Raw genomic sequence first — 114,292 nt, forward strand, 5'->3', positions numbered from 1 at the left:
AGCACGGTGCACTACAACTATGTCGCCACGGTGCAGCGCCGCCAAGAGGCGAACGCGCAGAACGGCGGCGCGGCGAACGGCACGCTCGACTACAGCAAGCTTGGCGCGGGCGACGCGCAGACCGACGACGGCTGGTTCGCGTTCAAAAACGGCCATAGCGTCCTGTTCAGCGATATGCCGAACCCAGGCGTGCGTCCCGGCTACGCGAGCGTCATGCCGCGCCTCGTCGAGGCGTACGGCCAGGAGAAGGCCGAATGGATGATGCATCGGCTGCGCAACCTGAACGTCTATCCGAGCCTCTTTTTCATGGACCAGATCAGCTCCCAATTGCGCATCGTGCGCCCGGTCGCCTGGAATAAAACGGAGGTCATCAGCCAGTGTATCGGCGTGAAGGGCGAATCGGATCAGGACCGCGAGAGCCGCATTCGGCAGTTCGAAGACTTCTTCAATGTTTCAGGCATGGGCACGCCGGACGATCTCGTGGAATTCCGCGAGCAGCAACGCGGCTTCCAGGCGCGTCTCGAACGCTGGAGCGATGTCTCGCGCGGTCATCACAAGTGGGTAGCGGGCGAGACGGCGAATGCGCGCCTGCTCGGCATCGAGCCTGTGCTGTGTGGCACGGAGCTGACCCACGAGGGGCTTTACGTCAACCAGCACGGCGCGTGGCAGACGTTCCTCATGAAGGGCCTCGCACAGCAATCGAACGTCACGAAGGAGGCTTGAACCATGGCCATCACGCACACGCTGCAACAATCGGTCGAGCAGTTTCTGTATCGCAAGGCCGAGCTTTGCGACGCGCAGAGCTGGGACGAGTACCTCGACCTCTTCGACGAAAACAGCGAATTTCACGTGCCCCAATGGGACTCCGAGCACGTGTACACGACCGATCCGAAGCGCGGCATGTCGCTCATCTACTACGCGAACCGCACGGGTCTCGAAGATCGTGTGTTCCGCCTGCGCACGGGAAAATCGGCAGCATCGACGCCGCTGCCGCGCACGCTGCACCAGATCACCAATGTGCGTATCGCGGAGTGCGAAAACGGCGAGCTGGAAGTGAAGGCCAACTGGGCCACGTTTTACGCGCGGCATGGCGTTGCCGAACACTTCTTCGGGCGCGTCACTTACACGCTGTGCCCGGACGGCGACACCTGGAAGATCGCGCGCAAGCATGTGCTGTTGCTCAACGACACGATCAACGCCGTGCTCGACTTCTACCATCTGTAAGCGGGAGCCACGAAATGAGCCATAAGGTCGCCTTTAGTTTTGCCGACGGCAAGACTGTGTTCTTCGATGTCCGCTCGGGCGAACTCCTGCTCGACGCCGCGCTGCGCAATGGTGTGAGCATTCCGCTCGATTGCCGCGAAGGCGTGTGCGGAACCTGCCAGGGCCGGTGCGAATCGGGCAGCTATACGCTGGACTATGTCGACGAAGAAACGCTGTCCGCCGACGATCTCGCGGCGCGCAAGATCCTGTCCTGCCAGACGCGCGTGCAGTCCGACGCGTCGTTCTACTTCGACTTCGATTCGAGCCTGTGCAGCGCTGGCGGCACGACGTCGATCACGGGCCAGGTGATGGCCATTAAGCAGGTATCCGAAACAACGGCGATCCTGCATCTGGACGCGAGTGCTCATCCAGGGCGGCTTGACTTCCTGCCCGGGCAGTATGCACGCCTGAAAGTGCCGGGCGCGGACGTGTGGCGCTCGTATTCGTTCGCCAACCGGCCCGACGACAACAACCAGCTCCAGTTCCTGATTCGCCTGCTGCCCGATGGCGCGATGAGCAACTATATGCGCGAGCGCTGCGAGGCGGGCCAGACCGTCGAATTCGAGGCGCCGCTCGGCACGTTCTATCTGCGGCAGGTGGAACGGCCGCTCGTGATGGTCGCAGGCGGTACTGGCCTCTCAGCATTTCTTGGCATGCTCGACGAGCTCGCGCACAAGGGCGGCTGTGGGCAGAAGGTTCACCTCTACTATGGCGTGACGAACGCGCGCGACCTGTGCGAACTCGATCGTTTGAAGTCCTACGAGGAACGCATCGCGAACTTCGCGTGCGATATCGTCGTGATGAATCCGACTGAAGTATGGCAGGGCAAGACGGGGCTAATTCCCGAACATTTCGACCGCGAGATGCTCGAAGCGAACCCGTTCGACATGTACGTGTGCGGGCCGCCGCCGATGGTCGAGGCGATCAAGACATGGCTCGCGAACGCAAGCCTCGACGACCACCGCCTCTACTACGAAAAATTTGGGGACAGCAACAGCGCGCAGCCGGCTGCGTGAAGCGGCGGCGCAGCACGCATTTGGGGTGATTCGTTATTTTGTCTGCGCGTGGCGTGGTTTACCATTGAGTATTCGTCAATTGCTCAGTGCCACACCATGCCAACCCCCGCCGCCCACGATAGCCGAGGTATTGACGCACTGCGTCACGACCTCGAAGGCGCGCGCGACTGGATGGCGTCGATTTGCGGACCGCATGGGCTGCAGGTTCGCAGCCCGAAGGAACTGCAATTCCATCATTCCGGCACGGTGATGCGCTCCATGGCGAGCACGCTGGGATACGTCGAGTACGGCACTGACGTCACTGTTTCCGTGCACAATGACGCGCCGCTCAACTGCTATAGCGTGAGTCTGCCGCTCAGCGGACAGCAGGAACTCGCCGCGCACGGCCGCCTGTGGTTATCGGACCAGGACAGTGGCCTCGTGCTGTCGCCGCACGAGACGCAGGACCTGGCGATCACGGGCAATTGCCGCAAGATCATCGTTTCGATTCCGAGTCCGGCGCTGCGTCAGGTGCTTGAAGGGCTTTTGCAGCGACCGCTCGAGGCCGCGTTGACGTTCGAGCCGCAGATGAATGCCGCCGACGGCGATCAGGCAGCGTGGTGGCGCATGGTCAAGTTCCTGCTGGCCGAGATGGGACACGCCGGCCCATTGCTCAATCATCAGCAGATGGTGGGGGATCTCGAACAGGCGTTGATCAAAGGTCTGTTGCTCTCTCAGCCACACAACTATTCGCAGGCGCTTGCCGAGGCGATGCGCCCGGCGTGTCCGCATTATTTGTTGCGCGCGAAACAGTTCATTCACGACAACGCCCGTGAAGATATCGCGCTCGAAGATATCGAGCGCGCAGCGGGCGTGTCACGCTACAAGCTCTTCGAAGGCTTCGGGCAGCACTTCGGGCATGCGCCTATGGCCTATCTGAAGAAGTACAGGCTCGAAGCGGTGCGTCGCGAAATTCTATCGGACTGCTCCGAGCGCAATGTTTCTTCCATCGCGATGAATTGGGGATTTTCGCATCTCGGCCGCTTTTCCAACGACTACAAGCAGCTCTTCGGCGAAACACCCTCGCAAACACTCAAGCGCGCGGTGAGACGGTAGGCCGTCCGGCATTCAGTCGCGCGCAGTCAAACTCACGCCTCCATTTGCGCGTGACCCAACAGCCCTTTAAGCTCCTGTAGAAAAGTCGCCGCTGCATGCGTGAGCGGCTTGTCACTACGCGTGACGGCGACCAGGGGACCGATATGCAGCGGCAATTCACACTGCACGAGTCGCAAGCGATATTGAGCGCATAACGCATCGGCGATGCATTCCGATGACAGGACGAGGGCATCGCTCTGGCTAGCCAGACGGAAGACCAGCGGTGAAACCTGCGACGACAACACATTCGATGGCAAGGGCAGTCCCATGTCTCGAATCGCGAACTCGAGCTGCTGCCTGACGATATTCGGCTGAGGAGGGAGTATCCACGGATAGTCCAGAAGATCCGGGAGCGCCACTGGCTTCAACGTCGAAGCATGTCCTTGCTGGGCGAGAAAGACCGGCATGTCATGCTTCAACATCTCGAGTTTATAGAGTTCGCTGCCGAATCCGCTGGCCATCCGGCCGATCACGATATCCACGAGATCCTGGTCGAGACACTCCAGCAACATTTCCATCGGGCCTTCACGGAGCGCAAGTCGCACGCGTGGCCACTTGATCCGAAAGTCGCTCACGCAATCCGAGAGCGCACCCCACCAGGTGAGCGGCGAAAATATGCCTATCGACAGGTTGCCGATATCCCCATTCAGCAGCGCCTCGAGTTCGGCCTCCGCCCGCTGAACATCGCTGGCGATCAGATGGCCGTGACGCACGAGGGTTTCGCCGTAAATGGTCGGGCGCATGCCGCTCGGCGTGCGTTCGAAAAGCTGCGCACCGACAATCGCCTCGATCTCGGCCAACGCCTTGGAAAGCGCCGACTGACTGACGTTCTGCGATTCAGCGGCTTTTTGCAGGCTGCCTAGCCGCGCAATCTCCACCACGATGGTGATGTGGCGGAGCTTCAGGCGTTGTTGCAGTGAGTTCATGATCCAGCCCGGGTTGAACTTTTGTCATGGGGTGGCGGCGAAGAATTCCATTTTCTTTCCGCTGCTGATCCGTAAGCTCGTGGTTGTCGGATGCGATAAACCCGTGTGCGCGAGCGCACAAGACAAAGGAGGCTACATGGAGGGCACCGTACTTGCCCAATGCGAGCAGGGCGTACTCGAAGGCGTGACCAACGAGGGTGTTCACACGTTCTTCGACATTCCCTACGCGGCGAATTGCGGGCGTTTTCAGGCCGCTGGAGAACCGGCGCGCTGGAACGGTCAGCGAAATTCTACCCGACCTGGCCCAGTCTTTCCGCAATGGCCAAGCCGGCTGGATTTCGTCATGGGACCGACTGCCCGAGGCGTTGAGCAGTCCGAAGATGCTTTCAGGCTGAACGTTTTCACGCCCGATCTCACTGGCAAATTACCGGTTGTGTTCTGGATCCACGGAGGCGGGTTCATGACCGGCGGGGCGCTGCCATGCTACTCGGGCGACTCGATCGCCCGTCTTGATCGCGCGGTGGTCGTGACGATGAACTATCGGTTGGGCGTGCTGGGCAACCTCTATATGGAGGGCATATCGCCGGGCAATCTCGCCGTTTCGGATCTCGCGCGGGCGCTTCAGTGGGTCAGGAAGAACATCGCCAATTTCGGCGGCGACCCGGATTCAATCGTCGTAGCGGGCCAGTCGGCGGGAGCCTGGTTCGCCCAGCTTCTGGCCTCGATGCCGTCGACCCATCGGCTGGTGAAGGCGATTGCCATGCTCAGCTATCCGGGCCTTCAGCCGATGGCGCTGTCGAAAGCGCAGGCGACTGCGGTGCAGTTGTGCGAAACCGTTGGTATAGCCTCTACCGGCAAGGAACTGCTCACGCTGCCCGTCGAGCGCATCCTGCAGGCGCAAACCCGACTGACTGGAGCCGTGGCGAAGTTTGCCGAGGTGCCCATCGCTTTCATGCCGGTAGCCAGCGGTAGCGTGCCAGCGGACCCCGGAGCGCACGCTCAGGAACGCTTCGGCGGTAAACCGGTCTTCATCGGCTGGACACGCGATGAGTCCGGCAGCTTTTTTGCAAGCAACCCGGCCCTTCTTGGCGCGACGAAGGAACAGGCCCTGCAGAAGTTCAAGGACGAATTCGGCGACGATGGGGTAGCGCGATACGAGAGCGCCGCCGAAGGCCGATTCGACCGGAAGCCCTATGCCGCGTTGGTCGGGTTGGGCTCGGAAAAGTTGATCGTGGGGCCAACGCGGCGCTTCGCTAAGCGCATGGCGGAAGCGGCAAGCAGCGTATTTGCCTATCGGTTCGACTTCCCGTCCCCACAGCCAAATGTGGGCGCTTGCCATTGCCTTGAATTGCCGTTCTTCTTTGGCAACTTCGAAAACTGGATCGAGGCTCCCATGCTCGAAGGCGTCGACGAGCCGCGAAGCCGCGCGCTGTCCGCCCGAATCCAGACTTACTTTCTGAATTTTGTGGAATCCGGCAATCCGAACGGCGTGGGCCTGCCCTCGTGGAAAGCGTTCAACGGCGATGACGGTGACTTGATGTATTTCGACTGACGAGTGGGTGCCGATTGCGAGTCGAAGCTAAGGAAATCGTCTCGCAATCAGCGTGATTCGCAGTTCATTGAAAAAAAGTCCATCGATTGATAAGTAATCCAAATTAAAAGGCGAAGGAGGTGAAGTTTTGCCTCGATGCTTCGCCATACAGGAGACAAGAACGTCATGAAAATGAAGTGGAGTGCCGCGTTGCTCGTCGCGGTGACGGGGCTTGCACACGGCCAAAGCGGCGTCACGCTTTATGGAATAATCGACACTGGTCTCTCGTACTATAACCATGCGACCGCTAGTGGCGGGACGTTCATCGGCATGGCTTCGCTGACCGGGAGGCTACCTTCACGCTGGGGCCTGAAGGGGACTGAGGACCTGGGCGGTGGATTCAAGACATTCTTCGTGCTGGAGAACGGCTTTCAGCCTACCAACGGTACGTTGAACTATGGCGGCCGGCTCTTCGGCATTCAGTCAAACGTGGGTATCAGCAGCGACTACGGCTCGATCACGCTCGGCAGGCAAATGGGCATGACGATGTACGCACTGTTCAATGCGGACGTGATCGGCCCGTCGATCCATTCGCTGAGCGTATTCGATTCCTATCTGCCGAACGCCCGCAGCGACAACGCAATTGGTTATATGGGCAAATTCCACGGCGTCACGATTGGCGGCACATACAGTTTCGGCCGTGACGCAGCGGGCCCAGCCGGACCCGGGGCAACCAACTGTCCAGGGCAGGTTCCCGGCAATATGCTGGCGTGCCGTCAATATACGGCGCTTCTCGCTTACGACTCGGCGAGCTTCGGCGTGGCCGCATCGTACGACGTGTTGCGCGGCGGCGCGGGCGCCACGGCGCCGCTGAACAACAGCCGCTACACGGATACGCACAGCGTTGTCGACGGTTACGTGACGTTGGGCTCAGCGAAGATCGGCTTCGGGTGGATCAGGAACAATCTCGCGGCCGCCACCCATTTGCAGACCGATATTTTCTTTGCGGGAGCCACATACTACGTCACGCCCGCGTTTTTCTTCGACACACAGGGTGTGCGCTACCTTCAGCGCGGCTCCGAGGGCACGAAGGACGCCAACTCGACGCTACTCATCGGCCGCGCGAATTACCTGGTCTCGAAGCGCACCATGGTGTACACGTCGGTGGGGTACATGTTCAACAGCGCACAGGCCGCGAACGCAGTCGCGGCTGGCGGCACGGTCGCGACCGGCATGAACCAGCTCGGCGTGATGGTCGGGTTGCAGCAGAAGTTCTGACCCATTGATTTAGAGTCGCGTATTCGCATTGCGCAGTGCGGCGCCAAAAATGCGAATGGCTTCTTTCAAAGACGCGTCGCGCACTCGCGTATACGCCGCGATTTCAATCGGCGCGAGCGGCGGCAATCCGAAACGGCTTCCTACGTCCACCGCGCGCGGCGGGCATCCTCGTCTCGTCAACGGCGCCACGGCGAGTCCTGCCATGACGGCCGCGCCGACCGTGCCGATGCCGCCGCCGACGAAAACCTCTGTCCATTGAACGCCCGCTTCGTCCAGCGCCTTGAGTGCGTTGGCGCGCACCCCGCAAGGCGCGGATAGCGAAGCCACGCGCAGCGGTTCGTCGGGGCTGGGCGACCAATGAGGCGCGGCGAACCATCCGCAGTGCTCGACGAAGAGGCGCTCCGCGTCGCGCCGCGCGGGGTCGCGCCGCGCGAAGGCCGCGTCGAGTTCGCCGGCGTCGTACGCGTCGAGCATCTCGCTCGAAGCGCCGATCCGCACTTCGACGCGCAACGTCGGGTCGTGGCTCGATACGCGCGCAAGCAAAGGGATCAGTTCTTCCGCAGCGGTGTGATCGATGATGCCAAGGCGCAGGCTGCGCTGCTCGCGAACGTCGATGGCTACCGCGCGGTCATGTGCGCTCAGCAACTCACGCGCCGCGCCGAGAAACGCCACGCCTTCGGGCAGCAGTTGAATGTGCCGCGGCGTTCGTTCCAGCAGGCGCTTGCCGAGCCGCTCTTCGAGCCGCTTGATTTTCAGGCTGATGGCTGACTGCGTGGTGTCCTGGACCTCGGCCGCCCGCGTGAAGCTGCTGAGGTCGGCAACCAGCACGAAGGCCTGCACGGCGTCGAGATCGAGCAGGCGGCCGGTGTGTTGATATCCCGTGCTCATGACGAAGGACCCTCAAGCATCATTGGGGGAAATCATACGCCGGGGTTGCACGTGGCGGCTTCCAGACTGAACAGGACCGATTGTTTGAGTCCCATTTCGCAGGTGCGGTTTGCGCACACGTAGGCTAGCGCGTGCCGGTTCGACGATGTCGGAAATTGTCGAGAGGGTGCGGCGCGTGACAGGCATCATGGCCGAGATCTCGGCGGCCACCCACGAGCAGACCGAGGGCATCAAGCCGGTCAACCAGGCGATCAGCCAGATCGACGTGGCGACACAGCAAAACGCGGCGCTCGTCGAGCAGGCGTCGGCGGCGGCGCAATCCGTGACGGATCAGGCGAGGCTGCTCGAGAGGACGGTGAGCGTGTTCCACCTGGCAGCCTGATCGACGACACCGCGGCGCCTGTTCAACGCTCGCCCGGAACGGGAGTGCGGAAAGCCCCTGCATTCCCGTGATGGACTAAAGCGGCTCTTCGTGCGAGTCGGAGGGGCCGACATATTCGTAGCGCGCCGTATTTGCGTGCGAGATGCGCCCGTGATTGCCGCGATGGGGGATGGTACGTTCGGCTAGCACCTTGCGTGGCAGCCCTGCCTTGCCAGTTCGATTACTTAGCCATTCTCAGGATTCAGTTGCGTCTGAGCCTGGTTCACGCGGCGGACCCGCTCGAAGATGGCCCCGCGCGGCTCCGGGCAATCGCCAAGCGGTTCCCACGCCATCTTGCGCGCTTCCTCCGCGCCGACACCGAAAGCCTGCAACAGCGCAAACATCGACTGCTCGGTATAGTCCTCGGGCGCTTCGCCGGAGAGTAGCGTTTCGATGCCGTACATGATCGACCCGAGCGCGATGTCGCGCGCAACCGTCACATGGCCGACGTGCAACCGCCCCGAATCGATGGCCGTCTGCAAATCGCGTGTGAGGTATTCGTCGAGCAGGCGGCCGCGCGAGCCGCGCCGTGTGCCTACTCGCGTAATGAAGGCGCCCCACAGCGGATAACGTGCCGCCATCAGCATGTAAAGCCGTGAGCCCGTCACCACGCGCTGCGCGGGGTCGCTCACTTCCTGCACCAGCGGGTCGATCACGCTGAGCACTTCGTCGCTGGTCTCGCCAGCAACGGCCGCGAGCAATTCGCCAGTAGTCCTGAAGTAGTTGTAGAACGTTCCACGCGCCACGCCGGCGGCGGCGATGAAGTCATCGATCATCGGCGCGTCGGGGCCTTTTTCGGCGAAAACGGCAAGTGCGCTCTCGATCAGCTTGTTGCGCGTCTTTTCCCGGCGTAACGCGCCTGCGCGGCTCTGGTAGTTCTCAATCGGAGCCTTCATTTTTTCTCCAGTTCATTCGGCGTCTCGTGACGCGCCTCATCCGGGTTTTTCCTTATCCCGATTCTAGTTGACGATTTTATCAAATCAACTAGAATTCTGAATTGACAAATATGTCAATTCATAGCCGGGTGCTCAGCAACACCACGGCGAGCAACAGGAGATGGAAATGCGATTGGTCAGTTTTGAACGAAACGGCAGGGCGACGCTGGGCGTGCGCGAAGGTGATGCGGTGCGCGTGCTGGGAGAGGGGACGCTGGAATCGCTGTTGGCCCTCGGCGTGAATCTTGCCGATTACGCAAGCAATGGGGGCAGCCAGGAGCGCCTCGCGGCGAGCGAACTGAAGCTGCTGCCGCCGCTGCGGCGTCCGCCGAAGATCATCTGCGTCGGTCTGAATTTCGCCGATCACACTTCCGAGAGCCAGTACAAGCAACCGGACTACCCGACGCTGTTTTTCCGCGTTGCGACTAGTCTGATCGCGCACGACCAACCCATGATCCGCCCGAGCGTGACCGATTCCGAAGGGCTCGACTTCGAGGGCGAGATCGCCGTGATTCTGGGCAAGGGCGGCCGCCATATCGGCAAGGAAGACGCGCTGTCGCACGTGGCCGGCTATTCCGTCTTCAACGACGGTTCCGTGCGCGAGTACCAGTTCAAAACGCCGCAATGGACGGTGGGCAAGAACTTCGACGGCACCGGCGCGTTTGGGCCCGATCTCGTGACCGCCGACGAACTGCCGCCCGGCGTGAAGGGCCTGCGCCTCGAAACGCGTCTGAACGGCGAAGTGGTGCAGTCGGCGAGCACGGACGACATGGTCTTCGATGTCGCGAGCCTCATTAGCATCATCAGCGAAGCGATCACGCTCGAAGCGGGCGATGTGATCGTGTCGGGCACGCCGGCGGGCATCGGCTGGGCGCGCAATCCGAAGCTGCTGATGAAGGCGGGCGACGTGTGCGAAGTGAGCGTCGAGAAGATCGGCACGCTCAGGAACGTGGTTGCCGACGAAGCCGCGCATTGAATCGCGCAATAAGCCGCGCAATTTCCACGAGCCGGCCGTAGAGCCGGCGCATCGCCAGATTCAAGGAGACGGTCATGTCCGACCCGGTAGTCGTTTCTGCACGTGCCAGCGTGCATTCGATCGATCACTTCGCGCTCAATGTTCCCTCGATAGACGATGCCGCGAGGTTCTATCGCGCGTTTGGTCTCGACGTCGCGACGGCAGGCCCGCAAGCGAGCGAGTTGGCGTTGCGGGCTGCCGACGGCCATCGTTGGGCGCGCATTTTGCCTGCGTCGTCCAAATCCCTCGCGTGGCTCAGTTTCAACTGCTTCGAAGCCGATCTGGACGCCTTGCGCGCCCAGGTGCAGGCGGCAGGCATCGTCGCGATGGACGAACCGGTACCCGATCCCCAGGGTTTCTGGTTCCTCGATCCCGATGGCAATCTCATCCAGGTGAAGGCCGGACCGAAAACCAGCCCGTCTTCCAAGCGCCCATGCGTGCTCGCCGGCAGCGTGGCCGACGAGCGTGGTTCGCACACCCGATCCGAATCGAAAATGGTGCGGCCGCGGCGTCTTTCGCATGTGCTGCTCTTTACGCCGGACGTGCCGCGCGCACTCGAGTTTTACGGCAAGGCGCTGGGCCTGCGGCTCTCCGACCGCTCGCGCGACATCATCGCCTTCACGCACGCCCCGCACGGTAGCGATCACCACCTGGTCGCATTTGCGAAAAGCAGCGCGCGCGGCTGGCACCACGCGGCGTGGGACGTGGACAACGTGAACCTCGTCGGCGAGGGCGCGTCGCAAATGGCGGCAGCCGGCTACACGAAGGGCTGGGGCACGGGGCGACACGTCCTCGGTTCGAACTACTTTCACTACGTTGAAGACCCCTGGGGCTCGTTCTGTGAATACTCGGCCGATATCGATTTCGTGTCGGCCGGCCACGCATGGCCCGCAGGCGACTTTGCGCCCGAGGATTCGCTGTACCTCTGGGGACCGGCGGTACCCGGAAACTTCATTCACAACACCGAAGCCCCCGCATAGGGCTACAGGCGTTAAGCCGCAAGGCTGAACGAACTCTCTCTCACGGATGTGCACTGGATGGCCGCCAGATGACCTGGTGCCAGGGCACGACTCGCTTTTTTGCAGGTGAACTCAAATGGCTGACCAGAATCTTCTCGACGTCGTCATCATCGGTTACGGCCCTGTCGGGCAGTCGCTGTCCATTTTGCTCGGCGAGCGCGGCTACGATGTCGCGGTTTTCGACCGCTGGCCCGCGCTCTATCCGCTGCCCCGCGCGGTGTTTCACGATCACGAAATCCGGCGTGTCTTTCATGCTATGGGAATTGGTGAGGACGTCGAATCGATCTCCCAGCCATCCGCAACCTACCAGTGGTTCAACGCCGACTGGAAAACGCTCGTGGAAATCGACTGGTCCGCGGAATCGATCAGCGACGGCCCCGTTGGGTATCTGTTCAACCAGCCTTCGCTCGAGGCGCTGCTCGACCGCAAGGCCAAATCGTTACCGAACGTCTCGGTCAATCAGGGCTGGGAAGCGGTCGAGCTTCGCCAATTGCCCGATTGCTGCGAGGTAGTCCTCAAGCAGGGACGCATGACGGACGGGACCTGGCTCACAACCGGTGAGACGCGCACGGTCCGCGCCCGCTACGTCGTGGGGGCAGACGGCGCCAACAGCTTCGTGCGCCGCTCGCTGGGCGTGACCTTCGAAGACCTGGGATTCCAGGAAGACTGGCTCGTCATCGACCTGAAACCGAACGAGGGTGTGAAGCTCGACGTGCCCGACATCGGTCAGTGGTGCAATCCGGCGCGCCCGACCACGATGGTCCCCGGCGGCCCTGGCTACCGGCGCTGGGAGTTCATGCGCCTGCCGCACGAAACGCTTGAAGATCTGCAGAAGCCCGAAAAGGTGTGGGAGCTGCTCTCACCCTGGGTCGGACCGGATCGCGCCACGCTGGTGCGCTACGCGGTCTACACGTTCCGCTCGCTGATCGCCGAAACGTGGCGCAAGTCTCGCGTGCTGCTCGCCGGCGACGCGGCTCACCAGATGCCGCCGTTCATGGGACAGGGCATGTGCTCGGGCCTGCGCGACACGTGGAATCTCGCGTGGCGCCTCGACCTCGTGCTCAAGGGCATTGCCTCAGCCGACCTGCTCGACGGCTATACGCCCGAGCGGCGCCCTCAGGTTCGTGCCGTCATCGACGCCTCGATCGCCATGGGCAAGGTCGTGTGCATCTCGGACCCACAGGAAGCCGCGCAGCGCGACGAGGCTTATCTGTCGGGCCAGGTGCCGGCGCTGCCGCCATTCCCCGGGCTGACCGACGGGCTCATTCGTGCCGATCAGAATTCGGCTATCGGGGGCATAGGCGGTCAACTTTGCGTGCATGGTCAGGTGCGAAACGACGGCGAAGTCATGCGTTACGACGACGCCATGCCGAACGGCTTTCACGTGATCGCGCTCGATGCGGACCCCGACCTCTATCTGGACGAACAAGCGCGAAAAGTGCTGGCCCTGATCGGCGCGCAGACGATCGGCATTACGCATGACGAAAGCCGGGTCGCCGCAGGCCGGGTGTTGTTCGACGTAAGCGGGAAGTACGAGGCCTTCTTCAACGAGCACGGCGCAAAGGCGCTGATCGTGCGCCCTGACTACTACGTGTTCGGCGCCGTGGGTTCGTTGACGGAGCTGTCCGGGCTCGTTGGCATGCTCGCCGCTGGGCTGGCGCTCAAGGCCGGGCATGGCGCCGGGCAGGACTGCCTTGCAAGCGCCCAGGCCTGACATAAGGGGAGCGGCGGAAGGAGCGGCGCTTCTTCCGCCAGGGCGCTAGTGGTCGATCGATAACGAAAGTCAGTGCATCGTAAAAACGTAGGATAACGAAATAAAAATGGGCGGCATTGTCGTATACCCGCGGGTCGCCCTACAACAGACATCAACCAGGAGACGTGGACATGGAAAGCACAAGCACCTCGCGGTGGGACACCGCGTACGAATGGAAGGCCGTACTCCTTCTTTCACTCGGGTTCGGGCTGGTGGGCATCGACCGGTTCATGATCATGCCGCTCTTTCCGGTCATGATGAAGGACCTGCATCTCGACTACCAGGATCTTGGCTATATCACCGGGGCGCTCTCAGTCGCATGGGGCTTTTCCGCCGTGTTCATGGGAAACCTGTCCGATCGGGTCGGGCATCGCAAGGTGATCATTCCGGCGATCGTCATGTTCTCGCTGCTCGCGGGGCTGAGCGGGCTCGCCACGGGTCTCGGCACGTTGATCCTGATCCGCGCGGTGATGGGGCTCGCCGAAGGCGCATTCACGCCAGCGAGCATCGTCGCGACCATCGATGCGTCGCGGCCGAGCCGGCACGGGCGCAACGTCGGCATCCAGCAGATGGCGCTGCCCCTCTTCGGGCTGGGACTCGCGCCGATCGTCGTGACGCAGTTGCTGAAGGTCATGCCCTGGCATTCGATCTTCGCCATCGTATCCATTCCGGGTCTCGTCGTCGCGCTGCTGCTCTGGAAGACTCTGCGCAATACGAAGGCATCTGGCGCCGCCGTTCACACCATGACGCACGACGCCACCGGGCACCGATGGAGCGACGTGTTTCGCTACCGCAACATCCCGCTGAATATTGTCGGCATGTTCTGCTGGCTGACCTGCCTCGTCGTGCTGACGGCGCTGCTGCCGAGCTACCTCGTGGACTATCTGCATCTGGAAATGCAGCAGATGGGCTATGTGCTGTCGGCCATCGGTTTCGGCGGCATGCTGGGCACCGTGACGATGCCGGCGCTCTCAGACCGCCTTGGCCGCAAGCCAGTGATGATCGTCTCGGTGATTGGCGCGGCCATCTTCCTCACACTGCTCACGCGCACGGGCCCGAACGCCACAGCGCTGTTTTTCTACCTGATGCTCACGCTGCTATTTGTCTTCAGCATGATCACGTTGACCGTGGGGCCGTTGAGCGCCGAATCGGTACCCGCAAAACTGATGTCGACGGCATCCGGACTCGTTGTCGGAGTGGGCGAGGTTTTTGGCGGCGGCGTTGCGCCCGCGATTTCTGGCTATGTCGCCAAGCACTTTGGCATCCAGTACATCATGACACTCGGTTTCATAGCGCTTGCCATTGGGCTCATCGTCGTGCTCAACCTGAAGGAGACCGCGCCTGTGCGTGCGGAGAGGCAGGGTGCCGCGAATGCTCCGGCAACTAGCGATGCGTCGTGAGCGCTCAGCGTTCGGCTTTCACTGCCGGAGCGTACTCGCCACCAGTGCGCGGAACCAGCGGTGGCCCGCGTCGTTGTGGTATCGCGCGTGCCAGAACTGCTGCACCGTCAAGTCCTCCAGCGCAATGGGCGGAGAAAAGACGTCGACGGCTGCAAGCCGGGAAAACAGGTCGGCCAATTCTTCGGGCACCACAGCGATGTAGTCGGAATTGGCAACGAGGCTGGGTACGGCCAGGAGGTAAGGGACGTCAACGCCGACCTTGAGTTTCACGCCGTGGCGGCGCAACTCCTTTTCGAGCACCTGGTTGGTCAGGGCAAGCGTTGCGGACACGACATGCCGGCTCGCAATGAATTGGTCGAGCGACATTTTCACCGTCTTGCGCTTGCCGCTTCCACGAATGATGCCAACCAGCGGCCGGGTGAAGAGCGCCTGCTGATGCAGGTTCTCGCCGAGCCGTCCCAGATAGCCCACCGCGAGATCCACCGCACCGTCCTGCAAAGCGGAGGCCAGTTCGGCAGGCGGCATCTGGATCGGGCGCAGTGTGGCGCCAGGCGCCTGCGCATGCAGCGCGGCGAGCAGTCTTGGCAACAGGACGATGACGCCCATGTCGCTCAGGCACACCGAAAACGTGCGAGTCGTGCTCGCGGCGTCGAAAGATTTCGCTGTCCAGATGTCCTGCCTGATGACGGCCAGCGCGCGCTGCACACCTTCGATGACTTGTTCTCCAACGGGCGTGGGCGCCATGACGGCGCCGGCCCGCACGAACAGGTCATCCTGGAAGAAGTTGCGCTGACGTGCCAGCGCGTGGCTGACAGCAGGTTGCGTGAGGCCGAGCCGGTCGGCGGCGCGGGAAACGCTGCGCTCCTCTGCGAGCGCTTCGATGACATACAGGCTGTTCAAATCCGGCTGTCTCATCTATGCACCCAATTCATTTTCTATATGAAATTCATTGTATAGATTTATGACGCTGATGCGTATAACTTTGCATCCGGGCAATCGACCGCGAACAGAACGCGGCATAAACATCAGGAGACAACCCATGTCGGGCAGTGCAATCACAGTGGAAAATCTGATCAACGGAAGAAAAACATCAGGATTGCAAATTATTGTCCTGATTCTTTGCTTCATGGTCGTCGGCATGGACGGGTTCGACGTCGCGTCCGCAGGCTACGTCGCGCCGCTGCTCAAGCGCGAGTGGCTTCTGGAGCCGCAGCAACTCGGGGCGATTTTTGGCGCGGGTCTTCTCGGCCTGACGGTCGGCAGTTTCGTGTTCGGTCCGCTTGCGGACCGCATCGGCCGCAAGCGGACCATTGTCATTTCGGTGATCCTCTTTGGTATCGGCAGCCTGCTCACGTCGGCAGCGCCCGCAGCCGGCTGGTTCATCGCGTTGCGGTTCCTCACAGGAGTGGGGCTCGGCGGCGGCATGCCGACGGCGATCACGCTGAGTTCGGAGTTCAGCCCGGAGCGTCACCGCCCGATCCTCGTCACGCTGATGTTTTGCGGCTTCACGATTGGCCTCGCATTTGGCGGTCAGCTTGCTGCGCTGATCATGCCAGCATATGGCTGGCGTGGCGTATTTGTGGCGGGCGGCATCGCGCCGCTGGTGCTTGCGCCGGTGCTCTGGTTGCTGCTGCCGGAATCGCTGCGCTTCATGCTGGGAAAGCGCAGGTATGCAGGCGAGGCCCAGCGCCTCCTCGACCGACTGAGTGGCGACGCTGCTATTGCGCTCAGCAACCTCGAGCAAGCGATGTCGGGGCGCTCCACACCGGAAGATTCGAAGCGTCCTGCGGCAACGCTCTTCAATGCGCACTACCGTATGGGCACGCTGCTGCTGTGGGTGGCGTTCTTCTGCACGCTGTGGGTCTACTACCAGATCAGCAGCTGGCTGCCTTCGGTACTCGCCGACTCGGGCATGAGCGCCGCGCGCGCCGCCCAGGTGAGCTCGCTGCTGCCGGTGAGCGGCACGGTAGGCGCGCTGATCAATGCGGCTTTGATGCGGCGGATCAATCCATTCGTTGTGCTCAGCGCTTCCTACGTAGTGGCGGCGGCCGCGATCGCCTGCATCGGCCCGGCGATGGGCAACCCCTGGCTGCTCGCGCTTGCCGTGTGGTTTTCTGGTCTCGGACTCTCTGGCGCGCAGACCGGCGCGAACGTCCTGGTGGCGGGTTTCTATGAGACGCGGGCCCGCGCGACCGGCGTGAGCTGGGCGCTAGGCGTCGGGCGGGTGGGGTCGATCATCGGCTCGATGACGGGCGGCGTGCTGCTCGCGCTGCTGCAGTCGCCCCGCATTGCCTTCCCTGTTTTTGCGCTGCCCGCGCTGGTCGCCGCTGTGGCGATGTCGGCAACGGGGCGCCTGTATCGCGGCAAAGCGGTGAACTGAAGCCGGGGCGGGCGTGGTGGGGCCTGCATCCGGCGAAACGATAATAAATAACCTGGAGACATCAATGAAGAAGCTGGCAGCGGCAGTATCTCTCGCGTGTGTGACGCTCGGCGCACACGCACAAGGCAGCGCAACCCTCTACGGGTTGCTCGACGAGGGTTTTACCTTCGTGACCAACGAACAGGGAAGCCATAACTACAAGCTCGACAACTCGATCCTCTATCCAAGTCTCTTTGGGATCAAGGGATCGGAAGAGCTGGGCGGCGGCACAAAGGCCATTTTCAACCTGGTTTCGCAGTTCAACCTGGGCACGGGCGCTTCGATGCCGGCCGGTTCGCTATTCGGACGCAATGCGTACCTCGGACTGACCAATGATCGATATGGCACCGTCACGGCTGGCAACCAGTACGACTTCATGACCGATACGCTGTTCTACGGCGGCTACGACGCGAGCTACGCATACGGCGGCCTCTATAACCTGCGGCAAGGGCCGTTTGCGAAGCTTGGCGTGCCCGAGAATCCAACGGGCGCATTCGAATTCGACAACGTGGGCGGCGCGCACCGTGTTCAGAATTCGGTCAAGTACATGACGCCCAATCTCGCTGGATTTTCGGCGGGCGCCATGTACGGCTTCGGCGGCGTTGCGGGCTCGTTTCAGGCCGACCGCACGGTGGGCTTTACGGCAAGCTATACGGCGGGCGCGATTTCCGTGGGCGGCGCGTATGTCGACGCCCATTATCCCGAACTGGCCAACGGCCAGGAGGGCATTCGCAACTACGGCTTCGGTGCGCGGTACGACGGACTCGGCAACCGTTACAACCTGCTTTTCACCGATACGAAAAACACGCTGACGGGTGGCGAGGTTTGGGTCATTCAGGCCGGGATCATGCGCTGGCTTAATGACGCGTGGCTCATCGGGACGAACTACCAGTACATGAAAGGCAACGCGCAGGTCGCGCACAACAAGGCCAGCCAGGTGACCGCTGCCGTGCAGTACCTGCTTTCGAAGCGCACGACGGTCTATCTGGAGGGCGTATTCCAGCAGGCAGGGGGAGACGGACAGGCAAATGCGTGGATCAATGGTCTCTCGCCTTCCAGCTCGAACCGGCAGACAGCGCTGCGCATCGGGCTCGCCACGCGGTTCTGACGCGCGAGCCGTATCGGCAATGGGTCGAATCGACAGATCGAACATGCAACAGCAGGATGACGAAAATGGACGAGAAACAATACAGCGGTCCGGGCGCGATGGTAATTGACGAACGCGGTCGCGGGCCGCGCGTCGTGTTCATTCATGGCGGTGGGGTGGGCGGCGCGATGGCGTGGCAGGAGCAATGGCCGCTTGGCGACGCCTGGCGTCTTGTCATGCCGGCACGCCCTGGATACGGCGCGAGCCCGTGGCCGGGAACCGAGGATTTCGAGCGCGACGCCGGTTACATAGCAGAGCTAATCGAGCATGGCGATCACGTGGTCGCGCATTCGTATGGCGCTGCCGTTGCCATGCTGGCGGTAGCGAAGGATGTGAGCCGCGTGGCGTCCCTGACACTGATCGAATCAGGCACGAGCGACATCGCGAAGGAAGATCCCCGGGTCACGGCGTTCCACTACGCGACGTTCGGTCTTGCCACGCACCCGCCTGTGGATGACGAAGTGCATCTGCGCACGCTCTTCAAGATTCTGGAGCCCTCACGGCCGCTGCCTGACCCGTTGCCCCCACCGCTGCGCGCTTTTGCGAGTCACCTGCGGCAGTTCCGTTCGCCGTCGGAAGCGATTGTGCCCGTGCGCGAACTGGCGGCGGCCCGGTTTCCGAAACTTCACGTTTCCGGCGGTCATAGCGCGGCCTATGAGGGCATTACCGACGCGCTGGCGTCGCAGCTTGGCGGCGAACGCGTCGTGATCGAGGGCGGCGGCCACGCACCCCAACGCACCGGCGAGCCGTTTAATGCGGTGCTGCGCCGGTTCCTCGGCGGTAACACGCTGTCGAGTCAAGGCTCGGCGGCATAACTTCGATTGACGGGGGCATCGCACTGCTGCCCCCAAACAAAAGGAATTCGAACATGAAGTTGCAATTGGAAGATCGTTGGCAAATCACTGACCTTATTACTGGATGGATTTACCGGGACCTGGGCGAATGGGACAAGCTGCGCGACCTGTTTCATCCCGACGGTGAGATCGAAGTGACCTGGTTTGAAGGCAAGGCTTCCGATTTCATCGAGGGGTCGATGCGCATGGGCGTATCGGCGCTGAGAACGAAGCATCTCATCGGCACGCCCGTCGTGACATTCCATGGCGATAGAGCGCTGGTCGAGACGAACGCCGTTATCGTCGCCGACAACGCTGCGCTGAACCTGGGGTGTGCCGCCCACAATCGATTCTTCGACAAGGTGGAGCGGCGCGACGGCGTCTGGAAGCTCGTCAAGCGTCAGAGCATTTACGACATGGGGTCGTTTACGTTTCCCGGCGGTATCGTGGAGATCGAACAAAAGGCGGTTGATCAGTACCCCAGAGAATATGCGGCGCTCGCGTATCTGCTTGAGAAGAGCGGCTTTCCAGTCAGTCGCGTTTTCGCGACCCGTGGCAGCGAACTCGAAAAGGGCATGAAGGCCGAAGCGCAGCAGTGGCTGTCAAGCGCGCCCGCGCGGTGAAGCGCTGTTTGGACCACGCAATCCAACCTAGGTGTCGGGGAGAATTTCAATGTTTCGCGGGAAACGAGACAAGGCGCAGAAGTTCGTGCCCACGGTCCAGTTCCGGCTGGCCGTGGGCTTCGGACTGCCGCTATTGCTGACGGTTTTCAACGGCTGGTTTTCAATGTCGTCAGGCGGAGAACGCCCTGCGTCGTCCGTGCCGACGTTGCCTTGGCTGCTGCTCTTTACCACGGCCGTCACGGTGTTGCTGTTGGCCGCCGCGTTCTTCCATCTGCGTAACATCGTCTGCGATGGCCTGGATCGGCAGGCACGATCGTTCAAGTACCTGGCCGAGACACTGGATCTTTCCCGGCGTTCGGCGGCTCGCCGTATGGACGAGTTCGGACGCGGGGCAGTGTGGTTCGACCGGTTCATGCAGCGGCTGGAGCAAACCGTTTTGACGGTTCAGGCGTCGACCGAGTCGGTTAGCCTCGCCACCCAGGAGATTGCAGCCGGCAACCTCGATTTGTCGGCGCGCACGGAAAATCAGGCTGCGTCTCTGGGGCAAACCGCAGCGAGCATGGGGCAACTGACGCAAGCGGTAAAGATGAATTCGGACAACGTCCTGCGCGCAAAGGAGCTCGCATCCGCGGGCAACAGCCTCGCTGACGCGGGAAACCACGCCGTGCAGGCAATGGTTGCCACGATCGAGCGCATTAATACGGAGTCCATAAGGATATCCGAGATTACCGGCATGATCGAAGGCATCGCATTCCAGACCAACATCCTTGCGCTGAACGCGGCCGTAGAAGCGGCGCGCGCGGGCGATCAGGGGCGCGGCTTCGCGGTGGTCGCGGGAGAGGTTCGGGCGCTTGCGCAACGCTCTTCTTCTGCGGCGAAGGAAATCAAGGGGCTGATCGGCGACACCGCTTCGCTAGTGCGTAACGGATCGTCGCAAGCCGTTGACGTGGGCGCATCGATTGGTCAGGTCAAGGCGGCGATCGGCCATCTTTCCGTGATTGTCGAGGAGATAGCGTCCGCTTCCGAGACACAGAGCCAGGGGATCGAACAGATTGCGCAGGCCGTCGCGAACATGGACGAGGTGACACAACAGAATGCGGCACTCGTGGAAGAGGCTGCAGCGGCGGCTCAATCGTTGGAGGAACAGGTTGTTACGGTGCGCACGATGCTCAGCGAGTTCAAGGTCGAAGGGCCGAGGTGATCCGTCTGGTTGGCCTGCGCCCAATCCCGACGATGCCCGGCGCGCACGCGAGCTTGGGGCCGATGGACTGATCGTGTCGAATCATGGCGGGCGTCAGCTGTCCCGTGATGATCGACAGCGGATTCCGGCGCGGCGGTGACGTGCTCATGGCGCACGCGCCAGGCGCGCGGGCAGTCTTCGTCGGGAGGCCGTTCAACTATGCCGGTGCGGTGGCGGGGCAGGCGGGCATCCTGCACGCGTTTGCGATCGTCGCCGCCGAGATGATGCGCAACATGGCGCATCTTGGCGTGAGCCGGTCCGGTGAACCTGGCGTAAGCAGTTTGGCTCGACGAGTCGACGGAAAAATGCGAGCCTGAATCGCAGGCGGAACCATGGCGCATGGTGCGGCATAATTTTGCAGCATGTCTCATCGCCTGTGCGCTGGGAGAGGGGATCCACCCCTTATTCGGCCCTTATTTCGCCATTTGCGTGCCGGTCTTCGGCATGGGCCGTTCCCGCCGTGTTTCTTCAACAGCCGTCGATCACAACGCAGACCCAATGGACCACATCTACGCAGCCGACGATACAGGTAACCTGATTCTGCTCGAGCACGTCAATCTTCGGGTTCCTGACCAGCTTCTCGCCACCACCTTTTATGTCAGCGGACTCGGGCTCACGCGGGACCCGTTCATGATGACCGGTGTTAGCAATATGTGGATCAATATCGGTCGATCGCAGATTCATTTGCCGACCGGAAAGGCGCAGTGTCTACGAGGCAGTGTCGGTATCGTCGTCGGCGAGCTGGATGCGCTCGCCGCGCGATTGCATGCCGTTGCCCCGCTGCTCAGTGACACGCGGTTCGGTTGGGCCGAGCGCGGCGACTACGTTGAAGTGACCTGTCCGTGGGGGAATCGCTATCACTGCCTCGATCCGCAGCGCCGACCTGTCTCGGTGCCCTGGTCGAAAATCGATTTGGGAATCGCCTACGTCAAGCTCGATGTCCCAGTCGGTCGTGCTGGCCAGATCGCTGACTTCTATCGGGATGTTTTTCACACGCCCGTCGATGTGAAGGACCAGGACGGGCTTCCGTATGCTGTGATCGACGTCGGAACGCATCAGCAACTGCTGTATGCGGAAACACCGGAGACGATTCCAGACTACGACGGGCATCACATCGCTATTTACGCCGCTCGCTTTTCCGAGCCGTACGCGCGTCTGGCCGAGCATGGCGTGGTTTATGGTGAAGAGCCACACCAGTTCCGGTTTGCCAACATCGTGAATCCGGCATCGGGAGCGCGTTGCTTCGAACTCGAACACGAAGTGCGGAGTTTGCATCATCCGCTTTACGCGCGGCCACTGGTCAACCGGAATCCGCAACAGACCAACCACCATTATCAAAAGGGCGCCGATTCGCGAAGCGGTGCGTTTTGAAGTTGCGCGCACGGCTGCACGCATGGGCAATCTCAACCCTATGTGAGCGCAATTCGATGAGGCTGTGGAGAAAGACACCGGCGCTTGGTGCAAACCCGAAAAGTGAGCGTTTATCGCACACGTGCGTGCGATTATCGCGCGCCACCGCCACTCGAAATATTGCTGTCTGAGCGGCGTCCGCCTATTCTTGGGCGACTAGTCGGTGAAGCGGTTTGCATCAAGCGACATCGGAGCGATCGGCATGCAGCGACGCAAACAGCCAGACGTCTGTACTTTGAAGAAGGTGTCGCGATGAGTTCGACCTTGAAGCAGCCTTGCATCATCTCCGTAGCCATTACGGGTTCCGTACCGCGCAAGAAGGACAATCCGGCTGTACCGATCTCGGTGCCCGAGCAGATCGAAAGTACGCATGAGGCCTACGAAGCGGGCGCGACACTTGTGCATCTGCATGTGCGTGACGAAGAGGAGCGCTCCAGTTCCGACCGCAGCCGCTTCGCAGCGCTACAGGAAGGCATCCGCAAGCACTGCCCGGATATCATCGTCCAGTTTTCGACGGGAGGGCGAGGCCGGTCGTTCGAACAGCGCGGCGCCATGCTGGATTTGCGGCCGGACATGGCATCGCTCGCAACCGGCTCGGTGAACTTCCCGACTATCGTCTATGAAAACCCGCCGGATTTCGTGCGCTCGCTTGCGCAGACGATGCTAGACCTCGATGTGAAGCCCGAAATCGAAATCTTCGATCTGGCAATGCTTTACAGCACCGTGGATCTTGTTCAGCAAGGTCTGCTGAAGGAACCTGTCCACGTGCAGTTCGTGTTCGGCGTAAAGAACGCATTGCCGGCCCGACGCGAAATCCTCGAATTCGAAGTGGCACAACTGAACAAGCTGCTGCCCACGGCGACCTGGACTGCGGCCGGTATTGGACGTCATCAGCTGGAGGTGAACCGCTGGACGCTCGAAATGGGCGGCCACTGTCGTACGGGCCTGGAAGATAACGTGCGTTGGGACAAAGACACGCTTGCGAAGAGCAATGCCCAGCTGGTTGGACGGGTGGCCTCGCTGTGCGGCGAATATGGCCGCCCGGTCGCCACGGCGAAAGAGGCTCGCGAAATCCTGGCGCTCAAACCTGTGGCGTAGGCGGGGGCCGCGAGGTGCTCGCCACTCACGGCCACGACGTCATGCGATGCGGGGTTCCCGATTGCGCCCTCGATTGACGTCATTGCGACTGGGCGGTTAGGCTCGGGCCATGCGCCCATCCAAAGTCGATTTAAATCTCTTCGTCGTTTTCGAAGCCGTCTATCGAACGCGCAACCTCACGCGCGCGGCGGAGCTGCTGTTCATCACGCAGCCCGCCGTGAGCAACGCGCTCGCGCGCATGCGCCTGGCATTCGACGATCCGCTCTTCGTCAGCACGCCGGCCGGCATGATGCCCACGCCGGTTTCCGAGAACATCATCGGCCCCGTGCGTGAGGCGCTTCAACTGCTCGATTCGAGCACCCACGCCGGCGAACGTTTCGATCCGGCTTCGTCTGAACGGACCTTCCGGCTCAGCATGAACGACCTGACCGAGGCATTGCTGCTGCCTGCACTGCAAGACGTGCTGCAGCGTCTCGCGCCCGGCATCCGCGTCGAAAGCTACTTCACGGCCCGCCGCGACGTTGCCGAAGCGCTCGCGAGCGGCGCGGTCCATCTTGCGATCGACGCGCCCCTCATCGACGACCCGTACCTCGAGCAGGAGCCGCTGGGCGGCGACCGCTACGCGTGCATGGTGCGCAACGAGCATCCGTTCGCGAAGAAGAAGCTCACGATCGACGACTACCTGCGCTTCGGCCATATTCATGTGTCCAGCCGCCGGCAGGGGCCCGGTCTCGTCGACGCGGAACTCAACAAGCTGGGCGTGAGGCGCACCATCCAGACCCGCGTGCAGCACTACCTCGTCGCGCCCTTGATCGCGATGCGCACCGATCTCGTCCTGACCGCGCCGCTTATGCTGCTCAAGCGCTATGACGCGCGTATTCTGACGCTGCCGTTCGATCTTCCCGATCTCGAGACACATGGCTACTGGCACCGCAGCGTGACGGCGGACCCCGCGCATCGCTGGCTGCGCGAGCAGATCGGGCGTCTCATGCGCAAGCAACGGCAGTAGCCGGGGTGTCACGAATCGTTATGGCGCAGTATCACAAGAATAAATTTCCTGAATACTCCGCTCCCCGGTATTGTTTCAGTCATGTTCAGACGAGGTTGGCATGGCAGAACTCTATCTGGTACGGCATGGGCAGGCGTCTTTCGGCGCTGAAAACTATGACGAGCTTTCATCTTCGGGCGGCACCCAGTCGCGCTGGCTCGGCGAATACTACGCGCAATCGGGCGTGACGTTCGATCGCGTCGTGACCGGCACGATGCGGCGCCACGCGCAAACTGCCGACGCGTTGCTCAGCGCGATGGGCGGCGCGCCCGTGGAGATCGTGCAGGACGCGGATCTGAACGAGTACGATTTTCGTGCCCTCTTTTCCGCGCTCGGCGAGAGCGGCCTGGCGCCCGGCCTGCTGGCCGAAGGCTCGATGAAGCACTTCTACAAGGGACTCAAGCAGGTCTTGCAGCTTTGGTCCGAGGATAAGCTGCCCGGGCGTGTTCCCGAGACCTGGGGGCAATTCCAGGCGCGGGTCGAGCGCGCGCGTCTCGCGATTCAACGCTCGGGCGGCAAGCGCGTTCTGGTGGTGAGTTCAGGCGGCCCGATTTCCGTCTTCACGCAGCAGGTTCTAGAGGCGAGCTCGGCGGCCGCCATCGCGCTCAACATGCAGATCCGCAACAGCAGCGTGAGCCAGTACGTCTTCAACGACAGCGCCATGTCGCTGGTCACCTTCAACACCTTGCCGCATCTCGAACAAGCCGAGCGGCGCGCACTCGTCACCTATGGCTGATTCGAATCCGATCATGAATGCAAGTCTTCAGTTCGATGTCGATGCGCTCACGCGCTATCTGGCCGCGCACGTGCCCGGCTTTCAGGGGCCCATGTCCGTCGAGAAGTTCGCGGGCGGCCAGTCGAACCCCACGTTTCTCCTCGAGGCGCAAAGCGGCCGCTATGTGCTGCGGCGTCAGCCGCCGGGCGAACTGCTCAAGTCCGCGCATGCCGTGGACCGCGAATTCCGCGTGCTGAGCGCGCTGGGCGACACGCCGGTTCCCGTCGCGCGGGCCTTGCACCTGTGCGAGGACCGCGAGGTGATCGGCAGCCTGTTCTATGTGATGAGCTTCGAAGACGGCGAAATCTACTGGGACCCGTCCTTGCCCGCATTGCCCGCTGGAGAGCGCGGCGCCGTCTATGACGCGCTGATCGGCACGATGGCGGCCCTGCACGATGTGGATGTCGAGGCTGTCGGCCTTGCCGACTATGGCCGCGCGGGCAACTACTTCTCGCGCCAGATCGACGTATGGACCAAACAATATCGCGCGGCGCAGACCGATGAACTCGACGCCATGGAAGCGCTGATCGACTGGCTGCCGGCGCACTGTCCGGCCGAAGCGGGCAAGCCTTCTCTCGTGCACGGCGACTTTCGCATCGACAACCTGATCTTCCACCGCGGTACGCCGAAGGTTCGCGCCGTGCTCGACTGGGAACTCTCCACGCTCGGCAATCCGCTCGCCGACCTCGCGTACTTCTGCATGTGCTTGCGGCTCCCGCCCAAAGGGCATATCGGCGGTCTCGCGGGTCTGGACCGGGCTGCGCTTGGCGTGCCGGACGAGGCCGCGATCGTCGAGCGGTATTGCAGCTTGCGGCGCATTGCATCGATCGAGAACTGGAATTTTTACCTTGCGTTCAGCTTCTTCCGGCTCGCTGCCATCGCGCAGGGCGTGAAAAAGCGTGCGCTGGGCGGCAATGCATCGAACGAGAAGGCGCGCCAGGTCGGCGAAATGGCCGGTGCACTGGCGAGGATGGGCGTCGACGTCATCTGACGGCTGGCGTTTGACGCGTACGCGCGGATATGTTGAGGAGACAGTTGTGAGTACTAATTTATTCGATCTGAACGGCAAGATTGCGTTGGTCACCGGCGCGAGCCGTGGCATCGGCGAGGAAATCGCGAAGCTGCTCGCAGAACAGGGCGCCCATGTGATCGTGTCGAGCCGCAAGCTCGATGACTGCGAGAGCGTGGCGCGCGGGATCAGGGAGGCGGGCGGCAGCGCCGAGGCGTATCCGTGCCACGTGGGGCGTCTCGACGACATTCAGGGCGTGTTCCAGCACATCCGCAAGCAACACGGGCGGCTGGACATACTCGTGAACAACGCGGCGGCGAACCCATATTTCGGCCACATTCTCGACACCGATCTTCTGTCCTTCGAAAAGACGGTGGAGGTCAATCTGCGTGGCTACTTCTTCATGTCGGTCGAAGCGGGCAAGCTGATGCGCGAGCACGGCGGCGGCGCGATCGTCAACACGGCATCCGTCAACGCGCTGCAGCCCGGCGACAAGCAAGGCATCTATTCGATCACGAAGGCGGCCGTGGTCAACATGACGCGTGCTTTCGCCAAGGAATGCGGCCCGCTCGGCATTCGCGTGAACGCCCTGCTGCCGGGCCTCACCAAAACGAAATTCGCCGGCGCACTGTTCGAAGACCAGGCCATGTACGAAAGCTGGATGACGAAGATTCCGCTGCGCCGCCATGCGGAGCCTCGCGAGATGGCCGGCACCGTGCTGTATCTCGTCTCCGATGCGGCGAGCTACACCAACGGCGAGTGCATCGTCGTCGATGGCGGTCTGACGATCTGAAAGCGGCGCGCGTCATTGGCGCTTGCGCCGCACAACATTCACCCGAATTCAAGGAAGAGCAAAATGGACTTTGCATATAGCCCGAAAGTCGAAGCGCTGCGCACGCAGGTGCGCGCGTTCATGGACACGCATATCGTGCCACGCATTCACCAATGGCACGAAGAGGTGAGCGCGGGACAGTATCCCGTTTCCTTCATGGAGGAACTGAAGGAGAAGGCGCGTGCGGAAGGTCTCTGGAACCTGTTCCTGCCTCATTTGCGCGATGACGAGCCGGGCACGCGGTTGACCAACCTCGAGTACGCCCCGCTTGCCGAAATCATGGGGCGCGTTGCCTGGGCATCCGAAGTATTCAACTGCAATGCACCGGACACGGGCAACATGGAGCTGCTCCACATGTTCGCCACGCCGGCGCAACGCAAGAAGTGGCTCGAGCCGCTGCTCGACGGCAAGATCCGCTCGGCGTTTGCGATGACGGAACCGGCGGTCGCCTCTTCGGACGCAACCAACATCACCACGTCCATTCGCCTCGATGGCGACGACTATGTGATCGATGGCCGCAAGTGGTTCATCACGAACGCCGCGCACCCGAATTGCCAGATATTCATCGTGATGGGCAAGACGGACCCGGACGCGCCGGCGCACCGTCAGCAGAGCATGGTTCTCGTGCCGCGCGACACGCCGGGCGTGAAGATCATCCGCAATATTAAGGTGGTCAATCACGTAGCGCCGGAAGGCCACTGCGAGATCGAATTCACGGGCGTGCGTGTGCCGCGTTCGAATCTGCTCGGCGAAGAGGGTAGCGGCTTTACGCTTGCTCAGGCGCGCCTGGGACCGGGGCGCATTCACCACTGCATGCGTTCGATCGGCGCCGCCGAACTGGCGCTCGAACTGATGATCGAACGCGCGCAGGCGCGCACGGCGTTCGGCAAGAAGCTCTATGAGCAGGGCTCGGTTGGGGAGTGGATCGCGAAGTCGCGTATCGAAATCGATCAGGCAAGGCTCTTCGTGTTGAAGGCCGCCTGGATGATCGACAACGTGGGCGCGAAGGAAGCGCGCAAAGAAATTTCGATGATCAAGGCACTCGTGCCGAGCGTTCACACCGCCGTATGCGAGCGGGCGATCCAGACCTTCGGTGCGATGGGCCTGAGCCCCGACACGCCGCTGGCGGACAGCTGGACGTGGGGGCGTGCGTTGAAGTTCGCCGATGGCCCGGACGAGGTGCATCTCCAGAGCATTGCGCGCATGGAGATCAAAGCGCGGCCCTATGAACCGGGCCATGAGAATCCCTACCTGACGCGCTAGCGGGCCGTTTCGCGATTGCTTTTGGACTCGCCCAACTGCGATCGCGTTTCTTCTGAGGGCAGTGCGACGAGCATGCCTTCAAAGGTATCCATCAAGTTCGACACGGCGTAGCCGGGGGCCCAGAGCCGCCCCGGCTCGCCGCTGTCCCGGCTGGCCTCCCACGCAGCCAGCACGGCATTGCCATAGATGCCGACGAGCGAAAGCCGGTGATCGACGATCGCCGGATCGATGTCGGGCAGCAGGTCCCGCAGCAGCGCATTGCAGCGCTGATAGCCCGCATTCCACTTGTTTTCCAGCGCCTCGCGCAGGAACGCGCGATCGTTCAACTGGAAGTTGGCGATCATGCGGATGTAGGTCGGCTGGCCCGTTCGATCGGCCAGTTCGAGCATCGGAAAGAGCAACGCCCCCAATACCGCGCGCACGTTCAACGCGCCTTCCGCTTCCAGCCTGTCCACCCGTGCCTGACGGTCCTCGTCGATGAGGCGCGCGCCGTCCACGACCAGTTCGCGCGCCAGTTCGAGCTTGTTCCCGAAGTAGTAGCGCAGCGAGGCGCTGTTGCGCTGACCCGCCGCCGAAATGATGTCCTGCACGGACACCCCCTCCAGCCCTCTTAGCGCAAACAGCCGCTGCGCCTCCTCTTTCAGGCGCGTTCGGGTCTCGGCGCCGTCCGATCTAAGGGGTTTTCCTGGTGTCATCTTTACTTTACCGTATCGATATAAGTAACTACACTGGGTTAACTAACCCGGTAGGAGAAACTTAGCATGAAAGTCGTAATTGCAGGAGGCGGCATTGGCGGCCTCACCACGGCGTTGGCCTTGTTGCATCACGGGATCGAGCCGATTGTACTGGAGCGTGCTCCGCAGTTGACCGAGGTCGGGGCGGGCGTGCAGATCGCCGCCAACGGCACGATCGTGCTGCGCGAACTAGGGCTCGAACCGGCCGTGGCGAGCGTCGCGACGGTGCCGGCCGGCTTCGATTATCTCGAGTTGTCGACGGGCCGGCGCCTCTACTACGCGCCACTCGGCAAGGAAGCCGAGGCGCGCTATGGCGCGTTGCTTTACAACATCCACCGCGCTGACTTGATCGACCTGCTCGCGAAGGCGTTGCCGCCGGGTGTGGTGCGCCTGGGTGCGGAGTGCGAGTCGGTCTCGCAGGACGAGGAGAGCGCCTGGGTCACGCTGAAGAACGGCGAGGTGATCCGCGGCGACGTGGTGATCGGCGCGGACGGCATTCATTCGGCTGTTCGCACGGCATTGCGCGGGCCGGAGGAGAAGCAGTTCGCCAATATCCTGATGTGGCGTTCGCTGATCCCGGCCGAGCGGCTCGAAGGGCTGAACCTGCCGGTGGCGGGCAACAACTGGTTTGGTATTGGCCGCAATATCGTGTCGTATTGGGTTCGCAAGGACCTGTACAGCATTCTCGCGTCCGTGCCGGCAACGGAGGTGAGCCGCGAGTCGTGGACACAGTCGGGCGATGTCGAGCAATTGCGGCGCTCGTTCGAGGGCTGCGAGCCGACGGTGCAGAAGATGCTCGCGCAGGTGGATAGCACGTTCATCACCGGCATGTACCATCGCGATCCGATCGAAAGCTGGACCACGGGCCGCATCGCGCTGCTCGGCGACGCTGCGCACGCGATGGTGCCGTATCTCGCGCAAGGCGCCTGCCAGTCGATCGAGGATGCATGGGCGCTCGCCACTTGCCTCAAGAGCCACGGCCGCGCCGGCGTGCAGGACGCACTGCTGGAATACGAGCGCCGTCGCCAGCCGCGCACGAGGCGCATCCAGGCGGGGGCGCGCTATGTGGTCGACTGGGCGCATGAGCCCGACGCGGCGCGCGTGCGTCAGCGCAACGGGCGGCTCAAGGGGCTTTCGCGCATCGATCCGCTGGGCGAGATTTCGTGGTCGTTCGCCTGGGGGCACGACATCATCGCGGCGGCCAAATTGCCGCCGGGCGAAGTCGTGGGCCTGAGCGCGGCGCGTGAAGGCAAGCGCATGGAGCGCGCCGAGAGCCAGCGCGCGTTCGATCTCTGGAAGGGCGTCTTCACGCCCGACGATGTGGCGCGCGGCGACCGTGGCCAGCATGCCGCGTACGAGCGCTTCCTGCTGGGGCAATTTCCCGCACCGGCAAGCACCCAGGTGAAGGAAGTCGATCTCGACGGCGTGCGCTCGCTGCGGGTGGCAGCGGAAGGCGCAGGGCACGAGGCCACGGTGCTGCATTTTCATGGCGGCGGCTATGTGCTTGGTTCTGCTAATAGTTCCGTGGAATATGCAAGTCGCCTGTCGCATGCGCTGAACGGCCCGTGCTACACGGTCGACTATCGCCTCGCGCCCGAGCATCCGTATCCAGCGGCCATCGACGATGCATTCAGCGCGTATCGCGGCCTGCTCGCCGAGGGCGTCGATCCCGCAACGCTCTTCCTGAGCGGCGAGTCGTCCGGTGGCGGCCTCGCGCTGGCGCTGGCAGCCGCGCTGCGCCGTGCGGGGCTGCCGCTGCCGGCCGGCGTGATCGCCGTCTGCCCGATGACGGACCTCACGCTTGGCGGCCCCTCCGTGAAAGCGAATTCGGGCGACGACCCGGCCGCGAATCGCGAGACGCTGACCAATCTCGTCGCGGGCTACTTCCAGGGACACGAGCCAACCGACCCGATGGTCTCGCCGCTATTCGCCGATCTCACGGATCTTCCGCCGGTCTATCTCGCGGCCGTGCATGGCGAAGTGCTGGAAAGCGACACGACGCGCTTTGCCGAGCGCGCGAAAGCCGCAGGCGCGAACGTGACGCTGAAGATGGTGGACGACTCCGTGCACGTCTTCACGCTGTTCCCGTTCCTGACCGAGACAGCCGAGACGCTCGAAGCGATCGGCCAGTGGAGCCGCAAGCTGCTGCCGCGGTGAAGAAAAACCTCCGCGCCAGGCGATGCGCCCGGCGCGGAGGCGTCCCGTTTCAAGGCGCAACGCTTACAGCCCGAGCGTTGCGTTTCATGTCTGGAGTTTCCATGACGGCAACATCATTGCGTCAGCTCGCTACACCGCAGACCTCGCTATACACGAACCTCGAAGTCTGCGCGAATCGTCATCCCGCGAAGGACGCCATTCTCTACTACGGCAGTTCCCTGAGCTACGGGAAATTGCGCGACGAAGCGCAGGCGTTGGCCGGATTCCTGCAACAGCATTGCGGAGTGCGTCGGGGCGATCGCGTTGTGCTCTTTATGCAAAACAGTCCGCAGTTCGTCATTGCGTTCTACGCCGTGCTGCGCGCGGATGCGGTCGTCGTGCCCGTCAATCCGATGAACCGGACGGCCGAGCTGCAACATATCTTCGAAGACAGTGGCGCGCGAGTGGCGTTTATTGGCGAAGAACTCATGGAACACGTGCGGCCGCTCATGGCGCGCCAGGTGGACCAGGTCGTGACGGCGCGCTATGCCGACTATTTAGACATGCAGACGGATCTGCCTCTGCCCGATATCCTGACTTCTTCCGGGCGACAGCACGATGCACAGTCGCCCGAAAACGATGCCAGCGTCACCCGCTGGTACGACGCGCTACTCCATGCGTACGTTGCGCGCCCCCACGAAGCCGGACCCGAGGACCTTGCGGTGATTCCGTATACGTCGGGCACCACCGGGCACCCGAAGGGATGCATCCATACGCACCGCAGCGTGATGCATTCGACAGTCTCTTGTGGCGCCTGGCCCGATCTCCCCGGTGAGAGCGTGATGCTGTGCTCCGTGCCGCTTTTCCATGTGACGGGCATGCAGAACTGCATGAACATGCCGGTCTTCATCGGCGCGACGATGGTGATCATGACCCGCTGGGACGCGAGATGCGCAGCCCACCTGATCGAACGCCACCGCGTGAGCACATGGGTCACGGTGCCGACGATGGTGATCGACCTGCTGAACCTTGGGGACATAGCGAGCTTCGATCTCGGCTCGATCACCTACCTGAGCGGAGGCGGGGCCGCCATGCCACAGGCCGTTGCGCAGGAGATCGAGAAGCGCTGGGGCATTGCCTACGTGGAAGGCTACGGGCTCACCGAAACGATGGCGGCAACGCATATCAACCCGCGCACGCGGAGCAAGCCGCAATGCATGGGCGTGCCCGTTTTCAACACCTATGCGCTCGTAGTCGATCCCGATTCGCTGGAGACGCTTGGGGAAGGCGAGACAGGCGAGATCCTCGTGAGCGGGCCGCAGGTGTTCGACGGCTACTGGAACGCGCCGCAAGCGTCGCGCGATGCGTTCGCTTCGATCGATGGGCGGCGCTATCTGCGCACGGGCGATCTCGGCTATGTCGACCACGAGGGCTACTTCTTCGTCGTTGACCGGCTCAAGCGCATGATCAACGCGTCTGGCTACAAGGTGTGGCCCGCCGAGGTCGAGGCCATGCTGTTCGAACATCCTGCCGTGCAGGAGGCCTGCGTGATCGCGACTCACGATGCGCGCCGGGGCGAATCCGTCAAGGCCGTCATCGTTCTACGCGGCGGTGCGTGTACTACGCAAGACGACATTGTCGCGTGGGCTCGCGAACGCATGGCGGCCTACAAGGTTCCGCGCGTGATTGCGTTTGCCGATAGCTTGCCGCGCTCGGCGAGCGGCAAGGTTCAGTGGCGTGTGTTGCAGGAAGCGGAAAACCGGCGCAAAGGCCTACCAGAATCGTCGTGATTCAACTGCAAGATTCCTTGCAATTGATGTGCACCGGGAAATGTAAAGTTTCTGACGGTTTAGCGATGCCTTCTCAGGCAACTTATGGTCATGGGCACGACGTCTCCACGAGGCGATCGAGAGCGCCCCACGACACAACAGAATTTGAGCGGGGGAGACCACTCAGGTCGTCGCAAAAAAAGCACGATGATTTGATCAATTTAATTCGTAGTACAACATAAACATAAGATTGGAGTCATGGAATGAGGAAGGTAAGGAGATTGCCCGGCAACGCCGCTTCGGTAGCCAGTAACCGGGTTGGAAGGAGAGCGCGAGGCCGAACGGCGGGCATGCTGGTCGGCGCCATTTCCGTGGCTACGTTGTATTCGGCGCCGGCGGCCGCACAGTCGTCGGTGACCCTCTACGGTCTGGTCGATGCCGGCGTTCGCTATACGACGCACGCAGACCCGGCGGGCGATTCGCAGTTCCAGATGTTGAGCGGCGCGAGCGAGAGCCACTTCGGCATCAGGGGCGCGGAAGACATTGGTGGTGGGACGAAGATCATCTTCACCCTGGAGAATCGCTTCTTTCCGAACAACGGGCAGATGGACCCGGCCTATCCCTTCTTCAATACGGCGTTTGTCGGACTGCAATCGAGCACGTTCGGCAAGCTGACGATGGGTCGCCAGATCAATCCATTCGCCGACGCCGTGCTGGGCTCCTTCATATCGAACCGCTGGCTGCCGTCGTTCTATCAGTTCCGGCCGGAAGTCATGATGGCCCAGGGCGTATGGACGAGCAACATGGTCAAGTACGCGGTGCGATATCAGTACCTGACCGCCGAGGTCTCGTACGCGTTTGGCGGTCAGGCGGGCCAGTTCGGCGCGGGTAGCCAGATTGGCGCGTCCATTCTGTATCTGCCCGCTGCGCCGCTGACCTTGTCTGCCGCCTATCTCGACTCGCGCGACGCCGTGAACGCCTCCCAGCATCTCAAGTCATGGACGGTGGGCGGCTCGTACACGTTCGCCTCGACCACCGTGAATGCAGGCTGGGTCGTCAACCGGCAGGACTCCGGATTTGTCGGCAATTTCCCTAACGGCCCGTTCTCCGAGCCCGCATTGACCGCGCTGAAATTCAATACGTTCAGCGCGCGAGAAATGTTCTTTGGCGGCGTGAGCCAGCAAATCGGCTTCGCCACGCATCTCTCCGCCAACGTGTGGCGCACGATCCAGACCGGCAAGGCCCAGTCCGGTGACGGCAACGCGACGCAATTCCAGCTGCTTGCGGACTATAACTGGTCCAAGCGCACGGATACTTACGTCGAAGTGGATTACTCGCTGTACCGGGGCGGCATGATCGGCGCGCAGTTCCAGGGCATCAACGCAGTGAGTTCGGCTTTCGGCAGCACCCAGCTTGGCGTGACGGCGGGTTTGCGGCACCTCTTCTAGACGCACCGCATGAGCGCCCGCCTATCGAGCGGGCGCTCGTGCGCGAAATCATGGGTAATCCTGAAAGGACGAGAGGATGTCTTTCGACAAGATTTCAATTCGGCCATACCGGAGCGTGATCGCGCCTTTTTCCGCCATCGCCTTGAGTTCAAGCGAAAGCGTCTGGCGCGTGATGCCCAGCATCATGGCGAGCGTGTCCTGCGAGAGGCTCACGTCCTGGCGGCACTGTGGCGCAAGCGTCACGTCGCCGGAAGCGAGTGAGAGCAGGCGGCGGGCAATGCGCGCGCGCGTGGAATGAAGCGTGGCGTCTTCGACCATACGGTAAAGCCAGTTCATATGGAGCGACTGCAACTCCGCAATCGCGCGCACGAACGCGTGGCTGCGCTGCATCAGTTCCTCGAAGGCAGCGGCCTTCACGACAAGGAGGGTCGAGCGCTCGAGTGCTATGACGTCGCGCGGGCGCGGCTGCCGGCTCGTGAGCGAGGTCTGCCCGAACCAGTTGCCGGGTTCGATCACGGCAAGGATGGCTTCCTTGCCGTCTTCGCGAACCGTAGAGGCCTTGAGCCGGCCGCTCTTGATGCCATAAAAGGCGCTCGGTGCGTCGCCGCGATGGAAAAGATATTCGCCGGGGCCCAGCGTCATCAGTTCGCTGTTGCGGAGCAGCGCTTCCTGTTCTTCGGCAGGTAACGCGCTGAACCATTGGTTTGTCCGCATTTCATCGGACGTATCGTTCATGAGGGCCATGTGAAGCAGTCAATATGCAGATCAATGTTCGAGCGCGGTGCAAGCCGCATGCATTCACCGCATATTATCCGTCGAAAAATGGCGTGCCCTCCCACAAATGGGGGAGGCACGCCGCGGCCCTCATTGTTTTGGTGCGCTTACTTCGTGTTGTCGCTCAGCGTTTTCAGGTCCGTCACGCTATAAGCCATGGACCCGCGAAAGCCCGCGCCCACGCGCACGGGTTGGAGATCCGAAATCTCTTCGCCTTCGGCGATCGGGAACGAGAGCTTACCTTCACCTGTCCAGACGCCGGCGATCTGCGCGTTGTCCATGACGGAGAGCACGAGTTCGTTCACGGCTGGCGTTTCATGCTGGCCAGCAGCGAGGCGCGGGAAATAGCGCAGATTCACGACCGGGCGGCCCGCGATGCTGAGTTTCGAAACGTCTTCAACGGCCTTCTCCAGCTTGACCTCGGCGCGGGCAAGACGCTGGCCGGCGGCGCTAGCCGTGGCGGCGAATCGCGTGCCTGCTGCAACGGGCGCTGCCGCGGGACTCAGCGCCGCGAACGAACGCGTTTGATGCACCTGGCCATAGCGTTTCGGGAAGCCTTGAATCAGACCGCGCATCATCGCGGAGTCGTTGTCCACGAAGATGTACGGGCAATACGAAACCGGCTTGCCGTCGTGCAGCGCGTCCACGAGGATGAAAAATTCGCGGTACTGATAGCGCGCCGGGTCGAGCATCTCGTCGTTGCTGCCGGTGAATTGCCAGTCGATGAAGAGGGCCGTGGCGTGCCCCGGCGACGCCGGATCGGCAGTCAGACCTTTGGGGAGCACAGCGGCCACCGCCGCGGGATCGGCCCAGAATTCGACCAGGATGAAATCGCCGGAATAGTGCCACGGCGGCGGGGGCGCGATGCTCGAAAGTCCACGGGGCGAGAGGGGAACAGCGTACGGCTTGGTCATGACGACTCCAGATTGATCAGGTTCACGGCTAAAGAATGGCTTTCAGGTTGCCTCACGTCGCCATTAGCTGGCGGCGGAAGCCGCAGGCGAATTCGCAGCGGGAATGACCGCGTTGCGGCCCGCAAGCCCGTTACCGGGCGACCAGTTCTCGCTCGCCACTTCGATGATGTTGATGAAGACATCGGCGGGATCGACGCCGAGCGTGGCTTTCAGTTTGCCGACGAGGTGTTCGTAGAAGCGCTTCTTGTCATCGGCGCTGCGTCCTGCGGTCAGCGTGATCTGAACCAGCAGCTGGCCCGGGCTGCGCTTGAACGGAAACGTCGTGTTCGCGAGGAAGTTGGCGTCTTCATGCTCGGTGATCGTCATGAAGAAGGCTTCCGGGTGAACGCCGAGCGCCTCGTGCAGCGACTCGTGAATGCCCTTCAGGACTGCGGTGCGAAATTGAGCGGGCCGGCCGGCGCGCATCGAAACATGTGTCATTGGCATGGAAAGCTCCGTTTGGCGATTGCTGCGCCAAATCTTAGGCGTGCGTGCGATCACATCCAACAATCACAGCGAATTGCTGCGATGAGATTTTCAAATCATCGAATTGGACCTTATCGAGCCATCTCAGGGTTTTCGCTGCGCTCCCCCATCCGGGGGATATTGCCGGCGTCCCGATGTCGCGATCATTGCTTCAACGGAACGTCGCTCCGATCAGAACGAAAAACAAGGCACCGGCGTTCGTGAGATCCATGTTCAGGAACCAAGGAGATATCGATGTCGGACGACGTGAAGACGGCTCACGCTAGCAATGCCTACGCTTATCCGTTGCTGATCAAGCAATTGCTGCATACGCCCTTCGCTCAGGCTCAGGAGCAGGAGATCGTCTATCGCGGCCAACTGCGCATGAGCTATGCGACCCTTCGCGAGCGCATTGCGCGCCTTGCCAACGGTCTCGCCCAGCTCGGCGTGGAATACGGTAGCACCGTTGCGGTGATGGATTGGGACAGCCACCGCTACCTGGAGAGTTATTTCGCCGTCCCGATGATGGGTGCGGTGCTGCAGACCGTGAACGTGCGTCTGTCTCCGGCGGAAATCGCTTATACGATCAACCACGCTGGCGCCGAAGTGCTGTTCGTTCACACCGATTTCATTCCGGTAGTCGAGTCCATCAAGGACCAGCTCGAAACCGTCCGCACGTTTGTGTGGATCGACGAGCCGGGCAGCGAAGCGCCCGCCCATGCCATTGCGTTTTCGACCGAGTACGAAGCGATGCTTGCCGCGAATAGCACGAGCTACGACTTCCCGGAGTTCGACGAGAACACGCGTGCAACGACGTTCTATACGACCGGCACGACAGGTTTGCCCAAGGGCGTCTACTTCACGCATCGGCAACTCGTGTTGCACACCATCTCGCTCATGGCGGCGCTCGCTGCGCCGGTTTCCGGGCAACGCTTTCATCGCGGCGATGTGTACATGCCGCTCACGCCGATGTTCCACGTCCACGCATGGGGCATGCCCTATATCGCCACGACGCTCGGCGTGAAGCAGGTCTATCCGGGCCGCTACGTGCCGGAACGGCTGGCGAAACTCATTGAGGACGAGGGCGTGACCTTCTCGCATTGCGTGGGCACCATCCTGCACATGCTGCTCACGTGCCCCGAGGCGAAGGCGACGGACTTCAGCAAGTGGAAAGTGATCATTGGCGGCAGCGCGCTGCCGCAGGGCCTGGCCGTCTCGGCAGTGGCGCGCGGCATCGACGTGTTCGCCGGCTACGGCATGTCCGAGACCTGTCCGGTGCTTAGCCTCGCGCAGCTGCCGCCGGGCGCCGAAAAGCTGGAAGCCGACGAACAAATTCGCCTGCGGTGCAAAACCGGAATGCCGGTTCCGCTCGTCGATCTTCGTGTGGTGGACGACGAGATGGCCGATCTCGCGCATGACGGGAAATCCACGGGCGAGATCGTCGCGCGTGCGCCGTGGCTCACGCAAGGCTATCTGAAGAATCCCGAGGCGAGCGAGCAGCTTTGGGCTGGCGGCTATCTGCATACGCAGGATATCGCCAGTATCGATCCGACCGGCAACGTGCAGATTACCGATCGCCTCAAGGACGTCATCAAGTCGGGTGGCGAGTGGGTTTCGTCGCTGGAAATCGAAAACCTGATTTCGCAGTACGAAGGCGTTTCTGAAGTGGCCGTTATCGGCATCAAGGATGAGAAGTGGGGGGAACGGCCGGTCGCGCTGGTGGTGCTCAAGGAGGGCGTGGCGGTCACGGAGGAAGACATCAAGCAACACGTGCTGTCGTTTAGCGCATCGGGACGGATCTCGAAGTATGCAGTGCCGCAGACCGTGAAGTTCGTTGAGGCGCTGGCGAGAACGAGCGTCGGCAAGGTCAACAAGAAAGCGCTGCGCGAGCAGATCGCCTGAATGGTCGGGCCGGGTTTGGACAATAGCCAGGAGTGGAAACGATGAGTCTGGAAAATTACCGCGTCGAGACGCTCGGCGATTTTGTGGGCCGTGAACTGGGCGTATCGGATTGGGTCGTGGTCGACCAGGAACGGATCGACGCGTTCGCAGCGTGCACCGGCGACCGGCAATGGATACATGTGGATGTGGAGCGCGCGAAGCGCGAGAGCCCTTTCGGCGGAACCATCGCGCATGGTTACTTGACGTTGTCGCTGCTCGCGAGTCTTGCGATGGAAATCGGCATCGTCCCCAAGGACGCTTCGGCGGGATTGAACTACGGGCTCGACAAGGTGCGCTTCATGACACCCGTTAAGGCCGGAGCGCGCGTGCGCAACCGTGTCACGCTCGAGTCGGCGGAGAACAAGGGAGGAGGCCGCGTGCTAGTCAAGACGACGAACACGCTGGAGATCGAGGGCGAGGACAAGCCCGCATTGGTCGCACAAACACTTGCGATGCTGATTGCGTGATACCCGTGGCGTCGCGAAAGACGAACGAGACGAAAGAGACTATTGAGGAGTCGAAAATGACGGTAACCAGTGAAACGCCCCAGCAAAGCGACAACGCGAAGGCGTTAGCCGCATCTGTCGAGCAAGCCCTGCCGGGCCCCAATCCGTTCGTCGGGCTGCGTCCCTGCGATATCTTCGCGGCCGTGCAGCAGATCGGCGCCCAGGCAATGCGCCAGCCCGCGCTGGTGATGGAACAGGAAATGGCGCTGGCGCGCGAGATGTTCAACATCGTTTCGGGCAGCGCAAAGACGGCGTCGCCTCAAGGCGACAAGCGCTTCACGGACACGGCGTGGCAGGACAACCCGATGTATCGCATGACGCTGCAAGGCTATCTTGCGTGGCGCGACTCGCTGGCTGGCTTCGTGGAGCGCTCGGGTCTGGACGCGAACAGCCGGGAGCGCGCGAAGTTCGTGGTCTCGCTCATCACCGATGCGGCCTCGCCGACCAACACGCTGCTGGGCAACCCGGCTGCGCTCAAAAAGGTGGTCGATTCGGGCGGCATCAGCTTGCTGGATGGCTTCAAAAATGCCGTGACGGACATGCTCAAGAATCAGGGCATGCCGGCGCAGGTGAACAAGACGGCATTCGAAGTGGGGAAGAACCTCGGTACTTCAAAAGGTTCGGTGGTATTTCGCAATGAATTGCTGGAACTGATTCAATACTCGCCAACGACGCAACAGGTTTACAGCCGGCCGCAGCTCATCGTGCCTCCGCAGATCAACAAGTTCTATATTTTCGATCTGTCCGAAGGCAAGAGCATCGTCAACTATCTGCTCGACAACGAACTGCAGGTATTCGTGGTCAGCTGGCGCAATCCGACTGCGGCGCAAAGCCATTGGGATCTCGACACGTACGTGACTGCGCTGATCGAGGCCATCACTGCCGTGCGTGAAATCACCGGTAGCGAAGATATCAACCTGCACGGCGCGTGCTCGGGCGCCATGACGATTTCGGCCTTGCTCGGCCACCTGGCGAGCCGCGGTGAGAAGACCGTCAATGCCACCACGCTGATGGTTGCGGTGCTCGACAATACGGCCGATTCCCAGCTGGGCCTCTTCGCGACGCCTGAGGCCGTGGCGGCCGCCAAGCAGCACAGCATTTCGCGAGGCGTGCTGGCCGGAGAAGAAATGGGCCGCGTATTCGCGTGGATGCGCCCCAACGATCTGGTCTGGAATTACTGGGTCAACAACTATCTGCTGGGTAACGCGCCGCCGGCGTTCGACATCCTATACTGGAATAACGACACGACCCGTTTGCCGGCGAAATTCCACGGCGAACTGCTCGACATCTTCACCGGGAATCTTTTCAGCAAGCCGGGCGCGCTGACGGTGTTGGGCACGCCCATTGACTTGTCCCAGGTGAATTGCGACACGTACGTGGTGGCGGGCATGACCGACCACATCACGCCGTGGAAGGGCGTTTATAACACCGCACGGCGCTTTGGCGGCGAGACCCGTTTTGTGCTGAGTTCGAGCGGGCATATTCAGAGCCTGATCAATCCGCCCGGCAATCCGAAGGCGAAGTATTTCCTCAACCCTTCGTTGCCGGCGAATTCCGATGCGTGGCTGGACAACGCACAGGCCGAGAAGGATTCGTGGTGGAATAATTGGCGCGACTGGCTCGTGGCCCGGTCAGGCGAGAAGCGCGCCGCGCCGGCAGCGACCGGCAGCAAAAAGCATCCGGCTAAGGCAAATGCGCCCGGAACGTATGTTCTCCAGAACTAACGATTTGTAACCCGCTAATTAAGCATTTTTCCGATTCAATCAGGAGATTCAATCATGGCAACGACCAACCCCAATGACATTTTTGCTGAATACACGAAGCTCATTTCGCAGTTCAAGCTGCCGGGCGTGGATGTGAGCGCATTCCTCGAATCGCGTCGCAAGGACGTCGAGGCACTGACCGAGGCCAACATGACCGCGCTTGCTGGCGTGCAGCAACTCGGTCAAAAGCAGGTGGAAATCCTCCGCGCGAAGATGACCGAACTGCAATCGCTCGTGACGCGTCTTTCGACGCCCGGCAGCGAAAGCGCCGCAAACGCGGGCGAGGGCGTGAAGGACGCGCTCCAGAAGGCTTTCATCGATATGCAGGAACTCGCGGATGCGGCGTATCGCGCCCAGACCGACAGCATCGCGGTCGTCACGAAGCGCCTGGCTGAGCATGTGGAGGAGATCAAGGCGCTGATGCAGCCGAAGAAGTGATGTAGCGAGCCGCCACGCTCCACAACGATAACGAATTGCCGAGCCAAGGGAAAAACCGGATGACCGATAGACAAACGAGCCCAGAGGTTGTCGACGCCATGCAAATTCAGACGATCGATCTGGATGGTCAGTTGTTGCGTGTCGGTGTGCGTCGCGGTAGCGATGCTAGCCCGCCGCTGCTGTTGTTCAATGGCATTGGCGCCAATCTCGAACTGGTTGAACCCTTTGTCGAGGCGCTCGAGGACATCACCGTGATTGTTTTCGACGTTCCGGGCGTTGGCGGCTCGCCTGCTCCCCTGATCCCGTACCGGTTCTCGACGCTCGCCGTATTGTCCGACAAGCTGCTCACGCGGTTGGGCTACGCGGGTCCCGTCGATGTGCTGGGCGTGTCGTGGGGCGGGGCGCTTGCGCAGCAGTTCGCGCATCTGTACCCAAGGCGATGCCGGCGGCTGATACTCGCGGCGACGTCGCCGGGGGTGATCATGGTGCCCGCGCGGCTTTCGGTGCTTTCAAAGCTGGTCGGGCCGCGGCGGTATACGGACCCGGCTTATTTGAAGCAAGTCGGCGCTGAGATCTACGGAGGCGCTTACCGGCGCGATGCCTCGCTGCTCGAAGCGCACAGCCGTCATATCCAGCCACCGCGCGGCCGCGGTTATCTGTATCAGCTGCTGGCTGCATCGGGATGGACGAGCTTGCCGTGGCTCGGCGCGCTGCGCCAAAAAACGCTGGTGATGCATGGCAACGACGACCCGATCGTGCCGCTCACCAATGCGAAGATTCTCGCCGCACGCATTCGCGACGCGACGCTCCATGTGATCGACGACGGTCACCTGTTTTTGATTACGCGCGCAAAGGAAATCGCTCCGCTGGTCAAGGCATTTCTCGAGCAGGAGGCGAGTTGAGTTCGGTGACCGACGATAACGAGCGGATTCAGGATGTGAAGACGCGAGCGGCTGTGGACGTCAAGGTGGCCCGGCTCAAGCGCATGCGCGCAACGGCCACCTGCCTGCTCGTGGCGATGATCGCCTTGCTCGTGGCGAGTGTTGCATTGCAGGCGAGCAATCCGTGGCTTGCGTGGGTGCGCGCGTTCGCCGAAGCGGCTACCGTGGGCGCGGTCGCAGACTGGTATGCGGTGGTCGCGTTGTTCCGCCATCCGCTCGGCATCGCCATGCCGCATACGGCCATCATTCCCAGAAACCAGGCGCGCATCGCGGAAAGCCTGGGCAGCTTCGTCGAGCAGAACTTCCTCACCACGGAGATCGTGGTGGGCCGGTTGAGCGAATACAACGCGGCACGCGCGTTGGCCATGTGGCTTGCCGAAAAGGAAAACAGTTCGACGCTCGCCGATGTCGTGGTCGAGTCGCTTCCGCGTTTGCTGGAGCGTATCGACGAGTCGGACGTCGAAGACCTGTTCGATCGGCTGCTTCTGCCGCAATTGCGCACACTCGATGTGTCTCGCGTCGCAGGACAGATCCTGGGTGTCCTCACTGAAGGCAATCGCCATCAACCCCTGCTGGATCGCGGGCTGGGCGCCGTCGAACACTGGCTGACGGCCAACGTCGGCCTGATCAAGGCGAAGTTCAGCGAGGCGTCGCGGTTTACGCCGGCGCCGCTCGACAGCTATATCGTCAACAAATTCGTCGAAGGAGTCGTCGCGCTGGTCCATGAAGTGGCGGCGAATCCCGACCACGAACTGCGCCGTCAATTCGATTCGGCCGTGGCGGAGTTGTCGCGCGATCTGCAGACGGCGGCTCAATACCGCAGGTTCGGCAGACTTCTACTGCGCGACTGCATCCGCCACTTCAAAGCCGGCGATTACTATCGCCTCCTGCTCGAGCGCGTGCGCGCGCGTGTTGCCGCCGACGCAGCGAGCGAGCAGTCCGTCGCGCGCGACATGATCGCCGGCGCGTTGAGCTCGTTTGGCAAGACCATGGTCAGCGCGAGCGCGATGCAGAACAAACTCAATGCCTGGTGGCTGGAGATCGCGCGGACGCTGGTGTTGCGCTATCGCCATCAACTTTCGGGTTTGATCACCGACGTCGTCAAGGGATGGGATGCGCAAGAGGTCAGCGGCAAGTTCGAAGCGGAAATTGGCCGTGATTTGCAGTTCATCCGGATCAACGGTACGTTCGTTGGCGGGCTCGTGGGGGTGCTGATCCACGCGTGCGTGTTCGTCGCGATGTGATGAGACAGCGCTTAGCTATGCTTGACAAGCCCGAGCGCCTGCGCCCGCGAAACAGCCTGAGCCCGCTTGTCCACCGCGAGCTTCGCGAAGATATTCTTCAGGTGCGATTTGACGGTTTCGGGCGTGATGCCCAACGTGCGGGCGATTTCCTTATTGGATTGCCCCTGCGCGATCAACTCGACGACATTGCGCTCCCGCGAGCTTAGCGGCTCGCGTTCGCCCTCGCGGCGCGGTTTGTTCTGAGGCTCATACATCGCGCGCCATCCGTCGATTAAACGGTCGAGCCATACCGTCACATCCGGCGTGCGCGCTGCATGGCGCATACGTTCATGCGCCATGCGCAGGAGCGGCCCGACTGCGGCCCCTTGATCGAGGATCGATTGATAAATGCCAGCAGGTGCGGCGATATTCGCGATTTCGTGAAAAGTCTCGAGCGCGCGGTTATGGTCTCCCGCGCTCAGCCAGGCCATGGCGAGCAGGGTCCGAAGACGCAGCGCCAGATAGTTGCCCTGCATGCGTTCACAACGCGCGAGCGCCATGCGCAGGGATTCGACGGCTTCGGGTACCTGGTGTCGTTGCAGGGCGAGGCAGGCCGCACCGAGGTCGCGGTAGTTCTCGATTTCGGGTGAGGCAGGCGAAGCGGACGGCTCGCGTGGCGCGGCGAGTTCCCGAAGGTCCGCCACGCACGCAGCCGCTTCAGGAACACGATTTTCGGCGAGATAGATCCGCGTGCGCTCGACCAGCGCTGCCGCAAGCAGCCGGTTCCAACCACGCGCCTGGCCGAGTATTTGCGCCTGATCGATCAGCACATGCGCGCCCGCATAGTCTTCGTGCGCTACGGCAATGCGAACCAGAATGCGGTAGGCGATCAGCACACTATCGAGCAGAACGGCACGGTCGATGACCGGCATGAGTTCGAGCAGCAGTGCTTCGGCTTCATCGAGGCGACCTTGCTCATACCGGATCTGCGCGATCATGGGCGCGCACAACGCAGCCGATATGGAGTGGGGTCCAGCGTAGCGCTCGGCGAGTTGCATCGCTTCATTGAAGCGGCGCTCCGCAATCGAAACGTGGAGTTGCTGCAGTTCCACGTGACCGAGCAGGCACAGGCGATAGACCGACGAAAAGACGCTGCGCTGGTCTTCCTCCAATGAATCGGGAATCCATGGCGTCGCGTAAAGCGCGTCGAGATTGCCGGTTTTCCAATAGCTGAAGCGCGCGACATTGGAAACCGCATTGGTCGTCCACGCGTCCGTCGACGGGCGGCTCAGATATTGGCGCGCGAGTTCCAGCGCCCGGTGCGGATCGTCCTGCAAGGCCGCGAGCGCGGAACGAATGCCGAGACAGTCCCATTGAATCGCGTCGGCCGACTGGGTTTGCGCGTCGCGCTCGATCGAATCGAGCATCGCGCTGACCTCGCCGAAGCGCATCGCGAGCGCCATACCCCACGCGGTCGCAATGGTGACCGCGGTCTGCGCGCGCATGAGATCGGCCGGAAACTGGCGTTGCCAGCCAACCAGCGTGAGCAGGTCTCCGGCTTTTAAAAGCGCCTTCGCGCAGCGCTCCATCATGACGATGGCTTCGTCGGTCGCGCCAGCGGCAATCGCGTGTTTTATCGCCTCGGTCCAATGCTGCTGATCGGCGTGCCAATGCCAGGCGCGACGGTGCAAGTCGGTGATTTCGCCTGGGTGTCTGTCTTCCAGACGCCGCTGCAGATAGTCGGCCATCAGCCGGTGATAGCGAAACCAGCGTCCTTCGAGGTCCATCGGCTCCAGCAGCAGTTGGCGCGCGACGATGTCATCGAGCATGGCCTGGCTGGACTCGATGCCCGTCACCGCTTCGCACAAAGGCGCACTTAGCCGGTCGAGCATCGCGGTTCGCAGCATGAATGCCTGCGTCGCGGGCGGCAGGTGCTGAAGCAAATCTTCGAGGTAGTCGGACACGGGCTTCGACGCGCCGCTCGGTACGCCCGGTTGCCAGCCCTGCGGGCGGTCCTGCCGCGCCAATGCCGATGCCGAAATGCGCAAGGCGGCCGCCCATCCTTCGGTCGCGGCATAGAGCGACTTCAGATCGCCGAAGCCGAGCTTGCCGGGGCACTCGTGCTCGACGAAGCGACGCGTCTCATCGAAATTAAATCGCAGTGCCGACGCATCGATCTCGCAGAGACTGTTGCCCGCGCGCAGTTTCGCCAGCGGCAGCGGCGCTTCGGTGCGTGTGCAGATCACCACGTGCACATTCGAAGGCACATTGGCGATGAATAGCGACATCGCTTCGTGAATGGCCGCTGCGCTGATCAGGTGATAGTCGTCGATGAAGACGTGCAGTTCTTCGTCGACCTCGGCAAGTTCGTTGATGAGCGTTGCGACAAGCGAATTCGCCGGGACGAACGACGCCTCGGCGCTCAGGCCGATGGCGGCTGTGCCAACCGTGCTGCACGCGCGCTGCAAGGCATGTGCAAGGTGATGAAAGTAACGGGCTGGCTCGTCGTCGTCCGCGTCGAGGGAGAGCCACGCCACCAGCGCGCCGTTCGCACGTAGCGCGTCGAGCCAGGTGAGCGCGAGAGACGTCTTGCCGAAGCCGGCCGGCGCTTTGATGACGGTGAGGCGCCGCATCTCCACCTGTGCGCTCAAGGCCTTCAGGCGTGGGCGATCGACTAAACCCGCGGGCAAGCGGGGCGCAATGACCTTCGTGGTCAGCAGGAAAGGTGGCCGCGCCACGGTCGTCGCTTCTGTCACGGCTGAACGGCTCAGAGGAGGGCCCATGAGGGATTGGCGTATTGCCAACCGGAACATCCAATCCATCATACGACAACTGCGGCAGGGCGTGACGGGGAATGCGGAGTCAGTATGCGGGCGTTAGTGATGCGATGCATCATCGCGCTGGCCGCGTTTCGCGCGCGGCCAGCCACTGCCGATGCGTCAGGCGTCGATCATCCCGTTGACTACGGTTTCCGTAGCTGCCAGATAGGGCGCACGCATCAGGAGGTTCGACTCGCCGCCGGTGCTCTGAACGACAACGGGTTTCGCATGGCTAAATGTGCGGTATCCATATTCGCCGTGGTAATGGCCCATGCCCGAAGCTCCGACGCCCCCGAAAGGCAGCGAGTCGAAAAACACGTGGGTCATCGCATCGTTGACGACGAGCGCCCCTGAGGTGGTTCGGCTCGCAACCTCGTGCTGCTCCAGGGCGTCATTGGCGAAATGATAAAGCGCGAGCGGTCTGGGACGTGCATTGATATACGCGAGCGCTTCATCGAGCGTCTCGTAGGTCACCACGGGCAGAACAGGGCCGAAGATTTCCTCCTGCATCACGCGCATCGTATCGTTGGCATTCCGAATGATCGTCGGCGCCATCTTGCGTACGGCCGGATCGGAGAGATCCTCGCTAGCGGGTCCGAGCTTCACCACGTCGGCGCCTTTCTCACGCGCGTCCTCGACGAGCGCCAGTTGCCGCTCGAATCCGCGCACGTTGATCATCGCGGTGTAATCGGGGTTCTCGCGCATGGTCGGGTACATCTGCGAAACCGCCGCTTTGGCGTGCTGCACGAAGGCATCGGCGCGCTCCGCTGGAACCAGCACATAGTCCGGCGAGAGGCAGATCTGACCCGCGTTGAAGGTCTTTACCGTGAGAACGCGCTGCGCCGCAAGGGCGAGATCGGCGTCGTTACCCACGAGGACTGGCGACTTGCCGCCGAGCTCGAGCGTCACGGGCACCAGATTGTCCGATGCCGCTCGCATCACATGGTGCGCGACCTGCGTGCTGCCGGTGAACACGAGATGATCGAACGGCTGCGCGCTGAACGCCGCGCCCGTTTGCGCGCCGCCGAGCACGGTGGTGAGTTCGTCGCTATCGAAATAGCGGGCGATCAGTTCGGCCAGCAATTCCGATGTTTGCGGCGTCAGCTCCGACGGCTTGAGGATGGCCCGGTTGCCCGCCGCAAACGCGCCGCCAAGCGGCCCGAACGCTAGCACGACGGGAAAATTCCACGGGCTGATGATCCCCACGACGCCCAGCGGCTGATACTCCACGCGGGCCTTGACGCCAGGAAACGGCTCGGCTGTCGCCGGCTGCGCCATCCACGCTTCGAGATGTTCGCGATTGAAGCGCAGACCTTCGATCGAGGCGAGGATATCGGCGAGCAGCGTCTGCTGTTTGCCGCGGCAACTATAGTCGGCGTTGATCGCGTCGACCAGCGCGTCCTTGTTCGAACGCAGCAGATCGATCGCGCGATCGATACGGTCGCGGCGAACGGCCAGCGAGGGCGGCCCCTCCTTGAGTTGAGCCTGCTTCATGGCGTCGAGTTGCGCGCGGATCTGCGCGGCCGTTGCTTCGGCGGGTAGCCGGAATGGCTTTGACATCCTTAACCTCGTCAGAAAATTGAATCGCTCGTTGAACGCTTTGGACGCAAACGGTCCGCTTAAATCACGGCCTCGATCAGCATCGGGCCGCGGCGCGTCATCGCGCCAGCGAACGCGGCGTCGAAATCCGTCCGCGACTCGACGCGTACGGCTTCCACGCCCATGCCTCGTGCCAGTGCAACCCAGTCGAGCGACGGGTCCTGCAGATCGAACATGGAAGCGGCGTGTGCGCCGTCCGTGCGGGCGCCCACCCGCTTGAGTTCGTTCGCGAGGATCTTGTAGCCGCGGTTCGCGTAGATAACGGTCACGATGTCGAGCTTTTCCCGCGCTTGCGTCCAGAGCGACTGAAGCGTGTACATGGCGCTGCCGTCGCCCTGAAGGTTGACGACCTTGCGTTCGGGGCATGCCACGCTCGCGCCGATCGAAACGGGCATCAAGCAGCCGATGGCGCCGCCGGTGAGCGCCAGCAGATCGTGGGGAGCCGCGGTTTCGAGCAGACCGGAGTACGCCATCGCGAGCGACGACTCTTCGGTGATGATGGCGTTATCGGGCAGATGCTTCGCGACGCTGCGCATGATCGACTCGCCGTCGAGCGCACCGTCGGGCGAAAACTCGACTGCCGCACGGGCGTTGATTCGGGCGATGGCGTGCTGGGCGCCCAGCGCCTCGACAAGGGCTTCGAGCGCGCCCGTGCCGTCTTCGTGCGGATGCGACAGCACGGCGATGCGGCAACCCTCCGGCGTGAGCCAACTCGGCTTGTCCGGGTAGGCGAAGAAGCTCACCGGCGGCTGCGCGCCGACCAGCACGATCAACTCAGTGCCGGCGAGGAACTCGACGACCTGTTCGGCGAAATAGGGCAGGCGCTCGACCACCACACGCCCGGCACCGCGCGCCACGCGCGGCGCGAACGTGTCGCACAGCAGCCGGGCGCCCGTTTTCGCGGCGATCTTTCCGGCGGCGCGAAGGCCGGGCTCCTGCAAGGCCTGACCTCGCAGCAGGAAGGCGGTCCGCACGCCGCTTTGGGCGAGTGCCGCAATCCGCTCGATGGTGTCGTCGCTCACGAGCGCGGGCGCCCGCACGGGCAGTGGCGCCGCCACGCCGTCGGCTTGCGACCAGGCCGTATCGGCGGGCAGGATCAGCGTTGCGATCTGGCCGCCGTCGGCCATGGAGGCCTGCACGGCGCGCGCTGCGTCGGCACCCACCGTCAACGCACTGCTCGACGAATGAATCCAGCTCGAAACCGGGCGCGCAAAGCCCTTGATATCGGAAGTGAGCGGCGCTTCGTAGCGCGCATGCGTGGAAGCATGATCGCCGACGATGTTGACGACCGGGCTCGACGCGCGGCGAGCGTTGTGAAGATTGGCCAGTCCGTTGGCGAGGCCCGGCCCGAGATGCAGCAGCGTGGCGGCCGGCTTACCGGCCATGCGGCCGTAGCCGTCTGCGGCACCGGTGACAACACCCTCGAAAAGGCCGAGTATCGGTCGCATGCCTTCGACCGCATCGAGTGCCGCCACGAAATGCATCTCCGACGTGCCGGGGTTCCCGAAACACACGTCCACACCACTTGCGACCAGCGAACGCAACAGACTTTCAGCGCCATTCATTTGGGATCACCTCAGTAACAAACCTGTAAGAAGCTTCGCCCCTTCGGTTGCCTCGGGGCCCAGACGTCGTGCATCGACGTACGCACTGATCCTAACTACTTGGCTATCGTGCAAAAATACAGTCTGATCTGAAAATTTATTACGTCATGCGCAAGAATCTCGACTACGGATTGCTGCACGCGATGACCGCCTTTGTGCGCGTGGTGGATGCCGGGAGTTTCACGGCGGCCTCAGAGCACATGGAGCTGACGACCGCGCAGGTTTCGCGGCTCGTATCGGAGCTGGAGAATCGTTTGCAAACGAAGCTGCTGCAGCGAACGACGCGGCGCATGTCGGTCACGAGCGCGGGCGAGCGCTACGCCAACCAGTGCCGCACGATCCTCGACCTGGTGACGGAAGCCGAAGGGGAGGCGAGCGGTGCGCGCATGGAGCCGACCGGGAGGCTGCGGTTGCTGTGCATGGCGAGCTTCGGCGATCGCTACGTGGTGCCGCTCGTGACGAAATATTGTGCGCAGTACCCAACCGTGAGCGTGGAATATAGCGCTTCGCAGTACGTACCAAATCTGTTGGCCGAAGGTGTGGACGTGAGCGTGTATCTCACGCCCAGCCTGCCAGATTCGAGTCTGGTTGCGCAGCGGCTGGGTGAGGTCCACGGCGTGCTATGCGCGACGCCCGGCTACCTCAAGCGGCATGGCGCTCCGAGAACCGTAGGGGATCTCGCGGGGCATGCCTGCCTGCGTCTCGTGAATCCGTCGACCACGCCGCATTGGGAGCTAACCGACGGAAAGACGACCCATTCGATGCAGCCTGAGGGCCCTCTGGTCGCGGACAAGCCCGAAGCAATCGTGCAGGCGGCGTCTAGCGGCCTGGGCATTGCGCTGCTGCCGGGCTTTGCGGCGGTGGATCTCATACGCAGTGGGGAACTCGTGCACGTTCTGCCCCAGTGGCGCTCGCCTGATGTCGGCGTGTATGTGCTGATGCCCTCGAGGAAGTTTCTCGAAGCCAAGACTCGCGCGTGGGTCGAATTGTTGAAAGCGGAATTGCCGCCCGCGCTCGAGCGCGATGTGATTCAAGTCAGTGGGAAAGGGGTACCCAGACAGCGGCGTGCGCGCGCTGCGACCTCGTCGCGTTCACCTTGAATCTGGCCGCCGTTCGAATCGCCCCCGTTTTTTTCGTTAACATTTCTGCGCCATTGCCCATAGAATTGCATGATCCTGCTGTACCGGAGCACCACCATGGAACGAAAGAAAGCTGAACACATCCTGCTCGAAGCCGACGAGATCGCCGGTCTGGTTCTCAACGGCTTCGACATGACGATGGAAACCGACGCCGGGCGCGCGCTCTACGATCGCGCGTTTACCGCCTATATCCATAACGAAATCGGCGACTTGCCCGTTGGCGAACTGTACGACGCCTTGAACGGTTCGCCCGAAGCCTTTACTGCAACCATGCCACAGTAAGTCGGCGAGCTGCCCAAACATCACGAACGGGCCCTGCTGCGAAATCGCACGAAATCGCACGAAATCGCAGCAAGGCCTCATTTCATCTTTACGCGTTCACTTCACGTCGAACGAGTAATGTCCGTTCGTGCGATGCCCATCGGCCGCAACCGCGACCCAAACCACCGAATACTTCCCAGGCGTCAACGCATTCAGCGCGACCGACATGCGCTTGCTGTTGTTCGCATCGACCTTGGCTTTCTCGCGGATAACGGACTTGCCCTGCGCGTCTGTCACGTCGATGGAACTGAACGCGGGCTCGAGCCCGTCGTCGAAGTCGATCACGACTGCGGCGAGCGTGGCCGGCGCGGTCGATCCCGCGGGCGGTTCCTGATGCTTCGGATAAGCGTGCGCCCACGCGAGGTGGGCGGCCAGCAGCGCGACCGTGGCGACAGCCGTGCGCAATGTAGCGAGTTTCATGGTGGTATTCCTGTGTGAATGTGCGGGCTTACTGGAAAAGCGGCTTGCCGATCGTGCGCGGCGCGACATCGTCGAAGAAGATGTGCACCTGCGCCAGGATGCCGACGTGCGAGCCGCTCGCCCGGTTGATCGGTATCTGCGCTTCGATGCCGAGCTGGCCGTAGCGGTTCATCCAGATGAAGCCGGGGTTGATGGTCCCGGTCGTTTGTCCCTGGCTGCGCGAGAGGGGCACTTCGACGAGGGGGATGAGGTCGGAAAACGGCTGCGGCAAGCCGAGGTCGTGGACGTGCTGTTGCAGGTAGGGCAGGCTGTACTGGAACGTGAAGCCGTAGTCGAACGAATTCGGCTGGCCACCGCCTGTCGTGAACGACGGGCCCGCTTCGCCGGTGATGGCGATGGGCCGCAGCCACGCAAGCGAGTCGGGCAGGTCGCCCATGCCCTTGCCGGCGAAGATCGTGGGCGAGATCGTCGAGAAGTTGTCGGCGATCGCACGGCTGCCCGTGCCGCCGAGTTCGGCGTCCACGCCCACCGACGTCATGAATTCATGCGCGTCGTTCACGTAGAGCAGGTACTTCAGGCCCACGCCGAAGTTGTCGAAGCCGCGCGCGGTCGGGTTGTTCTGCATGACGTAGCCGCCGTCCACGGAGAAGGCGAGCCGCGGCGTGATGAGCTTGTCGTACTCGAAGCTGAAGGTGTTGATGCTTTGGTCGCCGGCGTCGCCCGGCACGCGCTGGTGCCCGAATTCGAGGTTGGCTTCGTCGCCTACGCCGGGGTCGTCGACGGAAAGCGTGGAGGGAAATACGCGGTCGCCCGCGATGGCGTGCGCATGGGCCGCGCACGGTCCGAGCAGCAACGCGCAGCCGATCACGCGGCTGATCTGATTGAACGTGCGAATGTGCGCAAGCACGCCCAGCGCCATGCGGCTGGCCGGCAATTGGTGAGACATGAGGTGTCCTGTCGAGGAGCTACGCACGCGCGCAAGGCACGGCGGCGCGCGTACAGGCCAGGCGACACGGTGGGCGTGTCGTCCCGGGTTGGCATGGTCGATCCGGTCAGGACAGGGGTGGGGCGCGTGCGTGGATGTGGCTCGCGGGCGCGACGAGGCGAACGCTTTCGAACCGCGCCTCGATGCGCGCTTGCACGAGCTCGCCGACGACAAACAGTGCTACGGGTACGCCGGACACGACGGGCAGGTGCGCGAAGAAGCTGCAATAGCCGCAGTCTTGCATGTCGCCCGGCGTTGTGTTCTTCGCGTGCGTGAGCGCTGCGCCACTCGCGCCGTGAACGTGGCGCTCCATCGACGGCATGCCGCAGGGCGCGCGTTCCACCGTGCCTGGCGCCATTTGCATGGCCTGGGCGGCAAGCAGGTGCGAAACCACAGGCGCGAGCGTTGCCATGAGGAGCGCAAGCGTCCCCAGTAGACTGCCCAGCCTGAGATGGAATCGGTGCACGGCGAAGCGCGTAACGTGACGGAAATATGGCGTGAATTATGCCACGCGAGCCGCAACTCCCGGCGCGCCGCCTGCTGTCAAAGCGTCACGGCCTCGCACATGGCGTGCGAGGCTGTGATAAAGCCTGTATGAAGCGATCAGGCGCGCATGCCGACCGTGTGGCGCAATTCCTGGTAGCTGCGCAAACCCGCGACGCCAAGCTCGCGGCCAATGCCGCTCAGGCCGAAGCCGCCCCAGCACACTTGCGGAAAGATCAGTTGCGGGGTATTGACCCAGACGAGCCCGGCGCGAAGCTGCACCTTGTATCGTCGCGCGGCCTTTTCGTCATTCGTCACGACCGTGGCGACAAGTCCGTAACGCGTATCGTTGGCGAGGGCAATCGCTTCGTCATCCGAACGGAATGATTTCACGCACGCCACGGGGCCGAAGATCTCGTCGGTCCACAGCATGTTGTCCGCCGCAGGTTCCGCAATGACGACTGGCGCCATGAAGAAGCCGTCGGCGCACGCGGGATCGAGCTGGCCCGTGAACGCGATCTGTGCGCCCGCTTCGACGCCTGCCTCCACGAGCGCTGCCACGCGCGCGTGTTGCGCGGCGCTGATGAGCGGTCCCATTGCCGCGTCGGCACCCTCGGCACCCTGCGGCGGCACGACGACAACGGCTCGCACCGCCGTCTCGAATGCGGCCATGAACTTGCGATACACATTGTCGTGCACGAGTATGCGCGCCGTTGCCGAGCACATCTGCCCTGCGTTGGCAAACGCGCCGCCCACCGCGAGCGAGACGGCTTGCACCACATCGGCGTCTTCGCGCACGATCAGCGCGGACTTGCCGCCCAGTTCGAGCGTGAGGCGTTTCATGTCGTGCGCGGCGGCCTGCATGACCTTGCGGCCCGACGCCGTGCTGCCGGTGAACGAAATCTTGTCGACGAGCGGATGCGTCGTCAGCCATGCGCCGACTTCGCCACCGCCGTTGACCACGTTCACGACCCCGTCGGGCACGCCCGCTTCGCTCACGATCGCGGCGAGCATGTGCTCGGTAGGCGACGTGAGTTCCGAAGGCTTGATGACGACGGTGCAGCCCGCGGCCAGCGCTGGCGCGAGTTTCCACGCGGTCGTGACCATCGGAAAATTCCACGGCACGATCAGCGCCGCGACGCCAACCGGTTCGTGCATGCGCTCAGCCAATAGCGCATCGTCCGGTAGCGCGACCGGTTCGGCAGCGAACACCGACGCGTCTTCGCACAGGCCCGCGTAGTAGCTGAAGGTCGCGATGGCGTCGCTCACGTCGAGGTCCGCTTCGAACGGCGGCTTGCCGCTCACCTGCATCTGCATGGCGGACAGGCGTGCGCGGTCGGCTTCCAGCAGCTCGGCGATCTTGCGCAGCAGCTTGCCGCGCGCGGCGGGCGTCGTGTGGCGCCAGGCGATGAGCGCATCGTGCGCGGCGTGCACCGCGCGATCGACCATCTCGGCCGTGGCGTGCTCCTGCCAGCCGATTGTTTCGCCCGTGGCCGCGTTGCAGATGCGCGAGCACACTTCGCTCTCTGCCGCGCAGAAGGTTGCGCCCGCAATCATTGCGGCGGGCAGCACAAAAGCCTCGCCGTCGATCTGTTGTTCGGTATTCCTACCCATGATGTTTCTCCTCGCGCCCTAGCGGTAAGCCACACCGGGCATGATGCAAAGCATTTCGAAGGCGAGATTCGCGCCCACGAGCGCGGTCGTGCCGGCCTGGTCGTACGGCGGCGAGACTTCGACGAGATCGGCGCCCACCACGTTGAGCCCCTTCATGCCGCGCACGATCTCGAGGCCCTGCTGGATGGTGAGCCCGCCCACCTCGGGCGTGCCGGTGCCGGGCGCGAAGGCGGGATCGAGTCCGTCGATATCGAAGCTCAGGTACACGGGCGTGTTGCCAACGCGTGCGCGCACTTCTTCCATGAGCGGCGCAAGCGAGCGGTTCCAGCAGGCCTCGGCCTGCACGACGGTAAAGCCCTGCTTGCGGCACCAGTCGAAATCTTCTGCGTGATAGCCCGTGCCGCGCAGGCCGATTTGCGTGACCTTGTCGCATTGCAGGAGGCCGTCTTCAACGGCGCGGCGAAACGGTGTGCCGTGCGCGATCTTTTCGCCGAACATGGTGTCGTTCACGTCGGCGTGAGCGTCGATATGAACGACGGCAACCTTGCCGTATTTCTTGTGCAGCGCGCGCAGGATCGGCCATGCGATCGTGTGGTCGCCGCCGAGCGTGATCGGGCGGCAGCCGGTCTCGACGATGCGGTCGTACGCGGCTTCGATCAGACGAATCGAATCTTTCAGGTCGTACGGGTTCGTTGCGACGTCACCGATATCGGCCACTTGCAGCGAATCGAACGGCGCCGCGCGCGTGGCCATGTTGTACGGCCGCAGCAGCACCGATTCGGAGCGGATCTGGCGCGGCCCGAAGCGCGTGCCGGAGCGGTTCGAGGTGCCGATATCGAGCGGCACACCCACGAAGCAGACGTCGAGGCCCTCTGTGGTCTCGGCCTGCGGCAGGCGCATCATGGTGGCGATGCCGCCGAACCGCGGCATCTCGTTGCCGCCTTGCGGCTGGTTGAACTGGCGCTCCATCTGGTGTGTCTCCGATCGTTAGAGTCAAATCGATCGGGCGATGGTAGGGGAGATCCCGCGCGGCCAAATATTGAAGTTGAGATGTTTACATCGACGGAAGTCGATGTATGCAAGCCCTTAATCAGTTAAACGCGGCAGCTAAACCGCGGCGTGGCCCCAGGCGATCAGCTCGCGCTTGGTACGCACGCCCAGTTTCGCGAAGGCGCGCTTCACATACGACTCGGCGGTGGCGGCCTGGACGCCCAGGATCTGCGCGGCTTCGGGCACGGTCTTGCCCGTGATGAGGTGCGCACAGGTTTCGTATTCGCGTTTGGACAGACGCACGCTGTCTGCCGCAATACGCGCGTCGAACTGCGCGAGCGGATGCATGAACGGCGCCGCATGGGCAATGAGCCGGGCGGCGCTCGTGGAGGCGTGCAGTTCGAGCAGCGGAAACAGAAACTCGCTTACGTTGCGAAAACGGTTCATTTCCACGAGCGTAAACGGCGGTTCGCGCAACCCGCGTTCGAGGGCGATGGAGTCCTGCGCGTGGCGCGTGCCGCGTGCGAGGACGCACTCGTGGGCAATGCGCGCCTCGTCGAAGAGACGCTGGCGGAACTCGCCCGGCGGTATCGCGCCGATGTCGCGCAAGACCAGCATCGTGCCGAGCTTGCCGCGAATGCCGGCGAAAAGCGGATCGCTTTCGTAGAAGCGGTCGTAATAGAGCGTCATCACGTCCGAAATCGCACCCGAATCCATTCCGACCCCGCCACTGCCGATCCATTCGCAGCGATAGCCCGTTGGCATCGTGCTGTCCGCGCGCGAACGCTCGATATGCACGACGTTGACGGGCACGACCTCGTTCACCAGCAGCGTGAGGCGCGGCACGAAATCGGGCGTGCCGACGGCCTCGATCACGTTGCCGAGGGTCTTGAACGAGAGCGGAAAGTTCGGTTGATCGCGGTTGAGCGGGGGTACGTTGAGCAGCATGGCGCGCCCCTTCGTGATGGCTGATTGATTATAGCTGAAGGGTCCAGGCCGCCAAAAATGCCCGAATCGGGCAGCAAAACACCGCTTGCCCCCCCTGAGGGGGGGCATACCGCGGCCGCGCCAGTCGGTAACTTTGGCGTCACTCAATCAATCAACTGGAAGCCAGGCAAATGAGCAAACTGATTCAGGACATCGTGCCGCTGGGCGCCGGCATCGGCGAATTCACCAAGCTGGAATACGGCATGGATGAAAGCGACTGGCGCGCAACCGTCGGCAAGAATAACAACTACGTGATCGGCTGGTGGGAAGGCAAAATCGGCGCGGTGGACTTTCCGGCCACGACCGCCGACGAGGCGGTGTGGCTCGTGGAAGGCAAGATCGCCCTGACCGACGCGAACGGTGGCCGCAAGGAATTCGCGGCGGGCCAGGGTTACCTCCTGCCCGCAGGCTTTGCGGGCCGTTGGGAAACCCTCGAGGACGCGAAGAAGTTCTACGTCGTGCTCGAACAGGCCTAAGGACCCAGGCGAGCCGCCTCCCACGCGAGGCGGCTTTGTTTACCCCGATCCATGCAGTGAAGCCAATGATGAGTACCCCTGCAGAAATTGAAGTCGAATCGCGCTCGCCCTTCACGCTCAGTGTGCAAGAGGCGCTTTCGCGCACGCGGTTCTTTCCGTACTGGCTCGATAACCCCGCCGAACCGCCGACCGAACCCAGGCTCACCGCCGACGTGGAGGCCGATCTGCTGATCGTCGGCGGCGGATTCACGGGGCTGTGGGCCGCGGTGCAGGCCAGGGAGCAGATGCCGCATCTGAACGTCGTGCTGATCGAGGCGGGCAAGGTCGCGCACGGTGCTTCGGGCCGTGCGGGCGGCATCATCTCGACTTCGGTGATGCATGGCTTGCCCAACGCCGTACGGGTATTCCCCAACGACATTGCGCAGCTCGAAGCATTCGGCCATCACAATCTCGACGGCTTCGAGGAAACGCTCAAGCGCTACGGCATCGACGCCGACATCGAATGGAATGGCGAGATGACCGTCGCGGTCGATCCCGAGCATATCGAGCATTTGCAAGGCGATTACGAGCTTCACACACGCTACGGGCACGATGTCGTTCTGCTCGATGGCGAAGCGACGCGCGAACAGCTGGACTCGCCGTTGTTCGCGGGCGCACTGTGGTCGCGCAATCGCAGCGGGATCGTGCATCCGGCCAAGCTTGCGTGGGGTCTGAAGCGCGCGGCGCTTTCGCTCGGCGTGAAGCTTTACGAGCACACACCGCTCATCGATGTCATCGACGAAGGCCAGACCGTGTATGTGAGGACGCCCGAGGGCAGCGTGCGCGCGCCGCGCGTGGTGTTCGGCAGCGGCACGGCGAAGGTTGGCATTCCTGATATCAATCGGCGCGTGCTGCAGGTGCGCGATCATGTGCTCGCCACCGAACCGCTCACCGACGAGCAACTCGCGCGTATCGGCTGGAAGAATCGCCAGGGCATTTACGACACGCGCACGCAACTCAATTATTTCCGCCTCACGAAGAACAACAACATCATCTTCGGCGGTCTTGTGAGCTATCACTTCGACGGCGACCCGAACCCGCCGCAGGACGAGAAGGCCGAGACCTACTATCGGCTCGCTCAGGCGTTCTACCGCACCTTCCCGCAGCTTGCCGACGTGCGTTTCTCGCATGCGTGGGGCGGCCCGATCGACTACTGCTCGCGCGGCTCCGTGTTCGCGAAGCGCTATCTGAACGACAAGGCCGTTTTCGTGGCGGGTTACACGGGCTTTGGCGTAGCGGCGAGCCGCTTCGGCGCCTTCATGGGCCTGAACATCCTGTTCGATCGCAACAGCCCCGAGCGTGCGCTCGATATCGCCAACCAGAGTCCCACTTATATCCCGCCAGAGCCGGTGCGCTGGCTCGCCGCCAAGGTCACGTTCCATGCATTCGACGGCGCCGACGCCGAAGGCGGCTGGAAGCGCGCGTGGATCAAGGGTATCAAGGCGATGGGCTTCCCGATGTGAGTGTATAGCGCCATGTTCTCCAATACCTCCGATCTCGACCTGCGGCTCATCCGCGTCTTCCTCGCCGTGGTGGATGCGCGCGGCATCACCGCGGCCGAAGCGACGCTAGGCGTGCGGCAATCCACCATCAGCACGCAGCTCTCGGCGCTCGAGGCCCGCGTGGGCTTCAAGCTCTGCGAGCGCGGGCGCGGCGGCTTTCGCCTCACCTCGAAGGGCGAACGCTTCGTGCCCTCGGCGCGCGCGCTCGTTGCGGCCACAACCGATTTCGTTGCGCGCGTACGCGATATCGACCGCAAGCTCGTCGGCACGCTTGGCATTGGTCTCATCGGGCAGGCTTCGCATGTCGAGAATGCGCGGCTCGCGGAAGCGATCGGCGCATTTCGCAAACGAGACCAGGCCGTGCGCTTCACGATGAAGGTCGTGGCGCCCCAGGAACTCGAAGAAAGTCTCGTCAACAACCAGCTCGACATTGCGATCGGTTATTTCTGGCATCGCGTGGCGGGTCTCGATTACACCGAACTGTTCAGCGAGCGCCAGGTGCTGTGCTGCGGGCGAGGGCATGCGCTTTTCCATAGTGCGCCGCACGTCAACGTGGACGATCTGCGCGAGCACGACTGGGTCTGGCGCAGCTATCCGATACCGGAGGAGCTTGCAGGTATCGGCGACCGCCAGGTCACGGCGATCGCCGACAGCATCGACGCGGCCACGGTCCTGATCCTCTCGGGCAGCCATATCGGCTATCTGCCCGCGCATCACGCCGAGCCGTTCGAGCAGCGCGGGCTCATCCGGGCGCTTGGGCGCGCGACGTTCGGCTTCGACGTGCCGATGCATCTGGCCGTCAAGCGCAGTGCCGCGGAAAAGCCCATCGTGCGCGCGTTCTGCGACGATCTGCTGGGCGTCTATGGGCAGCAAGCCGCCGTGCCCGAATCGCTGGTCGAATGAAAGAAGCGGCGCGCGCCATACATTGGCTGCGCATGATGTGAACGTATGGAATGCAGAATAATTAGCCCGCTGCGATCGATTAAAGTGGGCGAGAGACGTTGATAGTGCGTTGACCGGTTGCTTGCATGAACAACCGGATCAGCGCGGCAAGGAGTGAGACAATGAGCGACAACAGCATTACCCAGATCGAAACATTCGGTTTCGAACGCATTCCCGATGCATCGCGCTACGCGCGGCCCATCGATCTTTTCAGGCTGCTGTTCGGCGGCTGCAATACCTTCTCCACATCGGTACTGGGCAGTTTTCCGGTGCTGGTGGGCCTTTCGTTCAAGGCAGGCGTGTGGTCCATCTTGCTTGGCGTGCTGGCCGGCACCTGCATTCTCGCGCCCATGAGCCTGTTTGGTCCGCGCAACGGCACGAGCGATCCGGTTTCGTCGGGTGCGCACTTCGGCATACATGGGCGGATCGTGGGCTCGTTCCTCGCGCTGCTTACGTCGATCGCGTTCTTCGCGCTCGCCGTATGGAGTTCTGGCGATGCACTCGTCGGCGGCGCGCACGACATGGTCGGCGTGCCGGTCAACACCTGGACGCTCGGCACGGCCTACATGGTGTTCGCCGTGCTCGTGGTGGTGGTGTGCATCTACGGCTTTCGCTTCATGCTGTGGGTGAACAAGATTGCCGTGTGGGCCGCGAGTCTCATGTTCGTGGTGGGCGCCTTCGCGTTCGCGGGCGCGTTCGATCCGGGCTACGCCGGCACGTTGCACGAGGGCGGCGCGGGCTTCTGGGTGGCGTTCGTGAGCGCCGTGCTCGTTGCGTTGAGCAATCCGGTGTCGTTCGCCTCGACACTCGGCGACTGGGCGCGCTACATTCCGCAGCACACGCCGCGCCGCCGCGTGATGGGCGCTGTATTCGCCGCGCAGATCGCCACGTTCGTGCCGTTCTTCTTCGGCCTCGTCACCGCCACGCTCATCGCGACGAAGGCGCCGAGCTATATCGCGTCGAACGATTATGTGGGTGGGCTGCTGGCCGTATCGCCGCGCTGGTTCCTGCTGCCTACGTGCCTCATTGCGATTATCGGCGGCATGTCGACGGGCACGACCGCGCTGTACGGTACCGGCCTCGACATGTCGAGCATGTTCCCGAGGCTCCTGAACCGCGTGCGCGCGACCATGCTGATCGGCACGCTGGCTATCGGCTTCATCTTCGTCGGCCGCTTCGCGTTCAATCTCGTGGAAAGCGTCTCGACGTTCTCCACGCTGATCTGCACGTTCAGCTGCCCGTGGATGGCGATCATGGTGATCGGCTTCATCACGCGCCGCGGTCACTATCTTGCCGACGATCTCCAGGTCTTCAATCGTGGCGGCCGCGGCGGGCACTACTGGTTCACGCACGGCTGGAATCTGCGCGCGATGGGCGCCTGGTTGCCGGCGGCGTTCCTGGGTCTTGCGTTCGTGAATCTGCCGGGGCAATTCGTCGGTCCGCTTGGATCGCTGGCGGGTGGCCTCGATCTGAGCGTACCGGTATCGCTGGCGGTGGGCGGCATGATCTATGTCGTACTGCTCACGATCTTCCCCGAGCCGGATGCCGTGTATGGCCGGGAAGGGCGCCGCTTCGTGCGCGGCGGCGCGCGCGGGCAAGCCGTTACGCCGGTGCATGCGCCACGCATGCGCGAAGAGCAGACTGCTAACGCGGTGCGTGAACTGCAACGCAGCCCCGAGTATGCAGAATAAGTCTATAAGCACGGGTCGCAACGCCGGTGGCCGTTGCGCTCAGACGGGGTAAGATCACGGCTTTTGCGCACCGCGCAAGGAGGCGATCTTGCTTCGTTCACTCGCAAGGGTCTGTGCCGGCGCTCTGCTCGTAGCCGTCACCCTGAACCGTCCCGCCATTGGCGCAGAAGCCGCCACCGGCAGCGACGCACAAATACGCGAAGCTGCGCTCGCGTTCATGCGCGAGAACGGTATTCCCGGTCTCGCGATTGGGGTCGCCGTGAACGGCACGGAGCGCTTCTACAACTTCGGCGTCGCTTCGAAGGAAACGGGCGAGCCCGTCACAAACGAAACGCTCTTCGAACTCGGGTCGATGAGCAAGACCTTCGCCGCCACCCTCGCCGGTTGGGCACAAGTGAACGGCAAGCTCGCGCTCGATGCGCCAGTGAGCCGCTATCTGCCCGACATGCGCGGCACGCCGTTCGGCGCGCTTACGCTCATCAATCTCGGCACGCACACGGGCGGCGGCTTCCCGCTGCAGGTGCCCGACGAAGTCACGAACGACGCACAGTTGATGGCGTGGCTCAAGGCATGGCGCCCGCGCTATCCGGCGGGCACGCAGCGCACCTATGCGAACCCGAGCATCGGCATGTTCGCGCGCATCACGGCGCAGCAGCTTGGCATGAGCTACGCGGATGCCGTGGAGAAAACGCTCTTTCCGAAGCTAGGGCTCGCGCACACGTTCGTTCGCGTGCCCGCCGCTCAGCGTGCGGCCTATGCGCAGGGCTACAACAAGAAGGATATGCCGGTGCGCCTGAACCCCGGCGTGCTCGGCGACGAAGCCTACGGCGTGAAATCGGATACGCGCGACATGCTGCGCTTTCTCGAAGCGAACATGGGCGAGGTCGAAGTGGAGCCGGAATTGCAGCGCGCGCTGGAGGCCACGCATGTGGGATATTTCCGCGCGGGCCCGTTCATTCAGAACCTGGTATGGGAGCAGTACGCGCAGCCGGTGAGCCTGAATGATCTCGTGCAAGGCAACGCGAACCACATGGTGCTGGAGGACAACCCGGCCACGGCGTTGGTCCCGCCGCTACCGCCGCAGCCGGATGCGTTGCTCGGCAAGACGGGCGCGACCAACGGTTTTGGCGGCTATCTCGCGTTCGAGCCCGCGCGCAAGACGGCAATCGTCATTCTCGCCAACCGCAATCACCCCACCGAATCGCGCGTGCGGTTCGCGTATCGCGTGCTGGAACTGGTGCAGGGCGCGCCTGCGCAGTGATCGCAGTGATCGGTGGTGAGCGTGCGGCCTCAGGCCGAATCGCTCGTCGCCTGGGCGACTCTGCTGGCGGGCGTATTCGTATTGACCGCCGGCCCATCGTGGGGAGGTAGCCCGCTCACCGCCGCTGTGAGCCCGCGACCGCCCGGGTTGTTGCGCAGCGTGAACGTCAGGCCTTGACGCTGTGCGATGCGCGCCACGATCGAAAGGCCAAGGCCGCTGCCCGTGCCCTGGGCATGATCGCCGCGAAAGAAGCGGTCGAGCACGCGTTCGAGATCGCCTTCGGGAATTCCGGGCCCGTTATCGATGACTTCGAAGCCGAGCGTGTCCTGCGAGCGCGTGAGCACGAGATCGATCTTGCCGCCGGCTGGCGTGTAGCGGATCGCGTTGTCGAGCAGGTTGTTCAGCAGGGTGTTCAGGCCGTGCGCGTCGGCGCTTACGTTACAGATGCACTCGGCCGTAACCGGCGGCCGTGACTCCAGGCCGAGGTCGATGCCTTTTTCCTCCGCGAGCAGCGAGAAGTCGCCGATGGCCTGTTCGCCCAGCCGCCGCAGGCTCACGGTCGTGGCGGGCGCGCTCGCCTGCGCATCTTCGCGCGCGAGCGTGAGCAGTTGCTGCACGAGGCGTATCGTCCGGTTCAGGCGTGTCTGCATGCGCTCGAGCGTGCGCGGCTCGCCGTTCAGCGTGCCGTCGTGCAGCGCCGCCTGCCATTGCAGCTTGAGCGCGGCGAGCGGCGAGCGCAGTTCGTGCGCAGCGTCGGCGATGAAGGTGCGCTGTGCTTGCGAGGCCGTATTCAAACGGTCCAGCAGATCGTTGAGCGCGACGACGAGCGGCCGCAGTTCGACCGGCACCGAACCATCGAGGCGCAACGGCTGCAGCGCATGCGCCGAGCGCGACGCGAGCAGCGCCGATAGCGCACGCACCGGCGCGAGCCCGCGCGTCACCACGAACAGCACGAGCACGATGGCCACCGGCACGAGCAGTGCGAGCGGCCACAACGTATGCAGCGCGAGGTGCAGCGCCAGCCCATCGCGCACGGAAATGGGTTGCGCGACCTGAACGAAGCGCTCGGGCTGCGCGATGCCGTACACGCGCCAATGCACCTCGTCGTCCTCGATCGTGCGAAAGCCGGCGGCCTGGCGCGGTAATACAGGCGTTTCCTGCGAGCGGTAAATCAGCTTGCCGTCGCGGTCCCAGATCTGGATGAGAATGCGGTCGTCGGCGATTTCGTCGAAGCCGGGACCGGACTGTTCGACCTCGCGCGCCGTCGCGACGTTCGCGGGCATGGAAAGCGCCACGGCATGCAGTTCGTAGTCGAACAGCTCGCCCGCTTCGTCGCGCGCAGTGTGAAAAATGCCGAAGCCCGCCACCACGGAAGCGGCCGCGAAACCGCAGATGAGCCAGCCCAGCAGGCGGCGGCGGATGGAGTTCATTCCGGTCTCTTGAGCCGGTAGCCCACGCCGCGCACGGTCACGATCTGGTCGGTGCCGATCTTGCGGCGCAAGCTGTGCACGTGCACCTCGATCGCGTTGCTGCCGACTTCCTCGCCCCAGCCGTACATGCGCTCTTCGAGCTCGGCCTTCGTGAATACGCGCGCGGGCTGTTCGATGAGCACGCGCAGCAGCGCGAATTCGCGTGGCACCAGCGCGACGCTCTCGCCGTCTTTCGTGACCTCGTGCGCGGCGGGGTCGAGCGAGAGGCCACTGTGCGTGTAGACCGGCTGCTTCTGGCCCGTGCGGCGGCGTAGCATGGCGCGCGTGCGGGCGGCCAGCTCGTCGAGATCGAAGGGCTTGATCAGGTAGTCGTCGGCGCCGGCGTCGAGCCCGGCGATGCGGTCCGTGACCGAATCGCGCGCGGTCAGGATCAGCACGGCCGCCTCTCCGCCCTTGCGGCGATAGCCATTGAGCACCTCGATACCGTCCTTCTTCGGCAACCCGAGATCGAGCAGCACGAGGTCGTACACGTCGTTGTCGAGCGAAAGCTCGGCTTCCCGCCCGTCGCGCGCCCAGTCGACGGCATGACCCTCGCGGCGCATCGAGTCGAGCACCGTTTCGGCAATCATTTCGTCGTCTTCCACCAGCAACAGGCGCATCGCTCGCTCCCCTAATTTCAGCCTTACATTGTCGCTCATCCCGGCTTAACCGGTGCTTAAGCGGCACGCTGAGGGGAGGGCCTGGCAATCAGTCGAGGAGCTTCAGCACATCGTCGTAGAGCGCGCGCGGCACCTTTACGCCATCGCGTTCGCTACGCCCGCGCGCCTCGAACCGCCGCTGCGACGGCAAGCGCGCGCCCTGCGCGGTAATGGCGGCGAACAACCGCTCTGCACGTGCCTGACCGGCTTCATAGCCGTCGCCGCCGAAACGCCGCGGATCGATCGCGATGACGAGCTCGCCGTGGCAAGGGCTCGCGCCCGCGCCGGCGTCGAAGGCCTGCGACTCCATGCTCGTGAGGTCGCCGATCAGCGCGCCCGCAAGCAGCTCGATCATGGCCGCGAGCGCCGAACCCTTGTGGCCGCCGAACGTCTGCATCGCGCCGTCCAGCGCGGCGCGAGCGTCGGTGGTGGGCTGGCCGTCGCTATCGAGCGCCCAATGCGGGGGAATGGGCTTGCCCTCGCGCGCGTGCAGTTCGATGTCGCCGCGCGCAATGGCGCTCGTTGCGAAGTCGAACACGAACGGCAGGCCGCCTTCGCGCGGCCACGCGAACGCCAGCGGATTCGTGCCGAACACACCGCGCGTGCCGCCCGCTGGCGCGACCCAGCTATGGCTCGGGTTCATCGCGATGCCCACGAGCCCTTGCGCCGCGATGGCTTCGACCTCGGGCCACAGCGCCGAGAAATGAAAGCAATGGTTGATGGCCATCGCAGCGATGCCCTGGCTGCGCGCTTTCTGCGCGAGCACGGGCAGACCGGTTTCGAATGCGAGCAGCGAAAAGCCATAGTGCGCGTCCACGGCCAGCACGCCGGGCGCGATATCGCACAGCGTGGGCTCGGCGCGCGCATCGACCTTGCCGCTCTTGAGCGAACGCGCGCAGACGAGCAGGCGATAAATGCCATGCGAGTGGCATTCGTCGCGCTGGCCTTGCGTGATGACGCGCGCGATCGCATCGGCATGCGCCTCGGACATGCCGTGCCGTAACAGCACGTTGCGCGAGAGTGTGAAGACTTCGTCGAGCGTGAGGACGACCTGTTCGGGTGCGTCGTTCGTGACGGTGCTGGACATGGCATCCCGTGTAAAAAGACAAACCGGGCCAACGTGGCCCGGTTTCGGTGATTCGGAAGACGCTTTGGAGAGGCGCGCTTAAGTCAGTCTTATAGACCGACGTCCGGCAGGGCGGGGCGCGTAGCGAGCGCCTTCTCGACCACGGCCTTCACGTGCGCGAGCGCCTCGCCTTCGAGCGGCAGACGCGGCGCTCGTGTGACCGCGCTGCCGCGGCCCACGAGCTCTTCGCACAGCTTGATGCACTGCACGAGGTCGGGGCGTGCGTCGAGGTGCAGCAGCGGCATGAACCAGCGATAAAGCGCGAGCGCTTCGTCAAAGCGCTTTTGCTTCGCGAGACGGAACAGCGTTTCGCCTTCCTTCGGGAACACATTCGACATGCCCGAGACCCAGCCTTCGGCGCCAACGGCCACGCTTTCGACCACTACGTCGTCGAGGCCCGCGAACAGCACGAAGCGGTCGCCCACGGCATTGCGCAGATCGATGAAGCGGCGCGTATCGCCCGACGAATCCTTGAAGCAGACGATATTTTCGCAATCCTGAAGAGCGATCAGGATGTCGGGCGTGACGTCGTTCTTGTAGATCGGCGGATTGTTGTAGACCATCACCGGCAGGTCGGTGCCGGAAGCCACGGCGCGAAAATGCGCGGCCGTCTCATGGGGCTTCGAGGAATACACGAGCGCCGGCATGACCATCACGCCGTCCACGCCCACGCGTGCCGCTTCCTTTACGGTTTGACGCGCGAATTCGGTGGTGAATTCGGCAATGCCCGCGATCACCGGCACCTTGCCGCCGGCGGCGTCGCGCGCGGCCTCGATCACGGCGATCTTTTCATTCGTCGCAAGCGAGGTGTTCTCGCCGACGGTGCCACACACCACGAGGCCCGACACGCCGTCCTTGACGAGATTGCTCACCACCCGGTGCGTGGCGTCGATATCGACCGAGAAGTCCGCCTTGAACTGCGTGCTGACGGCGGGAAACACCCCGCTCCACTGGATAGCGCTCACTGTGACTCACTCCTTGAATGCGTAGCGGCTCATGCCGGTACGTGTTGAATGTGAGTGAAGTATCGCTGTCCAAATCGTTTGGCGCTTGGGGCCTTTCGCGCTTCCAGAAGACGAAATCTGCATAGTCCGCCGCTTTCTTCAGCGGCCCAGGGGGAACCCTGGGAACGCTTGCGCGAGGCTCAAGCGCCGGACGTCTGCGCGCTTGCGGGCGTTTGCAGCAGCGCGCGGTACTGGCTTGGCGTGACGCCCACCGTGGCCTTGAATTGCCGCGTGAACGCGCTGTGATCGTTATAGCCGCATTGCGTGGCGATGTCGGTGATGCTCAGGTCGCTCGCAAGCAGCACCGAGGCCGCGTCCAGACGCGTTTTCAGCAGCATCTGGCGTGGTGTCAGGTGGAAGATCTTGTGGAAGTAACGCTCGATCTGCGCCACCGACATGTTGATGAGCTTAGCCAGGTGCGCGAGCTTGAGCGGTTGCGCATAGTTGTCCTGGATGTACTTCGCGGCGACCGCGAGCCGCTGGTAAGCGGGATGCGTGCCTTCGGCGGCCTGCAGGTCGCGCGAGATGCCCGCTACGCCCAGCACGCGGCCGTGCGCGTCGTGCAGCGGGACTTTCGACGTGAGGCACCAGCCCGGTTGGCGGCCCGGATACAGGTGCAGTTCGAGCTGGTCGATGAGACTGCTGCCCTGGCGCACCACGGCCTCGTCCTGTGCGGTATAGCTGTGGCCGAAGCGGGAAGGGAAAACCTGCTCGGCCGTCTTGCCGAGCAGCGCGCGCTTCTCTTTGAAGCCGCAGCGCGCGGCAAGCGTGGTGTTCGCGATCACGTAGCGCGCCTCGTGATCCTTCACGAAGAACACCACGTCGGGCATGGCGTCGAACAGCGGTTCGAGCATGGTGAAATGCGCGACCATCTGCGCAAACGTGGCGTTTTGGAGGGCGGCGGGCAGGACCAGTTCGGGCATCGCGTGGCGCTTGGGGCGGGATCGGCGGGAAAGCACCATTGTGCCGATTTGCGCGCGCTCGCGCATCTGCAATAAAAAACGTGTGCGGCGCTATGGCGTCGTTTCCGCGTGCAGCAAGGTGTCGATGCGCGCGGGCGAGAACGGCGCGCGCTGGCCGTTTTGCGGCCAGCCGAAGCAGAACGCCGCCGCCTCGCCGCAAATCTTGCCCTGGCAGGGTCCCATGCCGCAGCGTGTCTGCAGCTTGGCGTCGCGCCACGACGTGTGGCGCGCAACGTCGCGATACACGACGTCCTCGCAACGGCAAAACACGGTGTCGGGCTGCGGGAGTGCGCGCAACGCGGGAGCGAGTTCGAACGCGGCGTGCAGGCGCACGGCGAAACGGCGGTAGCGTTCGCGCTCGGCGAACATCTGCTGGGCGTTCGCGTTGTCCCCGAGCGCGGCATAGGCCGCGATGCGGCCTTCCACCGCCGCGAGTTCCATGCCGCCCACGCCGGTGCATTCGCCAGCCGCGTAAAAGGCTTCTGCGGAAGTCTGTTGCCATTCGTTCACAGCGATGGCGGGAGCGTCTGCGTGGGTGTCAAGCTTGCAACCGAGCGCCGCGCCGACGCCCGTATTGGGCACGAGGCCATAGGCGCACGCGAGCCGGTCGCAATCGACCAGCATGTCGTCGTTGCCGCGTCGCACGCGCACCTGCGTCACGCGCGTTGTGCCGATTGCCTCGGTAACGTAGGCATCGCACCGGTAAGGCGTGGCGCGCAGATCGAAGCGCATGCGCAGCGCCTGCGCGAGTTTCGCGGGCGTATGGATGAGGCCCGCCGCGAAGCGGCGCACCGCTTGCGGTGGCGCCTGCTCGACGATGGCGGCGACGGTGGCGCCATGCTGACGCGCGGTCACGGCAGCGGCCCAGAGCAGCGGCCCGCTACCCGCGATGACGATACGCTCCCCGCTCACCGGCATGCCGGCCTTGATGAGCGCCTGCAAGCCACCCGCGCCCGTGACACCCGGCAACGTCCAGCCGGGATAGGGCAGGAAGCGTTCGCGCGCGCCTGAGGCGATGATGAGCTTGTCGTAAGCGAGCGTGAGCGCCCGGTCGGGGCTTTCCGCGAGCAGTTGCCGGCCCGGCAGCGCTTGCACGATGCGGGTCGCGCTTAGCAGTGTGACGTTCGCGCGTGTAGCGAGAGCATCGAGCACGGCGCGCGCGGGGCCCGTGGCGCGATGGCCGGGACCCTGGCGCCAGATCTGGCCACCAGGCAGCGCATTGTCATCGACGATGCCTACGTTTGCGCCCGCTTGCGCGGCGATGCGCGCGGCGTTCAATCCGGCCGGTCCGGCGCCAATGATCAGGATATCGAACTTCATGGCGCTGCATTCCCGGTGACGACATGCATGTCCGCGGCGCAAACCGTCTGGCATGCAAGCCGGTGCGGCACGCCGTCGATGGTGACGCGGCATTCCTGGCAGATACCCATGCCGCACAACGGCCCGCGCAGCGCGCCGCTCACCGAACGCCGCGTGACGGGCGCTGCGTTTTCCGCCTTTGCGGCAATGGCGATGGCGGCTGCAACCGAACTGCCCGGCGCGACGCCCACTTTGCGCCCGTCGATCGTCAACATCGTATTGGTCTCAGACATGCACGGCCCCCTGGGCGGCGAAGCGCGCGGGGAGATACGGCGTCGCGTCGATAGCGGCGGCGCGTCCAAGCATTTGCGCGGCAATCAGCTTCGCGGTGCCGAGCGCCGTGGTAACGCCCAGGCCCTCGTGTCCGGTGGCGAGCCACGTGGACGGATGGCTGTCGTCATCGGCGAACGAGGCAGCGGGGCCGATCAGCGGCATGCCGTCGCTCGACGCCGGGCGAAAGCCCGTCCATGCGCGAATCGCGTTCAGCGAGGGTAATTGCGGCAGGTATTCGGCGGCGCGGCGCAGCATGCGCGCGAGTATCGCCGGCTCGATGGCAGGGTCCGTGCTGTCGAATTGGCGTGACGAGCCGATCAGCAATTGCCCGGTCGGCCGCGGTTGCACGTTGAATGCGACCGAGGTGCCGCTCGCGTTGTGCGCGCTCTTGATATAGCCGAGTTCGAGAACCTGATGGCGAATCGTGCCGGGATAGCGGTCGGTAATGAGCAGGTGTCCCTTCTTGGCCTGTAGCGGTAGGCGCGGCAGCAAATCGAGCGCCTGCAGGCCGTTCGCGACCAGAACCGCGCCCGCGCCAATGACCTCGCCATTGGCGAGATGCACGCCCGCGCGGTCGATACGCGCGACTTGCGTTCGAGTGCGGCAGGTGACGCGACCGCTAACCGGTTGTTCCAGCAACCATGCCGCAACGGCAGGCGCGTAGACTACGGCGTCGTTGTCGACGATCATGCCGCCTACCAGGCCATCGCGCAGACCCGGTTCCGCTTCGCGCAACTGGCGCGCGTCGAGCATCGAACACGCCACGCCCTGGTGTTGCAGCGCCTGCTGGCGCGCTTGCGCGAGCGCCAGTTCCTCGTCGTCGGCGGCGACCCAGAGGGTGCCGCAGCGCAAGAACGCATGGCGTTCGTCGAGCCGCGGCGCGAGCGCGTGCCACAGTGCCAGCGACCACGCACTCAGCGCGAACTCGGCAGGCGTGTCGTCCATCACGACGAGGTGACCCATGCCAGCGGCTGTCACGCCGCCGCCCACGCCCGCGCGCTCGATGACGAGTACGTTCAGACCCTGCGCCGCGAGTTCGTGCGCGCACGCTGCGCCCACGATGCCCGCGCCAATCACGACAACATCGTGTTGACCGCTCGAACCTGGCATCACGCGGGAATGCCCCACGCGAAGGGATCGTCGTCGGCGAAAATCAGTTTGGACTCCGCGCTAATATGCGCGCTGCCGCGTATGCTCGGGCGCACATGACCCGCGGGGAGTTCGGGCGCGGTTTCATAGCTCGCCTCGAATACGCTGCCGATGATGCTTTCCTGCCGCCACTGCGCGCCGGGCGCGAGCTTTCCGTCCGCGGCGAGGCACGCGACCTTCGCGCTCGTGCCGGTGCCGCACGGTGAACGGTCGTAGGCCTTGCCGGGACACAGCACGAAATTGCGGCTGTCGATACCCGCGACGTCCGAATGTGCGAAGAGTTCGATATGGTCGATCAACGCGCCATCCGCGCCGGTAATGCCGTTCGCCTCGAGCGCCTGGCGCATCGCCCATGTGGCTTCGGTGAGCGCTTCGACGTTGCCTGCTTCGAGCGTGAGATTGTGATCGGCGACGAGGAAGAACCAGTTGCCGCCCCAGGCGATGTCGCCATGCACGCGGCCGTAGCCTGGCACGTCGAGCGGCACGGCCTCGCGGTAGCGATACGCGGGCACGTTGCGCACGGTGACGCTGCCGTCGGCGTGCAGTTCGGCTTCGACGTTGCCCACGGGCGTTTCGATGCGATGCACGCCGGGCGCGATGCGCCCGAGATGCGCGAGCGACGCGATGAGGCCGATGGTGCCGTGCCCGCACATGCCGAGAAAGCCGACGTTGTTGAAGAAGATCACACCGGCGGAGCAGGACGGATCATGCGGCTCGCAAAGCAGCGCGCCGACCATCACGTCCGAGCCGCGCGGCTCGTTGACGACGCCCGCGCGCACGCGGTCGAAGTCGCGACGGAAAACGCCGAGGCGCTCGGCGAGCGGGCCGTGGCCCAACTCGGGGCCGCCTGCGATCACGAGGCGCGTGGGCTCGCCGCCCGTGTGGGAGTCGATAACGGTCAGGGTTTTCATGCCGACAATCGTAGGTCGCCCCATTTGGGCCGTCTTGCTCGAACGGCCCTTGCTCGGTGACGATTTCGGCATAGTGCGCCGCGCGTGAATGCGCGGTGCTCAGGGTGTTCCCTGGCGCGTGCTTTCTTTAGTCTTTCACAAACGCCAATTGCTCCAGCTGGCGCACCACCTCGGCGCGCAGGCGCGGCGGCATGTTCTGGTAGCCGAGCAGGTCGGAGATCCACAGGCCGTCCGCCGCTAGCCGGCAGATCATGAGGCGGGCGGCGGCTTCGAGCGGCAGCGGGTCGGGGCGCGTCCACTTGCGCATGGGCGCGGCGTAGCGCTCGCGAATCGCGGGGTCGGTCATCATCGCGGCCACCAGCACGCGCAGCACGTTGGTGCTGGCGGCGGGGCTCGTTTCGTCGATCGTCGTGTGCAGGTAGGCGCGCGCTGCTGCGCCGTGTCTGGGCGCGCCTTCTGCCACGCCTTCTTCGACGCGCGTATGCATCTGCTGCTCGAATCGCGCGAGTGTCTGCTCGAAGAGCGCATCGAGCAAGCCCTGCTTGTTGGCGAAGTGATATTGCAGCGCGCCCTTGGTCACGCCCGCGCGTTCGGCCACGGCGTCGAGCGTGACGGCCGGCACACCTTGATCGGTGGCGATATCGGAAGCCGCCTGCAGCAATTGCGCGCGCACCTGGACCGGGGCTTTCTTGCGGCGCGTGCCGGCGGCCGGCACCGTGTCCTTGCGTGGGGAAGGTGGCGAGGTCGCGGGGGCAGAGGGAGCCGAGGGGGCCGCTGCGTCAGCCGCCTTCGCGCCGCGCCTTGTCGCGCGCGCGGGCGCCTTGACGGAGGAGTCTTTCATGGCGGCGATCATACCATTGCGGGCTTCGCGGCTAAACATTCCGTACGGATGGTATGATCCGCTCCGATGAAAAATTCCAACCCACCTTTTACCGCCTCCGCAGCCGCCATGGCGGCGCTCGACGCCTCGATCGTTCGCGGCCGCGAGGCGCTCGTGCGACAGCAGGATGCCGATGGAAGCTGGTGCTTCGAACTCGAATCGGACGCCACGATCACCGCCGAATACATCCTCATGATGCATTTCATGGGCAAGATCGACGTGGTGCGTCAGGAGAAGATGGCGCGCTATCTGCGCGCCATTCAGCGTTTGCAAACGCACGGCGCATGGGACCTCTACGTGGATGGCGCGCCCGATGTCTCGTGCAGCGTGAAGGCGTATTTCGCGCTGAAGGCGGCGGGGGACCCGGCGGATGCGCCGCACATGGTGCGCGCGCGGGAGACCATTCTGAAGCTCGGCGGCGCGGCGAAGTCGAACGTGTTCACGCGCATTCTCCTCGCCACCTTCGGTCAGGTGCCGTGGCGCGCCACGCCGTTCATGCCGATCGAATTCGTGCTGTTCCCGAAGTGGGTGCCCATTTCGATGTACAAGGTCGCCTACTGGGCGCGCACGACCATGGTGCCGCTGCTCGCGCTCTGTTCGCTGAAGGCGCGCGCGGCCAATCCTCATGATGTATCGATTGCCGAACTGTTCGTTACGCCGCCCGAAGAAGAGCGCGAATACTTTGCGCGCGGCAAGGGTGTCCGCCGGTTCTTTCTCGCGGCTGACCGGGCGCTGCGCCATATCGAGCCGCTGTTGCCGCGCGCGTTGCGCCAGCGCGCCATGAAGCATGCCGAGGCCTGGTGCGCAGAGCGCATGAACGGCGAGGACGGCATGGGCGGCATCTTTCCGCCGATCGTCTACAGCTACCAGATGATGCAGGTGCTTGGGTATCCTGAAGATCACCCGCTGCGCCGCGATTGTGAGAATGCACTGGAAAAGCTGCTTGTCGAGCGCCCGGATGGCAGCATGTATTGCCAGCCGTGTCTCTCGCCGGTTTGGGACACGGCGTGGAGCACGATGGCGCTCGAGCAGGCGCGTACGGTCGCGCCCGCCGATCCGGCGTCGGCAGCGATCACCGACCAGGAACTGCAGCGGCGCATTGCGCGCGCGTACGACTGGCTCGCCGCTCGCCAGGTGGACGACGTGCGCGGCGACTGGATCGAGAACGCACAGCCGGACACGCCGCCTGGCGGTTGGGCCTTTCAGTATGAGAACCCGCACTATCCGGACATCGACGACACGGCCGTGGTCGCCGCCATGCTCCATCGCCGCGGCCGCGGGGAGGCCCGCAAAACGGGCGTGGACCCCTACGCGGCACGCGTGACGCGCGCGCTCGACTGGATGCGCGGCCTGCAATCGCGCAACGGCGGCTTCGCCGCGTTCGACGCCGATTGCGACCGCCTCTATCTGAACGCGATTCCCTTCGCGGATCACGGCGCCCTGCTCGATCCGCCAACGGAAGACGTATCGGGCCGTGTGCTCCTGTGCTTCGGCGTGACGGGCCGCGCCGAGGACAAGGCGGCGCTCGCGCGCGCCATCGAGTACGTGAAGGCCACTCAGCAAGCCGACGGCAGCTGGTGGGGCCGCTGGGGCACCAACTACATTTACGGCACGTGGAGCGTGCTGGCGGGTCTCGCGCTCGCGGGCGAGGACCCGAGGCAACCGTACATCGCACGCGCGCTCGCGTGGTTGCGCGCACGCCAGCACGCGGACGGCGGCTGGGGCGAGACCAACGACAGTTATATCGACCCGCGCCTTGCCGGCACCAATGGTGGCGAAAGCACGTCAAATTTCACGGCGTGGGCACTCCTCGCGCAAATGGCGTTCGGCGACTGGGAATCCGAATCGGTGCGGCGCGGCGTGGCGTATCTGCTATCCGTGCAGCAGGAGGACGGGTTCTGGTGGCATCGCTCGCATAATGCGCCGGGGTTCCCGCGGATTTACTACCTCAAATATCACGGGTACACGGCATATTTTCCGCTGTGGGCGCTGTCGCGTTACCGGCGGCTGGCGGGTGTTGCCGTTGAGGTGCGCGAAGTGGAAGAGGCCGCGCTCGCAGACTGAATTCGGCGCGGGGCGCAAGCGCCCCGCGTGGCTGGCTTATCTCGACTTCGCCAGCGTAATCGTTTCGAACAACTCATAATTCCCGGTCGGCGTTTGGTCGGCGCCGGGCGCGTGATAGTAGTTCATCGTGATCGTCGTCTTGCCGCCGTGCGTGCCGGGATCGACGTCGAACACCGCAATGCCATAGCCCGTGCCCGTATCGCGTTGCGCAGACCAGATCGCGTCTTCGAGCGCGTCCGCCGTGGGGCGCGCGAAGGTGCCCGCGGTCGCGCCCGGCACCGGGCGGTTGGGCTTCGTGAACACCTGCGCCTGCGGATTGCCGTTGCCGGCGTCCACGCCATACACGTCGAGCGGCGCGCTCGTGCCGCCGCCGCCCAGGATCAGGTGGATCGTGCCGTGGCTCGTGTCGAAGGTGTTGCCCGCGTCCTGGGCATGCGTGGCAGGACGCGGCTGAAGCGTGTCGACGCTCACGCCGGTCTTCGCATCGACGCCCGCGTGGTGATTGCAGCCGCGCACCGGGTAGCTGCGCTCGTAGTCGTGATCGTGGCCGCACACCACGAGATCCACGCCATAGCGGTCGAAGAGGGGTAGCCACGCTTCGCGAATGCCCTTGTCCGAGCCATTGCCGGTTTTCGACGAGCTGAGCGCGTCCTGGTGCATCTGCACCACGATCCAGTCGATATCGTTGTCGTCCTTCGCCTGCTTCAGGGTCTGCTCGAGCCAGCGCGTCTGCACGCCATTGCTGTAGCCGCGCACGTAGAACGACGAGCCGGGCTGGATGGGCGCATTGCCCGTGCTCGCGGCGGGTACGAGCGGCGCAGGGCCGGCCACGAAGGCAGCGGCGTCCTGGTAGACCACGTCGTCGGCGTCGAGCGAGACGAACAGCACGTTGCTCACGCGGAAGCTGTACCAGCGGCCCGGAAAATGCGTGCCGTTATCGGGCAGCGAATAGCGCGTGAGATACGAATTCAGACCCTGCGCACCGTTGTAGAACTCGATCTCGTGATTGCCGGGGCACGGCATCCACGGACGGTTCGCCGACGAAGTCTGGTTGTTGTTGCCGAAGTCGCGCCACACATCGGTCTGGTGCGCGGGATTCAGGTTCGCGTAGCAGAGGTCGCCATTGAGCAGATGAAAGAGCGGCTGGAAGCGCTCCACGGCTTCCACGGCGAAGCGGCTCTGCGGCGACGAAAGCACCCAGCCCGTGTTCGGCGTGGCGAGGTCGCCGTAGCTCGTGAAGCGAAACGGCGCGCGTCCGCGCGGCGCGGTGGCGAAGCTCGAACTGAATGGACTGCTCGCGCGGCTGTCGTTATCAGCGGTGACTTCGTATCGGTAGGTCGTGGCCGGCGCGAGCGCGCGCAGTCGCGCGTGGTACGTGAACACGACGACACCCGTGAGCCCGTCGGTATAGGTGCGCTGAACGGCGTGCACCGTCTCGCGCTTGCCGCGATCGGCGCTGTAGATCACGCGCGGATTCGTGGAGGACGCGAGCGATGCCCACGACACGACGACTTCGCGCGTCGGGTCTTCGCCCCAGGTGAGGTGGATCTGCTCGGGCGTGCCGTCGGGTGTGGCGGCGTCGGCCTTCGCGCTGCCCGCAAAAGCGCTGGCCGCGCTCGCAAAGCCGGAAGCGCCGGCAAGCTTGAGGAAGCCGCGGCGCGAGACACTGGCGCCGCTTTCGGTGGATGTATTCTCGGGGATGTCTTTTTTCGTCATGTCGTCTCGCCTCGGGAGCAGAAGGCGAAGCCTGCGCTAGCGGACTTGCATGACTGACGCGCGCGGGCGCAAGCATCGCAGGGTGAGTGTCTGCGCAACGATGGCGCGCTTGCATGACCTGGCGATGACACTGCCCTTATCTTACGCAGCACGGCGGGCCGCGCTTCTCTCGCGGGGCCCGCCGTTACTTTGCGCTTCGCCGCCAGGTATGAGCTTAGAACTTCAGGCGCATCCCTGCTGCGACGACCGCCTGGGTATTGCTGGACGAAGCCGCGAGGTTATAGATCGACGCATTGCCGAGCACCGGAATGCCTTGCGCACCGGAAACGCGTTGGTACACGCCTTCCAGATACACGTCGGTGCGGCGGCTCAGCGCATAGTCGGCCTGCAGCATGAACTGGTTCCAGTGCGGCGACGCGTTGCCCTCTACGCGGCTGACCGAGCCGTCCGTATAGGTATAGGCGCCCCCCAGGCTCAGTTGCGGCGTGAGCGCGTAACGGCCGTTCACTTCGAAGTTATTGAACGTCAGGTAGTCGGCATCGAACGCATTGAGCGAGCCGCCCTGGGCGATTTGCGTGGGTTCGTCGACCATCGTGCGCGTGAACACGAGGCCCACCTTCGCGGGCCCGATCGTATAGCTGCCGCCCGCGCCGAGCGTGCGGGTGCGCGCGGCCACGAACATCGGATCGTTGTCGGTGCCGCTGCCGGCGCTGAGCGCGCCGTTCGTGGTCGAGCCGGGCTCGTTGCCCTGGAAGTACGCCACGGCCAGGTTGATCGGGCCGCCGTTCCACGAAGCGCCCATCGTGTAGGCGTTATTGTTCGAGAAGCCGCCGCCCTGGTTGCTGAACGCGTAGGCGCCTTCCACCTGGAAGCCCGCGTAGGTCGCGCTGCGGAACTTGACGGCGTTGTTCATGCGCACGTCGTTGTTGAGGTTGTCGTTGTCGAACGGGTGCATCGCGATGTTGCCGCCGAAGCCAGAGCCCGTGGCCGACATGGGCGCGATCATGTCCACGAGCGCGTCGTACTGGCGCCCGAGCGTGAGCGTGCCGTACTGGTCGCTGCCAAGCCCCACCCACGCTTGCCGGCCGAACATATAGCCGCCGTTGGAGCCCTTGCCGTTGACGACCGAGAAGCCGTTCTCGAGGTCGAAGATCGCCTTGAGGCCGCCGCCCAGGTCTTCCGTGCCGCGCAGGCCCCAGCGGCTCGTGCTCACGTTGCCGGACTGCATGCCCCACGTCGTGCCATGACCCGTGGACGACTTCTGATTGCTGACGTAGTCGAGTCCCGCATCGACCGTGCCGTAGAGCGTGACGCTGCTTTGTGCGTGAGCGCTCGTGCAGGCGGCGGCCGCCGCGAGCGCGAGGATGTTCAACAACGCTTTTTTCATTTCGGTTCCGTAGAGAAGGAAGAATCTTCGTGTGTGGCGGAACCGGAAATTTAGGCGAGGGCGATTACGCAAACGTGTCGAAAATGGCCCTTAAAATGAAGCTTCGTTTAGATTCTTGATATCTTCAGTTCATGAGAACCGAGGGCCTCAAGCTATGGTGGATAAATCAACCAAAGATGGGGATCGACGCGGTGAGTGAGCGGTCGAAAGGGCGTGTCAAGGCGCCGCAAGCCTGACGTCAGCGGATTTGACGATCGCGACGACCGTCACGCCAGCTTTCAGGCCGAGCTGGTCCAGAATCCGGGTTTCGATGACTGAGGTGAAGATGCCCGCCGCCGTGGCGACATCGACCTCCGAATGCTTCTCCCCTCTGATGATTTCGAGGATTCGGCCGGGGAACTGGTTGCGAATGCGGGTTGTCGGTGTATCCATGATTCGCAAACGTATAGGTTCGGGGTGGCAAAGGGCTGGACCATACCGCGCTGCGTGGCACTCGGGGAATCAGGGTTTCCCGCAGCGGGGTAAGCTTATCGAAACTATCGGATTTCGTGATGACTGGTATCCGGAATGCAAAGTTGAGTAGTCAATCACATAGGCCTACCATTTCTAGCGCATAGGCGGCGTGTGGTGGTTCCCGGACACCCGTCAGTCGTAAATGGAGGCCTTTAGTGGACCACGGCGCTCGAACTCAAGACGAAAAGCTGGAAATCAAGACCACGACCTGTTACATGTGCGCGTGCCGCTGCGGCATTCGCGTGCATCTGCGTGAGGGGGAAGTCCGTTATATCGACGGCAACCCGGAACACCCTTTGAACCAGGGGGTGATCTGCGCGAAAGGTTCGTCGGGGATCATGAAGCAGTGTTCGCCGGCCCGCCTCACGCAGCCGCTCATGCGCAAGCAGGGCGCCGAGCGTGGGCAAGCGCAGTTCGAGCCCGTTTCGTGGGACGTGGCGCTCGACACGATCGAGAAGCGCCTCGCCCATCTGCGGGCAACCGACCCCAAAAAATTCGCGCTCTTCACCGGCCGTGACCAGATGCAGGCGCTCACGGGCCTTTTCGCCAAGCAGTTCGGCACGCCCAACTACGCCGCCCACGGCGGCTTTTGCTCCGCGAACATGGCCGCGGGCATGATTTACACCATGGGCGGTTCGTTCTGGGAGTTCGGCGGCCCGGACCTCGACCGCGCCAAACTCTTCATCATGATCGGCACAGCGGAGGATCACCACTCCAATCCGCTCAAGATCGCCCTTTCGAAGTTCAAGCGTGCGGGCGGCCGCTTCATCGCGATCAACCCGATCCGCACCGGTTACGCCGCCATTGCCGACGAATGGGTGCCCATTCGTCCCGGCACGGACGGCGCGCTGTTCATGGCGCTGATCCACGAGCTGATCGAGGCCGACGCGTACGATCACGAATTCGTCAAACGCTTCACCAACGCGGGCGAACTGCTGGACATGCGCGCGGAGAGCGACACGTTCGGCCTGTTCGTGAAGGACGCGAGTCTGCCCGAGGGCAATCCGCTGTTCCCGCAAAACCATCTGTGGTGGGACGAAAATACGGGCCGTGCGGTGCAGCATCACGCGAGCGGCGCGCAGCCCGCGCTCGACGGCCGCTATGTGCTGGACGACGGCACGCCGGTGGCGCCTTCATTTGCGCTGTTGCGTGAGCGCTTCAAGGATACGACGCCCGAATGGGCTCAGGAAATCACAGGAATCGCGGCGGAGACGATCCGCCGCCTCGCGCGCGAGATGGCGCAAACGGCGCGCGATCACAAGATCACGTTGCCGATCCCGTGGACGGATGCCTGGGGCGTGAAGCACGAAAGCGTGACCGGCAACCCCATCGCTTTTCACGCCATGCGGGGGCTGGCCGCGCATTCGAACGGCTTTCAGTCGATCCGCGCGCTCGCCGTGCTGATGTCGCTGCTCGGCACGATCGACCGGCCTGGCGGATTTCGTCACAAGTCGCCGTATCCGCGCGCGGTGCCCCCATCGGCCAAGCCGCCAAGCAGTCCGAACGATGTCAAGCCGAATACGCCGTTGCCGTCCGGGCCGCTCGGCTGGCCCGCGGCGCCCGGCGATCTCTTCATCGACGAAGCGGGCGAGCCGGTGCGCATCGACAAAGCCTTCTCGTGGGAATATCCGCTCGCGGTGCATGGCCTGATGCACAACGTCATCACGAACGCGTGGCGAGGCGACCCGTACCCCATCGACACCTTGCTTATCTTCATGGCCAACATGGCGTGGAACTCGTCGATGAACACGAGCGAGGTCCGCAAAATGCTCACCGACCGCGGGGCGGACGGCGAGTACAAGATTCCGTTCCTCGTGGTGTGCGACGCGTTCCAGTCGGAGATGACGGCATTCGCCGATCTGATCCTGCCCGACACGACCTACCTGGAGCGGCACGACGCGATGTCGATGCTCGACCGGCCGATTTCGGAATTCGACGGGCCGGTGGATTCCGTGCGCGTGCCGGTGCTCGAGCGCACCGGCGAATGCCGCCCGTTCCAGGAAGTGCTCGTCGAATTGGGTAGCCGCCTGAAGCTGCCGGCATTCACGACGGCCGAAGGCGAGCGCAAATTCAAGGACTATCCGGACTTCATCGTCAACTTCCAGACCGCGCCCAATTCCGGCGTCGGCTTTTTGATTGGCTGGCGCGGCAAGGACGGCGACAAGGCGCTCGTGGGCGAGCCCAATCCCCGCCAGTGGGAGGAATACGCGAAGAATAACTGCGTGTTCCATTACACGCTGCCCGAAGAGCTTCAGTACATGCGCGGCGTAAATGGGCCTTACCTGCAATTCGCCGTGGAGAAGGGATTCCGGAAATTTGCAGAGCCCATCCTTATCCAGCTCTATTCGGATGTCATGCAGAAGTTCCGCCTCGCCGCGCAGGGCAAGACAGATGCGCGCCAGCCGCCCGAGCATTTGCGTGCGCGCGTCGAGCGCTACTTCGATCCGCTGCCTTTCTGGTATGCGCCGCTGGAACTCGCGGCAACCGATCTCGAACGCTACCCGCTTGCGGCAGTCACGCAGCGCCCCATGGCGATGTATCACTCGTGGGATTCGCAAAACGCGTGGCTGCGGCAGATTCACGGCGAGAACTACCTGTATGTGAATCCGCGCATGGCGCAGGAAAACGGCATCGAGGACGGCGGATGGATCTACGTCGAATCGCAGTGGGGCAAGGTGCGCTGCATGGCGCGCTACAGCGAGGCAGTCGAGCCCGGCACGGTGTGGACATGGAACGCCATCGGCAAGGCCGCCGGCGCATGGAATCTCGGACCGGAAGCCAATGAGTCGCAACGCGGCTTCCTGCTCAATCACCTGATTACCGAAGAACTGCCTTTCGGTGATGGCCGGCGCGTTTCGAACTCGGATCCGGTGACGGGGCAGGCTGCGTGGTACGACGTGCGTGTGCGCGTCTATCCCGCCGAGGCCGATGCCGACCACACGCTGCCGCAGTTCGCGCCGATGCAACCCCTGCCGGGCTCGACGGGCACCGTTGAACGGATTCAGGCGTATTTCGCGGGCAGCGGCAAGTTCGCCGCGCGTCTGCGCAATGTTGTGACACGCAAGTAAGGAGGACCCCGAAATGACGCAAATGGCGTTGGTGATCGACCTGAACGTCTGTGTGGGGTGCCACGCGTGCGTGACGAGTTGCAAGGAATGGAATACCTCGGGGCAGGCGGGCAGCCTTTCGGATGTGCGCCCCTACGACGCCGATCCGTCCGGCACCTTCTTCAACCGCGTGCAGACGTATGAAGCCGGGGAGTTCCCGAATTCGGACACCATTCACTTTCCGAAATCGTGCCTGCACTGCGAAGACCCGCCGTGCGTGCCAGTCTGCCCCACAGGCGCGAGCTTCAAGCGCAAGGAAGACGGGCTCGTGCTCGTCGACTACGACAAGTGTATTGGCTGCAAGTATTGCTCCTGGGCCTGCCCGTATGGCGCGCGCGAACTGGACGAAGAGCGCAAGGAGATGACCAAGTGCACGCTGTGCGCGGACCGCATCTATAACGAGGCGCTGCCCGAGCGCGACCGCAAACCCGCTTGCGTGCTCGCATGCCCGACATCGGCGCGGATTTTCGGCGACATTCACGACCCCGAGTCGGATGCGTCGAAGGCGATTCAGGCGCGTGGCGGCTATCAGTTGATGCCGGAGTGGGGCACGAAGCCGTCGAATCACTATCTGCCGCGCGTGAAGACCGAAAGCAGCTGTGGCAGCGGTTCGTGTGGGTGCAGCGGTGGCGCATCGGCGGCGTCGCCCGCGAGCATGCTCGATGCTGGCGAGCCGATCAACCTCGCGAGCCTGGCGATCCGGCGTGGCACACCGGCCATGTCGCGCGACATGCGGCTCGATGATCGACTGGATTCAGGCAAGCTCAATCTGGCCGCTTTCGCAACGCGAGTGAAGTCGCTATTCACGCGTTCACAACCGGTTGCGACCAGGGAGATTTGAATGAGACCCGCATTTTCCGTCGTTTTTCTGACCACGCTTTCGGGGGCTGGACAAGGGCTGCTTGTCGCGCTGTTCGGCGTGGAGCTGCTCACGCGATTGCATCCCGAATGGGCGCCGTTGCAGGGCGTGTCGCGGCAGTTCTATATTTGCGGTGCGGGGCTCGCGGTTGTGCTCGGTACGCTGGGGCTCGTCGCTTCGGTCTTCCATCTGGGTCATCCTGAGCGTGCGTGGCGCGCCATCGCCATGTGGCGCACCTCGTGGCTCTCGCGCGAGTGTCTCGCGCTGCCCTTGTTTCTTGGCACGACGTTCCTGTACGGACTGGCCCACTGGATGAACTCGCCCTGGTCGTTCGCCATCGGTGCGATTGCGGTCATTGCGAGTTTGGGCCTCTTTGCCTGCACGGCAATGATTTATGCGTGCCTGCGCTTCCTTCAGGAGTGGGCGACGCCGCTCACGCTCGTGAACTTCGTCCTGCTTGGCTGTGCTTCCGGTTTCACGATTGCGACTGCATGCGCGGCGTGGCTGGCGCCCGATATCGCGCCGGCACTTGGGCTCGCCGCGTGTGTGTTGATCGTTGCGGGCTGCGTCAGCCGAGTGGCCACACTCGCACGCAATGACCGGTTGCAGCCGCGCTCGACGCTGCAAAGCGCCACGGGCATCCAGGCCAGCAAGGTCAGGCAGATTTCGCGCGGGTTTACAGCAAGCGCTTTCAATTTGCGCGAGTTCTTTCACGGCCAATCCGACACGACGATGCGATGGGTGAAGTGGGGGTTTATCGTGGCTGCGTTTCTGGTGCCGCTGGCGCTGGTCGCGCAAGCATTGCATCCGCTGTCCGCAACCTTGCTTCTCGTGGCGTGCGTCGTCCAGTACGCGGGCCTTGTCGCGGAGCGCTGGTTCTTCTTCGCGCAGGCGCGCCATCCGCAGAACCTCTATTACCAGCGCGCGGCCTGATGGGGCCGGGGGCATCGGCCGCTCCGATGCCCCGGAAGTTGTTCATGTCCTGGTCAATCTACGATTTTCTTTGTGACTACGAGCGCGATCACGAGGAATACCACGCACAGCACCACAAAGATAAAGAACAGGATCTTCGCAATTGCGGCTGCACCGGCCGCGATACCCGTGAAGCCGAACAGGGCTGCGATCACGGCGATTACCGCAAACAACAGGGCCATCTTGAGCATGGTCGATTTCCTCCTCGTGTGAAGGCGCGGCCACGTGGGCTGCGCTGCTTGATGGACTGACAGCGCATCTGCTCAGCAATCGATGTGCCCGGCCGGAGGGGCGAGTCGGGGGGAAGAAAAACGGCCCGGCGCGCGCAGGTGCACGCCGGGCCAAACCGGCGCCGCACAGGGGAGCACGGCGCCTTCCGAGGGCTTGATGACGAACGGAACGTTCGCGAAGAATTTGCGCGTAGCGCTTACAGGTAGGAGGTTCCGTCGATGTAGGCCTTGCGCCAGCGAACGATCTTCACGCTCTCGAACAACCCGACATGCGTGAACGGGTCCTGCGCGATGAAGCGCTCGGCTTCCTCGCGGGTTTCGAGATCGACGATATAGATACCGCCGCCCGCGCTGCTGCCGTCGTCGTTGAGCTTGGCGCCGCAGGCGAGCAACAGCGCCTTGTTGCGCGCGAGAAATTCCAGATGCACGCCACGCTCGCGTGAGCGCACCTCGGCGTGGCCGGGCTTGTCGAACGTTTCGATGAGAAAGGGCATGGCGCGTTCCTCTTAATTGGGCACGATGGCCGACGGATGCTGGGCCAGCGGCGTCACGCTGATCTTCAGGAACGGGAAAAGCGGCAATGCGGAAAGCAGCGTATGGAGTTCGTCGTTCGATTCGACGTCGAACACGCTGTAATTCGCGTATTCGCCGGCCACGCGCCACAGATGGCGCCATTTGCCTTCTCGTTGCAGCTTCTGCGAGAACGCTTTCTCTTGGGCCTTGAGGGCGTCGGCGAAGGCGGCGTCGGTGCCGTGCGGAATCTGCACCTGCATGTGCACGAGATACAGCATGAATGGTCTCCGTTAAAGGTATGGGTTCAGGGGAGGGCGCGTATCCGATCCGCTCAGCCCCAGGCGAGAATCGCAACCGAATAAACGATGCCGATCCAGAACATCATGATGACCGTGTAGCCCATGATGTCCTTGAGTTTGAGCTTCGAGAGCGCGAGGGCCGGCAAGATCCAGAACGGCTGCACGAGGTCGTTCCATGCGTTGCCGAGCATCACGGCCGTCGACGTATGGCCCACGGAGGCGCCGATCGTCTTCGCTGCCTCGATCATGAACGGTCCCTGAATGACCCAGTGCCCGCCGCCTGAAGGCGCGAAGAAGTTGATGACGAACGAACTGATCAAGCCCCAGAACGGCAGCGTGCCCGGTGTGGCAACCTTCACGAACGCTTCGGAGAACGTATTGACGAGACCCGAAGACGCCATGATCGCCATGATGCCGGCGTAGAACGGGTACTGCAGAATGATGCCGCTGATCGTGCGAATGCCTTCGTTGAGCTTCTCCACATAGCGGATCGGCGTGCCGAGCAGCAGGATGCCGAGGAACAGAATGAAGAAGTTGATGAGGTTCAGGTCGATCGAGCCGCCCTGCACGAAATGCAGCGCGACATAGCCCATGCCGATCAGGCCGATCACGTAGCTCAGAATGCGACTGTTATTCAGGCGGTTGGCGAGCGTGTTGCCTTCGTCGAGATCCACGCCGAGCGCGTCTGCCTTCTGCTGCTTTTCTTCCTGGGCGCGGTCGATTTCCTTGATCGGCTGACCAGGCTTGGGGTGCAGCCATGCATTCAGGAGCGGCAGCGTGATGATGGTTACGAGGCTCGTAATGAGCATGGTGGGCGAGAAAATCGTTTCGGAGAGCGGAATGACGCCCATCTGCGCTTCGAGCGGATGCCCCTTCGTGGAGATCAGCACGGGAATGCTCGCCGAAAGCCCGAGGCCGTAGAGTGTGAAGCCGCTATAGGCCGAAGCGATGATGAGTGGATAATGCACGCCTTTCACACGCATCGCGAGTTTGCGCGCGACGACGCCGCCGACCACGAGGCCGAAGCCCCAGTTCAGATAGCTGCCGATGCCGCCCACCAGCGTCGCGACGATGATCGCCATGCGCGGATCGTTTACGCGCGCCACCACGCGGTTCAGAAAGCGGTCGGTGAGCGGTGCCGTTGCGAGCACGTAGCCCATCGCGAGAATCACCGCCATTTGCGTGGTGAACGCGAGCAGTGCCCAGAAGCCCTTGCCCCAGCTCGTGGTGAGGGCCGTGACGGCTTGCCCTTGCACGATCACGGCAAGCGCCATCGTCAGCAGCGTGAGGCCGATCGCGAACACGAATGGATCGGGCAAATACCGGCGCATCAGCTCGGTAAAGAAAGCGGTGACTTTCTGCATGGAAGTGTCTCTGTCTGAATCGTAATAGTTGTCGGGTCTCTTCGGCTCTCAGCGCGTGCGTTCGAGGCGCTTATGAGTCGTCGTGGCTTTGGGTTTTGCGATGACGGGCGAGATGCATGAGCTGGCGGTCGCGCCAGCCCACACGCTCGTCCCATTGATCGAGCGGCAGCGCCGCGCGTCTTGCGGCCTCGACCTGCGCGACGAGTTCAGGCGTCCACGGGTCGTGCTGGCCGCGTTCGGCGCCCATGCGCGCGTACGATGGGCCCATCTTCTGCGCATGCGAGGCAATGCCGCCGCGCGTGTTCAGATCGACGGTCTCGAACGGGCCGATCACCGACCAGCGTGGGCCGAGGCCTTCGCGCATCACGGTGTCGATGTCTTCCACCGACGCCACGCCGTCGCGCACGAGGCAATACGCCTCGCGCAGCACGGCGCCTTGCAGGCGGTTGAAGATGAAGCCTTCCACTTCGTGCTTCACGCGCACGGGCTTCATGCCCGCTTCGGCGTAGAGCGCGATGGCGCGCGCGGCCGCCCCTTCGGATGTGAAGGCTGCGGGCACCACCTCGATCATAGGCACGAGGTAGGGCGGGTTGCCGGGATGGGCGACCATGCAGCGCGCGCGCCCCGGCAGCGTTTCGTCCACGAATTTCGAAGCCGCGAGAAACGACGAAGCGCTCGCGAGTATCGCGTCGCGTGGCGCGGCGCGGTCGAGCTGCGCGAAGATCTCGCGCTTGAGTTCGGCACGCTCGGGTGCGCATTCCTGCACGAGATCGGCCTCGGCCGCAGCGGCTTCGAGCGTATCGACGATCGCGACCCGCGCGGCGATCTCGCTCGCGCTTTCGTCGAGCAGGGCGTATTGCGTGAGATCGCCGAGGCGCAATGCGATCTCTTCAGGCGCGGCGTCGCGGCGCGCGGCGTCGGGATCGTAGAGACGCACGCGCCAGCCGGCCCGCGCGAAGCATATTGCGAACGCCACGCCAATGCTGCCCGCGCCGACAATGCCCGCTCGTCGCGGTTTGCCTGCTTGCGTGGGCGTTTCGAGGGCCGCCATCGTCAAACCCCCGCGACGCCAACGGTCATGCCGCCGCACACGTAGAGCACCTGGCCGGTCACGAAGCCGCTGCGCGCATCGAGCAGATAGGAAGCTGCGTGCGCGACATCGTCGGGCGTGCCTACGCGCTTCACGGGTACGGCATTGATGATCGCCTCGGTGCGCGGCGCGCCGGGCGGATTGGCGCGGTCGAACAGCTCGGTTCGGATGGGGCCCGGGCCAATGGCGTTCGCGGTTACGCCGAACTCGCCCAGTTCCAGCGCCCACACGCGCGTCATGCCGATCAGTGCGGCCTTGGTGGCCGAATAGGCCGTGCGCAACTCCTTGCCGAGCGCGGCGCGCGACGACATGTTGACGATGCGCCCAAAGCCCGCTGCCTTCATGCCGGGCAGCAGCGCCTGCATGCACTGCTGGGCGCAGCGCACGTTGAGGGCCCATGCGCGTTCGAGTTCTTCGAGCGACTGGTGCTCGGCGTCGTTGGGCACGACCACGCCCACGTTGTTGATGAGGCGCGTGATCGGGCCCCCCTCCAGCGCGCGGGCAAGTGCCGCCGCCGTCGCCTGGGTGTCGGAGAGGTCGGCGATGATGCCGTCGCCCACGCGGTCGATGACGACGGCTTCGTAACCGTCGGCCTCGCAGCGCGCGGCGCACGCGGCGCCGATGCCGGCGGCGCCGCCGGTAATCAGGACTCTTTCTTTAGCCATGTTTTCTCGTGAATTCGGGTAAAACAAAGGATTGCGAATTAGTTCGTCAAACCGTTGCGACCGGCGTGACGGGCGACCCCATCGCGCCCGGCAACCGTAGCGGCGGCGCGGTGAGCATGAAGCGCGAGCGTCCGTGCGCACGCAGCCACAACGCGAGATCGCGCAAATACCAAAGCTCGCCCAGCGGCAGGCCGAGCTTGAAGAGGCAGTGGTGATGCAGCGGCATGAGCGGATGATCGCCCGGCGCGGCCGGCGCTCGCGCGGGATAACGTTCGACGGCGTAGTTGTCGGCGGCGAGCGCGGCGATGCCTGAGTCGGTGATCCAGTTCAGCAGGCGCTCGTCGCGGCCGTCGAGTGCGCTGCAGTGGCTCGACAAAACGGCTTCGTCGGGCTGGCGGTTCATTTCGAGCACCATCTCCGCGAAGCCCGTGCGCAGCACGAGCATGTCGCCGCGCTCGACTTCCACGCTGTCCGCCTCGATCACGCGCATCAAATCGTCGTAGCCCACGGTGCGAAACTCGCGGCCAAAATGCGCGGCGAAATCGATCAGCACGCCACGGCCTTGCATCCCCTTCACGGCAAGGTGCTCGATGCCGAGCACGTCGGCATGGCTATGTTCGCCGCCGCAGGCGTGAGGCGCGAAGTTGTCTTCCGCGCGATATTCCATCGGGCCGACGACGTCCACGTTCGCGCGATAGCCGTTGTAGTAGACGCTCTCGGCCACACCGTCGCCGTTGGCGTCGAAGCGCGCGCCCACGTGCGCGAGCGAATCCCACTGCGTGGAGTATTGGAGCGAGAGCAGCACCTGATCGTCGCTCACCACGTCGGTTGCGCCCGCTTCGTTGCGCGCGAACGGGAAGTTCACATAAGGCAGGCCGTCGCGAAAGGTGGGGCGCAGCACCGGCGGATGGCGGCGCACGTTGAGCTTGCTGTCACCGGGAAAGTCGAGCGGCAGCGAGAGCGTGAACGTGAGACCCGCGCGAATTTCCTGCGCGCCCTTGAGCACCTGCTCCGCGCCGATGAGATTGGGGCGGCCCAATTGATCGTCGGGACCGAAGTCGCCCCAGTTCGAGCCTTCCGGCCGGTTTTTCCAACGCATGCTTTGACCTCCACTTCAGGAATTCCGCGCCTGGCGCATCGCTACATCGAGTGCCCGAGGCGTCTCAGGCGGCGAGGAGCGTTGGCGGGATTTGCGCGTACACCTCGAGCAGCGCCTTCACGGCGTTCTGCTCGTTCTTGAGAAGGCGCGCCTTGGGCGCGCCAATGACGAGCGCAAACGCCTCGCCGTGAATCAGGAAACCGCGCGCGAGTCCGGCTACGTCCTCCACGCTCTCGCCCGTCGAACGATGCCAACCGTCCGTCACGCCTTGCTCGACGTCGTGCTCGAACGCGGCGCGGTCGATCAACGCGCCATTGGCCGAGTGCAACTGCGGCTCGAAACTGTCGAGCAGTTTGCGGCGCGCGGCCGGGGCGAGCGCGCCGAGCAGCGCCTTGCCCGCGGCGCTCGCGATAGTCATGAAGCCTCCCGGCTCGTCGCTATAGCGGATCTTCTGGCGCGACTCCATCACGTCGAGATAGACCACGCGGTTGCCCGCAAGCGTGGCGAGCGCGGCGGTTTCGCCGGTGGCGTCGCGCAACGCGGAAAGCAACGGCTGGAACATCAGCGTCAGCGGGTCCTCGCTGCAGATGTCGCGCGCGACGTGCAAGAGACGCTGCGTGGGGTAATAGCCCGCCTTCACGCCTGGCGCGTACAGATAGCCTTTGGCCACCATCGTCTGCAACAGCGCGTGGCAGCTCGACAGCGGGATCTCGGTTCGACGCGCAATCTCGCTGTAGATCATCGGTTGCCGGACCTCGGCAAAGAGGTTGATCACGTCGAAGACGCGCACTGCAGTTTTCACATCCATGAGAGCATTATCGGCATACCGATAACAGCCTGACAATACGATTACGGGTAAACACCTAAATCGTCGCAATCGCGCCCCGCTCTGGCGGCGGCCGAACTGAGGGTTATCCCTTGGTTGACGCTAACGAACGACCGTTTCATAGTCCGCACCTTCCGGCACTTTGTTCGTTGAATGAAAGGTGGTTCGTAAGCGAACGTTATCGCACGCCACTTTCGAATCGGAAAAGCCCGGGACATGGCGCGTTTCGCTTTGGAAACCGCCGCTCGAAATCGAAATCTGGAGACGTCTCTTGGCAGCAACCTCCCTCGACACCCAGCATCGCCAGGCTCGCAAGGCGGGCATCGCTTCGTTCGTTGGCACGACGATCGAGTGGTACGACTTTTACGCGTACAGCACCGCGGCCGCACTCGTGCTCGGCAAGCTCTTTTTCCCTTCGACGAATGCGCTGATCGGCACGTTGGCCGCCTTCGCCTCGTTCTGGGTTGGCTTTCTCGCGCGCCCGATTGGCGGCATCGTGTTCGGCCACCTCGGCGACAAGGTGGGCCGCAAGAAAACGCTGATCGTCACACTCATGCTGATGGGCGGCTGCACCACGCTCATGGGCCTTTTGCCCACTTACAACCAGGTGGGCGTGCTCGCGCCGGTGCTGCTCATCCTGCTGCGTCTCACGCAGGGCATTGCCATGGGCGGCGAATGGGGCGGTGCGGTCGTGCTTTCCTCGGAACATGCGCCCAAGGGCAAGGAAATCCTCTATTCGGCGTTCGCGCAGCAGGGCTCGCCCGCCGGCAATCTGCTCGCCACGGTCGCGTTTCTCGTGATTTCCATGCTGCCTGATCACCAGTTCATGACCTGGGGCTGGCGCGTGCCGTTCCTGATGTCGGCGGCGCTGGTGGCCGTGGGGCTCTTTATTCGCATGAGCGTGGACGAGTCGCCTGCCATGAAGGAGTTGCAGGCGAAGAACAAGGTGGCGAAGCTGCCGATCGCCGAAGTGCTGCGCCATCACAAGGGGCTCGTGGCGATGGGCGTGGGCGCCTGCGTGATCGCGCTCTCGGCCACTTACTTCAAGACCACGTTCGCGCTTTCGTGGGCCGTGACCTCGATCGGCTTCGACCGCACGCAGTTCCTGAGCGTCATCACGTTCGCGATTGTCGTGCAGTTGATCGTGCAACCGTTCGGCGCGGTGCTCGCCACGAAGATGGATCTCAAGAAAGCGATCATCTACATGCTCGTGCCCGAGATCGTTGCGCTGCCCCTGATGTTCTCGATGATCGCCACCGGCTCGACCAAACTCGCGATGATCGGCATGGCGCTCGCCTCGATTCCGCATTCGCTCTACTACGCGGCCATGGCAGGCATGCTGGCGAAGGCTTTCCCCGCGCAGGTGCGCTACACCGGCATTTCGCTCGCTTATCAGATTTGCGGCATGGTGTTCGCGGGCACGACGCCGATTCTCGGCCAGTACCTGTTGAGCGCCACGGGCAGCATTCTTTCGGTGGTGGCGCTGGGCGTGGTGCATGTGCTCATCACGCTGGTTTGCGCGCTGATGCTGGTGGCGCGCATGCAGGGCGAAGGCACGCTGGAGGCGCAGCGTACGGTGACGGCGCGGGTTTGATCTGCTGAATACCGGTGATGCGGGGTAGACGGGGCGCGGGCGATTGAGTCCGCGCCCCGTTTGCCTTGAGCCTTAACCGCTCACCCCCGCGCCTTCTCCGCCTCCAGATAGAACTCGCGCAGCGACTGCCCAAAGGTGGCATCGACATCGCGCAGCACACCTGCGCGTGTGAACATGGCAACCGGCGGCAGCGTCCAGTCGAGCGTGTACGGCACGATGGCCACGCCCGCGAAGTGCACGAGTTCCTCGGCAATATCGGCGGGCACGATCGACACGGCGTTCTCGTTCGTGCTGATCATCTCGCCGATCAGCCGCGACGTGTAGCTCTCCACGATCGGCACGGGCGGCGCCACGCCCGCATGCAGGAAGAGGTCGGAAATCTGTTCGCGGATGGGCGTGTGTGGCGCGCCCAGTATCCAGTCCAGCTCGACCAGCTTTTCCCAGTCGAGCTTGCCGCGCGCCAGGCGCGCCGCGAGCCGCCGGCTCGCGATGAGCCGCGGCTTTTGCTGATGCAGCACCTCGAAGCGCAACTGCGAGACATCCACAGCGGAAGACGCGCGGCCGATCACGATATCGAGCGTATGGTCGCGAAGCTGCGGCAGGAGCGCGTCGCTCGTGCCTTCGTGAATCGTCATGGTGACGCGTTGCGGCAGCCGTGACTGCGTGAGGCGAATGGCCGCGGCCAGCGTGCGCCCCGAGATGAACGGAATCACGCCCACGTGCACGCGCGTGGCGTGGCCGGCCACCACGGCTTCGATGTCGCGCGCGAGGTGGTCGAGGTCGTGCAGCATGGCCTGGGCGCGCGCGAGCACCACGTTGCCGAGCGCCGTGGGCGTCATGCCGCGCGGCGTGCGGTCGAAGAGCGGCGCGCCGAACATGCTCTCCATTTCAGCCAGCGCGTTGGTGACGGCGGGCTGGCTCGTCGCCATATGTTCCGCCACGCGCGTGAGCGAGCCGTGCTGGCGGATCTGCAGGAGCAGGACCAGATGGCGCATTTTCAGGCGTGTGTTCAACCGCCTCGTCACGTCGTCAATGCTGAAAGACACGATTCCCCAGGGTATTACGAAAAAATGATGGCCCCATACTAAATCAAAATGGACACGTTATGAGGGCTCTCTAGAATCGCCTCATTCGAACACGCCAGGCCGCGCCAGCCCCGATCCAGGTTGGCCGGCGCGAGCCGGGCCCTTTCCATATCGAGTGAGGAACATGAACAAGACCGATCGTCAGGCCGCGCTGGAATATCACGAATTTCCCACCCCGGGCAAGATCTCGGTGACGGCCAGCAAGCCGCTCGTCACTCAGCGCGACCTCGCGCTCGCCTATACGCCGGGTGTCGCCGTGGCCTGCGAGGAGATCGTCGCCGATCCGCAGAACTCGTTCCGCTACACGGCGCGCGGCAATCTGGTGGGCGTGATCACGAACGGTACGGCCGTGCTCGGTCTGGGCAACATCGGCGCGCTGGCCTCCAAGCCGGTCATGGAAGGCAAGGCGGTGCTCTTCAAGAAGTTCGCCGGGATCGACGTGTTCGACATCGAAGTCACCGAAAGCGATCCGGACAAGCTCGTGGACATCATCGCGAGCCTCGAAGCCACGTTCGGCGGCATCAATCTGGAAGACATCAAGGCCCCCGATTGCTTCACGGTCGAGCGCAAACTGCGCGATCGCATGAAGATTCCGGTCTTCCACGACGATCAGCACGGTACTGCCATTACCGTTTCGGCCGCGTTCATGAACGGCCTGAAAGTGATTGGCAAGGACATTACGAAGGTCAAGGTCGTGACTTCGGGCGCGGGCGCCGCGGCGCTGGCGTGTCTGGACCTCATGGTCGATCTCGGCCTGCCGCTCAAGAACATCTGGGTGACCGATATCGACGGCGTGGTCTACCAGGGCCGCACGACGCTCATGGACCCGGACAAGGAACGCTTCGCGCAGGACACCTCGGCGCGTTCGCTTTCCGACGTGATCGAAGGCGCGGACGTGTTCCTCGGCCTTTCCGCGGGCGGCGTGCTCAAGGCGGAAATGGTCAAGAAGATGGCCGACAAGCCGCTGATTCTCGCGCTTGCCAACCCCACGCCGGAAATCTTCCCCGAGGTCGCGCTCGAAGCGCGCCCGGACGCGGTGCTCGCCACGGGCCGTTCGGACTTCCCGAACCAGGTCAACAACGTGCTGTGCTTCCCGTACATCTTCCGCGGCGCACTCGATGTGGGCGCAACGACCATCACGCGCAACATGGAAATCGCGGCTGTGCACGCGATCGCCAAGCTCGCGGAAGAAGAGCTGAACGATTCGGTGGCCGCCGCATACGGCGCCTATGATCTGCGTTTCGGCCCGAAGTACCTGATTCCGAAGCCGTTCGATTCGCGCCTGATCGTGCGTATCGCACCGGCCGTCGCGAAGGCGGCGATGGAAGACGGCGTGGCCACGCGCCCCATCGACGACTTTGGCGCGTACACGAACGAGCTGCAGCAGTTCGTGTATCACTCGGGTGCGTTCATGAAGCCGATTTTCGCGGCCGCGAAGCAGTTCGTGCGTGACGGCGGCAAGTCGCGCATCGTGTTCGCCGAAGGCGAGGAAGAGCGCGTGCTGCGCGCGGTGCAGGTGATCGTCGACGAGAAGCTCGCGCGTCCGATCCTGATTGGCCGCCCCGAAGTGCTGCTCGCCCGCATCGAGAAGTTCGGCCTGCGCCTGAAGCTCGGCGAAGACGTGGAAGTCACGAACCCCGAGTACGACGAGCGCTTCCACCAGTATTGGACGACCTATTGGGAACTGCGCTGCCGCGACGGCATTTCGAAGGAAATGGCGCGCGTGGAAATGCGCCGCCGCCTCACGCTGATCGGCGCGATGATGGTGCGCCTGGGCGACGCGGACGGCATGGTGTGCGGCACGGTGGGCGCGTATCACGACCACCTGCGCTTCGTCGATGAAGCCATCGGCATGCATCCGAACGCGAATACCTATGCGGCGATGAACATCCTGCTGCTCGACAAGCGTACGGTCGCGATCGTCGACACGCACGTGAACGACAACCCGAACGCCGAGCAGATCGCCGAATTCACGCTGGCGGCTGCGCGCCAGATGGAATGGCTGAATCTGCAGCCGAAGGTCGCGCTGCTCTCGCGTTCGAACTTCGGCTCGGGCAGCTCGGCTTCGGGCACGAAGATGCGTGAAGTGCTCAAGCTCGTGACTCAGAAGAATCCCGATCTGGAAATCGACGGGGAAATGCACGGCGACTGCGCGCTGGACGAAGCGCTACGCCTGCGCATCCTGCCGCATTCGAAGCTCAAGGGCGCGGCGAACCTGCTCGTGTGCCCGAATGTGGACTCGGGCAACATCGCCTACAACCTGCTCAAGACGGGTGCGGGCAGCAACGTGGCGGTCGGCCCGTTCCTGCTGGGCGTGAATGCGCCGGTGAACGTGCTGACGTCGAGCTCGACGGTGCGACGCATCATCAACATGGCCGCCCTGACCGTGTTGCAGGCGAACCGCGACTGAGCGTAGACGGCGGACGCACGACCTGCGTCCCGATAAAAAACGCGCGATGGCTTCTAGCTGTCGCGCGTTTTTTTCTTTCGGGTCAGGCCGCGGTTTCGGCTAGCTGTTCGTCGATCAGGCGGCGGGCCGCGCTGTAGCCGCCCATCAAGGCGTCGATATCGGAGCGGAAGGGAAGGCCGGCGGCGTTCTCGATTTTCAGGTGTGAGGGTAATACGCGCTCGCCGTTGGCCGCGATGCTCACCACGGCCGCGTAGCGAGGACGTTCGATTTCCGGTCGATCGAGCGGGACCGTGCCTTTCGCTTCGACGCCAACGCGGATTGCGTAGCCGCGATATTCATAGGTGCGATTCATGACTGCATTGCTGTGCGGATTACAGCTTGCAAGGGTACGGCGTGCGAGCTTAAGTCAACCTTACGTTGCACTGAATGAACCGAAAGAAACCTTGTCACGTTGCGCACGAATCGAGGTAAGTCGAAAGGCGGTGAAAGGCGCTGGTTAGTAAGGTGCGCAAAGGATTCTGTTCCAACGAAAAAAAGCGGATTCACAGGCTTCGCAGGCGCATTCCCTTAAGGTTCTCATCAGCTTGGAGCAGGCACGATCTCATCACTCTGCCCAGCGTTGCGCGTTGCCATGCGCGTGACATTCGCACGGCGTAGGGTGGAACCAGCCAGACTGGATATCGTTGTCAGCGCAACTTTCGGGAGTGCAGCGCCATGAAGCCGCCGACCGATCGCCTGCACGCGTACCTGTTCGTTGCTTCGCTTTCGGCGATCGTCATTCAGGTCGCCGTGGTCATATCGATCCTGCTGCTGCACGTACCGGAACGCGCCTTCGAGTCGTCGCCGTTTCGCGTGGCCGTGCTCGCGGCCATAGGCTGCGTGCTCCTCGCAGTGCACAGGCAAGTGCGGCGCGTCACGCGCGAGGCCGCGTCCCGCAACCGCAGTCAGGCGAAGCTGCGTGCTACGCGCGCGGCGTGCGCCTCGAAGCGCGCGGCCCGCGCGCCGCTGCGTGCACGCCATATCCGCAATGCCATGACAGCGGCTGCGGCCCGCTCGAGCGCACGCTAAAGCACTTACAGCACGCATTGCGCGCGAACTTCAGCCATCCACAGGCGGAACGGGCATCTCGAGGTTGAGCTGGTAGAAAGCGGCGTCGAGCCAGTGGCCGAACTTGAATCCCGCTTCCTTGATCGTGCCCGAGTGCGTGAATCCCAGCTTGGTGTGCAGCGCAATGCTTCCGCCATTGGTGGCGTCGATGCACCCCACGAGCACGTGAATCTGTTGCTCACGGGCGCGGCGGATCAACTCCAGCAGCAGGCGTTCGCCGAGGCCACGGCCACGCTGGTCGCGGTGCACGTAGACGCTGTGCTCGACCGTGTACTTGTTGGCGGGAAACGCGCGGAATGTGCCCCAGCTCGCGAAGCCGAGCAGCGTGCCGGCTTCATCTACGGCGCCCACTACCGGAAAGCCGTTCGCGCGTTTGGTGCCGAACCATGTGGCCATGGCCTCGGGCGGGCGCGGCTTGTAGTCGTAGAGCGCGGTTGAATTGACGATCGCGTCGTTGAGGATCTCGAGAATCGCCGACGCATGGTCCGCTTCGTTGCAATCGATGAAGCGCACACCATCGCTCTGTGAGTTCGCATTCATAGGGAATCCTCTTTAAATGAAAAGGGTGGCAGATTGAGGCGCATCAGGCTGGTTCAGATACCGCTTACGTCGCAAATGGCCACGATGTAATGCGCGGCGTGGGAGCCTGGATTTCTGAATATCAGTGGCTGATCGAGCCGCATGGCGAGGCAATCGCCCGCATGGAGCGAATGCCGTTCATTGCCCAACTCCACGTCGATCCTGCCTTCCATCACCCAGACTTGCTGGTGAATCACATTGTCGCGGCCGCCCGTTTCATAGGCGACGCGTGCGCCGGCGGGGAAATCCACTTCGACCAGCTGGATCGGCGAAGGCCAGTTGGGCGGCGAGACGCTCCGGCGCATATAGCCCGACTGCGGATCGCGCCACAGTGCCTGCTGCTCCCGGCGTACCAGGGGCTCAGCGGGCGCGCTCTCGCCACTTGCGCCGAAGAGGCTCGCCATCGATACCGAAAGCCCCGCCGCGAGCTTTTCGAGCACCACCGCCGTGGGGCTGGCGGCGCCGCGCTCGATCATCGAGATCATCGAGCGGCTCACGCCGCTGCGCGTGGCCAGCGCGTCCAGCGTCAGGCCGCGCGTTGCGCGCAAATCGCGCACGCAGCGGGCGATGCGCTCGTTGATTCCGGCGTCGGTCGGGCTGTCCATTTGACTCGTTTCCAAGATGATGGAGTTATTATCCAGTAAATTGGAAATCACGGTCAATAAAAAAGCGGGCGGCCCGGTTTCAGGGCCGCGCGCTCGGCGCGTTACTGTTTTTCCGGCAGGAACCAGTTCATCACGAGCGCGCAGATGCCGCCCGTCGCGACACCTGATTCCAGCACGTTCTTGAGGGCATGCGGCAGGCTGGTCAGGATCTCGGGCACCTGCGAGACGCCAAGGCCCAGCGCGAGCGACACCGCGATGATGAGCAGGGCGCGGCGGTCGAGGCGAGTGCCCGCGAGGATGTTGATGCCCGAAGCGGCCACCGCGCCGAACATCACCATGGCCGCGCCGCCCAGCACGGGCTCGGGCACGGCCTGCAGCACGCCCGCCACGGGCGGGAAGAGGCCCAGCACGACGAGCATGCCCGCGATCCAGAGGCCTACGTGGCGGCTGGCGATGCCGGTGAGCTGGATCACGCCGTTGTTCTGCGCGAACACGGAGCTGGGGAACGTGTTGAAGAAACCGGCGAGCAGCGAGTTGAAGCCGTTGACGAGTACGCCGCCCTTGATGCGCCGCATCCACACGGGACCTTCCACCGGCTCTTTCGACACCTTGCTGGTGGCGGTGACGTCGCCGATCGCTTCGAGCGAGGTCACGAGGTAGATGATCAGCATGGGCACGAAGAGCGACCACGAGAAGCCCAGGCCGAAATGCAGCGGGGTCGGAATCTGGAACAGCGCGGCTTCGCGCGCGCCGGTGAAGTCGAGCCGACCCATTGCGCCCGCAACGATATAGCCGATGGCGAGCGCGATGACGAGCGCCGTGCTGCGCACCCAGACGACAGGCACGCGGTTGAGCACGATGATGGTGCCGAGCACGAGGCCCGAGAGCGTGAGATTCTGGACGCTCGCGAAGTTGCCCTTGGCGATGGCGCCATAGCCGCCGCCCATGCTGATGAGGCCGACCTTGATGAGCGTGAGGCCGATCAGCAGCACGACGATGCCGGTGACGAGCGGCGTGATGAGGCGCTTGATGAAGGGCAGGATGCGCGATACCGCCATTTCGACGAACGAGCCTGCGATAACGACGCCGAATATCGCGGCCATCACGGTAACGACAGGCGTGCCCTGCTTGACCATGAGACTGCCGCCCGCGATGAGCGGGCCGACGAAGTTGAAGCTCGTGCCCTGGACGATGAGCAGGCCCGCGCCGAGCGGCCCGACGCGCTTGCATTGCAGGAACGTGGCGATGCCGGAAATCACCAGCGACATCGAGACGATCAGCGTGGTGTCGCGGCTGGAAACGCCCAGAGCCTGGCAGATCAAGAGGCCCGGCGTGACGATAGGCACGAGGATCGCGAGCAGATGCTGGAGCGCGGCCACGAAGGCGATGGTGGGCGCGGGGCGGTCGTTGGGGCCGTAGACGAGGTCGTGGGTGGTTTCGGTGTCGTCGGCGCCGTGGGAAGCGGCGCGTGGGGTCGATGAGGCGGATTGCATCGGGAGCGGCGGGTGAGCGGAGAAAGCGCAGCATTTTAACGGAAGCTGAGGGGGAACCCTGAGCGCGCGCGCTTCAGGGCGCGCAGTCCAACAGCGCGCCCGCCGCCCCCATTACTTGCCGTTGCGCGAGCGTGCCCGCTCGGCGAGCGCTTTGTAGTCGTAGGTGGGATAGAACTCGGTGTGGTAACCGCCCCACGCGGTTTCCTCGATTGCGCGATTCACCTCGCGCAGCCGGTCGGCGGGCACGCGCAGCGTCACGACCTGGCCGATTCCCATCATCACGTACCACGAGACCACTTCGATGCCGGGCGGCGGGAAGGCTTTGTAGAAGCCCTGTTCCGCGAGTTGCTGATTGATCTTCGGCAGCGGCTTCGACTCGTCGTGCTTCAGGAAGATCGTCAGGAGGAACGTGCCGTCGCCGGCGGGCGCGGCAGGGGGCGTTTCGGCGGGGTTAGTTTGCGCGACGGCGGAAAGCGGGACGAGCAGCGGAACCAACAGCGGGGCCAGCATGGCAGTCACGGTGATCACGGCGGCGCCTGCTATCCATTTGCGTACGGCATGCATCGGCTTTCTCCTGAATCGGGTGGGCGAGCCCTTACAATAGGTCGGTCCTCACTTGCATGCCAAACGAGCCAATGACACGAGATCCTCGCCTCACCCTGAACGCGCGCCAGCAGGAAATGCTCGAATGGGTGCAACGCGATGGCTTCGTCACGGTCGACGATCTCGCCTCGCATTTCGATGTCACGCCGCAGACCATTCGCCGCGACGTAAACTGGCTCGCCGACATGAATCTGCTGCGCCGCTATCACGGCGGCGCGAGCCTGCCCACGAGTTCGGAAAACGTCTCGTACAGCGCGCGGCAACACATGTTTCATGAGGAGAAGCGCCGTATCGCGGCGCTCGCGGCCCAGCACATTCCCGATCAGGCGTCGCTCTTCATCAACCTCGGCACCACGACCGAGGAAGTGGCGCGCGCGCTCAATCATCATCAGGGCTTGCGCGTCGTCACGAACAACCTCAACGTCGCGAGCCTGATGAGCGGTTATCCCGACTGCGAAGTGATGATCACGGGCGGCGTCGTGCGCCCCTGGGACAAAGGCATCGTCGGCGAGCACACCATCGACTTTATCCGGCAATTCAAGGTGGATTACGCGATCATCGGCACGTCGGCCATCGAGACCGACGGCACGCTGCGCGACTTCGACACGCGCGAGGTGCGTGTGGCCCAGGCCATCATCGAGCATGCGCGCACGGTCTACCTCGTCGCCGACCATTCGAAGGTCGGCCGCCCGGCGCTCGTGCGCCAGGGGCATCTGAGTCAGGTTCATGCGCTCTTCACCGACCAGCCGTTGCCCGCGGAAATGAACGAGGCGGTTCTCGCAGCGGGCACGCAGGTTCACATCGCAGCGTAAGGCGCGGAATATTCGTCCGCGCTTTCTCTGAGCGCGTCGTCCGCGCTTTTTCTCCATTTCCGATCTGAAATCCGGCGCGTTGCCTGGCGCAAACGCGCTAGCGCCCCGTTTTCATTCGCGCCTGACGAACGTTCGGTACATGTTCGTTTACGCTCGCCTTTCGTCCGAGATTTTGCAAAATCGAATCTTTACTTTTTCGTTCGTGTTCGATAAATTTCGAATTCGAACATTTTAAGGTTCGTTTTTCTTTCAGGGACACAGCAGGGTGACTCAACAGAACCGGTACGATCTGCTCGTCGTGGGCGGCGGGATCAACGGCGCGGGTATCGCGCGCGACGCGGCCGGCCGCGGGTTGTCGGTGCTCCTTTGCGAGCAGGACGACCTCGCCTCGCATACCTCGTCGTCCAGCACCAAGCTGATTCACGGCGGGCTGCGCTATCTCGAGTACAAGGAATTCGGGCTCGTGCGCAAGGCGTTGCAGGAGCGTGAAACGTTGCTGCGCGCGGCGCCCCACATCATGTGGCCGTTGCGTTTCGTCATGCCGCACATGCCGAACCTGCGTCCGGCGTGGCTCATTCGCATGGGCCTGTTCCTCTACGATCATCTGGCGAAGCGCGAACTGCTGCCGGGCTCGCGCGGCATCGACATGCGCCGCCATGCGGCGGGTGAGCCACTCATCGATTCGATCCGGCGCGGCTTTGTGTATTCGGACGGCTGGGTCGACGACGCGCGCCTCGTCGTGCTCAACGCGCTCGACGCGCAAGAGCGCGGCGCGCAAATCCTCACGCGCACGAAGCTGGTATCCGCCGTGCGCACGAATGTCGCGAACGGTGCGCATAGCGAATGGCAGGCGCTCCTGCGCCGCCCGGACGGCAGCACCTTCGACGTGCGCGCGCGCGCTATCGCCAATGCGGCCGGCCCGTGGGTGGGCGACGTGCTGCACGGCGCGCTGGGGCGCGGCGCGCAGCACAGCGTGCGCCTCGTGAAAGGCAGCCATATCGTGACGAAGCGTCTCTTCGATCACGACCACGCGTACATCTTCCAGAACCCGGACAAGCGCATCATCTTCGCGATTCCGTACGAGCATGACTTCACGCTGATCGGCACGACCGACGTGGAGTATCGCAACGACCCCGCGAAGGTGTCGATCGACGGCGACGAAACGCGCTATCTGTGCGAGTCGATCAACCGCTATTTCAAGCGCAAGATCTCGCCCGCCGACGTGCAATGGACCTACTCGGGCGTGCGTCCGCTGCTCGAGGAAGAGGGCGCGGAGAATGCGTCCGCCGTCACGCGCGACTACAAGCTCGAATTCGACGAAACCGCTGGCGCGCCGCTGCTTTCGGTGTTCGGCGGCAAGATCACGACCTTCCGCAAACTTGCGGAAGAGGCTTCGGACATGCTGTGCCGCGCGCTCGACCACACCGCGCCTTCGTGGACCGCGGGCGCGCCGTTGCCCGGCGGCGATATCGCGAACGCGCGTTTCGAGCCTTTCGCGCAGGCATTCGCGAAGCGCCATGCGTGGCTGCCTGCCGCGCTTGCGCGCCGCTACGCGCGCGCGTACGGCACGCGCGCCGAACGTCTCGTGGGCAACGCGCAATCGCTCGCGGGCCTCGGCGTCGAAATCGCGCCTGGCATCTACGAGGCCGAATTGCGCTACCTGCGCGCCGCCGAATGGGCCACGCGCGCCGAAGACGTGCTGTGGCGCCGCTCCAAGCTCGGCCTGCATGTCGCACCGGGCACGCTCAATGGCGTGGCCGCCGCAATCGATCACTGGTTTGCCGCAACAAGCGCGACGGCGACCGCGCAGCACTGAAGTTCGCCGGCATCACGCAGCAAGGTAAAGCACGTACCCCCACGCACCGTCCCCCGCGGCGCGTAATCACAACTAGTACACACGGAGATGAGAGACATGCAGGAACAGTACATTCTTGCGCTCGACCAGGGCACCACGAGTTCGCGCGCCATGCTTTTCGACCGCCAGGGCAACATCGTTTCGATCGCCCAGAAGGAATTCGAGCAGATTTATCCGCAGCCGGGCTGGGTCGAGCACGATCCGCAGGAAATCTGGTCGACGCAGGCCGGCGTGGCCGCCGAGGCCGTCACGCGTGCGGGCATGAACGGCACCAACATCGCCGCGATCGGCATTACGAACCAGCGCGAGACGACCATTGTCTGGGACCGGGAAACGGGCCATCCCATCTATAACGCCATCGTGTGGCAGGACCGCCGCACGGCCGACTTCTGCGACTCGCTCAAGGCGCGCGGCCTCGAAGAGAAGGTGCGCGCGAAGACCGGCCTGCCGATCGATTCGTACTTCTCGGCCACCAAGATCCGCTGGATTCTCGACAACGTGCCCGGCGCACGCGAAAAAGCGCGTCAGGGCAAGCTCGCGTTCGGCACCGTGGACAGCTGGCTCGTGTGGAACTTCACGAAGCACGAACTGCACGTGACCGACGTGACGAACGCGTCGCGCACCATGCTCTTCAATATTCACACGCGCCAATGGGACGACGAGCTGCTGGACGCGCTCGAAATTCCGCGCAGCATGCTGCCCGAAGTCCGTTCGTCATCCGAAATTTATGGTCCGACCAAGACCACGGTGTTCGCCTCGAAGATTCCGCTGGCGGGCATCGCGGGTGACCAGCAGGCCGCGATGTTCGGCCAGATGTGCACGAGCACGGGCATGGTGAAGAACACCTATGGCACGGGCTGCTTCCTGATGATGAACACAGGCACGAAGCCCATCGAGTCGAAGAACAACCTCGTGACGACGATTGCCTGGCAGATCGGCGACGAGGTCAACTACGCGCTCGAAGGCAGCATCTTCATTGCGGGCGCGGTAGTGCAGTGGTTGCGCGACGGCATGGGGATCATCAAGAGCGCGCCGGAAATCGAGGCGCTCGCCGCGAGCGTGCCGCATACGGATGGCGTGTACCTCGTGCCGGCCTTCGCGGGCCTCGGCGCACCGCACTGGAACGCGCGCGCACGCGGCACGCTGTTCGGCGTGACGCGTGGCACGACCTCGGCACATCTCGCGCGTGCGGCACTCGATTCGATCGCATACCAGTCGCTCGACGTGCTGGCCGCGATGGAAGCGGATTCGGGTATCAGCGTGGGCGAGTTGCGCGTGGACGGGGGCGCGAGCGCAAACAATCTGCTCATGCAGTTCCAGGCCGACCTGCTCGGCGTGGATGCAGTACGCCCGAAGATTACCGAAACCACGGCGCTCGGCGCGGCCTACCTCGCAGGCCTCGCAACGGGCTACTGGCAGAACGTCGGCGAGTTGCAGAGCCAGTGGAAGCTCGACCGGCGCTTCGCTCCGTCGATGCAAGCGGCGCAGGTCGACGTCTGCCGCGCGGGCTGGCAGCGCGCAGTGCGTGCGGCCAAGGCCTGGGCGGACGACTCGCACTGAGTCGCACAATCCGTTTTTTTCTATTTCAAAGCATAACTAACTAACATAACCCGCGGCGGGATTGCATGCGCTATGTGCGCATGCACCGCGCGGGCAGAGAGAGACTACGACAATCATGTCACCCTATATTGCGGAATTCATCGGGACGGCCATTCTCGTGCTGCTAGGTAACGGCGCTGTTGCCAACGTGTTGCTCGCGAAAACGAAGGGCAAGGGCGCCGACCTCATCGTCATTGTGATGGGCTGGGCCATGGCCGTATTCGTGGCGGTCTACGTGACGGCCTCGTTCAGCGGAGCACACCTCAACCCCATCGTGACGATCAGCCTCGCGCTGGCGGGCAAGTTCGCATGGTCGAAGGTCGGCGGTTATATCGCGGCGCAAATGCTCGGCGGCATGGCGGGCGCACTGCTCGTGTGGCTCGCCTATCGACAGCACTTCGCGAACGAAGCCGATCCGGATATCAAGCTCGCGGTGTTTTGCACGGCGCCCGCGATTCGCAGCAAACGGCACAACGTGCTGACGGAAGCGATCTGCACCTTCGTGCTGATCCTCGGCGTGCTCTATCTGGCTTCGCCGCAGGTGGGACTCGGCGCGCTCGATGCGCTGCCCGTGGGCCTGCTTGTGCTCGGCATCGGCATTTCGCTCGGCGGCCCGACCGGCTACGCGATGAGCCCGGCGCGCGATCTCTCGCCGCGCATCATGCACGCGCTGCTGCCCATTCCGGGCAAGCGTGACAGTGACTGGCGCTATGCCTGGATTCCGGTGTTCGGGCCGCTCGCCGGCGGCGCGGCTGCGGCCGGTCTCTATCATTACCTGCACGCGATGCACTGACACCTGTCGCGCCTGCGTCATAGGCGCGTTGCAGTGCACAAAGCCCGCGAACGTCAAGGCGTTCGCGGGCTTTTGTTTTTCCGCGCACCCATGGCGCATCACGCTTCAAAGGGCGCGATCCGGTTTCGTTATCGCCCCATGCGGCTTTCGGATTGTTCGGCTATCGCGGCGCGCCTATATTGGCTGTCAACGATGCATTCCAATATCAGGAGACGCCGCATGAAGCTGGTCCGTTGGGGCAGTAGGGGAGCTGAAAAGCCGGGTGTGATCGATAACGAGGGGCGCGTGCGCGATCTCTCCGGTGTCACGCCGGACGTGGCCGGCAAGAACCTCGGCGCGGCTGTGCTGCGTGAAATCGCGGCACTCGATCTCACCACCTTGCCGCTCGTTCCCGCGAATATCCGCCTCGGCCCGTGCGTGGGCGGCGTCGGCAAGATCGTCTGCGTGGGCCTGAACTACTCCGACCACGCCGCCGAATCGAACATGCCCGTGCCCAAGGAGCCCGTGCTCTTCCTCAAGGCGACGAGTTCCATCACTGGTCCCAACGACGACGTGCTGATTCCCCCGGGAGCGAAGAAGGTCGACTGGGAAGTCGAGCTAGGCGTGGTGATCGGCGAGGAAGCGCGCAACGTGCCGCGCGAGCGCGCGCTCGATTATGTGGCCGGTTATTGCGTGGTCAACGATGTTTCCGAGCGCGAATGGCAGATCGAGCGCGGCGGCCAGTGGGACAAGGGCAAGGGCTACGACACCTTCGCACCGCTCGGCCCCTGGCTCGTTACGCGCGACGAAGTCGCCGACCCGCAGGCGCTCGACATGTGGCTCGAAGTCGACGGCAAGCGCTACCAGAACGGCAACACGCGCACGATGATCTTCGACGTGCCCACGCTCGTTTCCTATATCAGCCAGTTCATGAGCCTGCAGCCCGGCGATGTGATCTCGACGGGCACGCCGCCGGGCGTGGGCATGGGGCAGAAGCCCGAGCCCGTCTATCTGCGCGCGGGTCAGACCATGCGACTGGGGGTGAGCGGGCTCGGCGAACAACAGCAACGCCTCGTGGCGGAACAAGGAGGGCAGGCGCAATGAATCAACTGGATCTGAACAATCGCGTGATGGTGGTGACGGGCGGCGCACGCGGTCTGGGCTACGCCGTGGCACAACGTGCACTGCGTTCGGGCGCGGCGGTCGCGCTGTGGGACATCGACGCCGAACGGCTCGAACGCGCGCGCAGCGAGTTGTCGGAGCTTGGCAACGTTTCGGTGGTGAAGGTCGAATTGACCGATGAAGCTTCGGTCGAGGCAGCCGCACAGCAAACCGTGAAGACACACGGCGCGATTCACGCGCTGGTGAACAGCGCAGGCATTACGGGTGGCAATGGCCTCACATGGGAACTGCCCGTGGACGTGTGGCGCCGCGTGATCGAAGTGAATCTGATCGGCAGCTACCTCACCTGCCGCGCCGTGGTGCCGCGCATGATCGAGCAGGGGTATGGGCGCATCGTCAATATCGCTTCCGTGGCTGGCAAGGAAGGCAATCCGAATGCTTCGCACTACAGTGCATCGAAGGCGGGTCTCATCGGGCTGACCAAGTCGCTTGGCAAGGAGCTTGCCACGAAGGGCGTGCTCGTCAATGCCGTGACGCCGGCGGCGGCCAAGACCGAGATTTTCGATTCGATGTCGCAGCAGCATATCGACTACATGCTCGCAAAGATCCCGATGAACCGCTTCCTCATGCCAGACGAGGCGGCTTCGATGATCGTGTGGCTCACGACGGAAGACTGCGCTTTCAGCACCGGCTCGGTGTTCGATCTTTCGGGCGGGCGCGCGACGTATTGAGGCGGGAAGCATGACCCGCGCGCATGGGCCTGATTGAGCGCGCGGGAACACGATAACGGCGCAGTGGTAATAAACAAGCGCCGACAGGAGACATCGATGTCGATCGAGGCACCCACCCTGGCAGAAGCCGCTGGCCGCAAGGCTATGCGCCGCCTCTTGCCTTTCCTGCTCTTGATGTACGTGCTCGCGTTTCTCGACCGCGCGAATATTGGCTTCGCGCAAAAGGCGCTGCAGCACGATACGGGCCTTTCAGACGCGGCATTCGCTTTCGGCGCGGGCGTGTTCTTCGTCGGCTACGCGCTTTTCGAAGTGCCGAGCAATCTCGCGCTGCACCGCGTGGGCGCGCGGATCTGGATGTGCCGCATCATGGTCACGTGGGGCCTGATTTCCGCCGCAATGGCGTGGGTGCAGTCGCCCACCTCGTTCTATGTGCTGCGATTCCTGCTGGGCGTGGCCGAAGCGGGTTTCTTCCCCGGCATCATCTATTACCTCACGCAGTGGTTTCCGCAGTCCTCGCGTGCGCGCGCCATCGGCGTGTTTTATTTCGGCGCGCCGCTTGCATTCATCTTCGGCGGCCCATTGTCAGGACTTCTGATCGACATGCACGGCACCTTCGGGCTGGCGGGCTGGAAGTGGCTCTTTCTCGTGGAGGGGGCCCTCGCCTCGGCGGTGGGTGTGTGGGCCTTCTGGTATCTCGTCGACAAGCCGGAGGACGCGCGCTGGCTGAACGCAGACGAACGCCGCGCGCTTTCCAGCGCAATCCAGCTCGATGCGCGCGAGGCCGCTGCGCACGGTCCGCGCGATGCGCTCGCCGCGTTGTTCGACCGCCGCGTGCTCGCCTATGCCGGCATCTATGCGCTGATCCAGATGAGCGTGTACGGCGTGATCTTCTTTCTGCCGCAACAGGTGGCTTCGCTCGTGGGCGCGTCCGTGGGGTTGAAGGTGGGCCTGCTCGCGGCCGTGCCCTGGCTGTGCGCCGTGGCGCTCACGTGGATCGTGCCGCGCCGTGCGGATCGCCTGGGCGGCCATCGTATATGGGCTGCGCGCCTGCTCGTGATGTCGGGTGTCGGCATTGCGGTCTCGGGCCTGGCGGGAGGCCTTGGCGGCACAGCGGGCGCGATCGTCGCGATGATCGGCCTGTGTTGTGCCGCGAGCGGTTTCATCGCGGCGCAGCCGCTGTTCTGGACCTTCCCGGCGCGCGACCTTGCGGGCGCGGCCTCGGCCAGCGGCATTGCGCTCATCAATTCGCTCGGCGGTCTGGGTGGTTTCGTCGCGCCGATGCTGCGCGCCGCCGCTGACCGAAACTTCACTTCACACGCGGCGGGCCTCGAACTGCTCGGCCTTGCGAGCATTGCCGCCGCGCTGCTCATTCTTATCGTCGCGCCGCGCGCCGTTACGCCGGCGGCTCGTTCGTTCGAGCCGTCCGTGCGGCGCGCGCGTTAATCCACTACACAGGAGCTACGTCACATGGCCATGCCAACCATCAAACACGTGCGAGCCTTCACCGTGCGCGGCGGCGGCGCCGACTATCACGATCAACCCGACGGCCACTGGATCGACGACCATATTTCCACGCCCATGGCGCGCTATCCCGAGTATCGTCAGAGCCGCCGCTCGTTCGGCATCGATGTGCTCGGTACGCTCGTCGTGGAAGTGGAGGCAAGCGACGGCACCGTGGGTTTTGCCGTGACCACGGGCGGCGAGATTGGCGCGTTCATCGTCGAGAAGCATCTCGCGCGCTTTCTGGAAGGGCAGCGCGTGACCGACATCGAAAAGATGTGGGATCAGATGTACTACGCCACGCTCTACTATGGCCGCAAGGGCGTCGTGCTCAACACGATCTCGGGCGTCGATCTCGCGCTGTGGGACTTGCTCGGGCAGATCCGCAAGGAGCCGGTGTATCAACTGCTCGGCGGCCCCGTGCGCGACGAGCTGATGTTCTACGCGACCGGTGCGCGCCCCGACCTCGCGAAAGAAATGGGCTTCATCGGCGGCAAGCTGCCCCTCCTGCACGGTCCGGCCGAAGGTGAGGAGGGCCTCAGAAAGAATCTCGAACTGCTTGCCACCATGCGCGAGCGCGTGGGCGACGACTTCTGGCTCATGTACGACTGCTGGATGAGCCTCGACGTGCGCTATGCCACGCGCTTGGCCCAAGCCGCGAAGGAGTACGACCTCAAGTGGATCGAGGAATGCTTGCCGCCCGACGACTACTGGGGCTATGCCGAACTGCGCCGCAATGTGCCGCGCGGCATGATGGTCTCCACGGGCGAACACGAGGCCACGCGCTGGGGCTTTCGCATGCTGCTGGAAATGGGCTGTTGCGACCTGATCCAGCCCGACGTGAACTGGTGCGGCGGCATGACCGAACTCATCAAGATCTCGGCGCTCGCCGACGCGCACAACGTGCTGGTCGTGCCGCATGGCTCGTCGGTGTACAGCTATCACTTCGTCGTGACGCGCCATAACTCGCCGTTCGCGGAATTCCTCATGATGGCGCCGAAGGCCGACAAGGTGGTGCCGATGTTCACGCCGCTCCTGCTCGACGAACCGGTGCCGGTGAAGGGCAGGCTCAAGGTGCCGGACGCGCCCGGCTTCGGCGTTCGACTTAATCCGGACTGCAAACTTTCGCGTCCTTACACACACTAAGCGCAGGGAAAGCGCGCTAATCGAGGCTCATCCAAAGCTACGAGGAGAAACACGTGCTGCTCAAGGACAAAGTGGTGATCGTCACCGGCGGGTCGCGCGGCATTGGCCGCGCCATCGCGATTGCAAGCGCCCGGGAGGGTGCCGATGTCGCGATCAACTACTGGGGCGACAACGACGCCTCGTACGGCCGCCGCTCGGCGATCGACGAGGTGCTGGGCGAGATCGAGCGGCTAGGGCGCCGCGCGATTGCGCTGGAAGGCAACGTGGCCGCGCCGCAAACCGGCGTAGATCTCGTGCGCCAGACGGTGGAGCGCTTCGGCAAGGTCGATGTGCTTGCAAGCAATGCGGGTATCTGCCCGTTCCACTCGTTTCTCGATATGCCGCCCGCCGTGCTCGAACGCACGATAGGTGTGAACCTGAACGGCGCGTTCTATGTGACCCAGGCCGTTGCGCGGCAAATGAAGGAGCAAGGCACGGGCGGCGCAATCGTGGCGACGAGTTCGATCAGCGCGCTCGTGGGCGGCGGCATGCAGACGCACTACACGCCCACCAAAGCCGGTGTGCATTCGCTCATGCAGTCGTGCGCGATTGCGCTCGGACCCTATGGCATACGCTGCAATTCGGTGATGCCCGGCACCATCGCCACCGATCTGAACGCCGAAGATTTGAGCGACGAAAGCAAACGTGAGTACTTCGAAAAGCGCATTCCGCTGGGGCGGCTGGGCGCACCCGAGGACGTGGCCGAATGCGTGGTGTTTCTCGCCTCGGACCGCGCGCGCTATGTGACGGGCGCAGCGCTGCTCGTCGACGGCGGGCTCTTCGTGAATCTGCAATGAGCCCAGGGAAAACGTATCAATGAGGCGCGAGCGCGGCCGCGTGCGAACCACCGTGAGCGATATCGTCCATCTTGAAGGGCTGCGAAAAGCGCCGCAGCAAGCCGACGAAATGCTCGGCGGGCTCGGCGAGCGGCTCGTTCTTGCGCGTGAGCACGCCGTAGCCCGGCAGGCTCTTGCCGATTTCGAGCGGCAGCACGACGAGCAGTTTGCCACGCACATGGTCGCGCACGACCGGCTCGGGCAGCATGGCCACGGCGTCGAAGCTTTCGAGCAGTTGCAGGGTGGCGAAGATCGAAGCCGACTCCGTGAGATTGGCCGGTGTGCCAAGACCCGCGCGTGCGAGTTCGCCTTCGAAGAGTTCGCGCGCGGGGCTCGCAATGGGCTGCGCGACCCACGGCCAGTCCATCAGTTCCGCGAGCGTGACCTGCTCGCGCCGGGCAAGCGGATGGCGCGCGCGCACGACGAGCACGAGCGTTTCGCGCGCGATCGGCTCGAAGCTGAAATCGTTGTGCTGCAGCGGCGAGGTGAGGCGCCCGAGCGCGAGATCGACTTCGCGGCGATGCAGCAGTTGCACGACCTGGTCGCTCGTTTCGCCGAGGATGCGCACGTGCAACAGCGGCCGCTCGGTCTTGAGCGTGGCGACGGCTTGCGCGAGCAAGTCGGGCGCCGCGCCCATGATCGCGCCGACGGTCAGTTGACCGTGGCCGCCGCGGCGCTTCACGTCGAGGTCTTCGGCAAAGCGGGTGAGTTCGGCGAGCGCGCGGCGTGCGTAGGCGAGCGTGACGACGCCAAGCGCAGTGGGCTGCATGCCGCGCGCGTTGCGCTCGAAAAGCCGGAAGCCGAACGCTTCTTCGATGTCGCTCAGCATGCGGCTCGCGCTGGGCTGGGCGACGTTGATGGCATCGGCGGCTTGATGAACGTTGCGCGCGTCGTCGAGTGCGACGAGCAGGGCGAGGTGTTTGAATCTGAGCCGGTTGACGAGTGCGACGACAGCAGTTTGATGATTCATGGAGCGATCCGGTTTGTGCATCGCCCGATCCCAACATCGGATTGGTTGGCTATCGATGCGGGAATTATAGTCGGATCACAACGCGGCTAACCACGTAAAAACGCGTGCCGTTGGGCGCTGCGATGCCAGGGCAAACACCGAGGCAACGCACGCCCAAATCGAAAAAGCGGCATAAGCGCACGACGTAACAAGGCTGGACGGAGACACGATCATGGAGACAATTGCGTTTCGCATGCAGCTCGATCCCGGCAAGCGGGACGAATACGAGCGGCGTCACCGCGCAATCTGGCCCGAACTCGCGAGCGCGTTGCGCGATGCGGGCGTGAAGAACTACCGCATCTTTCTTGACGAAGCGACGCATCATCTCTTCGCCGTGCTCGAACGCCCCGACGATCACACCATGGACGCGCTGCCCGAGTTGCCCGTCATGCGCAAATGGTGGGATTACATGGCCGACATCATGCAGACCGACGCGCATAACGTGCCGCTGCAACAGCCACTCGTGCAGGTCTTTCATTTGCCATGAGCACACGCGAGGAACATGCCATGCAGGTCGTCGATCCGCACGTCCACTTCTGGAACCTCGATACGCATCATTACCCGTGGCTCGCGAATCCGGGCACGTCGTTCGTGGGCGATGCGCGCGAACTCAAGCACAACTACCTGCCTGACGACTTGCTGCGGGAGGCCGGCGACATCGACGTGCTCAAGGTCGTGCACGTCGAGGCGAATCACGATCCGGAAGATCCGGTGGAAGAAACGCGCTGGCTGGAGGCGATTGCGGACAACGCAGCCAATGCGGGGGAAGCACGCGCATTGCCTGACGCCATCGTGGCTGCATGCGACCTGAGCGCGCCCAACGCGAGCGCGGTACTCGAAGCGCACGCCGCGTTTGCTCGCACGCGCGGCATTCGCCAGATTCTCAACGTTCACGAAAACAAGCTCTACGACTACGTGGGCCGGCACTACATGCGCGAGACAACGTGGCGTGAGAACTTCGCGCTGCTGGAAAAGCATGGTCTTTCGTTCGACCTGCAACTCTATCCCGCGCAAATGGAAGAGGCGGCCGCACTCGCGCGTGCGCATCCCGGCATTCAACTCGTGATCAACCACGCGGGTATGTTCGTCGACCGCAACAGTGTGGCGGGCTATCGCGCGTGGCGCGAAGGCCTGCGCTTGCTCGCGGCATGCCCGAACGTGGCCGTGAAAATCAGCGGACTGGCGATGTTCGACCATGCGTGGAGCGTCGAAAGCCTGCGCCCTTATGTGCTGGAAACGATCGACGCGTTCGGCGCGGATCGCGCGATGTTCGCCTCGAACTTTCCGGTGGACCGCCTGTTCGGCGGCTATTCGAAGCTTTGGCATGCGTATGCGTCGATCGTGAGCGGCGCGAGCGAGAGCGAGCACGCAGCGCTATTTCGCGGCAACGCTGAACGTATCTACCGCATTTGAGTGTGCGCGCAACGACATGGAGACAGGCGTGGAAGCAGAAGATAAAGTCAGGGCCGGCGACACTCCGCGGCTCGAACTGCGTAACGCGAGCAAATCGTTTGGGCGCGTGCGCGCGCTCATCGACGGCAGCTTGAGGCTCATGCCCGGCGAGGTGCACGCGCTGCTCGGCGAGAACGGGGCCGGCAAGTCGACGCTCGTGAAGATTCTCGCGGGCGTGCACCAGCCAGATGGCGGCGAAATGCGCATCGACGGCGTGGCGCGCGCATTCGCGACGCCTGCCCAGGCGCGCGACGCTGGCCTCGCGGTGATTTATCAGGAGCCCACACTGTTCTTCGATCTTTCGATTGCGGAGAACATCTACATGGGCCGTCAGCCGGTGGATCGCGTGGGCCGTATCGACTTCGACACGATGCATCGCGAAGTGGCGGCACTGCTCGAATCGCTCGGTGTCGAACTGAAGCCCGAGCGGCTCGTGCGCGGCCTTTCGATTGCGGACCAGCAGGTGATCGAGATTGCGAAGGCGCTTTCGCTCAACGCGAACGTGCTCATCATGGACGAGCCTACTGCCGCGCTTTCACTGCCCGAAGTCGAGCGGCTCTTTACGATTGCACGCACGTTGCGCGACCGGGGCGTGGCGATCCTCTTTATCACACACCGGCTCGAAGAAGTGTTCGCGCTCACGCAGCACGTGACGATCATGCGCGACGGCGCCAAGGTGTTCGACGCGCCCACGGCCACGCTCAAGACTCAGGACATCGTCGCGAAGATGGTGGGGCGCGACCTCGCCACGTTCTACCCGAAGGCCGACGTGGAGCCCGGCGACGTGATGCTGCGCGTGCGCGGCCTCACGCGCCGCGGCGTATTCAAGGACATTTCGTTCGACGTGCGCAAAGGCGAGATCGTCGCGCTCGCGGGACTCGTGGGCGCGGGGCGCAGCGAAGTGGCGCGCGCGATATTCGGCATCGACCCGTGCGATGCGGGGCAGGTTCAGATCGCGGGCAAACCGCTCGCGTCCGGCATGCCCGCTGCTGCTGTGAAAGCAGGACTTGCGCTCGTGCCGGAGGACCGGCGTCAGCAAGGTCTTGCGCTCGAACTGAGCATTGCGCGCAATGCGTCGCTCACGGTGCTCGGGCGGCTCGTACGCTTTGGCCTCATCTCTACCGGGCGTGAAATGCAGCTTGCCGGGCAGTGGGGCACGCGCCTGCGGCTGAAGGCGGGTGATCTGAACGCACCCGTGGGCACGCTTTCGGGCGGCAACCAGCAGAAGGTGGTGCTCGGCAAATGGCTCGCGACGGGGCCGAAGGTGCTCATCATCGACGAACCGACGCGCGGCATCGACGTGGGCGCGAAGGCGGAAGTCTACGGCGCACTCGCGGAACTCGTGAAAGAGGGTATGGCCGTGCTGATGATTTCGAGCGAACTGCCCGAAGTGCTCGGCATGGCAGACCGCGTGCTCGTCATGCACGAAGGCCGCATCACCGCCGATATCGCACGTGCCGACGCCAACGAAGAGCGCATCATGAGCGCCGCGCTCGGCGAGACCAACATTCATCTGGGGCACGCCGCATGATGCGCCATTCCACCTCTCCTCATCCCTTGCACGGCGACGGGCCGAATGCACAGCGGCAGCGGCGCAACGCGGGCGCGTGGGCCGAAGCGCTGGCGCGCAGCCGCGAGACCACGCTCTTTGTGGTCCTGTTGCTGATCGTCGGCGGCACGGCGCTCGCACGGCCGCAATTCCTCAACCTGCAGAATCTGCGTGACGTGCTGCTCAACGTCTCCATCGTGAGCTTGCTCACGGCGGGCATGACGATCGTGATCTTGATGCGCCATATCGATCTCTCGATCGGCTCGACGGTCGGGATCAGCGCCTATGGCGTGGGCAGTCTCTATGTGGCGTTCCCGCATATGCCCGTGCTCGTGGCGCTTGTGGCGGGGCTTGCCATCGGGATCGTTGCGGGCGCAATCAATGCGTTGCTCGTGGCCGTGGGGCGTGTGCCGTCGCTCGTTGCGACGCTTTCCACGCTCTACATCTTCCGCGGCGCCGATTACGCGTGGGTGCACGGCGGGCAGATCAATGCAACGAGCCTGCCTGATGCGTATTCGCGGCTCGCCACGGGCTCGGTGCTCGGCATTCCAGTGCTGGCGCTCATCGCGCTCGTGCTGCTCGCTGGGCTTTCCGTGTATTTGAAGCAGTTTCGGCCGGGCCGCGAGTACTACGCGATCGGCTCGAACCCGGAAGCGGCGCGGCTTGCTGGCATCAACGTGGAGCGCCGTGTCGCTACGGGCTTTCTGATTAGCGGCGCGATAGCTGGCCTGGCTGGCGCGCTGTGGCTCGCTCGTTTCGGCACCGTCGACGCAAGCACCGCGAAGGGCATCGAGCTGCAAGTGGTCGCGGCCGCCGTGGTCGGCAGCGTGGCGATCACGGGCGGCGTGGGCACGATCCTCGGCGCGACGCTCGGCGCGCTCGTGCTGGGCGTGATCAGCATCGCGCTCGTGGTGCTGCACGTCTCGCCATTCTGGGAACAGGCGATTCAAGGCGCGCTGATCGTGGCCGCCATCGCCGCCGATACGCTGCTCGCCCGCTCTGTGGCAAAACGCATGATGAGGAAACGCGACCATGGCTAAGAACGCCCCGAAACCCGACGCCGCGCTGCTCACGCGCAAGCCCGGCTTGCCGCTTGGCTGGGAAGCGCTGCTCGTCATCATTCTCGTTGCATCGCTGGTGGCGGGGCGCGTGCTCTCATCCGTGTTCCTCTCGGGCGCGAACATTAGCAACGTGCTCGCCGATCTCACCGAAGTCGCGCTTATGGCGTTGCCGATGACGCTCATCATCGTTGCCGCCGAAATCGATCTTTCCGTCGCCTCGGTGCTCGGCGCATCGAGCGCCTTGCTGGGCGTGCTTTGGCACATGGGCTTGCCGATGCCGGTCGCGATGGCGCTCGTGCTCGTGGCGGGCGGCTTCGCGGGCCTCTTCAACGGGCTCGTGATCGTGAAGCTCAATCTGCCGTCCCTCGCGGTGACGATCGGCACGCTCGCGCTCTTTCGCGGGCTGGCTTACGTGCTGCTTGGCGACCAGGCGATTGCCGACTTTCCGCCGGGCTATACGCTTTTTGGCATGAGCAACCTGGGCAGCACCTTCATTCCGTTGCCGTTTCTGATCGTCGCAGCGTGCGCCATCGTGTTCACGATACTGCTGCAGGCCACGGCGTTCGGCCGCAGCCTCTACGCCATTGGCGCGAACAGC

105 protein-coding genes and 1 pseudogene (2 of these 106 running past the window's edge) are annotated in these 114,292 nt (G+C 63.5%); 61 read left to right on the top strand and 45 right to left on the bottom strand.

Annotated features, from left to right (window positions below):
• The 4 genes from antA to JMY28_RS12490 all read left to right on the top strand — a co-directional run.
• Positions 1-723, top strand: the 3' portion of a protein-coding gene (antA, locus tag JMY28_RS12475; protein ID WP_407945497.1) for an anthranilate 1,2-dioxygenase large subunit. Its footprint begins 687 nt before the window's first position; 723 of the gene's 1,410 nt are visible here — the last part of the coding sequence; its start codon lies off the left edge, out of view; it ends in the stop codon at positions 721-723.
• A 3-nt stretch (positions 724-726) separates the two neighbouring features.
• Positions 727-1,224 carry an anthranilate 1,2-dioxygenase small subunit gene (antB, locus tag JMY28_RS12480; protein ID WP_201696233.1) on the top strand — a complete coding sequence of 166 codons (498 nt, stop codon included), beginning with the start codon at positions 727-729 and terminating at the stop codon, positions 1,222-1,224.
• Between the two features lie 14 nt (positions 1,225-1,238).
• Positions 1,239-2,279, top strand: coding sequence for an anthranilate 1,2-dioxygenase electron transfer component AntC (gene antC / locus JMY28_RS12485; RefSeq protein ID WP_201696234.1), 1,041 nt, complete (start codon positions 1,239-1,241; stop codon positions 2,277-2,279).
• Positions 2,280-2,375: 96 nt separating this feature from the next.
• Positions 2,376-3,374: an AraC family transcriptional regulator gene (locus tag JMY28_RS12490; protein ID WP_201696235.1), complete on the top strand. Its 999-nt coding sequence runs from the start codon at positions 2,376-2,378 to the stop codon at positions 3,372-3,374.
• Between the two features lie 32 nt (positions 3,375-3,406).
• On the opposite strand, the gene JMY28_RS12495 is transcribed toward JMY28_RS12490, so the two are convergent.
• Positions 3,407-4,339, bottom strand: coding sequence for a LysR family transcriptional regulator (locus tag JMY28_RS12495; protein ID WP_201696236.1), 933 nt, complete (start codon positions 4,337-4,339; stop codon positions 3,407-3,409).
• On the opposite strand from JMY28_RS12495, the gene JMY28_RS12500 reads away from it, so the two are divergent.
• Together JMY28_RS12500 and JMY28_RS12505 are read left to right on the top strand one after the other, a co-directional pair.
• Positions 4,338-5,891, top strand: coding sequence for a carboxylesterase/lipase family protein (locus JMY28_RS12500; RefSeq protein WP_201696237.1), 1,554 nt, complete (start codon positions 4,338-4,340; stop codon positions 5,889-5,891). The genes JMY28_RS12495 and JMY28_RS12500 overlap by 2 nt on opposite strands.
• Before the next feature lie 165 nt (positions 5,892-6,056).
• Positions 6,057-7,148 (top strand): porin, encoded by a 1,092-nt coding sequence (locus tag JMY28_RS12505; RefSeq protein ID WP_201696238.1) that lies wholly within the window; start codon positions 6,057-6,059, stop codon positions 7,146-7,148.
• 9 nt (positions 7,149-7,157) lie between these two features.
• On the opposite strand, the gene JMY28_RS12510 is transcribed toward JMY28_RS12505, so the two are convergent.
• Positions 7,158-8,036, bottom strand: coding sequence for a LysR substrate-binding domain-containing protein (locus JMY28_RS12510; RefSeq protein ID WP_201696239.1), 879 nt, complete (start codon positions 8,034-8,036; stop codon positions 7,158-7,160).
• Between the two features lie 109 nt (positions 8,037-8,145).
• On the opposite strand from JMY28_RS12510, the gene JMY28_RS12515 reads away from it, so the two are divergent.
• Positions 8,146-8,418 carry a methyl-accepting chemotaxis protein gene (locus JMY28_RS12515; protein ID WP_328809395.1) on the top strand — a complete coding sequence of 91 codons (273 nt, stop codon included), beginning with the start codon at positions 8,146-8,148 and terminating at the stop codon, positions 8,416-8,418.
• Between the two features lie 224 nt (positions 8,419-8,642).
• Here the strand turns inward: JMY28_RS12515 and JMY28_RS12520 are convergent, their stop codons facing one another.
• Positions 8,643-9,353 (bottom strand): TetR/AcrR family transcriptional regulator, encoded by a 711-nt coding sequence (locus JMY28_RS12520; RefSeq protein WP_201696241.1) that lies wholly within the window; start codon positions 9,351-9,353, stop codon positions 8,643-8,645.
• A 166-nt stretch (positions 9,354-9,519) separates the two neighbouring features.
• Between JMY28_RS12520 and JMY28_RS12525 the strand changes: the two genes are divergently transcribed.
• The 4 genes from JMY28_RS12525 (at position 9,520) to JMY28_RS12540 (ending at position 14,579) form a co-directional block, all read left to right on the top strand.
• Positions 9,520-10,368, top strand: a complete 849-nt coding sequence (locus JMY28_RS12525; protein WP_201696242.1) for a fumarylacetoacetate hydrolase family protein — start codon at positions 9,520-9,522, stop codon at positions 10,366-10,368.
• Between the two features lie 74 nt (positions 10,369-10,442).
• On the top strand, positions 10,443-11,387 hold the full coding sequence (locus JMY28_RS12530) for a VOC family protein (RefSeq protein WP_201696243.1): 945 nt from the start codon (positions 10,443-10,445) through the stop codon (positions 11,385-11,387).
• 115 nt (positions 11,388-11,502) lie between these two features.
• The gene (mhpA, locus tag JMY28_RS12535) at positions 11,503-13,140 is read left to right on the top strand and encodes a bifunctional 3-(3-hydroxy-phenyl)propionate/3-hydroxycinnamic acid hydroxylase MhpA (protein WP_201696244.1); all 1,638 of its coding nucleotides are present in this window, start codon (positions 11,503-11,505) and stop codon (positions 13,138-13,140) included.
• Positions 13,141-13,310: 170 nt separating this feature from the next.
• A complete protein-coding gene (locus tag JMY28_RS12540) occupies positions 13,311-14,579 on the top strand; it encodes an MFS transporter (protein ID WP_201696245.1) in 1,269 nt (422 codons plus the stop codon).
• Between the two features lie 18 nt (positions 14,580-14,597).
• Here JMY28_RS12540 and JMY28_RS12545 read toward each other — a convergent pair whose 3' ends face one another.
• Complete coding sequence (locus JMY28_RS12545; protein WP_201696246.1) at positions 14,598-15,494, bottom strand: LysR family transcriptional regulator; 897 nt, start codon at positions 15,492-15,494, stop codon at positions 14,598-14,600.
• 124 nt (positions 15,495-15,618) lie between these two features.
• On the opposite strand from JMY28_RS12545, the gene JMY28_RS12550 reads away from it, so the two are divergent.
• The 13 genes and pseudogenes from JMY28_RS12550 (at position 15,619) to JMY28_RS12610 (ending at position 28,276) form a co-directional block, all read left to right on the top strand.
• Positions 15,619-16,959 carry an MFS transporter gene (locus tag JMY28_RS12550; RefSeq protein WP_201696247.1) on the top strand — a complete coding sequence of 447 codons (1,341 nt, stop codon included), beginning with the start codon at positions 15,619-15,621 and terminating at the stop codon, positions 16,957-16,959.
• Between the two features lie 64 nt (positions 16,960-17,023).
• On the top strand, positions 17,024-18,106 hold the full coding sequence (locus tag JMY28_RS12555; RefSeq protein WP_201696248.1) for a porin: 1,083 nt from the start codon (positions 17,024-17,026) through the stop codon (positions 18,104-18,106).
• Positions 18,107-18,171: 65 nt separating this feature from the next.
• Positions 18,172-18,960: an alpha/beta fold hydrolase gene (locus tag JMY28_RS12560; RefSeq protein ID WP_201696249.1), complete on the top strand. Its 789-nt coding sequence runs from the start codon at positions 18,172-18,174 to the stop codon at positions 18,958-18,960.
• Positions 18,961-19,013: 53 nt separating this feature from the next.
• A complete protein-coding gene (locus JMY28_RS12565; protein WP_201696250.1) occupies positions 19,014-19,601 on the top strand; it encodes a nuclear transport factor 2 family protein in 588 nt (195 codons plus the stop codon).
• Between the two features lie 49 nt (positions 19,602-19,650).
• Positions 19,651-20,802 (top strand): methyl-accepting chemotaxis protein, encoded by a 1,152-nt coding sequence (locus JMY28_RS12570; protein ID WP_201696251.1) that lies wholly within the window; start codon positions 19,651-19,653, stop codon positions 20,800-20,802.
• Between the two features lie 28 nt (positions 20,803-20,830).
• Positions 20,831-21,158, top strand: a pseudogene (locus JMY28_RS12575) (alpha-hydroxy-acid oxidizing protein); the annotation flags it as partial.
• 22 nt (positions 21,159-21,180) lie between these two features.
• Positions 21,181-22,212, top strand: coding sequence for a glyoxalase/bleomycin resistance/dioxygenase family protein (locus JMY28_RS12580; protein WP_236596820.1), 1,032 nt, complete (start codon positions 21,181-21,183; stop codon positions 22,210-22,212).
• Between the two features lie 291 nt (positions 22,213-22,503).
• Positions 22,504-23,349 carry a BKACE family enzyme gene (locus tag JMY28_RS12585; RefSeq protein ID WP_236596821.1) on the top strand — a complete coding sequence of 282 codons (846 nt, stop codon included), beginning with the start codon at positions 22,504-22,506 and terminating at the stop codon, positions 23,347-23,349.
• Between the two features lie 109 nt (positions 23,350-23,458).
• The gene (locus tag JMY28_RS12590) at positions 23,459-24,358 is read left to right on the top strand and encodes a LysR family transcriptional regulator (RefSeq protein WP_201696252.1); all 900 of its coding nucleotides are present in this window, start codon (positions 23,459-23,461) and stop codon (positions 24,356-24,358) included.
• Between the two features lie 100 nt (positions 24,359-24,458).
• Entirely contained in the window at positions 24,459-25,133 is a 675-nt protein-coding gene (locus JMY28_RS12595) for a histidine phosphatase family protein (protein ID WP_201696253.1), read from the top strand.
• Between the two features lie 13 nt (positions 25,134-25,146).
• Positions 25,147-26,163: a phosphotransferase gene (locus tag JMY28_RS12600; protein WP_201696254.1), complete on the top strand. Its 1,017-nt coding sequence runs from the start codon at positions 25,147-25,149 to the stop codon at positions 26,161-26,163.
• 46 nt (positions 26,164-26,209) lie between these two features.
• Positions 26,210-26,974 (top strand): SDR family oxidoreductase, encoded by a 765-nt coding sequence (locus tag JMY28_RS12605; RefSeq protein ID WP_201696255.1) that lies wholly within the window; start codon positions 26,210-26,212, stop codon positions 26,972-26,974.
• A gap of 63 nt (positions 26,975-27,037) precedes the next feature.
• Positions 27,038-28,276: an acyl-CoA dehydrogenase family protein gene (locus tag JMY28_RS12610; protein WP_201696256.1), complete on the top strand. Its 1,239-nt coding sequence runs from the start codon at positions 27,038-27,040 to the stop codon at positions 28,274-28,276.
• Here the strand turns inward: JMY28_RS12610 and JMY28_RS12615 are convergent.
• The gene (locus JMY28_RS12615; protein WP_268960632.1) at positions 28,273-28,971 is read right to left on the bottom strand and encodes a TetR/AcrR family transcriptional regulator; all 699 of its coding nucleotides are present in this window, start codon (positions 28,969-28,971) and stop codon (positions 28,273-28,275) included. The genes JMY28_RS12610 and JMY28_RS12615 overlap by 4 nt on opposite strands.
• A gap of 66 nt (positions 28,972-29,037) precedes the next feature.
• On the opposite strand from JMY28_RS12615, the gene JMY28_RS12620 reads away from it, so the two are divergent.
• From JMY28_RS12620 to JMY28_RS12630, 3 genes are all read left to right on the top strand, one after another.
• Entirely contained in the window at positions 29,038-31,167 is a 2,130-nt protein-coding gene (locus JMY28_RS12620) for an alpha/beta hydrolase fold domain-containing protein (protein ID WP_201696258.1), read from the top strand.
• Positions 31,168-31,268: 101 nt separating this feature from the next.
• Complete coding sequence (locus JMY28_RS12625; RefSeq protein ID WP_236596823.1) at positions 31,269-32,936, top strand: long-chain-fatty-acid--CoA ligase; 1,668 nt, start codon at positions 31,269-31,271, stop codon at positions 32,934-32,936.
• Between the two features lie 329 nt (positions 32,937-33,265).
• Positions 33,266-34,363, top strand: coding sequence for a porin (locus JMY28_RS12630; RefSeq protein WP_201696260.1), 1,098 nt, complete (start codon positions 33,266-33,268; stop codon positions 34,361-34,363).
• 48 nt (positions 34,364-34,411) lie between these two features.
• On the opposite strand, the gene JMY28_RS12635 is transcribed toward JMY28_RS12630, so the two are convergent.
• The 3 genes from JMY28_RS12635 to JMY28_RS12645 all read right to left on the bottom strand — a co-directional run bounded on the left by JMY28_RS12635 (position 34,412) and on the right by JMY28_RS12645 (position 36,537).
• A complete protein-coding gene (locus tag JMY28_RS12635; protein WP_236596824.1) occupies positions 34,412-35,107 on the bottom strand; it encodes a Crp/Fnr family transcriptional regulator in 696 nt (231 codons plus the stop codon).
• A 137-nt stretch (positions 35,108-35,244) separates the two neighbouring features.
• On the bottom strand, positions 35,245-36,051 hold the full coding sequence (locus JMY28_RS12640; protein ID WP_201696261.1) for an acetoacetate decarboxylase family protein: 807 nt from the start codon (positions 36,049-36,051) through the stop codon (positions 35,245-35,247).
• 63 nt (positions 36,052-36,114) lie between these two features.
• Positions 36,115-36,537, bottom strand: a complete 423-nt coding sequence (locus JMY28_RS12645) for a tautomerase family protein (RefSeq protein ID WP_201696262.1) — start codon at positions 36,535-36,537, stop codon at positions 36,115-36,117.
• 273 nt (positions 36,538-36,810) lie between these two features.
• Here JMY28_RS12645 and JMY28_RS12650 point away from each other — a divergent pair, with 273 nt between their 5' ends.
• From JMY28_RS12650 to JMY28_RS12675, 6 genes are read left to right on the top strand one after another with little or no spacing between them, the layout of a single operon-like run.
• Positions 36,811-38,457, top strand: a complete 1,647-nt coding sequence (locus JMY28_RS12650; RefSeq protein ID WP_201696263.1) for a fatty acid--CoA ligase — start codon at positions 36,811-36,813, stop codon at positions 38,455-38,457.
• A 41-nt stretch (positions 38,458-38,498) separates the two neighbouring features.
• Positions 38,499-38,963: a MaoC family dehydratase gene (locus tag JMY28_RS12655; RefSeq protein WP_201696264.1), complete on the top strand. Its 465-nt coding sequence runs from the start codon at positions 38,499-38,501 to the stop codon at positions 38,961-38,963.
• 56 nt (positions 38,964-39,019) lie between these two features.
• The gene (locus tag JMY28_RS12660; RefSeq protein WP_201696265.1) at positions 39,020-40,726 is read left to right on the top strand and encodes an alpha/beta fold hydrolase; all 1,707 of its coding nucleotides are present in this window, start codon (positions 39,020-39,022) and stop codon (positions 40,724-40,726) included.
• Between the two features lie 54 nt (positions 40,727-40,780).
• The gene (locus JMY28_RS12665) at positions 40,781-41,203 is read left to right on the top strand and encodes a phasin family protein (protein ID WP_201696266.1); all 423 of its coding nucleotides are present in this window, start codon (positions 40,781-40,783) and stop codon (positions 41,201-41,203) included.
• A 59-nt stretch (positions 41,204-41,262) separates the two neighbouring features.
• Positions 41,263-42,105, top strand: coding sequence for a poly(3-hydroxyalkanoate) depolymerase (gene phaZ, locus JMY28_RS12670; protein ID WP_201696267.1), 843 nt, complete (start codon positions 41,263-41,265; stop codon positions 42,103-42,105).
• Positions 42,106-42,110: 5 nt separating this feature from the next.
• Positions 42,111-43,388, top strand: coding sequence for a DUF445 domain-containing protein (locus JMY28_RS12675; RefSeq protein ID WP_236596837.1), 1,278 nt, complete (start codon positions 42,111-42,113; stop codon positions 43,386-43,388).
• A gap of 11 nt (positions 43,389-43,399) precedes the next feature.
• Here the strand turns inward: JMY28_RS12675 and JMY28_RS12680 are convergent, their stop codons facing one another.
• From JMY28_RS12680 to JMY28_RS12690, 3 genes are all read right to left on the bottom strand, one after another.
• A complete protein-coding gene (locus JMY28_RS12680; protein WP_236596825.1) occupies positions 43,400-46,123 on the bottom strand; it encodes a LuxR C-terminal-related transcriptional regulator in 2,724 nt (907 codons plus the stop codon).
• A 183-nt stretch (positions 46,124-46,306) separates the two neighbouring features.
• Positions 46,307-47,746, bottom strand: coding sequence for a coniferyl aldehyde dehydrogenase (locus tag JMY28_RS12685; RefSeq protein WP_201696269.1), 1,440 nt, complete (start codon positions 47,744-47,746; stop codon positions 46,307-46,309).
• Positions 47,747-47,805: 59 nt separating this feature from the next.
• A complete protein-coding gene (locus tag JMY28_RS12690) occupies positions 47,806-49,350 on the bottom strand; it encodes an acetolactate synthase large subunit (protein ID WP_201696270.1) in 1,545 nt (514 codons plus the stop codon).
• A gap of 146 nt (positions 49,351-49,496) precedes the next feature.
• On the opposite strand from JMY28_RS12690, the gene JMY28_RS12695 reads away from it, so the two are divergent.
• Positions 49,497-50,489, top strand: coding sequence for a LysR family transcriptional regulator (locus JMY28_RS12695; RefSeq protein WP_201696271.1), 993 nt, complete (start codon positions 49,497-49,499; stop codon positions 50,487-50,489).
• 96 nt (positions 50,490-50,585) lie between these two features.
• A complete protein-coding gene (locus JMY28_RS12700) occupies positions 50,586-50,810 on the top strand; it encodes a hypothetical protein (protein ID WP_201696272.1) in 225 nt (74 codons plus the stop codon).
• A gap of 96 nt (positions 50,811-50,906) precedes the next feature.
• Here JMY28_RS12700 and JMY28_RS12705 read toward each other — a convergent pair whose 3' ends face one another.
• From JMY28_RS12705 to JMY28_RS12730, 6 genes are all read right to left on the bottom strand, one after another.
• Positions 50,907-51,269, bottom strand: a complete 363-nt coding sequence (locus tag JMY28_RS12705) for a copper resistance protein CopC (protein ID WP_201696273.1) — start codon at positions 51,267-51,269, stop codon at positions 50,907-50,909.
• A gap of 28 nt (positions 51,270-51,297) precedes the next feature.
• On the bottom strand, positions 51,298-52,188 hold the full coding sequence (locus tag JMY28_RS12710) for a hypothetical protein (protein ID WP_201696368.1): 891 nt from the start codon (positions 52,186-52,188) through the stop codon (positions 51,298-51,300).
• Between the two features lie 133 nt (positions 52,189-52,321).
• Positions 52,322-52,720 (bottom strand): DUF2946 domain-containing protein, encoded by a 399-nt coding sequence (locus JMY28_RS12715; protein WP_268960633.1) that lies wholly within the window; start codon positions 52,718-52,720, stop codon positions 52,322-52,324.
• Between the two features lie 137 nt (positions 52,721-52,857).
• Positions 52,858-54,351, bottom strand: a complete 1,494-nt coding sequence (locus JMY28_RS12720) for an aldehyde dehydrogenase family protein (RefSeq protein ID WP_201696275.1) — start codon at positions 54,349-54,351, stop codon at positions 52,858-52,860.
• A gap of 18 nt (positions 54,352-54,369) precedes the next feature.
• Positions 54,370-55,320, bottom strand: coding sequence for an agmatinase (gene speB, locus JMY28_RS12725; protein WP_201696276.1), 951 nt, complete (start codon positions 55,318-55,320; stop codon positions 54,370-54,372).
• A 138-nt stretch (positions 55,321-55,458) separates the two neighbouring features.
• Positions 55,459-56,289 (bottom strand): helix-turn-helix transcriptional regulator, encoded by an 831-nt coding sequence (locus JMY28_RS12730; RefSeq protein WP_201696277.1) that lies wholly within the window; start codon positions 56,287-56,289, stop codon positions 55,459-55,461.
• Positions 56,290-56,459: 170 nt separating this feature from the next.
• Here JMY28_RS12730 and JMY28_RS12735 point away from each other — a divergent pair, with 170 nt between their 5' ends.
• From JMY28_RS12735 to ampC, 5 genes are all read left to right on the top strand, one after another.
• Complete coding sequence (locus JMY28_RS12735) at positions 56,460-56,804, top strand: cupin domain-containing protein (protein WP_201696278.1); 345 nt, start codon at positions 56,460-56,462, stop codon at positions 56,802-56,804.
• A gap of 65 nt (positions 56,805-56,869) precedes the next feature.
• On the top strand, positions 56,870-58,306 hold the full coding sequence (locus JMY28_RS12740) for an NAD(P)/FAD-dependent oxidoreductase (protein WP_201696279.1): 1,437 nt from the start codon (positions 56,870-56,872) through the stop codon (positions 58,304-58,306).
• Positions 58,307-58,318: 12 nt separating this feature from the next.
• Positions 58,319-59,248, top strand: coding sequence for a LysR family transcriptional regulator (locus JMY28_RS12745; protein ID WP_201696280.1), 930 nt, complete (start codon positions 58,319-58,321; stop codon positions 59,246-59,248).
• 161 nt (positions 59,249-59,409) lie between these two features.
• Entirely contained in the window at positions 59,410-60,978 is a 1,569-nt protein-coding gene (locus JMY28_RS12750) for a purine-cytosine permease family protein (RefSeq protein ID WP_201696281.1), read from the top strand.
• An 88-nt stretch (positions 60,979-61,066) separates the two neighbouring features.
• A complete protein-coding gene (gene ampC / locus JMY28_RS12755; RefSeq protein WP_236596826.1) occupies positions 61,067-62,239 on the top strand; it encodes a class C beta-lactamase in 1,173 nt (390 codons plus the stop codon).
• Positions 62,240-62,268: 29 nt separating this feature from the next.
• Here the strand turns inward: ampC and JMY28_RS12760 are convergent, their stop codons facing one another.
• From JMY28_RS12760 to JMY28_RS12805, 10 genes are all read right to left on the bottom strand, one after another.
• Positions 62,269-63,669: an ATP-binding protein gene (locus JMY28_RS12760; RefSeq protein ID WP_201696282.1), complete on the bottom strand. Its 1,401-nt coding sequence runs from the start codon at positions 63,667-63,669 to the stop codon at positions 62,269-62,271.
• A complete protein-coding gene (locus tag JMY28_RS12765) occupies positions 63,666-64,328 on the bottom strand; it encodes a response regulator (protein ID WP_201696283.1) in 663 nt (220 codons plus the stop codon). Before JMY28_RS12765 ends, JMY28_RS12760 begins: the two co-directional genes overlap by 4 nt.
• An 88-nt stretch (positions 64,329-64,416) precedes the next feature.
• Complete coding sequence (locus JMY28_RS12770) at positions 64,417-65,454, bottom strand: Ldh family oxidoreductase (protein ID WP_201696284.1); 1,038 nt, start codon at positions 65,452-65,454, stop codon at positions 64,417-64,419.
• Positions 65,455-65,543: 89 nt separating this feature from the next.
• On the bottom strand, positions 65,544-66,458 hold the full coding sequence (locus JMY28_RS12775) for a dihydrodipicolinate synthase family protein (RefSeq protein ID WP_201696285.1): 915 nt from the start codon (positions 66,456-66,458) through the stop codon (positions 65,544-65,546).
• Between the two features lie 179 nt (positions 66,459-66,637).
• Positions 66,638-67,420, bottom strand: coding sequence for an AraC family transcriptional regulator (locus JMY28_RS12780; protein WP_236596827.1), 783 nt, complete (start codon positions 67,418-67,420; stop codon positions 66,638-66,640).
• A gap of 90 nt (positions 67,421-67,510) precedes the next feature.
• Positions 67,511-68,779: an FAD-dependent oxidoreductase gene (locus JMY28_RS12785; RefSeq protein WP_201696286.1), complete on the bottom strand. Its 1,269-nt coding sequence runs from the start codon at positions 68,777-68,779 to the stop codon at positions 67,511-67,513.
• Positions 68,776-69,051 (bottom strand): 2Fe-2S iron-sulfur cluster-binding protein, encoded by a 276-nt coding sequence (locus JMY28_RS12790; RefSeq protein ID WP_201696287.1) that lies wholly within the window; start codon positions 69,049-69,051, stop codon positions 68,776-68,778. Before JMY28_RS12790 ends, JMY28_RS12785 begins: the two co-directional genes overlap by 4 nt.
• Positions 69,044-70,201, bottom strand: coding sequence for an NAD(P)/FAD-dependent oxidoreductase (locus JMY28_RS12795; protein ID WP_201696371.1), 1,158 nt, complete (start codon positions 70,199-70,201; stop codon positions 69,044-69,046). Before JMY28_RS12795 ends, JMY28_RS12790 begins: the two co-directional genes overlap by 8 nt.
• Entirely contained in the window at positions 70,201-71,160 is a 960-nt protein-coding gene (locus JMY28_RS12800) for a 4-hydroxyproline epimerase (RefSeq protein WP_328809397.1), read from the bottom strand. The genes JMY28_RS12795 and JMY28_RS12800 overlap by 1 nt, the downstream gene beginning before the upstream one ends.
• A 118-nt stretch (positions 71,161-71,278) precedes the next feature.
• On the bottom strand, positions 71,279-71,992 hold the full coding sequence (locus tag JMY28_RS12805; RefSeq protein ID WP_201696288.1) for a TetR/AcrR family transcriptional regulator: 714 nt from the start codon (positions 71,990-71,992) through the stop codon (positions 71,279-71,281).
• 66 nt (positions 71,993-72,058) lie between these two features.
• Between JMY28_RS12805 and shc the strand changes: the two genes are divergently transcribed.
• Positions 72,059-74,095, top strand: a complete 2,037-nt coding sequence (gene shc, locus JMY28_RS12810) for a squalene--hopene cyclase (protein ID WP_201696289.1) — start codon at positions 72,059-72,061, stop codon at positions 74,093-74,095.
• A gap of 36 nt (positions 74,096-74,131) precedes the next feature.
• On the opposite strand, the gene JMY28_RS12815 is transcribed toward shc, so the two are convergent.
• From JMY28_RS12815 to JMY28_RS12825, 3 genes are all read right to left on the bottom strand, one after another.
• On the bottom strand, positions 74,132-75,811 hold the full coding sequence (locus JMY28_RS12815; protein WP_201696290.1) for a purple acid phosphatase family protein: 1,680 nt from the start codon (positions 75,809-75,811) through the stop codon (positions 74,132-74,134).
• A 214-nt stretch (positions 75,812-76,025) separates the two neighbouring features.
• On the bottom strand, positions 76,026-77,198 hold the full coding sequence (locus tag JMY28_RS12820; protein ID WP_201696291.1) for a porin: 1,173 nt from the start codon (positions 77,196-77,198) through the stop codon (positions 76,026-76,028).
• Between the two features lie 216 nt (positions 77,199-77,414).
• Entirely contained in the window at positions 77,415-77,630 is a 216-nt protein-coding gene (locus JMY28_RS12825; RefSeq protein ID WP_201696292.1) for a TOBE domain-containing protein, read from the bottom strand.
• 236 nt (positions 77,631-77,866) lie between these two features.
• Between JMY28_RS12825 and JMY28_RS12830 the strand changes: the two genes are divergently transcribed.
• The 3 genes from JMY28_RS12830 to JMY28_RS12840 are packed head-to-tail and all read left to right on the top strand — an operon-like array spanning position 77,867 to position 82,610.
• Complete coding sequence (locus tag JMY28_RS12830) at positions 77,867-80,779, top strand: molybdopterin oxidoreductase family protein (RefSeq protein ID WP_201696293.1); 2,913 nt, start codon at positions 77,867-77,869, stop codon at positions 80,777-80,779.
• 13 nt (positions 80,780-80,792) lie between these two features.
• A complete protein-coding gene (locus JMY28_RS12835; protein WP_201696294.1) occupies positions 80,793-81,659 on the top strand; it encodes a 4Fe-4S dicluster domain-containing protein in 867 nt (288 codons plus the stop codon).
• Positions 81,660-82,610, top strand: coding sequence for a dimethyl sulfoxide reductase anchor subunit family protein (locus tag JMY28_RS12840; protein WP_201696295.1), 951 nt, complete (start codon positions 81,660-81,662; stop codon positions 82,608-82,610).
• Positions 82,611-82,663: 53 nt separating this feature from the next.
• Here the strand turns inward: JMY28_RS12840 and JMY28_RS12845 are convergent, their stop codons facing one another.
• The 8 genes from JMY28_RS12845 to JMY28_RS12880 form a co-directional block, all read right to left on the bottom strand.
• Positions 82,664-82,840: a DUF1328 family protein gene (locus tag JMY28_RS12845; RefSeq protein ID WP_201696296.1), complete on the bottom strand. Its 177-nt coding sequence runs from the start codon at positions 82,838-82,840 to the stop codon at positions 82,664-82,666.
• A 236-nt stretch (positions 82,841-83,076) separates the two neighbouring features.
• On the bottom strand, positions 83,077-83,373 hold the full coding sequence (locus tag JMY28_RS12850) for a YciI family protein (RefSeq protein WP_201696297.1): 297 nt from the start codon (positions 83,371-83,373) through the stop codon (positions 83,077-83,079).
• Between the two features lie 12 nt (positions 83,374-83,385).
• On the bottom strand, positions 83,386-83,670 hold the full coding sequence (gene catC / locus JMY28_RS12855) for a muconolactone Delta-isomerase (protein ID WP_201696298.1): 285 nt from the start codon (positions 83,668-83,670) through the stop codon (positions 83,386-83,388).
• A gap of 53 nt (positions 83,671-83,723) precedes the next feature.
• The gene (locus tag JMY28_RS12860; protein WP_201696299.1) at positions 83,724-85,055 is read right to left on the bottom strand and encodes a short-chain fatty acid transporter; all 1,332 of its coding nucleotides are present in this window, start codon (positions 85,053-85,055) and stop codon (positions 83,724-83,726) included.
• A gap of 70 nt (positions 85,056-85,125) precedes the next feature.
• Positions 85,126-86,106, bottom strand: coding sequence for a 3-hydroxyacyl-CoA dehydrogenase (locus tag JMY28_RS12865; RefSeq protein WP_201696300.1), 981 nt, complete (start codon positions 86,104-86,106; stop codon positions 85,126-85,128).
• Between the two features lie 2 nt (positions 86,107-86,108).
• Positions 86,109-86,810: an SDR family oxidoreductase gene (locus tag JMY28_RS12870; protein ID WP_201696301.1), complete on the bottom strand. Its 702-nt coding sequence runs from the start codon at positions 86,808-86,810 to the stop codon at positions 86,109-86,111.
• A gap of 46 nt (positions 86,811-86,856) precedes the next feature.
• The gene (locus JMY28_RS12875) at positions 86,857-87,909 is read right to left on the bottom strand and encodes a cyclase family protein (protein ID WP_201696302.1); all 1,053 of its coding nucleotides are present in this window, start codon (positions 87,907-87,909) and stop codon (positions 86,857-86,859) included.
• 64 nt (positions 87,910-87,973) lie between these two features.
• Positions 87,974-88,717 carry an IclR family transcriptional regulator gene (locus tag JMY28_RS12880; protein WP_201696303.1) on the bottom strand — a complete coding sequence of 248 codons (744 nt, stop codon included), beginning with the start codon at positions 88,715-88,717 and terminating at the stop codon, positions 87,974-87,976.
• Positions 88,718-89,006: 289 nt separating this feature from the next.
• Here JMY28_RS12880 and JMY28_RS12885 point away from each other — a divergent pair, with 289 nt between their 5' ends.
• Positions 89,007-90,329, top strand: a complete 1,323-nt coding sequence (locus tag JMY28_RS12885; RefSeq protein WP_201696304.1) for an MFS transporter — start codon at positions 89,007-89,009, stop codon at positions 90,327-90,329.
• Between the two features lie 80 nt (positions 90,330-90,409).
• On the opposite strand, the gene JMY28_RS12890 is transcribed toward JMY28_RS12885, so the two are convergent.
• On the bottom strand, positions 90,410-91,375 hold the full coding sequence (locus JMY28_RS12890; protein WP_201696305.1) for a LysR family transcriptional regulator: 966 nt from the start codon (positions 91,373-91,375) through the stop codon (positions 90,410-90,412).
• Between the two features lie 163 nt (positions 91,376-91,538).
• Between JMY28_RS12890 and JMY28_RS12895 the strand changes: the two genes are divergently transcribed.
• Positions 91,539-93,824: an NADP-dependent malic enzyme gene (locus tag JMY28_RS12895; protein WP_201696306.1), complete on the top strand. Its 2,286-nt coding sequence runs from the start codon at positions 91,539-91,541 to the stop codon at positions 93,822-93,824.
• An 82-nt stretch (positions 93,825-93,906) separates the two neighbouring features.
• On the opposite strand, the gene JMY28_RS12900 is transcribed toward JMY28_RS12895, so the two are convergent.
• Positions 93,907-94,176, bottom strand: coding sequence for a hypothetical protein (locus JMY28_RS12900; protein WP_201696307.1), 270 nt, complete (start codon positions 94,174-94,176; stop codon positions 93,907-93,909).
• A gap of 362 nt (positions 94,177-94,538) precedes the next feature.
• Between JMY28_RS12900 and JMY28_RS12905 the strand changes: the two genes are divergently transcribed.
• Positions 94,539-94,892, top strand: a complete 354-nt coding sequence (locus tag JMY28_RS12905) for a hypothetical protein (RefSeq protein ID WP_201696308.1) — start codon at positions 94,539-94,541, stop codon at positions 94,890-94,892.
• A gap of 30 nt (positions 94,893-94,922) precedes the next feature.
• On the opposite strand, the gene JMY28_RS12910 is transcribed toward JMY28_RS12905, so the two are convergent.
• The 4 genes from JMY28_RS12910 to JMY28_RS12925 all read right to left on the bottom strand — a co-directional run bounded on the left by JMY28_RS12910 (position 94,923) and on the right by JMY28_RS12925 (position 98,172).
• Positions 94,923-95,471, bottom strand: a complete 549-nt coding sequence (locus tag JMY28_RS12910; RefSeq protein WP_201696309.1) for a GNAT family N-acetyltransferase — start codon at positions 95,469-95,471, stop codon at positions 94,923-94,925.
• Positions 95,472-95,524: 53 nt separating this feature from the next.
• Positions 95,525-96,115 carry a helix-turn-helix domain-containing protein gene (locus JMY28_RS12915; protein WP_201696310.1) on the bottom strand — a complete coding sequence of 197 codons (591 nt, stop codon included), beginning with the start codon at positions 96,113-96,115 and terminating at the stop codon, positions 95,525-95,527.
• A 101-nt stretch (positions 96,116-96,216) separates the two neighbouring features.
• Positions 96,217-97,608, bottom strand: coding sequence for a uracil-xanthine permease family protein (locus JMY28_RS12920; RefSeq protein ID WP_201696311.1), 1,392 nt, complete (start codon positions 97,606-97,608; stop codon positions 96,217-96,219).
• A 111-nt stretch (positions 97,609-97,719) separates the two neighbouring features.
• Positions 97,720-98,172: a hypothetical protein gene (locus tag JMY28_RS12925; protein WP_201696312.1), complete on the bottom strand. Its 453-nt coding sequence runs from the start codon at positions 98,170-98,172 to the stop codon at positions 97,720-97,722.
• 71 nt (positions 98,173-98,243) lie between these two features.
• On the opposite strand from JMY28_RS12925, the gene JMY28_RS12930 reads away from it, so the two are divergent.
• The 9 genes from JMY28_RS12930 to JMY28_RS12970 all read left to right on the top strand — a co-directional run bounded on the left by JMY28_RS12930 (position 98,244) and on the right by JMY28_RS12970 (position 108,584).
• Entirely contained in the window at positions 98,244-99,023 is a 780-nt protein-coding gene (locus tag JMY28_RS12930; RefSeq protein WP_201696313.1) for a DeoR/GlpR family DNA-binding transcription regulator, read from the top strand.
• Between the two features lie 265 nt (positions 99,024-99,288).
• On the top strand, positions 99,289-100,839 hold the full coding sequence (gene glpD / locus JMY28_RS12935) for a glycerol-3-phosphate dehydrogenase (protein ID WP_201696314.1): 1,551 nt from the start codon (positions 99,289-99,291) through the stop codon (positions 100,837-100,839).
• A 96-nt stretch (positions 100,840-100,935) separates the two neighbouring features.
• Complete coding sequence (gene glpK / locus JMY28_RS12940) at positions 100,936-102,438, top strand: glycerol kinase GlpK (RefSeq protein ID WP_201696315.1); 1,503 nt, start codon at positions 100,936-100,938, stop codon at positions 102,436-102,438.
• Between the two features lie 115 nt (positions 102,439-102,553).
• Complete coding sequence (locus JMY28_RS12945) at positions 102,554-103,270, top strand: MIP/aquaporin family protein (RefSeq protein ID WP_028203061.1); 717 nt, start codon at positions 102,554-102,556, stop codon at positions 103,268-103,270.
• A gap of 219 nt (positions 103,271-103,489) precedes the next feature.
• Positions 103,490-104,353 carry a fumarylacetoacetate hydrolase family protein gene (locus JMY28_RS12950; protein ID WP_201696316.1) on the top strand — a complete coding sequence of 288 codons (864 nt, stop codon included), beginning with the start codon at positions 103,490-103,492 and terminating at the stop codon, positions 104,351-104,353.
• Positions 104,350-105,102 carry an SDR family NAD(P)-dependent oxidoreductase gene (locus tag JMY28_RS12955; RefSeq protein ID WP_201696317.1) on the top strand — a complete coding sequence of 251 codons (753 nt, stop codon included), beginning with the start codon at positions 104,350-104,352 and terminating at the stop codon, positions 105,100-105,102. The genes JMY28_RS12950 and JMY28_RS12955 overlap by 4 nt, the downstream gene beginning before the upstream one ends.
• 96 nt (positions 105,103-105,198) lie before the next feature.
• Positions 105,199-106,545: an MFS transporter gene (locus tag JMY28_RS12960; protein WP_201696318.1), complete on the top strand. Its 1,347-nt coding sequence runs from the start codon at positions 105,199-105,201 to the stop codon at positions 106,543-106,545.
• Positions 106,546-106,569: 24 nt separating this feature from the next.
• Positions 106,570-107,748 carry an L-rhamnonate dehydratase gene (gene rhmD, locus JMY28_RS12965; protein WP_201696319.1) on the top strand — a complete coding sequence of 393 codons (1,179 nt, stop codon included), beginning with the start codon at positions 106,570-106,572 and terminating at the stop codon, positions 107,746-107,748.
• Positions 107,749-107,801: 53 nt separating this feature from the next.
• Positions 107,802-108,584, top strand: coding sequence for an SDR family NAD(P)-dependent oxidoreductase (locus JMY28_RS12970; RefSeq protein ID WP_201696320.1), 783 nt, complete (start codon positions 107,802-107,804; stop codon positions 108,582-108,584).
• A 16-nt stretch (positions 108,585-108,600) separates the two neighbouring features.
• On the opposite strand, the gene JMY28_RS12975 is transcribed toward JMY28_RS12970, so the two are convergent.
• Positions 108,601-109,593 carry a LysR family transcriptional regulator gene (locus JMY28_RS12975; RefSeq protein WP_201696321.1) on the bottom strand — a complete coding sequence of 331 codons (993 nt, stop codon included), beginning with the start codon at positions 109,591-109,593 and terminating at the stop codon, positions 108,601-108,603.
• Between the two features lie 211 nt (positions 109,594-109,804).
• Between JMY28_RS12975 and rhaM the strand changes: the two genes are divergently transcribed.
• The 5 genes in view from rhaM to JMY28_RS13000 are tightly spaced (at most 28 nt apart) and all read left to right on the top strand, a layout consistent with a single transcriptional unit that may run on beyond the window.
• Positions 109,805-110,119: an L-rhamnose mutarotase gene (gene rhaM, locus JMY28_RS12980; protein WP_201696322.1), complete on the top strand. Its 315-nt coding sequence runs from the start codon at positions 109,805-109,807 to the stop codon at positions 110,117-110,119.
• Positions 110,120-110,139: 20 nt separating this feature from the next.
• Complete coding sequence (locus tag JMY28_RS12985; protein ID WP_201696373.1) at positions 110,140-111,045, top strand: amidohydrolase family protein; 906 nt, start codon at positions 110,140-110,142, stop codon at positions 111,043-111,045.
• 28 nt (positions 111,046-111,073) lie between these two features.
• On the top strand, positions 111,074-112,615 hold the full coding sequence (locus JMY28_RS12990; RefSeq protein WP_236596828.1) for a sugar ABC transporter ATP-binding protein: 1,542 nt from the start codon (positions 111,074-111,076) through the stop codon (positions 112,613-112,615).
• Positions 112,612-113,673: an ABC transporter permease gene (locus tag JMY28_RS12995; RefSeq protein ID WP_201696324.1), complete on the top strand. Its 1,062-nt coding sequence runs from the start codon at positions 112,612-112,614 to the stop codon at positions 113,671-113,673. The genes JMY28_RS12990 and JMY28_RS12995 overlap by 4 nt, the downstream gene beginning before the upstream one ends.
• A protein-coding gene (locus JMY28_RS13000; protein ID WP_201696325.1) for an ABC transporter permease crosses the window boundary here: on the top strand, positions 113,666-114,292 show its 5' portion. 393 nt of this gene lie beyond the right edge of the window; the window shows 627 of its 1,020 coding nt (coding positions 1-627); the start codon lies at positions 113,666-113,668; its stop codon lies off the right edge, out of view. Before JMY28_RS12995 ends, JMY28_RS13000 begins: the two co-directional genes overlap by 8 nt.

Origin of the sequence: Paraburkholderia hiiakae (genome assembly GCF_904848665.1) — a bacterium.
GTDB lineage: Bacteria > Pseudomonadota > Gammaproteobacteria > Burkholderiales > Burkholderiaceae > Paraburkholderia > Paraburkholderia hiiakae.

What these genes read in the sequence shown, in the direction of transcription:
- antB (WP_201696233.1), top strand. Translation starts at nt 727, where the DNA reads ATGGCCATCACGCACACGCTGCAACAATCGGTCGAGCAGTTTCTGTAT.
- antC (WP_201696234.1), top strand. Translation starts at nt 1,239, where the DNA reads ATGAGCCATAAGGTCGCCTTTAGTTTTGCCGACGGCAAGACTGTGTTC.
- JMY28_RS12490 (WP_201696235.1), top strand. Translation starts at nt 2,376, where the DNA reads ATGCCAACCCCCGCCGCCCACGATAGCCGAGGTATTGACGCACTGCGT.
- JMY28_RS12500 (WP_201696237.1), top strand. Translation starts at nt 4,338, where the DNA reads ATGATCCAGCCCGGGTTGAACTTTTGTCATGGGGTGGCGGCGAAGAAT.
- JMY28_RS12495 (WP_201696236.1), bottom strand. Translation starts at nt 4,339, where the DNA reads ATGAACTCACTGCAACAACGCCTGAAGCTCCGCCACATCACCATCGTG.
- JMY28_RS12505 (WP_201696238.1), top strand. Translation starts at nt 6,057, where the DNA reads ATGAAAATGAAGTGGAGTGCCGCGTTGCTCGTCGCGGTGACGGGGCTT.
- JMY28_RS12510 (WP_201696239.1), bottom strand. Translation starts at nt 8,036, where the DNA reads ATGAGCACGGGATATCAACACACCGGCCGCCTGCTCGATCTCGACGCC.
- JMY28_RS12520 (WP_201696241.1), bottom strand. Translation starts at nt 9,353, where the DNA reads ATGAAGGCTCCGATTGAGAACTACCAGAGCCGCGCAGGCGCGTTACGC.
- JMY28_RS12525 (WP_201696242.1), top strand. Translation starts at nt 9,520, where the DNA reads ATGCGATTGGTCAGTTTTGAACGAAACGGCAGGGCGACGCTGGGCGTG.
- JMY28_RS12530 (WP_201696243.1), top strand. Translation starts at nt 10,443, where the DNA reads ATGTCCGACCCGGTAGTCGTTTCTGCACGTGCCAGCGTGCATTCGATC.
- mhpA (WP_201696244.1), top strand. Translation starts at nt 11,503, where the DNA reads ATGGCTGACCAGAATCTTCTCGACGTCGTCATCATCGGTTACGGCCCT.
- JMY28_RS12540 (WP_201696245.1), top strand. Translation starts at nt 13,311, where the DNA reads ATGGAAAGCACAAGCACCTCGCGGTGGGACACCGCGTACGAATGGAAG.
- JMY28_RS12545 (WP_201696246.1), bottom strand. Translation starts at nt 15,494, where the DNA reads ATGAGACAGCCGGATTTGAACAGCCTGTATGTCATCGAAGCGCTCGCA.
- JMY28_RS12550 (WP_201696247.1), top strand. Translation starts at nt 15,619, where the DNA reads ATGTCGGGCAGTGCAATCACAGTGGAAAATCTGATCAACGGAAGAAAA.
- JMY28_RS12555 (WP_201696248.1), top strand. Translation starts at nt 17,024, where the DNA reads ATGAAGAAGCTGGCAGCGGCAGTATCTCTCGCGTGTGTGACGCTCGGC.
- JMY28_RS12560 (WP_201696249.1), top strand. Translation starts at nt 18,172, where the DNA reads ATGGACGAGAAACAATACAGCGGTCCGGGCGCGATGGTAATTGACGAA.
- JMY28_RS12565 (WP_201696250.1), top strand. Translation starts at nt 19,014, where the DNA reads ATGAAGTTGCAATTGGAAGATCGTTGGCAAATCACTGACCTTATTACT.
- JMY28_RS12570 (WP_201696251.1), top strand. Translation starts at nt 19,651, where the DNA reads ATGTTTCGCGGGAAACGAGACAAGGCGCAGAAGTTCGTGCCCACGGTC.
- JMY28_RS12580 (WP_236596820.1), top strand. Translation starts at nt 21,181, where the DNA reads ATGGTGCGGCATAATTTTGCAGCATGTCTCATCGCCTGTGCGCTGGGA.
- JMY28_RS12585 (WP_236596821.1), top strand. Translation starts at nt 22,504, where the DNA reads ATGAGTTCGACCTTGAAGCAGCCTTGCATCATCTCCGTAGCCATTACG.
- JMY28_RS12590 (WP_201696252.1), top strand. Translation starts at nt 23,459, where the DNA reads ATGCGCCCATCCAAAGTCGATTTAAATCTCTTCGTCGTTTTCGAAGCC.
- JMY28_RS12595 (WP_201696253.1), top strand. Translation starts at nt 24,459, where the DNA reads ATGGCAGAACTCTATCTGGTACGGCATGGGCAGGCGTCTTTCGGCGCT.
- JMY28_RS12600 (WP_201696254.1), top strand. Translation starts at nt 25,147, where the DNA reads ATGAATGCAAGTCTTCAGTTCGATGTCGATGCGCTCACGCGCTATCTG.
- JMY28_RS12610 (WP_201696256.1), top strand. Translation starts at nt 27,038, where the DNA reads ATGGACTTTGCATATAGCCCGAAAGTCGAAGCGCTGCGCACGCAGGTG.
- JMY28_RS12615 (WP_268960632.1), bottom strand. Translation starts at nt 28,971, where the DNA reads ATGACACCAGGAAAACCCCTTAGATCGGACGGCGCCGAGACCCGAACG.
- JMY28_RS12620 (WP_201696258.1), top strand. Translation starts at nt 29,038, where the DNA reads ATGAAAGTCGTAATTGCAGGAGGCGGCATTGGCGGCCTCACCACGGCG.
- JMY28_RS12625 (WP_236596823.1), top strand. Translation starts at nt 31,269, where the DNA reads ATGACGGCAACATCATTGCGTCAGCTCGCTACACCGCAGACCTCGCTA.
- JMY28_RS12630 (WP_201696260.1), top strand. Translation starts at nt 33,266, where the DNA reads ATGCTGGTCGGCGCCATTTCCGTGGCTACGTTGTATTCGGCGCCGGCG.
- JMY28_RS12635 (WP_236596824.1), bottom strand. Translation starts at nt 35,107, where the DNA reads ATGGCCCTCATGAACGATACGTCCGATGAAATGCGGACAAACCAATGG.
- JMY28_RS12640 (WP_201696261.1), bottom strand. Translation starts at nt 36,051, where the DNA reads ATGACCAAGCCGTACGCTGTTCCCCTCTCGCCCCGTGGACTTTCGAGC.
- JMY28_RS12645 (WP_201696262.1), bottom strand. Translation starts at nt 36,537, where the DNA reads ATGCCAATGACACATGTTTCGATGCGCGCCGGCCGGCCCGCTCAATTT.
- JMY28_RS12650 (WP_201696263.1), top strand. Translation starts at nt 36,811, where the DNA reads ATGTCGGACGACGTGAAGACGGCTCACGCTAGCAATGCCTACGCTTAT.
- JMY28_RS12655 (WP_201696264.1), top strand. Translation starts at nt 38,499, where the DNA reads ATGAGTCTGGAAAATTACCGCGTCGAGACGCTCGGCGATTTTGTGGGC.
- JMY28_RS12660 (WP_201696265.1), top strand. Translation starts at nt 39,020, where the DNA reads ATGACGGTAACCAGTGAAACGCCCCAGCAAAGCGACAACGCGAAGGCG.
- JMY28_RS12665 (WP_201696266.1), top strand. Translation starts at nt 40,781, where the DNA reads ATGGCAACGACCAACCCCAATGACATTTTTGCTGAATACACGAAGCTC.
- phaZ (WP_201696267.1), top strand. Translation starts at nt 41,263, where the DNA reads ATGACCGATAGACAAACGAGCCCAGAGGTTGTCGACGCCATGCAAATT.
- JMY28_RS12685 (WP_201696269.1), bottom strand. Translation starts at nt 47,746, where the DNA reads ATGTCAAAGCCATTCCGGCTACCCGCCGAAGCAACGGCCGCGCAGATC.
- JMY28_RS12690 (WP_201696270.1), bottom strand. Translation starts at nt 49,350, where the DNA reads ATGAATGGCGCTGAAAGTCTGTTGCGTTCGCTGGTCGCAAGTGGTGTG.
- JMY28_RS12695 (WP_201696271.1), top strand. Translation starts at nt 49,497, where the DNA reads ATGCGCAAGAATCTCGACTACGGATTGCTGCACGCGATGACCGCCTTT.
- JMY28_RS12700 (WP_201696272.1), top strand. Translation starts at nt 50,586, where the DNA reads ATGGAACGAAAGAAAGCTGAACACATCCTGCTCGAAGCCGACGAGATC.
- JMY28_RS12705 (WP_201696273.1), bottom strand. Translation starts at nt 51,269, where the DNA reads ATGAAACTCGCTACATTGCGCACGGCTGTCGCCACGGTCGCGCTGCTG.
- JMY28_RS12710 (WP_201696368.1), bottom strand. Translation starts at nt 52,188, where the DNA reads ATGGCGCTGGGCGTGCTTGCGCACATTCGCACGTTCAATCAGATCAGC.
- JMY28_RS12720 (WP_201696275.1), bottom strand. Translation starts at nt 54,351, where the DNA reads ATGGGTAGGAATACCGAACAACAGATCGACGGCGAGGCTTTTGTGCTG.
- speB (WP_201696276.1), bottom strand. Translation starts at nt 55,320, where the DNA reads ATGGAGCGCCAGTTCAACCAGCCGCAAGGCGGCAACGAGATGCCGCGG.
- JMY28_RS12730 (WP_201696277.1), bottom strand. Translation starts at nt 56,289, where the DNA reads ATGCTGCTCAACGTACCCCCGCTCAACCGCGATCAACCGAACTTTCCG.
- JMY28_RS12735 (WP_201696278.1), top strand. Translation starts at nt 56,460, where the DNA reads ATGAGCAAACTGATTCAGGACATCGTGCCGCTGGGCGCCGGCATCGGC.
- JMY28_RS12740 (WP_201696279.1), top strand. Translation starts at nt 56,870, where the DNA reads ATGATGAGTACCCCTGCAGAAATTGAAGTCGAATCGCGCTCGCCCTTC.
- JMY28_RS12745 (WP_201696280.1), top strand. Translation starts at nt 58,319, where the DNA reads ATGTTCTCCAATACCTCCGATCTCGACCTGCGGCTCATCCGCGTCTTC.
- JMY28_RS12750 (WP_201696281.1), top strand. Translation starts at nt 59,410, where the DNA reads ATGAGCGACAACAGCATTACCCAGATCGAAACATTCGGTTTCGAACGC.
- JMY28_RS12760 (WP_201696282.1), bottom strand. Translation starts at nt 63,669, where the DNA reads ATGAACTCCATCCGCCGCCGCCTGCTGGGCTGGCTCATCTGCGGTTTC.
- JMY28_RS12765 (WP_201696283.1), bottom strand. Translation starts at nt 64,328, where the DNA reads ATGCGCCTGTTGCTGGTGGAAGACGACGAAATGATTGCCGAAACGGTG.
- JMY28_RS12770 (WP_201696284.1), bottom strand. Translation starts at nt 65,454, where the DNA reads ATGTCCAGCACCGTCACGAACGACGCACCCGAACAGGTCGTCCTCACG.
- JMY28_RS12780 (WP_236596827.1), bottom strand. Translation starts at nt 67,420, where the DNA reads ATGCCCGAACTGGTCCTGCCCGCCGCCCTCCAAAACGCCACGTTTGCG.
- JMY28_RS12785 (WP_201696286.1), bottom strand. Translation starts at nt 68,779, where the DNA reads ATGAAGTTCGATATCCTGATCATTGGCGCCGGACCGGCCGGATTGAAC.
- JMY28_RS12790 (WP_201696287.1), bottom strand. Translation starts at nt 69,051, where the DNA reads ATGTCTGAGACCAATACGATGTTGACGATCGACGGGCGCAAAGTGGGC.
- JMY28_RS12795 (WP_201696371.1), bottom strand. Translation starts at nt 70,201, where the DNA reads ATGCCAGGTTCGAGCGGTCAACACGATGTTGTCGTGATTGGCGCGGGC.
- JMY28_RS12805 (WP_201696288.1), bottom strand. Translation starts at nt 71,992, where the DNA reads ATGAAAGACTCCTCCGTCAAGGCGCCCGCGCGCGCGACAAGGCGCGGC.
- shc (WP_201696289.1), top strand. Translation starts at nt 72,059, where the DNA reads ATGAAAAATTCCAACCCACCTTTTACCGCCTCCGCAGCCGCCATGGCG.
- JMY28_RS12815 (WP_201696290.1), bottom strand. Translation starts at nt 75,811, where the DNA reads ATGACGAAAAAAGACATCCCCGAGAATACATCCACCGAAAGCGGCGCC.
- JMY28_RS12820 (WP_201696291.1), bottom strand. Translation starts at nt 77,198, where the DNA reads ATGAAAAAAGCGTTGTTGAACATCCTCGCGCTCGCGGCGGCCGCCGCC.
- JMY28_RS12825 (WP_201696292.1), bottom strand. Translation starts at nt 77,630, where the DNA reads ATGGATACACCGACAACCCGCATTCGCAACCAGTTCCCCGGCCGAATC.
- JMY28_RS12835 (WP_201696294.1), top strand. Translation starts at nt 80,793, where the DNA reads ATGACGCAAATGGCGTTGGTGATCGACCTGAACGTCTGTGTGGGGTGC.
- JMY28_RS12840 (WP_201696295.1), top strand. Translation starts at nt 81,660, where the DNA reads ATGAGACCCGCATTTTCCGTCGTTTTTCTGACCACGCTTTCGGGGGCT.
- JMY28_RS12845 (WP_201696296.1), bottom strand. Translation starts at nt 82,840, where the DNA reads ATGCTCAAGATGGCCCTGTTGTTTGCGGTAATCGCCGTGATCGCAGCC.
- JMY28_RS12850 (WP_201696297.1), bottom strand. Translation starts at nt 83,373, where the DNA reads ATGCCCTTTCTCATCGAAACGTTCGACAAGCCCGGCCACGCCGAGGTG.
- catC (WP_201696298.1), bottom strand. Translation starts at nt 83,670, where the DNA reads ATGCTGTATCTCGTGCACATGCAGGTGCAGATTCCGCACGGCACCGAC.
- JMY28_RS12860 (WP_201696299.1), bottom strand. Translation starts at nt 85,055, where the DNA reads ATGCAGAAAGTCACCGCTTTCTTTACCGAGCTGATGCGCCGGTATTTG.
- JMY28_RS12865 (WP_201696300.1), bottom strand. Translation starts at nt 86,106, where the DNA reads ATGGCGGCCCTCGAAACGCCCACGCAAGCAGGCAAACCGCGACGAGCG.
- JMY28_RS12870 (WP_201696301.1), bottom strand. Translation starts at nt 86,810, where the DNA reads ATGGCTAAAGAAAGAGTCCTGATTACCGGCGGCGCCGCCGGCATCGGC.
- JMY28_RS12875 (WP_201696302.1), bottom strand. Translation starts at nt 87,909, where the DNA reads ATGCGTTGGAAAAACCGGCCGGAAGGCTCGAACTGGGGCGACTTCGGT.
- JMY28_RS12880 (WP_201696303.1), bottom strand. Translation starts at nt 88,717, where the DNA reads ATGGATGTGAAAACTGCAGTGCGCGTCTTCGACGTGATCAACCTCTTT.
- JMY28_RS12895 (WP_201696306.1), top strand. Translation starts at nt 91,539, where the DNA reads ATGAACAAGACCGATCGTCAGGCCGCGCTGGAATATCACGAATTTCCC.
- JMY28_RS12900 (WP_201696307.1), bottom strand. Translation starts at nt 94,176, where the DNA reads ATGAATCGCACCTATGAATATCGCGGCTACGCAATCCGCGTTGGCGTC.
- JMY28_RS12905 (WP_201696308.1), top strand. Translation starts at nt 94,539, where the DNA reads ATGAAGCCGCCGACCGATCGCCTGCACGCGTACCTGTTCGTTGCTTCG.
- JMY28_RS12910 (WP_201696309.1), bottom strand. Translation starts at nt 95,471, where the DNA reads ATGAATGCGAACTCACAGAGCGATGGTGTGCGCTTCATCGATTGCAAC.
- JMY28_RS12915 (WP_201696310.1), bottom strand. Translation starts at nt 96,115, where the DNA reads ATGGACAGCCCGACCGACGCCGGAATCAACGAGCGCATCGCCCGCTGC.
- JMY28_RS12920 (WP_201696311.1), bottom strand. Translation starts at nt 97,608, where the DNA reads ATGCAATCCGCCTCATCGACCCCACGCGCCGCTTCCCACGGCGCCGAC.
- JMY28_RS12925 (WP_201696312.1), bottom strand. Translation starts at nt 98,172, where the DNA reads ATGCATGCCGTACGCAAATGGATAGCAGGCGCCGCCGTGATCACCGTG.
- JMY28_RS12930 (WP_201696313.1), top strand. Translation starts at nt 98,244, where the DNA reads ATGACACGAGATCCTCGCCTCACCCTGAACGCGCGCCAGCAGGAAATG.
- glpK (WP_201696315.1), top strand. Translation starts at nt 100,936, where the DNA reads ATGCAGGAACAGTACATTCTTGCGCTCGACCAGGGCACCACGAGTTCG.
- JMY28_RS12945 (WP_028203061.1), top strand. Translation starts at nt 102,554, where the DNA reads ATGTCACCCTATATTGCGGAATTCATCGGGACGGCCATTCTCGTGCTG.
- JMY28_RS12950 (WP_201696316.1), top strand. Translation starts at nt 103,490, where the DNA reads ATGAAGCTGGTCCGTTGGGGCAGTAGGGGAGCTGAAAAGCCGGGTGTG.
- JMY28_RS12955 (WP_201696317.1), top strand. Translation starts at nt 104,350, where the DNA reads ATGAATCAACTGGATCTGAACAATCGCGTGATGGTGGTGACGGGCGGC.
- JMY28_RS12960 (WP_201696318.1), top strand. Translation starts at nt 105,199, where the DNA reads ATGTCGATCGAGGCACCCACCCTGGCAGAAGCCGCTGGCCGCAAGGCT.
- rhmD (WP_201696319.1), top strand. Translation starts at nt 106,570, where the DNA reads ATGGCCATGCCAACCATCAAACACGTGCGAGCCTTCACCGTGCGCGGC.
- JMY28_RS12975 (WP_201696321.1), bottom strand. Translation starts at nt 109,593, where the DNA reads ATGAATCATCAAACTGCTGTCGTCGCACTCGTCAACCGGCTCAGATTC.
- rhaM (WP_201696322.1), top strand. Translation starts at nt 109,805, where the DNA reads ATGGAGACAATTGCGTTTCGCATGCAGCTCGATCCCGGCAAGCGGGAC.
- JMY28_RS12985 (WP_201696373.1), top strand. Translation starts at nt 110,140, where the DNA reads ATGCAGGTCGTCGATCCGCACGTCCACTTCTGGAACCTCGATACGCAT.
- JMY28_RS12995 (WP_201696324.1), top strand. Translation starts at nt 112,612, where the DNA reads ATGATGCGCCATTCCACCTCTCCTCATCCCTTGCACGGCGACGGGCCG.